The organism is Rhodovulum sulfidophilum DSM 1374, assembly GCF_001633165.1.
Taxonomy (GTDB): domain Bacteria; phylum Pseudomonadota; class Alphaproteobacteria; order Rhodobacterales; family Rhodobacteraceae; genus Rhodovulum; species Rhodovulum sulfidophilum.
Genome location: NZ_CP015418.1, coordinates 3,578,291 through 3,689,736, shown reverse-complemented (window position 1 = coordinate 3,689,736; position 111,446 = coordinate 3,578,291). Strand labels below are relative to the sequence as shown.

At 67.8% G+C, this 111,446-nt stretch carries 106 protein-coding genes, 1 tRNA gene and 1 riboswitch (2 of these 108 running past the window's edge); of the genes, 74 read left to right on the top strand and 33 right to left on the bottom strand.

Going from position 1 to position 111,446, the window contains the following annotated elements; genetic code table 11:
• The 12 genes from A6W98_RS17220 to A6W98_RS17165 form a co-directional block, all read left to right on the top strand.
• Positions 1-125: the 3' portion of a hypothetical protein gene (locus A6W98_RS17220; RefSeq protein WP_231098303.1), read on the top strand. 355 nt of this gene lie to the left of the window's left edge; the window shows 125 of its 480 coding nt (coding positions 356-480); its start codon lies beyond the left edge, outside the window; its stop codon occupies positions 123-125.
• A gap of 198 nt (positions 126-323) precedes the next feature.
• The gene (dnaG, locus tag A6W98_RS17215; RefSeq protein ID WP_042465337.1) at positions 324-2,279 is read left to right on the top strand and encodes a DNA primase; all 1,956 of its coding nucleotides are present in this window, start codon (positions 324-326) and stop codon (positions 2,277-2,279) included.
• A 130-nt stretch (positions 2,280-2,409) separates the two neighbouring features.
• Entirely contained in the window at positions 2,410-4,404 is a 1,995-nt protein-coding gene (gene rpoD, locus A6W98_RS17210; RefSeq protein WP_042463668.1) for an RNA polymerase sigma factor RpoD, read from the top strand.
• Between the two features lie 25 nt (positions 4,405-4,429).
• Positions 4,430-4,930: a mismatch-specific DNA-glycosylase gene (locus A6W98_RS17205; RefSeq protein ID WP_042463665.1), complete on the top strand. Its 501-nt coding sequence runs from the start codon at positions 4,430-4,432 to the stop codon at positions 4,928-4,930.
• 155 nt (positions 4,931-5,085) lie between these two features.
• Positions 5,086-5,526 carry a hypothetical protein gene (locus A6W98_RS17200; RefSeq protein ID WP_052678103.1) on the top strand — a complete coding sequence of 147 codons (441 nt, stop codon included), beginning with the start codon at positions 5,086-5,088 and terminating at the stop codon, positions 5,524-5,526.
• A 165-nt stretch (positions 5,527-5,691) separates the two neighbouring features.
• On the top strand, positions 5,692-6,231 hold the full coding sequence (ubiT, locus tag A6W98_RS17195; RefSeq protein ID WP_231098302.1) for a ubiquinone anaerobic biosynthesis accessory factor UbiT: 540 nt from the start codon (positions 5,692-5,694) through the stop codon (positions 6,229-6,231).
• Positions 6,228-7,226, top strand: a complete 999-nt coding sequence (ubiU, locus tag A6W98_RS17190; protein ID WP_042463662.1) for a ubiquinone anaerobic biosynthesis protein UbiU — start codon at positions 6,228-6,230, stop codon at positions 7,224-7,226. The genes ubiT and ubiU overlap by 4 nt, the downstream gene beginning before the upstream one ends.
• Before the next feature lie 5 nt (positions 7,227-7,231).
• Entirely contained in the window at positions 7,232-8,155 is a 924-nt protein-coding gene (ubiV, locus tag A6W98_RS17185; RefSeq protein ID WP_231098301.1) for a ubiquinone anaerobic biosynthesis protein UbiV, read from the top strand.
• Positions 8,156-8,522: 367 nt separating this feature from the next.
• Positions 8,523-9,860: an alanine/glycine:cation symporter family protein gene (locus tag A6W98_RS17180; RefSeq protein WP_042463655.1), complete on the top strand. Its 1,338-nt coding sequence runs from the start codon at positions 8,523-8,525 to the stop codon at positions 9,858-9,860.
• Positions 9,861-9,961: 101 nt separating this feature from the next.
• Positions 9,962-12,136 carry a peptidase domain-containing ABC transporter gene (locus A6W98_RS17175; protein ID WP_052678102.1) on the top strand — a complete coding sequence of 725 codons (2,175 nt, stop codon included), beginning with the start codon at positions 9,962-9,964 and terminating at the stop codon, positions 12,134-12,136.
• Positions 12,137-12,146: 10 nt separating this feature from the next.
• Positions 12,147-13,445 carry an HlyD family type I secretion periplasmic adaptor subunit gene (locus A6W98_RS17170; protein WP_042463652.1) on the top strand — a complete coding sequence of 433 codons (1,299 nt, stop codon included), beginning with the start codon at positions 12,147-12,149 and terminating at the stop codon, positions 13,443-13,445.
• A 15-nt stretch (positions 13,446-13,460) separates the two neighbouring features.
• Positions 13,461-14,054, top strand: coding sequence for a class I SAM-dependent methyltransferase (locus A6W98_RS17165; RefSeq protein ID WP_042463649.1), 594 nt, complete (start codon positions 13,461-13,463; stop codon positions 14,052-14,054).
• A 144-nt stretch (positions 14,055-14,198) separates the two neighbouring features.
• On the opposite strand, the gene A6W98_RS17160 is transcribed toward A6W98_RS17165, so the two are convergent.
• Positions 14,199-16,055, bottom strand: coding sequence for an O-linked N-acetylglucosamine transferase, SPINDLY family protein (locus A6W98_RS17160; RefSeq protein ID WP_231098300.1), 1,857 nt, complete (start codon positions 16,053-16,055; stop codon positions 14,199-14,201).
• A gap of 239 nt (positions 16,056-16,294) precedes the next feature.
• On the opposite strand from A6W98_RS17160, the gene A6W98_RS17155 reads away from it, so the two are divergent.
• From A6W98_RS17155 to mvaD, 8 genes are all read left to right on the top strand, one after another.
• Positions 16,295-19,876, top strand: coding sequence for a beta strand repeat-containing protein (locus A6W98_RS17155; RefSeq protein ID WP_045291901.1), 3,582 nt, complete (start codon positions 16,295-16,297; stop codon positions 19,874-19,876).
• Positions 19,877-20,560: 684 nt separating this feature from the next.
• On the top strand, positions 20,561-21,865 hold the full coding sequence (locus tag A6W98_RS17150) for a hydroxymethylglutaryl-CoA reductase, degradative (RefSeq protein ID WP_042463647.1): 1,305 nt from the start codon (positions 20,561-20,563) through the stop codon (positions 21,863-21,865).
• A 25-nt stretch (positions 21,866-21,890) separates the two neighbouring features.
• A complete protein-coding gene (dctP, locus tag A6W98_RS17145; RefSeq protein ID WP_042463644.1) occupies positions 21,891-22,925 on the top strand; it encodes a TRAP transporter substrate-binding protein DctP in 1,035 nt (344 codons plus the stop codon).
• Positions 22,926-22,979: 54 nt separating this feature from the next.
• Positions 22,980-23,471 carry a TRAP transporter small permease subunit gene (locus tag A6W98_RS17140; protein WP_042463641.1) on the top strand — a complete coding sequence of 164 codons (492 nt, stop codon included), beginning with the start codon at positions 22,980-22,982 and terminating at the stop codon, positions 23,469-23,471.
• A complete protein-coding gene (locus A6W98_RS17135) occupies positions 23,468-24,793 on the top strand; it encodes a TRAP transporter large permease (RefSeq protein ID WP_231098299.1) in 1,326 nt (441 codons plus the stop codon). Before A6W98_RS17140 ends, A6W98_RS17135 begins: the two co-directional genes overlap by 4 nt.
• Before the next feature lie 232 nt (positions 24,794-25,025).
• The gene (locus tag A6W98_RS17130) at positions 25,026-26,132 is read left to right on the top strand and encodes a mevalonate kinase family protein (protein WP_042463638.1); all 1,107 of its coding nucleotides are present in this window, start codon (positions 25,026-25,028) and stop codon (positions 26,130-26,132) included.
• Positions 26,129-27,061 carry a mevalonate kinase family protein gene (locus A6W98_RS17125; RefSeq protein ID WP_063490952.1) on the top strand — a complete coding sequence of 311 codons (933 nt, stop codon included), beginning with the start codon at positions 26,129-26,131 and terminating at the stop codon, positions 27,059-27,061. Before A6W98_RS17130 ends, A6W98_RS17125 begins: the two co-directional genes overlap by 4 nt.
• A complete protein-coding gene (mvaD, locus tag A6W98_RS17120; protein ID WP_042463634.1) occupies positions 27,054-28,064 on the top strand; it encodes a diphosphomevalonate decarboxylase in 1,011 nt (336 codons plus the stop codon). Before A6W98_RS17125 ends, mvaD begins: the two co-directional genes overlap by 8 nt.
• A gap of 75 nt (positions 28,065-28,139) precedes the next feature.
• On the opposite strand, the gene A6W98_RS17115 is transcribed toward mvaD, so the two are convergent.
• Entirely contained in the window at positions 28,140-29,822 is a 1,683-nt protein-coding gene (locus A6W98_RS17115; RefSeq protein WP_042463632.1) for an acyl-CoA dehydrogenase family protein, read from the bottom strand.
• Positions 29,823-29,983: 161 nt separating this feature from the next.
• On the opposite strand from A6W98_RS17115, the gene A6W98_RS17110 reads away from it, so the two are divergent.
• Positions 29,984-30,745, top strand: a complete 762-nt coding sequence (locus A6W98_RS17110; RefSeq protein ID WP_042463629.1) for a sulfite exporter TauE/SafE family protein — start codon at positions 29,984-29,986, stop codon at positions 30,743-30,745.
• A gap of 16 nt (positions 30,746-30,761) precedes the next feature.
• On the opposite strand, the gene A6W98_RS17105 is transcribed toward A6W98_RS17110, so the two are convergent.
• From A6W98_RS17105 to ubiA, 3 genes are read right to left on the bottom strand one after another with little or no spacing between them, the layout of a single operon-like run.
• Positions 30,762-31,088: a hypothetical protein gene (locus tag A6W98_RS17105; protein ID WP_042463625.1), complete on the bottom strand. Its 327-nt coding sequence runs from the start codon at positions 31,086-31,088 to the stop codon at positions 30,762-30,764.
• Entirely contained in the window at positions 31,075-33,105 is a 2,031-nt protein-coding gene (locus tag A6W98_RS17100) for an OmpA family protein (RefSeq protein WP_063490951.1), read from the bottom strand. The genes A6W98_RS17105 and A6W98_RS17100 overlap by 14 nt, the downstream gene beginning before the upstream one ends.
• A gap of 58 nt (positions 33,106-33,163) precedes the next feature.
• A complete protein-coding gene (gene ubiA / locus A6W98_RS17095) occupies positions 33,164-34,141 on the bottom strand; it encodes a 4-hydroxybenzoate octaprenyltransferase (RefSeq protein ID WP_042463621.1) in 978 nt (325 codons plus the stop codon).
• A gap of 13 nt (positions 34,142-34,154) precedes the next feature.
• Here ubiA and A6W98_RS17090 point away from each other — a divergent pair, with 13 nt between their 5' ends.
• From A6W98_RS17090 to A6W98_RS17065, 6 genes are all read left to right on the top strand, one after another.
• Positions 34,155-34,889 (top strand): 16S rRNA (uracil(1498)-N(3))-methyltransferase, encoded by a 735-nt coding sequence (locus tag A6W98_RS17090; RefSeq protein ID WP_042463618.1) that lies wholly within the window; start codon positions 34,155-34,157, stop codon positions 34,887-34,889.
• On the top strand, positions 34,886-35,407 hold the full coding sequence (locus A6W98_RS17085; protein ID WP_042463615.1) for a hypothetical protein: 522 nt from the start codon (positions 34,886-34,888) through the stop codon (positions 35,405-35,407). The genes A6W98_RS17090 and A6W98_RS17085 overlap by 4 nt, the downstream gene beginning before the upstream one ends.
• Before the next feature lie 60 nt (positions 35,408-35,467).
• A complete protein-coding gene (locus A6W98_RS17080; protein WP_042463612.1) occupies positions 35,468-36,838 on the top strand; it encodes a glutamate--cysteine ligase in 1,371 nt (456 codons plus the stop codon).
• 181 nt (positions 36,839-37,019) lie between these two features.
• Complete coding sequence (locus A6W98_RS17075) at positions 37,020-37,991, top strand: siderophore-interacting protein (RefSeq protein WP_042463609.1); 972 nt, start codon at positions 37,020-37,022, stop codon at positions 37,989-37,991.
• Positions 37,992-38,115: 124 nt separating this feature from the next.
• The gene (locus tag A6W98_RS17070) at positions 38,116-38,829 is read left to right on the top strand and encodes a tellurite resistance TerB family protein (protein ID WP_042463606.1); all 714 of its coding nucleotides are present in this window, start codon (positions 38,116-38,118) and stop codon (positions 38,827-38,829) included.
• A 106-nt stretch (positions 38,830-38,935) separates the two neighbouring features.
• The gene (locus tag A6W98_RS17065) at positions 38,936-40,243 is read left to right on the top strand and encodes a short-chain fatty acid transporter (RefSeq protein WP_042463603.1); all 1,308 of its coding nucleotides are present in this window, start codon (positions 38,936-38,938) and stop codon (positions 40,241-40,243) included.
• Here A6W98_RS17065 and A6W98_RS17060 read toward each other — a convergent pair.
• On the bottom strand, positions 40,215-41,609 hold the full coding sequence (locus A6W98_RS17060; protein ID WP_042463600.1) for a HAMP domain-containing sensor histidine kinase: 1,395 nt from the start codon (positions 41,607-41,609) through the stop codon (positions 40,215-40,217). The two genes, A6W98_RS17065 and A6W98_RS17060, sit on opposite strands and share 29 nt — an antisense overlap.
• Position 41,610: 1 nt before the next feature.
• Positions 41,611-42,282 carry a winged helix-turn-helix domain-containing protein gene (locus A6W98_RS17055; protein WP_042463597.1) on the bottom strand — a complete coding sequence of 224 codons (672 nt, stop codon included), beginning with the start codon at positions 42,280-42,282 and terminating at the stop codon, positions 41,611-41,613.
• A 230-nt stretch (positions 42,283-42,512) separates the two neighbouring features.
• On the opposite strand from A6W98_RS17055, the gene A6W98_RS17050 reads away from it, so the two are divergent.
• Positions 42,513-43,655 carry a Do family serine endopeptidase gene (locus A6W98_RS17050; protein WP_042463594.1) on the top strand — a complete coding sequence of 381 codons (1,143 nt, stop codon included), beginning with the start codon at positions 42,513-42,515 and terminating at the stop codon, positions 43,653-43,655.
• A 301-nt stretch (positions 43,656-43,956) separates the two neighbouring features.
• Here A6W98_RS17050 and scpC read toward each other — a convergent pair whose 3' ends face one another.
• From scpC to A6W98_RS16990, 11 genes are all read right to left on the bottom strand, one after another.
• A complete protein-coding gene (scpC, locus tag A6W98_RS17045) occupies positions 43,957-45,489 on the bottom strand; it encodes a succinyl-CoA:acetate CoA-transferase ScpC (protein ID WP_042463591.1) in 1,533 nt (510 codons plus the stop codon).
• A 518-nt stretch (positions 45,490-46,007) separates the two neighbouring features.
• Positions 46,008-49,067: an efflux RND transporter permease subunit gene (locus tag A6W98_RS17040; RefSeq protein ID WP_042463588.1), complete on the bottom strand. Its 3,060-nt coding sequence runs from the start codon at positions 49,065-49,067 to the stop codon at positions 46,008-46,010.
• A complete protein-coding gene (locus tag A6W98_RS17035; protein ID WP_052678101.1) occupies positions 49,064-50,134 on the bottom strand; it encodes an efflux RND transporter periplasmic adaptor subunit in 1,071 nt (356 codons plus the stop codon). Before A6W98_RS17035 ends, A6W98_RS17040 begins: the two co-directional genes overlap by 4 nt.
• Positions 50,131-51,201 (bottom strand): efflux RND transporter periplasmic adaptor subunit, encoded by a 1,071-nt coding sequence (locus A6W98_RS17030; protein WP_042463585.1) that lies wholly within the window; start codon positions 51,199-51,201, stop codon positions 50,131-50,133. The genes A6W98_RS17035 and A6W98_RS17030 overlap by 4 nt, the downstream gene beginning before the upstream one ends.
• 109 nt (positions 51,202-51,310) lie before the next feature.
• Positions 51,311-52,552 carry a TCR/Tet family MFS transporter gene (locus A6W98_RS17025; protein WP_042463582.1) on the bottom strand — a complete coding sequence of 414 codons (1,242 nt, stop codon included), beginning with the start codon at positions 52,550-52,552 and terminating at the stop codon, positions 51,311-51,313.
• Entirely contained in the window at positions 52,507-53,364 is an 858-nt protein-coding gene (locus A6W98_RS17020) for a beta-keto acid cleavage family enzyme (RefSeq protein ID WP_231098298.1), read from the bottom strand. The genes A6W98_RS17025 and A6W98_RS17020 overlap by 46 nt, the downstream gene beginning before the upstream one ends.
• A 65-nt stretch (positions 53,365-53,429) precedes the next feature.
• A complete protein-coding gene (locus A6W98_RS17010; protein WP_042463579.1) occupies positions 53,430-54,143 on the bottom strand; it encodes an alpha/beta fold hydrolase in 714 nt (237 codons plus the stop codon).
• Positions 54,144-54,248: 105 nt separating this feature from the next.
• Complete coding sequence (gene pcaD, locus A6W98_RS17005; RefSeq protein ID WP_042463576.1) at positions 54,249-55,061, bottom strand: 3-oxoadipate enol-lactonase; 813 nt, start codon at positions 55,059-55,061, stop codon at positions 54,249-54,251.
• A gap of 327 nt (positions 55,062-55,388) precedes the next feature.
• On the bottom strand, positions 55,389-56,369 hold the full coding sequence (locus A6W98_RS17000) for a threonine ammonia-lyase (protein ID WP_042463573.1): 981 nt from the start codon (positions 56,367-56,369) through the stop codon (positions 55,389-55,391).
• Positions 56,366-57,199 (bottom strand): alpha/beta fold hydrolase, encoded by an 834-nt coding sequence (locus A6W98_RS16995; protein WP_042463570.1) that lies wholly within the window; start codon positions 57,197-57,199, stop codon positions 56,366-56,368. Before A6W98_RS16995 ends, A6W98_RS17000 begins: the two co-directional genes overlap by 4 nt.
• Complete coding sequence (locus A6W98_RS16990; RefSeq protein ID WP_042463567.1) at positions 57,196-57,888, bottom strand: haloacid dehalogenase type II; 693 nt, start codon at positions 57,886-57,888, stop codon at positions 57,196-57,198. Before A6W98_RS16990 ends, A6W98_RS16995 begins: the two co-directional genes overlap by 4 nt.
• A gap of 107 nt (positions 57,889-57,995) precedes the next feature.
• Between A6W98_RS16990 and A6W98_RS16985 the strand changes: the two genes are divergently transcribed.
• Positions 57,996-58,376 (top strand): VOC family protein, encoded by a 381-nt coding sequence (locus A6W98_RS16985; protein WP_042463564.1) that lies wholly within the window; start codon positions 57,996-57,998, stop codon positions 58,374-58,376.
• Between the two features lie 178 nt (positions 58,377-58,554).
• Positions 58,555-58,983, top strand: coding sequence for an FKBP-type peptidyl-prolyl cis-trans isomerase (locus A6W98_RS16980; protein WP_042463562.1), 429 nt, complete (start codon positions 58,555-58,557; stop codon positions 58,981-58,983).
• Between the two features lie 103 nt (positions 58,984-59,086).
• On the opposite strand, the gene A6W98_RS16975 is transcribed toward A6W98_RS16980, so the two are convergent.
• Genes A6W98_RS16975 through fabA form a run of 3 tightly spaced genes read right to left on the bottom strand, consistent with a single transcriptional unit; the run spans position 59,087 to position 61,645 of the window.
• The gene (locus A6W98_RS16975) at positions 59,087-59,875 is read right to left on the bottom strand and encodes an enoyl-ACP reductase FabI (protein ID WP_042463559.1); all 789 of its coding nucleotides are present in this window, start codon (positions 59,873-59,875) and stop codon (positions 59,087-59,089) included.
• 6 nt (positions 59,876-59,881) lie between these two features.
• Positions 59,882-61,111, bottom strand: a complete 1,230-nt coding sequence (gene fabB / locus A6W98_RS16970) for a beta-ketoacyl-ACP synthase I (protein WP_042463555.1) — start codon at positions 61,109-61,111, stop codon at positions 59,882-59,884.
• 24 nt (positions 61,112-61,135) lie between these two features.
• Positions 61,136-61,645, bottom strand: coding sequence for a bifunctional 3-hydroxydecanoyl-ACP dehydratase/trans-2-decenoyl-ACP isomerase (gene fabA, locus A6W98_RS16965; RefSeq protein ID WP_042463552.1), 510 nt, complete (start codon positions 61,643-61,645; stop codon positions 61,136-61,138).
• Positions 61,646-61,801: 156 nt separating this feature from the next.
• Here fabA and irr point away from each other — a divergent pair, with 156 nt between their 5' ends.
• Positions 61,802-62,242, top strand: coding sequence for a Fur family transcriptional regulator Irr (gene irr, locus A6W98_RS16960; protein ID WP_042463549.1), 441 nt, complete (start codon positions 61,802-61,804; stop codon positions 62,240-62,242).
• A gap of 187 nt (positions 62,243-62,429) precedes the next feature.
• On the opposite strand, the gene A6W98_RS16955 is transcribed toward irr, so the two are convergent.
• A complete protein-coding gene (locus tag A6W98_RS16955; protein ID WP_042463546.1) occupies positions 62,430-63,302 on the bottom strand; it encodes a hypothetical protein in 873 nt (290 codons plus the stop codon).
• A gap of 175 nt (positions 63,303-63,477) precedes the next feature.
• On the opposite strand from A6W98_RS16955, the gene miaB reads away from it, so the two are divergent.
• Positions 63,478-64,815 (top strand): tRNA (N6-isopentenyl adenosine(37)-C2)-methylthiotransferase MiaB, encoded by a 1,338-nt coding sequence (miaB, locus tag A6W98_RS16950; protein ID WP_042463543.1) that lies wholly within the window; start codon positions 63,478-63,480, stop codon positions 64,813-64,815.
• A gap of 73 nt (positions 64,816-64,888) precedes the next feature.
• On the opposite strand, the gene A6W98_RS16945 is transcribed toward miaB, so the two are convergent.
• Positions 64,889-65,254, bottom strand: a complete 366-nt coding sequence (locus A6W98_RS16945) for a DUF4870 family protein (RefSeq protein ID WP_042463541.1) — start codon at positions 65,252-65,254, stop codon at positions 64,889-64,891.
• A 424-nt stretch (positions 65,255-65,678) separates the two neighbouring features.
• Between A6W98_RS16945 and A6W98_RS16940 the strand changes: the two genes are divergently transcribed.
• From A6W98_RS16940 to trpB, 17 genes are all read left to right on the top strand, one after another.
• A complete protein-coding gene (locus tag A6W98_RS16940) occupies positions 65,679-66,692 on the top strand; it encodes a PhoH family protein (protein WP_042463538.1) in 1,014 nt (337 codons plus the stop codon).
• Positions 66,693-66,758: 66 nt separating this feature from the next.
• On the top strand, positions 66,759-67,259 hold the full coding sequence (ybeY, locus tag A6W98_RS16935) for an rRNA maturation RNase YbeY (RefSeq protein WP_042465319.1): 501 nt from the start codon (positions 66,759-66,761) through the stop codon (positions 67,257-67,259).
• A gap of 37 nt (positions 67,260-67,296) precedes the next feature.
• Positions 67,297-68,202, top strand: a complete 906-nt coding sequence (locus A6W98_RS16930) for a hemolysin family protein (RefSeq protein WP_042463535.1) — start codon at positions 67,297-67,299, stop codon at positions 68,200-68,202.
• 5 nt (positions 68,203-68,207) lie between these two features.
• Entirely contained in the window at positions 68,208-69,725 is a 1,518-nt protein-coding gene (gene lnt, locus A6W98_RS16925; RefSeq protein ID WP_042463532.1) for an apolipoprotein N-acyltransferase, read from the top strand.
• Positions 69,726-69,766: 41 nt separating this feature from the next.
• Positions 69,767-69,815: riboswitch (SAM-SAH riboswitch) on the top strand.
• A 7-nt stretch (positions 69,816-69,822) separates the two neighbouring features.
• Complete coding sequence (gene metK / locus A6W98_RS16920; RefSeq protein ID WP_042463529.1) at positions 69,823-70,989, top strand: methionine adenosyltransferase; 1,167 nt, start codon at positions 69,823-69,825, stop codon at positions 70,987-70,989.
• A 140-nt stretch (positions 70,990-71,129) separates the two neighbouring features.
• The gene (trmB, locus tag A6W98_RS16915; RefSeq protein ID WP_042465318.1) at positions 71,130-71,879 is read left to right on the top strand and encodes a tRNA (guanine(46)-N(7))-methyltransferase TrmB; all 750 of its coding nucleotides are present in this window, start codon (positions 71,130-71,132) and stop codon (positions 71,877-71,879) included.
• Between the two features lie 144 nt (positions 71,880-72,023).
• Positions 72,024-73,082: an amidohydrolase family protein gene (locus A6W98_RS16910; RefSeq protein ID WP_042463527.1), complete on the top strand. Its 1,059-nt coding sequence runs from the start codon at positions 72,024-72,026 to the stop codon at positions 73,080-73,082.
• Between the two features lie 73 nt (positions 73,083-73,155).
• A complete protein-coding gene (gene aroA / locus A6W98_RS16905; protein WP_042463524.1) occupies positions 73,156-74,508 on the top strand; it encodes a 3-phosphoshikimate 1-carboxyvinyltransferase in 1,353 nt (450 codons plus the stop codon).
• The gene (locus A6W98_RS16900; RefSeq protein ID WP_042463521.1) at positions 74,505-74,897 is read left to right on the top strand and encodes a GFA family protein; all 393 of its coding nucleotides are present in this window, start codon (positions 74,505-74,507) and stop codon (positions 74,895-74,897) included. The genes aroA and A6W98_RS16900 overlap by 4 nt, the downstream gene beginning before the upstream one ends.
• Complete coding sequence (gene cmk, locus A6W98_RS16895) at positions 74,894-75,505, top strand: (d)CMP kinase (RefSeq protein WP_042463519.1); 612 nt, start codon at positions 74,894-74,896, stop codon at positions 75,503-75,505. The genes A6W98_RS16900 and cmk overlap by 4 nt, the downstream gene beginning before the upstream one ends.
• A 402-nt stretch (positions 75,506-75,907) precedes the next feature.
• Complete coding sequence (locus A6W98_RS16890; protein WP_042463516.1) at positions 75,908-76,129, top strand: hypothetical protein; 222 nt, start codon at positions 75,908-75,910, stop codon at positions 76,127-76,129.
• Positions 76,130-76,401: 272 nt separating this feature from the next.
• On the top strand, positions 76,402-78,084 hold the full coding sequence (gene rpsA, locus A6W98_RS16885) for a 30S ribosomal protein S1 (RefSeq protein WP_042463513.1): 1,683 nt from the start codon (positions 76,402-76,404) through the stop codon (positions 78,082-78,084).
• 284 nt (positions 78,085-78,368) lie between these two features.
• Positions 78,369-78,650 carry an integration host factor subunit beta gene (gene ihfB / locus A6W98_RS16880; RefSeq protein WP_042463510.1) on the top strand — a complete coding sequence of 94 codons (282 nt, stop codon included), beginning with the start codon at positions 78,369-78,371 and terminating at the stop codon, positions 78,648-78,650.
• Positions 78,651-78,665: 15 nt separating this feature from the next.
• The gene (locus A6W98_RS16875; RefSeq protein ID WP_042463509.1) at positions 78,666-79,031 is read left to right on the top strand and encodes a lipopolysaccharide assembly protein LapA domain-containing protein; all 366 of its coding nucleotides are present in this window, start codon (positions 78,666-78,668) and stop codon (positions 79,029-79,031) included.
• A gap of 10 nt (positions 79,032-79,041) precedes the next feature.
• Positions 79,042-79,698, top strand: coding sequence for a phosphoribosylanthranilate isomerase (locus A6W98_RS16870; protein ID WP_042463506.1), 657 nt, complete (start codon positions 79,042-79,044; stop codon positions 79,696-79,698).
• Complete coding sequence (locus A6W98_RS16865; RefSeq protein ID WP_042463501.1) at positions 79,695-80,045, top strand: hypothetical protein; 351 nt, start codon at positions 79,695-79,697, stop codon at positions 80,043-80,045. The genes A6W98_RS16870 and A6W98_RS16865 overlap by 4 nt, the downstream gene beginning before the upstream one ends.
• Positions 80,046-80,107: 62 nt before the next feature.
• Positions 80,108-81,337 (top strand): tryptophan synthase subunit beta, encoded by a 1,230-nt coding sequence (gene trpB, locus A6W98_RS16860; RefSeq protein ID WP_042463499.1) that lies wholly within the window; start codon positions 80,108-80,110, stop codon positions 81,335-81,337.
• Between the two features lie 3 nt (positions 81,338-81,340).
• Here the strand turns inward: trpB and A6W98_RS16855 are convergent, their stop codons facing one another.
• Together A6W98_RS16855 and pth are read right to left on the bottom strand one after the other, a co-directional pair.
• The gene (locus A6W98_RS16855) at positions 81,341-81,721 is read right to left on the bottom strand and encodes a DUF2237 family protein (protein ID WP_042463496.1); all 381 of its coding nucleotides are present in this window, start codon (positions 81,719-81,721) and stop codon (positions 81,341-81,343) included.
• 28 nt (positions 81,722-81,749) lie between these two features.
• Positions 81,750-82,457, bottom strand: coding sequence for an aminoacyl-tRNA hydrolase (gene pth, locus A6W98_RS16850; RefSeq protein WP_042463493.1), 708 nt, complete (start codon positions 82,455-82,457; stop codon positions 81,750-81,752).
• Positions 82,458-82,549: 92 nt separating this feature from the next.
• On the opposite strand from pth, the gene hmuQ reads away from it, so the two are divergent.
• Both hmuQ and A6W98_RS16840 read left to right on the top strand, forming a co-directional pair.
• Positions 82,550-82,861 (top strand): heme-degrading protein HmuQ, encoded by a 312-nt coding sequence (hmuQ, locus tag A6W98_RS16845; protein WP_042463490.1) that lies wholly within the window; start codon positions 82,550-82,552, stop codon positions 82,859-82,861.
• A gap of 223 nt (positions 82,862-83,084) precedes the next feature.
• A complete protein-coding gene (locus tag A6W98_RS16840; protein WP_042463487.1) occupies positions 83,085-83,627 on the top strand; it encodes a hypothetical protein in 543 nt (180 codons plus the stop codon).
• A 58-nt stretch (positions 83,628-83,685) separates the two neighbouring features.
• On the opposite strand, the gene A6W98_RS16835 is transcribed toward A6W98_RS16840, so the two are convergent.
• The 4 genes from A6W98_RS16835 to A6W98_RS16820 all read right to left on the bottom strand — a co-directional run bounded on the left by A6W98_RS16835 (position 83,686) and on the right by A6W98_RS16820 (position 86,954).
• Positions 83,686-84,306, bottom strand: coding sequence for a 50S ribosomal protein L25/general stress protein Ctc (locus A6W98_RS16835; RefSeq protein ID WP_042463484.1), 621 nt, complete (start codon positions 84,304-84,306; stop codon positions 83,686-83,688).
• A gap of 104 nt (positions 84,307-84,410) precedes the next feature.
• The gene (locus A6W98_RS16830; protein ID WP_042463481.1) at positions 84,411-85,574 is read right to left on the bottom strand and encodes an alpha-hydroxy acid oxidase; all 1,164 of its coding nucleotides are present in this window, start codon (positions 85,572-85,574) and stop codon (positions 84,411-84,413) included.
• A gap of 100 nt (positions 85,575-85,674) precedes the next feature.
• Entirely contained in the window at positions 85,675-86,376 is a 702-nt protein-coding gene (locus A6W98_RS16825) for an EI24 domain-containing protein (protein ID WP_370501761.1), read from the bottom strand.
• Positions 86,376-86,954, bottom strand: coding sequence for a nitroreductase family protein (locus A6W98_RS16820; RefSeq protein ID WP_042463476.1), 579 nt, complete (start codon positions 86,952-86,954; stop codon positions 86,376-86,378). The genes A6W98_RS16825 and A6W98_RS16820 overlap by 1 nt, the downstream gene beginning before the upstream one ends.
• A 96-nt stretch (positions 86,955-87,050) precedes the next feature.
• On the opposite strand from A6W98_RS16820, the gene A6W98_RS16815 reads away from it, so the two are divergent.
• The 3 genes from A6W98_RS16815 to ribD all read left to right on the top strand — a co-directional run bounded on the left by A6W98_RS16815 (position 87,051) and on the right by ribD (position 88,985).
• Positions 87,051-87,299 (top strand): DUF167 domain-containing protein, encoded by a 249-nt coding sequence (locus A6W98_RS16815; protein ID WP_042463473.1) that lies wholly within the window; start codon positions 87,051-87,053, stop codon positions 87,297-87,299.
• A gap of 121 nt (positions 87,300-87,420) precedes the next feature.
• Positions 87,421-87,888, top strand: coding sequence for a transcriptional regulator NrdR (gene nrdR, locus A6W98_RS16810; protein WP_042463470.1), 468 nt, complete (start codon positions 87,421-87,423; stop codon positions 87,886-87,888).
• A complete protein-coding gene (gene ribD, locus A6W98_RS16805) occupies positions 87,885-88,985 on the top strand; it encodes a bifunctional diaminohydroxyphosphoribosylaminopyrimidine deaminase/5-amino-6-(5-phosphoribosylamino)uracil reductase RibD (RefSeq protein ID WP_264580077.1) in 1,101 nt (366 codons plus the stop codon). Before nrdR ends, ribD begins: the two co-directional genes overlap by 4 nt.
• Positions 88,986-89,045: 60 nt before the next feature.
• Here the strand turns inward: ribD and A6W98_RS16800 are convergent, their stop codons facing one another.
• Complete coding sequence (locus tag A6W98_RS16800; protein ID WP_411911817.1) at positions 89,046-90,179, bottom strand: polysaccharide biosynthesis/export family protein; 1,134 nt, start codon at positions 90,177-90,179, stop codon at positions 89,046-89,048.
• Positions 90,180-90,628: 449 nt separating this feature from the next.
• Here A6W98_RS16800 and A6W98_RS16795 point away from each other — a divergent pair, with 449 nt between their 5' ends.
• From A6W98_RS16795 to A6W98_RS16770, 6 genes are all read left to right on the top strand, one after another.
• Positions 90,629-91,234: a riboflavin synthase gene (locus A6W98_RS16795; protein ID WP_042463465.1), complete on the top strand. Its 606-nt coding sequence runs from the start codon at positions 90,629-90,631 to the stop codon at positions 91,232-91,234.
• Positions 91,235-91,413: 179 nt separating this feature from the next.
• Positions 91,414-92,523, top strand: a complete 1,110-nt coding sequence (gene ribB, locus A6W98_RS16790; RefSeq protein ID WP_042463461.1) for a 3,4-dihydroxy-2-butanone-4-phosphate synthase — start codon at positions 91,414-91,416, stop codon at positions 92,521-92,523.
• Between the two features lie 3 nt (positions 92,524-92,526).
• Positions 92,527-93,066 (top strand): 6,7-dimethyl-8-ribityllumazine synthase, encoded by a 540-nt coding sequence (locus A6W98_RS16785; protein ID WP_042463459.1) that lies wholly within the window; start codon positions 92,527-92,529, stop codon positions 93,064-93,066.
• Entirely contained in the window at positions 93,063-93,536 is a 474-nt protein-coding gene (nusB, locus tag A6W98_RS16780) for a transcription antitermination factor NusB (protein WP_042463457.1), read from the top strand. The genes A6W98_RS16785 and nusB overlap by 4 nt, the downstream gene beginning before the upstream one ends.
• 265 nt (positions 93,537-93,801) lie before the next feature.
• Positions 93,802-94,131, top strand: a complete 330-nt coding sequence (locus A6W98_RS16775; protein WP_042463454.1) for a hypothetical protein — start codon at positions 93,802-93,804, stop codon at positions 94,129-94,131.
• A 356-nt stretch (positions 94,132-94,487) separates the two neighbouring features.
• Positions 94,488-94,964, top strand: a complete 477-nt coding sequence (locus tag A6W98_RS16770; RefSeq protein WP_042463451.1) for an MmcB family DNA repair protein — start codon at positions 94,488-94,490, stop codon at positions 94,962-94,964.
• Here the strand turns inward: A6W98_RS16770 and A6W98_RS16765 are convergent.
• Positions 94,939-95,160, bottom strand: a complete 222-nt coding sequence (locus tag A6W98_RS16765; RefSeq protein WP_042463449.1) for a DUF6324 family protein — start codon at positions 95,158-95,160, stop codon at positions 94,939-94,941. The two genes, A6W98_RS16770 and A6W98_RS16765, sit on opposite strands and share 26 nt — an antisense overlap.
• A gap of 180 nt (positions 95,161-95,340) precedes the next feature.
• On the opposite strand from A6W98_RS16765, the gene A6W98_RS16760 reads away from it, so the two are divergent.
• From A6W98_RS16760 to A6W98_RS16715, 10 genes are all read left to right on the top strand, one after another.
• Positions 95,341-95,417 (top strand) — tRNA-His (locus tag A6W98_RS16760).
• 608 nt (positions 95,418-96,025) lie between these two features.
• Positions 96,026-96,781, top strand: a complete 756-nt coding sequence (locus A6W98_RS16755) for an IclR family transcriptional regulator (RefSeq protein WP_042463448.1) — start codon at positions 96,026-96,028, stop codon at positions 96,779-96,781.
• On the top strand, positions 96,778-97,287 hold the full coding sequence (locus A6W98_RS16750) for a TRAP transporter small permease (protein WP_042463445.1): 510 nt from the start codon (positions 96,778-96,780) through the stop codon (positions 97,285-97,287). The genes A6W98_RS16755 and A6W98_RS16750 overlap by 4 nt, the downstream gene beginning before the upstream one ends.
• Positions 97,284-98,570 (top strand): TRAP transporter large permease, encoded by a 1,287-nt coding sequence (locus A6W98_RS16745; protein ID WP_042463443.1) that lies wholly within the window; start codon positions 97,284-97,286, stop codon positions 98,568-98,570. The genes A6W98_RS16750 and A6W98_RS16745 overlap by 4 nt, the downstream gene beginning before the upstream one ends.
• A 31-nt stretch (positions 98,571-98,601) precedes the next feature.
• Positions 98,602-98,997: a cupin domain-containing protein gene (locus A6W98_RS16740; protein ID WP_081251982.1), complete on the top strand. Its 396-nt coding sequence runs from the start codon at positions 98,602-98,604 to the stop codon at positions 98,995-98,997.
• 46 nt (positions 98,998-99,043) lie between these two features.
• Entirely contained in the window at positions 99,044-100,081 is a 1,038-nt protein-coding gene (locus tag A6W98_RS16735) for a TRAP transporter substrate-binding protein (protein ID WP_042463441.1), read from the top strand.
• A gap of 55 nt (positions 100,082-100,136) precedes the next feature.
• Entirely contained in the window at positions 100,137-101,348 is a 1,212-nt protein-coding gene (locus A6W98_RS16730; protein WP_042463438.1) for a CaiB/BaiF CoA transferase family protein, read from the top strand.
• 1 nt (position 101,349) lies between these two features.
• Complete coding sequence (locus A6W98_RS16725) at positions 101,350-101,814, top strand: MaoC family dehydratase (protein ID WP_042463436.1); 465 nt, start codon at positions 101,350-101,352, stop codon at positions 101,812-101,814.
• A complete protein-coding gene (locus A6W98_RS16720; RefSeq protein ID WP_042463434.1) occupies positions 101,814-102,662 on the top strand; it encodes an HpcH/HpaI aldolase/citrate lyase family protein in 849 nt (282 codons plus the stop codon). The genes A6W98_RS16725 and A6W98_RS16720 overlap by 1 nt, the downstream gene beginning before the upstream one ends.
• Complete coding sequence (locus A6W98_RS16715; protein ID WP_042463431.1) at positions 102,659-103,123, top strand: MaoC family dehydratase; 465 nt, start codon at positions 102,659-102,661, stop codon at positions 103,121-103,123. Before A6W98_RS16720 ends, A6W98_RS16715 begins: the two co-directional genes overlap by 4 nt.
• A 243-nt stretch (positions 103,124-103,366) precedes the next feature.
• On the opposite strand, the gene A6W98_RS16710 is transcribed toward A6W98_RS16715, so the two are convergent.
• The gene (locus tag A6W98_RS16710; protein ID WP_063490948.1) at positions 103,367-104,341 is read right to left on the bottom strand and encodes a LysR family transcriptional regulator; all 975 of its coding nucleotides are present in this window, start codon (positions 104,339-104,341) and stop codon (positions 103,367-103,369) included.
• 220 nt (positions 104,342-104,561) lie between these two features.
• On the opposite strand from A6W98_RS16710, the gene A6W98_RS16705 reads away from it, so the two are divergent.
• The 4 genes from A6W98_RS16705 to A6W98_RS16690 all read left to right on the top strand — a co-directional run bounded on the left by A6W98_RS16705 (position 104,562) and on the right by A6W98_RS16690 (position 109,167).
• The gene (locus tag A6W98_RS16705; protein WP_196760202.1) at positions 104,562-106,070 is read left to right on the top strand and encodes an SLC13 family permease; all 1,509 of its coding nucleotides are present in this window, start codon (positions 104,562-104,564) and stop codon (positions 106,068-106,070) included.
• 43 nt (positions 106,071-106,113) lie between these two features.
• The gene (locus tag A6W98_RS16700) at positions 106,114-106,722 is read left to right on the top strand and encodes a histidine phosphatase family protein (RefSeq protein ID WP_042465307.1); all 609 of its coding nucleotides are present in this window, start codon (positions 106,114-106,116) and stop codon (positions 106,720-106,722) included.
• Between the two features lie 434 nt (positions 106,723-107,156).
• Positions 107,157-107,825, top strand: a complete 669-nt coding sequence (locus A6W98_RS16695; protein ID WP_319801163.1) for a potassium channel family protein — start codon at positions 107,157-107,159, stop codon at positions 107,823-107,825.
• A 4-nt stretch (positions 107,826-107,829) separates the two neighbouring features.
• The gene (locus A6W98_RS16690) at positions 107,830-109,167 is read left to right on the top strand and encodes a TrkH family potassium uptake protein (protein WP_042463425.1); all 1,338 of its coding nucleotides are present in this window, start codon (positions 107,830-107,832) and stop codon (positions 109,165-109,167) included.
• A gap of 969 nt (positions 109,168-110,136) precedes the next feature.
• Here the strand turns inward: A6W98_RS16690 and A6W98_RS16685 are convergent.
• On the bottom strand, positions 110,137-111,446 hold the 3' portion of the coding sequence (locus tag A6W98_RS16685) for a methyl-accepting chemotaxis protein (RefSeq protein ID WP_042463424.1). It continues 907 nt past the right edge of the window; the window shows 1,310 of its 2,217 coding nt (coding positions 908-2,217); the start codon falls outside the window, past its right edge; it ends in the stop codon at positions 110,137-110,139.

The window sequence follows — 111,446 nt, the reverse complement described above, 5'->3', positions numbered from 1 at the left end:
CGCCCGGCGTCTGGTGGCGGCTCGGGCGCCGGGTCGGCGTCGGCGGCGTGACCTCGGCGGGCGAGGCCAAGGCGATGGCCGAAATCCTGACCGCGCTGCTGCAGACCCGTGGCGAGCGGTCCTGAGCCGGCCATGAGGGAGAACGGGCACGGGATCGGGCGCCGCCTGCCGTTGCGGCACTGCAGGCTGACGGCGGCGCGCAGGCGGAACGCCGCCAGCGCGCGGTCGCGTTCGGGGCTGCGGGGCGGGGCAGGGGGGCAGGGCCGAAAGATGCCGGACCGGACGATATGGACAGCCGCCCCGCGCGACCGATATTGTTCGGCATGAGCTTGCCTCCCGGTTTCCTCGACGAGTTGCGGACACGGACCTCCATCGCCCAGGTGGTGGGGCGCAAGGTCATGTGGGATCCGCGCAAGTCGAATCAGGGCAAGGGCGATCTCTGGGCGCCCTGTCCGTTTCACCAGGAAAAGACCGCCAGCTTCCATGTCGACGACCGGCAGGGCTTTTACTACTGCTTCGGCTGCCACGCGAAGGGCGATGCCATCAAGTTCGTGCAGGACACCGAGAATGTCGGCTTCATGGAGGCGGTGGAGATCCTGGCCCGCGAGGCCGGGATGCCGATGCCGGTGCGCGATCCCGCCGACAAGGTTCGGGTCGATCGCCAGACCCGTCTGCTCGAGGTCATGGAGGTGGCGCAGCGCCATTACCGGATGCAGCTGCAGACCGGCGCGGCGGCCGAGGCGCGGGCCTATCTGGCGCGGCGCGGGCTGTCGCCCGAGGCTCAGGCGCGCTGGGACATCGGCTTTGCGCCGCCCGGCTGGCAGGGGCTCTGGGATCATCTGACCGGATGCGGGCTCGATCCCGACCTGATTCTGGCGGCGGGGCTGGCGCGCGCTTCCGACAAGGGGCGCAAGCCCTATGACGTCTTCCGCAACCGGATCCTGTTCCCGATCCGCGACGGGCGCGGCCGGGTCATCGCCTTCGGCGGCCGGGCGATGGACCCGAACGACAATGCGAAATACCTGAACTCGCCCCAGACCGAGATTTTCGACAAGGGGCACACGCTGTTCAATCTGGCCCGGGCGCGCGAGACGGCGGGCAAGGGCCAGCCGCTGATCGTGGCCGAGGGCTACATGGACGTGATCGCGCTGTCCGAGGCAGGATTCGGCGCGGCGGTGGCGCCCCTGGGGACTGCCGTCACCGAGCATCAGCTGCGGCTGTTGTGGCGGATCCATCCCGAGCCGGTGATCGCGCTGGATGGCGACCGGGCCGGGATCGGCGCGGCGCGGCGGGTGATGGATCTGGCGCTGCCGCTGCTCGAGGCCGGGCAGGCGCTGCGTTTCGCGATCATGCCACCCGGTCAGGACCCCGACGAGGTGATCCGCGCGGGCGGCGCGGGCGCGATGCGCAAGATCCTCGACGAGGCCCGGCCGATGGTCGCGATCCTGTGGGAGCGCGCGATCGAGGACCGGGTCTTCGACAGTCCCGAACGCCGCGCCGCGCTGGAGCGCGATCTGGCCGCCGCGGTCGAGAAGATCCGCGACCCGACATTGCGGCATCACTATGACGAAGACCTCAAGCGCCTGCGCTGGGAGTTGTTCCGTCCGGCCCGCGGCGGCGGTGGCGGGTCCGGCCGGAAGGGCGGCTGGACGCGCGAGCCGCGGCGACGTCCGGTCTCCAGCACGAAAAGCTCGGAACTGGTGCAGGCGATGCCGCGTTTCGAGGAAGAGCTGCGCGAGGCGGTCATCCTGGCCACGCTCATCGTCCATCCGGCGCTGATCGCGCGGTTCGCGGGCGAGCTTGAGGCGCTGGTCTGCGCCACGCCCGACCATGCCGCGTTGCAGCAGGCGCTGCTCGTGCTGCCGCCGCCCGAGGAGGGAACGTCCTTTCGGGACGCGCTTGAGGACCGTGTCGGTCCCGCGCCCCTTGAAAAGCTGTTCTCGCTCAGCCATGTGCGCATAGCGCCGCCGGTTCATGATCCGGCGGATCACGAAAAGGCCGCCCTGTGCATCGCGCATGAAGTCGACCGCCTGATGCGCCTGCGCGGCGCGGAACGCGATATCGAGGAAGGCATGCGCGATCTCGAGGGGCTTGCCGACGAGGGGGTGACCTGGCGCCTGAGCCAGGCCGCAAGGGCGCGATATGGCGCCGGCCCGTCCCAGGAAGAGGACGGTGCCGATTTCGAACTTGCCCCGAACGGGGCGCATGTGGACCGGGACGAACGCGATGCCTTTGCCGACCTCTTGGGCCGAATCAATTATGGCAAGGGCAGAACGTAACGCCGCAATGCGCCAGAAAGTTGAGATTTGATCAACGAATCAGGGGTACATAGGTGTTCTTTCCGCTGATTCGAGCTATTGAGTCGGTTTGACCCGGTGGACGAATCAGCCATCCTGCAAGGAGACCTTCATGGCCGCCAAGGACACGGACGACAGCAAGACTGACGAGCAGGACGCGGACCTCGCGCTCGATATGAGCCAGGCAGCGGTCAAGAAGATGATCGCCGAGGCCAAGGAGCGCGGCTACATCACCTATGACCAGCTCAATCAGGTGCTGCCGCCCGAGCAGGTGTCCTCCGAACAGATCGAGGACGTGATGTCGATGCTCTCCGAGATGGGCATCAACATCATCGAGGCCGAGGAGAGCGCCGAGGAAGGCGAAGAGAAATCGACCGAGGTGGTCACCACGACCTCGACATCGCGCGAGGTGGCGGTTTCCAGCACCACGTCCGAGACGCTCGACCGGACCGACGACCCGGTGCGGATGTATCTGCGCGAGATGGGCTCGGTCGAGCTTTTGTCGCGCGAGGGCGAGATCGCCATCGCCAAGCGGATCGAGGCCGGGCGCAACACGATGATCGCCGGGCTCTGCGAAAGCCCGCTGACCTTCCAGGCGATCACCATCTGGCGCGACGAGCTTCTGAACGAAGACATCCTGTTGCGCGACGTGATCGACCTCGATGCCACCTTCGGGCGCGCGCTCGAGGAGGATGAGGGCGACGAGCCGGTCGTCGACGGGATCGAGGTCGAGACCTCGAACACCACCGCCCGCAAGGAGGATGACAGCCCCGAACTCGACGCCGACGGCAATCCGATCCGCCGCGACGACGAGGATGACGAGGAAGAACAGGCCAATATGAGCCTCGCCGCCATGGAGGCGGCGCTGAAACCGCGCGTGCTGGAAACCCTCGACCAGATCGCCGGGGACTATTCCAAGCTGTCCGAGATCCAGGACAAGCGGATTCAGGCCACGCTGAGCAAGACCAGCCGCTTTTCCGACCGCGACGAGGCCGAATACCAGAAGCTGCGGACCGAGATCGTGCTGCTGGTCAACGAGCTGCATCTGCACAACAACCGGATCGAGGCGCTGATCGACCAGCTTTACGGGATCAACCGCAAGATCATGTCGATCGACAGTGCCCTGGTGAAGCTGGCCGACCAGGCCCGCATCAACCGGCGCGAGTTCATCGAGGAATATCGCGGCCACGAACTCGACCCGAACTGGATGGAGCAGATGGCCCGCAAGGGCGGGCGCGGCTGGTCGGCCTTCACCGAGCGCTCGGGCGCCAAGGTGGCCGAGCTGCGTGCGGACATGGCCCAGGTCGGTCAGTATGTCGGCGTCGACATCCAGGAATTCCGCCGCATCGTGAACCAGGTGCAGAAGGGCGAGAAGGAAGCCCGCCAGGCCAAGAAGGAAATGGTCGAGGCCAACCTGCGTCTGGTGATCTCGATCGCCAAGAAATACACCAACCGCGGGCTGCAGTTCCTCGACCTGATCCAGGAAGGCAATATCGGCCTGATGAAGGCGGTCGACAAGTTCGAGTACCGCCGCGGCTACAAGTTCTCGACCTATGCCACCTGGTGGATCCGGCAGGCGATCACCCGCTCGATCGCGGACCAGGCCCGGACCATCCGCATTCCGGTCCACATGATCGAGACGATCAACAAGCTGGTCCGGACCGGGCGCCAGATGCTGCACGAGATCGGCCGCGAGCCGACGCCGGAAGAGCTGGCCGAGAAGCTGCAGATGCCGCTGGAAAAGGTCCGCAAGGTGATGAAGATCGCCAAGGAGCCGATCTCTCTCGAGACGCCCATCGGCGACGAGGAAGACAGCCAGCTTGGCGATTTCATCGAGGACAAGAACGCGGTCCTGCCGCTCGATTCGGCGATCCAGGAGAACCTGAAGGAGACCACGACCCGGGTGCTGGCCTCGCTGACCCCGCGCGAGGAGCGGGTTCTCAGGATGCGCTTCGGCATCGGCATGAATACCGACCACACGCTGGAAGAGGTCGGCCAGCAGTTCAGCGTGACCCGCGAACGGATCCGCCAGATCGAGGCCAAGGCCCTGAGAAAGCTCAAGCATCCCAGCCGCTCGCGCAAATTGCGCAGCTTCCTCGACCAGTAACGAAAGCCCCCGGGCGGGCGCGGCTATGGGATCGGAAGACATCCTTCCCGACTATGTCGCGCCCGATCTGCGCAGCGTCTTTTGCGGCATGGCCGCAGGGCCCCGCTCGGCCGAGCTGGGCCTTTACTATGCCGGGCATGGCAACCGGTTCTGGCCGGTCCTCCACCGGGCCGGGCTGGTGCCGGAACCGCTGGCCGTCGGCGACGAGGCACGGCTGCTGGCGCAGGGGATCGGCCTGACCGATCTGGCCAAGGGCGCCTGGGGCGTGGATGCGGCGGTTCCGGCTGCGGCGCATGACCCCGACCGGCTGGCCCGCTTCGTCGAGACCTGGCGGCCGCGCAGCCTTGCCTTCAACGGCAAGCGCGCGGCGCAGATATTCCTGGGGCGCAAGCGGGTCGACTATGGCGCGCAGGCGTTCCGGGGGCTGCCGGTCTGGGTGTTGCCGTCGACCTCGGGGGCTGCGGCGCGCTATTGGGACGAAACCGTCTGGCGGGCCTTCGGGGCGGCGCTGCGCCGGGGCGGCTGAGCGCCCGCCCGCTTGCCTCCCGCCTGCCGTCCGGCAGTGCGGCGCCGACAGGCGCGCCGTGTCCGTCAGGGCCCTTGCCGCGCGGTGGACGGCGTTCTATCCAGAGCGGAACCGGGCGCCTTCCTGTCCCGCGGCCCGGACGGAGACCGAGACCCATGCGCCTTTCGATTTGCCTTGCCGCCCTTGCTGCAACCGCCGCCCTCGCTGCCTGCGTTCCGGTCGATACCAGGCCGCATCCGATCCTGACCGACCGCGGCAACCGGGTCCAGCCGACCGGCAATCCGGGCGAATTCGAGGTGCTGACGCGGCCGGGCGATGCCGGTGCGCAACTGTGGTGCGCGGCGGGCGAATATGCCGAAAGCCAGACCGATGCCCGCCCGTCCGACCGGATCTACCTGGTGCATCCGCGCGGCCCCAGCGCCAGCCATCCCGGCCGCAAGAGCGCGATCTTCACGGTCCGGCCCGATGCCGAGCTGCTGGCCCAGGCCCGCGCTCTGCCCGACCAGATCGTGCTTGGCGTCAGCAAGGTCGGCTCGAACTGGGCGCGGATCCACGCCCAGCAGGTATGCCGCCCGCTTTTCAACCTGCCCGACTGACCCTTTTCACGGCCTTGTGAAGTCGGGCCGTTTCCACCGGCCGATGGGGATTTTCCGTTGTTCCCGCCGCTCCTGATGACCGCTGTGACAATTCGTGCCCCGGACAGTGCGACAGGTTTGACCTAAGTCAATCCGGATTGTCCCACATCCGGGTATCGACCAGCCATGACAACCGCACCCCAAACTCCACGCCTGCCCGGCGGCTCCGGAGGGTTTCCCTTCCTGCCGCCGCTGCCGCTGTTCCTTCTGCAGCCGGTCCTCAAGCGCATCGTCACCAAGATCGCTGCCGACAATCCCGACATGTTCGACCGGCTGGGCCATCACCGGCACGCCTATTTCCTGGTCGACCCGGTCGACATGCCGTTCATGCTGTATCTGCGGCCCGATCCCGAGGCGCTCGATTTCAAGGCGCTCAACCGGCGCCGGGCCCTGCCGCCCCATTGCGCGCGGATCTCGGGCAAGTTCCTCGATCTGCTGACGCTGATGGATACCGAACAGGATGGCGACGCGCTGTTCTTCTCGCGCGATCTGATCGTGACCGGCGATACCGAGGCGGTGGTCTGCCTCAGGAACGCGCTCGATGACGTGGAAGAGCCGATTGCCGAAAGCGTGGCCGACATGTTCGGCGCGCCGGGCCGCGGGGCGCTGAACATGCTGCGCCGGGCGGCAGAGAACGCCCAGAAACGGAAAGGGTCGCACTCATGATCAAACCCGAACTGATCTGCCCGGCGGGTACCCCCGCCGCCTTGCGCTCGGCTGTCGATGCCGGGGCCGATGCGGTCTATTGCGGCTATCAGAACGCCACCAATGCGCGGAACTTCGTGGGGCTGAACTTCACCCCCGAAGAGATGGAGAAATCCATCAAATACGCCCATGACGGCGGCACCAAGGTGCTGATCACGCTGAACACCTTCCCGCCCGCGGGCAATGTGCAGCTGTGGAAGGACGCGGCCGACCTGTCGGCCAAGCTGGGGGCGGATGCCTGCATCGTCGCCGATATCGCGGTCGCGGCCTATATCCAGAAGACCCATCCGCAGATGCGCATCCACCTGTCGGTGCAGGCCGCGGCCTCGTCCCCCGAGGCGATCCGGTATTATGTGCAGGAATTCGGGGTGAAGCGGATCGTGCTGCCCAGGATCATGACCGTGTCCGAGATCAAGGGCCTGGTCCAAGAGATCCCCTGCGAGGTCGAGACCTTCATCTTCGGCAACCACGGTCTGATGGTCGAGGGCCGCTGCTCGCTGACCAATTACGTCACCGGCCAGTCGACCAACATGGACGGGGCCTGCTCGCCCGCCTCCTGCGTGAAATACGAACGCGCCGAGGATGGCAGCATGTCGACGATCCTCGGCGATTACATGATCGACCGGTTCAAGCCGGACGAGACCGCGGGCTATCCGACGATCTGCAAGGGCCGCTACAAATGCGACGCCCGCGATGACGGCTATTATGCCTTCGAGGAGCCGGTCAGCCTGAACGCCTCGACCATGCTGCCCGATCTGATCAATGCCGGCGTGCATGCCTTCAAGATCGAGGGCCGTCAGCGGTCCCGTGCCTATGTCAAGAAAGTGGTCGCCGCCTTCCGCGAGGCCGTCGACTCGATCATGGCGGGGCAGGAACCCAAGCTGGCCGACCTGGTGGCGCTGACCGAGGGTCAGAAACACACCGAGGGTGCGCTCAAGACCAAGAAATGGAGGTAAGCCCGATGGCTGCCGAACTGACGCTGGGTCCGAACCTGTTCCACTGGCCCGCCGAGATGAAACTCGATTTCTACAACCGGATCGCCGATGAAAGCCCGGTCTCGACCGTCTATCTGGGCGAGGTGATCTGTTCCAAGCGGACGCCCTTCTTCGACGACCACCACATGGACAAGGTCGCCGAGCGGCTGGAACGCGCGGGCAAGAAGGTGGTGTTCTCCTCCTTCTCGGAAGTGGTCATCAAGCGCGAACGCAACCTGCTGCGGCAATGGGCCGAGCAGGAGGGCCGCGATCTCGAGGTCAACAACACCGCGGCGCTGCTTTACCTCAAGAACAAGCCGCACCGGATCGGCGCGCTGCTGAACGTCTATAACGAAGACACGATGGCCTATCTGCACGAGCAGGGCGCCAACCATTTCGCGCTTCTGCCCGAGCTGCCGCGCAAGGCGGTTGCCGAGCTGGGCAAGAAGGCGGGCGAACTGGGCGTCGGGGTCGAGGTGCAGGTTTTCGGCCGCGCGTCGCTGGCGCTGTCGGCGCGCTGCTACCATGCCCGCGCGCATGCCCGGACCAAGGACAACTGCCAGTTCGTCTGCGGCGAGGATTGCGACGGCATGATCCTGAACACCATGGACGAGAAGCCGTTCCTGGTGGTCAACGGGATCCAGACGCTGAGCTACGGCTATCTCGATCTCCTGCCCGATATCGCCGACATGAAGGCGCTGGGCGTGACCCATTTCCGGGTGATGCCGCATTCCTGCGACATGATCGCGGTCACGCGGCTGTTCGACGACGTTCTGGCCGAGCGGATCGGGGTCGAGGAAGGCGAGGCGAAGCTGCGCGAACTCGGCATCGAGGCGCCCTTCGTCAACGGCTTCTACCACGGCAAGGCCGGGCACGACTGGACGGCCCGCGCCGCGGCCGAGCTGGCCTGAGCCGATGCTCCGGGGGCAGGGCGCCGACCGCGCGCCCCACCCCCCTCGGTTTCCGCGCCCCGGTCCGGGGCGCGGTCGCGGTCATTCCCCTCCTTCAGATCTGCAATGCCCGGGCGCGACCGGTTCCGTCGGCCGCCTGCCGGGCCGTGCCCGTACGCGCGCCCGCCTGCGCGCGCGTCCTGCCGCGAACTGTCTGCCGGGGCTCGGAGGCGGTCCCCGCGATGCGGGCAGCGGCGGGGCTTGCGAGGCGTCTGACGCTGCGTCAGACGCTGCGTTCGGGATCCGGTTGTGCGACCGATGGCCTCATACACCTTGCCTGCCGAAGCGGGCAGGCCGGCAATCGAAAAACTAACAGGGAAAGAAGCATATGACAGATTTTCTCAACGCGGTAAGTTCGTTCGTCTGGGGGGCACCGGTTCTGGTGCTGCTTCTGGGCACCGGGCTTTACCTCTGCATCGGGTTGCGTTTCCTGCCGCAGCGCAAGCTGGGCTACGGCATCCGGATGATGCTGGAGGGCCGCAAGAAGGGCGAGGGCCATGAGGGCGAGATCACGCCGTTCCAGGCGCTGACCACGGCGCTGTCGGCGACCATCGGCACCGGCAACATCGCGGGCGTCGCCACGGCGATCTTCCTTGGCGGTCCCGGCGCGGTGTTCTGGATGTGGCTGACCGCCCTGGTCGGCATGGCCACCAAATATGCCGAGGCCGTGCTGGCGGTGCATTACCGCGAGGTCGACGCCAAGGGCCGTTATGTCGGCGGGCCGATGTATTACATCAAGAACGGGCTCGGCCCGCGCTTTGCCTGGCTGGCCTGGATGTTCGCCTTCTTCGCCACCATCGCCGCCTTCGGGATCGGCAACACGGTGCAGGCCAACTCGGTGGCCGATGCGGTCGAGACCACCTTCGGGGTGCCCCATCTGTGGACCGGGATCGCGCTGGCCGCGCTGACCTTTGTCGTGATCGTGGGCGGGGTCAAGCGGATCGGCGCCGTTGCCGAATGGCTGGTCCCGCTGATGGCGGTGCTTTACATCATCGGTGCGCTGACGATCCTTGCGCTCAACTTCCAGCAGGTCCCCGGCGCCATCGCGCTGATCTTCGACAGCGCCTTCAACGGGGCTGCGGCGACCGGCGGTTTCGCGGGCGCGGCGGTGATGGCGGCGATCCGCTTCGGTGTGGCGCGCGGCATCTTCTCGAACGAGGCCGGTCTGGGCTCGGCGCCGATCGCGCATGCCGCGGCGCTGACCGACGATCCGGTGCGCCAGGGCAACGTGGCGATGCTGGGCACCTTCATCGACACCATCCTGGTCTGCTCGATGACCGCGCTGGTGATCATCACCACCGGGGTCTGGAGCAGTGGCGAAACCGGGGCCGCGCTTTCGGCGCTGGCCTTCAATACCGGCCTGCCGGGTGGCGATCTGATCGTCAGCTTCGGGCTGATCGTCTTCGCCTTCACCACGATTCTGGGCTGGAGCTATTACGGTGAACGCGCGGCCGAATACCTGTTCGGGCCCAAGGTGATCCTGCCGTTCCGGCTGCTTTGGGTGGCGGGCATCCTCATCGGGGCCGTTGCCAATCTGGGCGTGATCTGGATCGTGGCCGACATCATGAACGCGCTGATGGCGATCCCCAACCTGATCGCGCTGATCGCGCTCAGCGGTACCGTCTTCGCGGTGTCCCGTGCCTATTGGCGCAAACAGGCCGAGTGATCCTCGGCCTCTCGTGGCAGGGCGCGCTCCTGCCACGAGACCCTGTCGGCGCCGCAGCGTCGACAACCGCGCGTTAAGGTGCCCTCACGTAAACAGGGCCCATGTCGGCCCAGGATTCCCAGCTTTCCGAAACGCTCGCGCTCGATACGCCGCAGCTGTCGACCCTGCGCGGCGCCTTCCTGATCGCCGCACATAACGGCATCGTCCTCAGCCCCGACGAACTGCCCGATCTCGGGGGCGGCGATCTCGCTCCCGGGCTGATGGATCTGTTCGCGGCCAAGGGGCTGCGCTGCCGGCTGATCGAGCGGGCCGGATGGCGGCTGGCCTCGCGGCTGGGGCAGGGGCTGCCGGTGCTGGCCGAGGTCGAACAGGGCCGCTGGATCGTGCTGGTCCATGCCGGGCTGGTCGAAAAGCTTCGCAACGCCGCGATCCTCGACCCGCGACACGAGGCCGAGGGCGTGCGGAACATGCCCTGGGAGGAATTCGCCCGGCGCTGGACCGGACGGCTGATCCTGATCGGGCGCCCCGATGCCGCCGCCGCCGAGAGCCGGGCCTTCGGGCTGCGCTGGTTCCTGCCCGCGCTCCGGCGCGAACGCGGACTTTTCGCGGGGGTCGCGGTGGCGGTCGTCACCGGCAACCTGATCGCCTTCTCGCTGCCATTGCTGCTGCAGGTGATGATCGACCGGGTGATCGCGCATCAGGCCTGGTACACGCTGATGTCGGTGACCGCGGTCTATGTCGTCCTGGTGCTGTTCGATGCGGGGTTCGGCTATATCCGCCAGCGCCTCAGCCAGATCGCGGGCGGCCGGATCGATGCCGATATCGGGTCGCAAAGCGTGGCCCATCTGCTGCGCCTGCCGATGACCGTGTTCGAGACCACGCCCGCGGGCGTTCTGACCCGCAACATCCAGCAGACCGACAAGATCCGCCACTTCCTGACCGGGCGGCTTTTGCAGACCCTGCTCGACGCCGCGCTTTTGCCGCTTCTGTTGACCACGCTGGCGCTTCTGTCTGGCACGCTGACGCTGATCATCACGCTTTACGCCGTCGTCATCGCGGGCTGCATCGGGCTGATGCTGCCGATCCTCCAGTCGCGGCTGAACGCGCTTTACGGGGTCGAGGCCGAGCGTCAGGCGCTTCTGGTCGAGACGCTGCACAACATGCGCGCGGTCAAGTCGCTTGCGGTCGAACCCGCACGCCAGCGGCTCTGGGAGGACAGCCTGGCCCAGTCGGTGCTCAGGCAATGGGATCTGGGCCGGGTCTCGGCGCTGACCGGCACGCTGACCGGGCTTCTCGAACGGATGATGCAGGTCACCGTGGTCGCGGTCGGGGTCGGGCTTGCGCTTCAGGGCGCGCTCACGGTCGGGACGCTGGTTGCGATCCTGCTGCTGTCGGGCCGGGTCTCGGGGCCGCTGGTGCAGATCGTGGGGCTGATCAACGAATGGCAGGAGGCCGCCTTGTCGATCAGGATGCTGCGCAAGATCATGGATCATCCGCCCGAGCGGCAGGATGACGACAAGCTGGCCCAGCCGATGCTGTCGGGCACGCTCGAATTGCGCGAGGTCGGCTTCGCCTATCCCGGCGCAGCGACCCCGGCGCTCGACCGGGTCAGCTTCGCGGTCGCTCCGGGGCAGGTGGTGGGCATCGTCGGGCGCTCGGGCTCGGGCAAGACCACGCTGACCCGGCTGATCCAGGGGATCGAGACGCCCCAGCAGGGCCTGATCCTGTTCGACGGCATCGATATCCGCAACATCGCGCTGGCCGCACTGCGCCGTCAGGTCGGCATCGTGCTTCAGGACAACCTGCTGTTCCGGGGGACTGTCCGCGACAATATCGCGGTCGCGGTGCCCGGCGCCCCGCTCGAGGCGGTGCTGCGGGCGGCGACGATGGCGGGCGCCGACGAGTTCATCCGCCGCCTGCCCAAGGGCTTCGACACCATGGTCGAGGAAGGCGGCGCCAACCTCTCGGGCGGCCAGCGCCAGCGCATTGCCATTGCCCGTGCCCTGCTGGCCGATCCGCGCATCCTGATCCTCGACGAGGCGACCTCGGCGCTCGACCCCGAATCCGAGGCGCTGGTCAACCGCAACCTCACCGCCATCGCCCATGGGCGCACCATGATCGTCGTCTCGCACCGGCTGTCCTCGCTGGTCCGGGCCGACCAGATCATGGTGCTCGACCAGGGCCGGCTGCTTGACATGGCCCCGCATGAGACGCTGCTGGCGCGCTGCGAGACCTATGCGGCGCTCTGGCGCCAGCAGACCGAGCATATCGCATGAGGGCCCGCCGATGAGCCCCGTCGCGCGGGACGCGCTGCCGTTCCAGCCGCCGCTGGTACAGGTCCGGGACGCGCCATTGCCCTGGCTTCTGCGGCTCTGGCCGTTCGGCTCTGCCGCTCTTCTGGTTGCGCTGGTGACGCTCGCGGCCTTCGTGCCGATCGATGTCGTGGTTACCGCCGAGGGCCGGATCGTGACCGACGACCCGCCGGTGGTGCTGAAGCCCCTTGGCTCGGCGGTGCTCGACCGGCTGCTGGTCCATCCGGGCGATGCGGTCGAACCGGGCCAGCTCCTGGCCAGGTTGGACGCGCGCGATCCCGCGACCGATGTCGCCGTGCTGGCCGCCGAACGCGCGGCGCTCGAGGCCGAAATCGCCCGGATCGAAGCCGAACTCGGCGACCGTCCGCTGACGGGCGAGGGCGAGGAATTCGCCCTTCAGGCCCGGATCCAGCGCGAACGCGCCGCCGCCGAGGCCGCCCAGCGCGATCAGCTGGTCTCGGCGCTTGCCCAGATCGACAGCGGGATCGAGGCCGCGCTGGAAGGCGTGCCCGCGCTGGCCGAAGCGGTCGCGACCGCGCGCGAGATCGAAACTATGCACGAGACCCTTCTGGCCCGGCAAAGCGGCACCCGGCTGGCGGTCAATCAGGCGCGGCTTCTTCGGCTCGATGCCGAGACCGACAGCCGCGAGAACATGGCCCGGCTGCTGTCGCTGCGTCAGGAACGCGAGACCGCCGCCGCCCGGCTGGCCGCCTTCGAAAGCGACCTGCGGCAGAGCCGTCTCGAGGACCTGGCCGGGTTGCGCCCGCGACTTGCGGTGATCGAGCGGCAGCTGTCGCAGGCGACCGACCGTGCCCGGCTATACGATCTGCGGGCGCCGCAGGCCGGGGTGGTGCTGTCGGTGGCCGAGGGCGGGCCGGGCTCGCTGATGACCATGGCCGATCCGGTGGTGGTGATCGCGCCCACCGGCGGCGCGATGCATGCCGAGATCGGGCTCCTGTCGCGCGATGTGGGGCTGGTGCATCCCGGCGATCCGGCGCGGATCAAGGTCGATGCCTTTCCCTGGCGCCGCCATGGCCTGATCGCGGGCCGGCTGAGCGATGTGGCGCCGAGTTCCAGCCTGCCGAGTGGCGGCGGCCCGGCACGTCATGCCGCGCGTGTGGCCTTCGATGTCGATGCGGCGCTGCCCGAGGGGCTGATGCCGGGCATGACACTGACCACCGACATCGCCACCGGTCACCGCACCCTTCTGACCTATTTCCTCGATCCGGTTCTCAACGGGTTGAGCGAAAGCCTGCGTGAACCCCGATCCTGATCCCGGAGCCTTCTCATGGACAGCCTGACCCTCGCCACGGATGACGCAACATCCTCTCTCAAGACCGTTCTGCATGTGGGCTGCGGCATGGCCGATCCCGCCAAGCTGCCGACCGATGCCTTTCCGGCCGAGAGCTGGCGCGAGCTGCGGCTAGACATCGATGCCTCGGTGATGCCCGACATCGTGGCCAGCATCACCGACATGCAGGCGCTCTCGGAAGGTGCGGTCGATGCCGTCTGGTCGTCGCATAATCTCGAGCATCTCAGGGCCCATGAAGTGCCGCTGGCGCTGTCAGAGTTCTTCCGGGTGCTGCGCCCCGGCGGGTTCGCTCTGATGACAATGCCCGATCTGCAGCGGGTCGCGGCGCTGGTGGCGCAGGGGCTTCTGGAAGAGCCGGCCTATATTTCGTCTGCCGGTCCGATCGCGCCGATCGACATCCTTTACGGCTACCGCCCCTCGATCGAGGGTGGCAACGATTTCATGGCGCATCGGACCGGTTTTACCGTCGGCTCTCTCAGCGCCCATCTGATCCGGACCGGTTTCGTCGATGTGCAGGTCGAATCGGATGGCCGTTTCGCGCTCTGGGCCCGGGGCGTCCGCCCGGCCTGAGCCCGGCTGTCTTCGACGCGGCCGGTCCGGCAAGGTTCCGGGCGGTCCGCCGTGTCGGGGATGGCGTGCCGAGGTGTTTCGTGCCGGAGTGTTTCGCGCGGGCCTCAGCCTGGGCGAAACACTCCGGCGGACGGCGGGGGCGGATCAGGGCCGTTTCAGGACCGAAATGAGAGCGGCCTCGAAACGGCGGGCGAAAGCGGAGCCGTCGCCGAGCGTCGCGCGCCAGCGCGCCGCAAGGGCCGGGCCCCGCAGGCCGGGGCGATGTGAGGGATCGGTGGCCATCGCCACGGCGCGGCGCATGTAGTCCTCGGGATCGGTGGCGATGCACTCGGTCAAGCCGACCGCCGTGAGGAGGCTTGCCCCCATCCGCGCCGAAAAGCTGCGTCCGGCCAGGGTCAGCACGGGCAGCCCCATCCGCAGCGCGTCCGAGGCTATGGTGCCTGCATTATAGGGCGTGGTGTCGAGGAAGAGATCGCCGAGTGCCAGCCGCGCCCGGTAGCGTGCGGGGTCGACCCGGGGCGCGAAAATCAGCCGGTCGGGGGCGAGGCCCGCCGCCTGCCAGCGCTCTGATAACGCGGCGACGCTTTCGTGGGTGTCCTCGATCAGCCAGAACAGCGCCTCGGGCGCGGCAGCCGCGATCCGGCACCAGGCGGCGAAGACCGGCGCGGTGATCTTGTAGTGATGCGAGACGCAGACGAAGACGAATCGGTCTTCGGGCAGGCCCTCGCTGGCGCGACTGACCTCGGGCAGCTCTGGCGCGCGGCCGTCATTGGCCTGATAGCAGCCTTCGATCCGCAGCGGCGCGGGCGCGTAGTTCTCGGTCTCGGCCTCGGGCACGGTGATCGCGTCGCAAAGCAGCCAGTCGAGCTCGGGCAGGGGCACCGAGCCGATATAGCCCAGATAGGTCGCCTGCACCGGTGCCGGCTTCCAGCGCAGGATACCGGGGCGACCGCCGCTGGTCAGCCCGTTGAGGTCGATCAGGATGTCGATCTCGTCGGCGCGGATGCGTCGCGCGGCCTCTTCGTCGCCGAGCGCTCCGATCGGAACATGGCGGTCCAGCGCGGCGAGGATGCGGGCCCGGATGTCGCTGCCGTCTTCGGGCGAGTCGCAATAGCCGGTGATCTCGAACCGGTCGCGGTCATGGCGTTCCAGCAGTTCGGCGATCAGGTAGCTCATGGCATGGCGGCAGAAATCGGAGGAGAGATAGCCAACCCGCACCCGGTCGTGGCGATAGCCGGCAGCAGGCGCGAGGCGCTGCCCCGGATCGGGAACGTTCCGCGCGATCCAGTCGGCGGCGACACGGCGCTGCATCGCGGGGTCGTCATGGAGTGCGAGCGTGGCCAGTGGGCCGCACCACAGCTCGGCCTCGGTGGCGGTGAGCCCGGGCACCCGAAGCTCGGTCACCGGCCAGGCGGCCATTTTCTGTCGCGTATGCACCAGATGCTGGATCACGTCGGGCTGGTGCGGGTCGATCAGCAACGAGGCGCGCAGCTCCTCTGCCGAGGCGTCGAGCCGCTTGTCGAGTTCCAGCATCCGCCCGAGTTGCTTGTGCAGCGCCACCCGGCCCTCGGCGGGCGGCAGGGCCTGGCGCAGGAAGGCGATGGCGGCGGCGCGGTCGCCGAGCGCTTCGGCAGCCTGGCCCGCGGCCAGAGCGGCCTGCCAGAGGTCGGGCTTGATCCGGTGGGCCTGCGCGGCCGCCTCATAGGCTCCGGCGAGATCGCCTGCGGCGTTGAGCAGGACCGAGAGGTTGAACCAGGCGGCCCAGGCGTCCGGGCGGGCGCCGTTGAGTTCGAGCCAGATCCGGTAGAGCCTGGCCGCCGCCTCGGGTGTCCGGGCAGCAAGCTCGACGACGGCCGCGGCATCGCCGCAGGCCGCGGCCTGGCGGGTCAGGGCGTCGAGATCCGGCGGCAGGTCTTTCGCGCCTCCGTTGCCGGACAGGAACCCGGCGGGCGGGGTCGGGCCGCCGCTGGGCGGGAAGGCGGTCTGGGGCATGTCGGTCATCGGGAGTCTCCTCGGTTTGAGGAAAACTCGCGCTTCACGGTTAAGACGGGATTGCCGGGCGCGTGCAAAAAACGCCGCGATGTTTAGGAAGAGTTCTACGGTCCTCGGGCGTCGTTTAGGCGCTTGTTTACATATCCGGGCGCAGGCTGGCGCAAATGCGAAGTCAGCACGACTTCGACTGACTGGCGGATGCGCGCGAGAAAGCGCGGCGTCCTCCCCCGAATCGGACCCGGAGCCAAATGTCGACCCTCAGCAACCTGTCCACCGCGCAGATCGCGGCGTTGACCACTGCCACCATTGCGTCCCTGACCAGCAGCGATATCGCCAGTATCAGTTCGGCACAGATGGGGGCGATGAGTACGGCGCAGATCGGCGCGCTGACCCCGTCGGCGATCCGCGGCATCGGCTCGGTGCAGGCGTCGGGTCTGAGCACGGCGCAAATGGCCAACTTCTCGACAGACCAGATCAGGCAGCTCTCGTCACGGGCGATCAATGGGCTCACGACCGACAGCATCGTCGCGCTGACCACCGCCCAAGCGGCCGAGCTGTCGTCGCGGCAGATCTCGGCGCTGAGCTCGACCCAGGTCGCGGCGATGCAGACGGCCGATCTGGTGACGCTCTCGACGGTGGCGATGCGCGGGTTGGGCAGCTCCCAGGTGGCGGGCCTGTCGACCGCGCAGGTGGCGGCGCTGACCACGGCGCAGGCAGGGGTGATGAGCAGCGTGACGCTGTCGGGCCTGTCCTCGACCCAGATGGCGGCCCTGACCACGGCGCAGGTCGGCGCGCTGAGCTCGCTGGCGATCAGGGGGCTGACCTCGACCCAGACCGAGGGGCTGACCACGGCGCAGCTTGCCAGGCTTTCGACCGGCCAGATCCGGGCGCTGGGCAGTTCGGCGATGGCGGGTCTCGGGACCGCGAATATCGTGGCGCTCTCGACCGCGCAGGCCGCCGAGATTTCCTCGACGCAGGTTGCGGCGCTGAGCTCGACCCAGATCGCGGCGATGCAGACGGCCGATCTGGTTGCCCTCTCGACGATGGCGATGCGCGGGCTCGGCAGCACCCAGGTGGCGGGCCTGTCGACCGCGCAGGTGGCGGCGCTGACCACGGCGCAGGCCGCGGTGATGAGCAGCCGGACGCTGTCGGGCCTGTCCTCGACCCAGATGGCGGCCCTGACCACGGCGCAGGTCGACGCGCTCGGCTCGCTGGCGATCAGGGGGCTGACCTCGACCCAGACTGCGGGGCTGACCACGGCGCAGCTTGCCCGGCTCTCGACCGATCAGATCCGGGCGCTGGGCAGTTCGGCGATGGCGGGTCTCGGGACCGCGAATATCGTGGCGCTTTCGACCGCACAGACGGCCGAGCTGTCCTCGACCCAGATCGCGGCGCTGAGCTCGACCCAGGTCGCGGCGATGCAGACGGCCGATCTGGTCACGGTCTCGACCGCCAGCATGCGCGGCTTCGGCGGCGACCAGATCGAGGGGCTGTCGACCGCGCAGGTTGCGGCCTTCACCACCGCACAGGCCGCGGTGATGAGCAGTACGCTTCTGGGCGGACTATCCTCGATACAGCTCGGGGCGCTGACCACGGCGCAGGTCGACGCGCTCGGTTCGATCGCGATCAGGGGGCTGACCTCGACCCAGACCGCGGGGCTGACCACGGCACAGCTTGCCCGGCTCTCGACCGACCAGATCCGGGCGCTGGGCAGTTCGGCGATGGCGGGTCTCGGGACCGCGAATATCGTGGCGCTCTCGACCGCGCAGGCGGCCGAGCTGTCCTCGACCCAGATCGCCGCGCTGAGTTCGACCCAGGTCGCGGCGATGGAGACCGGAGATCTGGTCCGGCTCTCGACGCTTGCGGTCAAGGGGTTGGGCTCGGAACAGGTCGGGGGGCTGACCACGGCCCAGGTGGCCGCGCTGACCACCGCGCAGGCCGCGGTGCTGAGCGACACGGCGCTGGGCGGTCTGTCCTCGACCCAGATGGCGGCGATGACCACGGCGCAGATCGGCGCGCTGAGCTCGCGCGCGATCAGGGGGCTCGGCGCGACCCAGACCGCGGGGCTGACTACGGCACAGCTTGCCGGGCTCTCGACCGACCAGATCAAGGGGCTGGGCGTCTCGGCCATCGAGGGCCTCGGGACCGCGAATATCGTCGCGATTTCGACGGCGCAGGCGGCCGAGCTTTCGTCGCTGCAGATCCGGGCGCTGAGCTCGACCCAGATGGCGGCGATGGAAACCGCCGATCTGGTCCGGCTGTCCACGGCCGCGATCCGGGGCTTCAGCGGTGATCAGATCGACGGGCTGACGACCGCCCAGGTGGCGGCGATCACCACGGCCCAGACCGCGGTTCTGAGCCGCGCGATGCTGGGCGAGCTGTCCTCGACCCAGATGGCGGCGCTGACCACGGCGCAGATCGACGCGCTGAGCACATTGGCGATGAAGGGCCTGGGCGCGACCCAGACCGAGGGCCTGACCACGGCGCAGCTTGTCCGGCTCTCGACCGACCAGATCCGGGTGCTGGGCAGCTCTGCGATCTCGGGTCTCGGGACGACGAATATCGTCGCGATTTCGACGGCGCAGGCGGCCGAGCTGTCCTCGACCCAGGTCGGCGCGCTGAGTTCGACCCAGGTGGCAGCGATGGAGACTGCCGATCTGGTCCGGCTCGGCACCTCGGCGATGCGCGGTCTCGGGGTCGATCAGGTGGCCGGGCTCACGACCGCGCAGGTCGCGGCCCTGACCACGACGCAGGCCGCAGTCATGTCCAACATCACCCTGTCCGGCTTTTCTTCGGCCCAGATGGCGGCGATGACCACGGCGCAGGTCGGTTCGCTGAGCACGCGGTCGCTGCGCGGGCTGAGCTCGACCCAGACCGAGGGCCTGACCACGGCGCAGATGGCCGCGCTCTCGACCGACCAGATCAGGTCGCTGGGCGGTTCGGCCATGTCCGGGCTGGGGACCGCCAGCATCGTCGCGCTCAGTACGGCGCAGGCGGGCGAACTGTCCTCGATCCAGATTGCCGGGCTGGGCTCGACCCAGATCGCGGCGATGGAGACCGCCGATCTTGTCCGGCTCGACACGTCGGCGATCCGGGGCTTCGGGGCCGATCAGGTGGCCGGGCTGACGACCGCGCAGATGGCGGCGATCACGACGGCGCAGAGCGCGGGGCTCAGCAGCGCGGTACTTGGCAACCTCTCCTCGACGCAGCTGGCCGCGATGACCACCGCCCAGATCGGCGCCCTGAGCACGCGGGCGATCAACGGGCTCGGCGCGACCCAGACCGCGGGGCTGACCACGGCGCAGATGGCCGCGCTCTCGACCGATCAGATCAGGAGGCTCGGCGTCTCGGCCATCGAGGGGCTCGGGACCGCCAGTATCGTGGCCTTGTCGACAGCGCAGGCGGCCGAGCTTTCTTCGGTGCAGATCCGGGGGATAAGTTCGGTCCAGATGGCGGCGATGGAGACGGCCGATCTGGTCCGGCTCGATACCTCGGCGATCCGCGGGCTGACCTCGGAAGGCATTTCGGGCCTCACCTCGGCGCAGGCGGCGGCACTGACCACCGCGCAGGTCACCGCGCTCAGCACGCTGCAGATCGGCAATATCTCGACCTCCAGCATCGGCGGGTTCGGTACCGCCTCGATCCAGGCCTTCACGACCAGGCAGATGGGCGGGTTCAACTCGCAACAGATCGCGGCGCTGTCAACCACCCAGGTCGCGGCCTTGCAGACCGACGATATCGCCGCGCTGTCGGATACACAGACCGAGGCCTTCACCTCGACCCAGCTCGCGGCGATGTCGACGGCGCAGCTGAACGCGCTGTTCCTCTAATCCGGCGCGCCGGGAGCTGCGCGAAGACCGGGTCTGCTCCGCGCGGTTCCGACCGATGCCCCTTCGGGGGCATCGGCTGTTGAGGCTAGCCCGTTCGATACTGTTTCCTCGAAACGGTTCCCCTGATACTGTTTGCCTGATTACTGGACCTCTGACATTGGCCGCCGGGCTGGGCCGGTCCTGGGCGCCATGGTCGGCCGGCCCTTTTCCCTTTGCTCTAGCCTCTAGCAGGCCGCTGAAAAACGTCTTGCGGCGACCATTGTCGTCAAATTCATCGGCGCCCAGCACGATGAGCCCCATGCAACGCAACGAGAGAAGCCGTGAATGGGGTATTCTCACACCAACGCCTTCGTCTCATGACTTTTTCAGCAGCCTGCTAGGGCTCGCGCCGCGCGAACACCTGGACCGGCCAGTGGGCCTGCCGCCCGAGCAAGGCGGTTTCTCCGAGAGCCTTTCTCGACGGCCGCGCCGGTGCGGCAAGATGCGGACCTGTCTTCCGGCGACAAGGCGCCTATCGGAGATGCGCGGCCGAGCGCCGAGGCCCCGTGACGGCCGTCATTCCCAAAGGCTCCGGGGCGCATGTCCGCAACATAATGGGTGCAGTCCGGTGGAAATTGCCCAAATCTCAGGATAATCCCGACTCGGGGCGGTGGCATGCCGCACGAGGATCGGGAGGAGACACAGATGACGGACAGCGCATCTGAACCGGAAGCGAGCGTCCTGTCGCGGATCGAGGGGCTGCGCGACAAATCCCCTGCAGAGCGGCACGCGGCGGTCGCCGCGGCGGCCGGGCTTGCGCCGGACGCACTCGAGGCGCTGTCGGATCGCCCCGCGCTTTCGGTGTCGCGCGCCGACGGCATGATCGAGAATGCCATCGGCACCTTCGAGCTGCCGCTCGGGGTTGCCACGAATTTCACCGTCAACGGGCGCGACTATCTGGTGCCGATGGCGGTCGAGGAGCCCTCGGTCGTGGCCGCGGCCTCCTACATGGCCAAGCTCGCCCGCGCGGGCGGCGGTTTCACCGCCAGTTCGACCGCGCCGATCATGCGCGCCCAGATCCAGATCCTGGGTCTCGGTGATCCGTTCGGAGCGCGTGCCCTGCTGCTGGCGCATCGCGACGAGCTGATCGCGCTTGCCAACAGCCGCGACAGCATGCTGGTCGAGCTGGGTGGCGGCTGCAAGGATATCGAGATCGAGGTGTTCGCGACCTCGCCGATCGGACCGATGACTGTGATGCATCTGCTGGTGGATGTGCGCGACTCGATGGGGGCGAACGCGGTCAATTCGATGGCCGAGCGGCTGGCGCCCCGGGTCGAGGAGATCTCGGGCGGGCAGGTGCGGCTGCGCATCCTGTCGAACCTCGCCGACCGGCGGGTGGTCACGGCCAGCGTCCGGGTGCCGGCCGAGGCGCTGAGCACGAAGGCCCATGACGGGGCGGATGTCGCGCGGCGGATCGTCGAGGCCTGCGCGCTGGCGCTGATCGACCCCTACCGCGCCGCGACCCATAACAAGGGCATCATGAACGGCATCGATCCGGTCGTGCTGGCGACCGGCAATGACTGGCGCGCGATCGAGGCGGGGGCACATGCCTATGCCGCGCGGTCGGGACGCTATACCTCGCTGAGTACCTGGGAAATCGGCGCCGGCGGCGCGCTGGTCGGCACGCTGGAGCTGCCGATGGCGCTGGGCATCGTGGGCGGGGCGACGCGCACCCATCCGGCGGCGCAGGCGGCGCTGAAACTGATGGGGATCGGCTCGGCGCAGGAACTGGCCGAGGTCACGGCCGCGGTCGGGCTGGCGCAGAACATGGCGGCGCTTAGGGCGCTTGCAACCGAGGGCATCCAGCGCGGTCACATGGCGCTTCATGCCCGCAATATCGCGATCACCGCCGGGGCGACGGGCGGCGAGGTCGACCGGGTGGCGAAAGCCATGGTCGCGGCGGGCGATGTCAGTGTCGCCCATGCCAGACTGGTTCTTAAAGGTGCCTGAAGTGTTGAAAATCGGAGACAGATCCATGACGAACACGACCCGACGCAGGATGGTGCAGCTCGGGGCCGCGGCCCTGGCCGTACCCGCTTTCCTCCGGACCGGCGCGGCCCGGGCCGATGGCGTCACCAGGTGGCGGATGCAGGCGCTCTGGGGCGGCGGCACCACGCCGATGCGCTATGAGGAGAAATTCTGTGCCCGGGTCGCCGAACTGACCGGCGGCGCCTTCGAGATCACCCCCTTCTCGGGCGGGCAGATCGTGCCCTCGGCCCAGGCCTTCGACGCCGTCAGGGGCGGGGCCTTCGAGATGATGAAGACCTTCGACGGCTATACCGCGGGCAAGATCCCGGCGCATGGCTTCTCGTCGACGGTGCCCTTCGGCTTTCCCGAGGCCGACCAGTACGAGGCCTGGTTCTATGAACGCGACGGGCTGGAGCTGGCGCGCGAAAGCTACGCCCCCGCGGGCCTGACCTATATCGCGCCGACCGTCTATGGCGAGGAGCCGATCCATTCGCGGGTCGAGATCCGCAGGATCGCCGACATGAACGGGCTCAAGGGCCGCTTCGTCGGGCTGGCGTCGGCGGTGATGGCGCGGTTCGGCGTCTCGGTCTCGCCGCTGCCGACCTCCGAGGTCTATTCGGCGCTCGACAAGGGGCTGATCGACATCGCCGATCGCGGCGACATCAAGGCCAATTACGAAGAGGGCCTGCACGAGGTCGCGCCCTTCCTGATCCTGCCCGGGGTGCATCAGCCGACCACCGCCACCTCCTATGTCGCCAATACCCGGGCCTATGAGGCGCTCGACGACCAGAAGAAGGCGGCGCTGGCCGTGGCCGCGCGCGAGATCTCGGGGACGCTGCGCCAGAACATCATCGTCTCGAACGGCGAATACCTCGCCAAGTTCGAGGAGGCCGGCGTCGAGATCCTGACGCTCGACCCAGAGGATGTCGTCGAGGCGCGCGGCCGCGCGATCGAGTACTGGTCCGAGGCCGCGACCGACGATCTGTCGCGGCGGATGATGGAGTCGCAGATCGCGCTTATGAAAGAGCTGCGCCTGCTCTAGACCCGACCCGGCGCCGGCCCCCTGCGGGTCGGCGCCGCCCTTGCGGAGCCCCCGATGACGACACTGGCCCGGTACATCACCGCCCTCAACCGGGGCCTTTTCGGCCTTGCGAAATGGCTGGTCTACGCCATCGTGGCGCTGATGCTGTGGGAGGTGGTGCAGCGCTACTTCCTTTCGCATCCGACCTCCTGGGCGCCCGAGCTCGCGACGCTGGTCTTCGGGCCGTTCTTCCTGCTGGGCGGGCCCTACATGCTGCATACCGGCGGCCATGTCGCGGTCGACATCCTGTCGTCGCGGGCAAGCGGAGGCATGGCGCGGGCGCTGCATCTGGCGGGGCTGGCGCTGGCGGCGGCCTTCGGGCTGATCCTCCTGTGGTTCAGCCTGCCGCTGGTGCTGCAATCCATAAGCTATGGCGAGACCAGCTATTCGGCCTGGAACCCGGTGGTCTGGCCCGCCAAGGCCTTCCTGCCGCTCGCTGCGGGACTGCTGGTTCTGCAGGCGCTGGCCGATGCCATCCTGGCCTTCGGGGCGGAGGATGCCGCGTGATCGAAAGCTCGCTTGTCCTCGTCTTCATGTTCACCGCGCTCGTGGCCTTCATGCTCAGCGGCGCGGGGCTTGCCTTCGTCCTCGGTGCCATCGCCTTCATCTCGACCATCCTTCTATGGGGGCCTTCGGCGCTGATCGTCGCGGTGCTGAACACCTTCGAGACGATGACCTCCGAGGCGCTGATGGCGATCCCGCTTTACGTGCTGATGGCCTCGATCCTGGAAAAATCGGGCATCATCGAGGCGCTCTACGAGGCGATGGAAATCTGGTTCTCGCGGCTCAATGGCGGGCTTGCGGTCGGCACCATCGCGATCTGCACCATCCTGGCCGCGATGACCGGCGTCGTCGGCGCGGCGGTGGCGGCGATGGGGATCCTGGCGCTGCCCTCGATGCTGGCGCGGGGCTATCACCCGCCGCTGGCGCTGGGTGCGATCTGCGCGGGTGGCACGCTGGGCATCCTGATCCCGCCCTCGGTGGTGACGATCGTCTATGCCATCACCGCCCAGATGTCGATCGGCCAGATGTTCGCCGCGGGCATCGTGCCGGGGCTGATCCTCGCGGGCAGCTATTCGGCCTATGTGCTGATCCGGACCTGGCTCAATCCCGCGCTGGCGCCGAAGCCCGCCGACGCGCCGCAATTGCCGCTGGGCGAAAAGCTGGCCCGGCTGAAAAGCCTCGTGCTGCCCGGTATCGTGGTGCTGGGCGTTCTGGGCTCGATCTATGCCGGGCTTGCGACGCCCACCGAGGCCGCGGCGGTCGGGGTGCTCGGCGCTGCCCTATCGGCGCTGGTCACGCGCAAGCTGAGCCTGCCGATGCTGTCCGAGGCGGCCGGAGACACGCTTCGGGTGACGGCGATGATCCTCTGGATCACCATCGGCGCGCGGGCCTTCGTGTCGGTCTTTGCCGCGACCGGCGGGGCGGATTCGCTGCTGGGCTTCGTCGAGGGGCTCGAGACCTCGCGCTGGGTGGTGCTGGGCACGATGGTGCTGGTCCTGATCTTCCTCGGGCTCTTTCTCGACGAGATCGGCACCATCCTTCTGTGCGTTCCGGTCTTCCTGCCCATCGTCAAGGCGCTGGGCTTCGATCCGCTCTGGTTCGGGGTTCTGTTCATGATCACCGCGCAGATGGCCTATATCACGCCGCCCTTCGGCTATACGCTGTTCTACCTCAAGGGGGTGCTGCCGCCGGGGCTCGGCATCGGTCAGGTCTATCGCGGCATCGTTCCCTTCTTCCTGATCCAGCTTGGCGTGCTTGTCCTGTTCGCCCTGTTCCCCGAGCTTGTGACCTGGCTGCCCGAAACCCTGCTGCCGAGCCTGAAATGATCCTGCCTGCGCCCGATCATGCCGCCCCGGAGGCAGGTGCGACCCGACGTCCCCGGGAGGCGGTTTTCGCTTGGCTCGGGGCGGCCTGCGGCGTTAAAGGGCGGCGACGCCGCAACCGCCGTTCCGGACCGGGCGGGATCTGTGCCGGTGTCGCGGAGTTTCGCTTGGCACACGGATATCCAGTGCATCATGGTCGGGGCAGGGCACCCCTGACCGGCAAGGACGCGGAGCGATGAGCGCCGAGCCCGTCCCCGCGACCCTGCCCGAGGATGCCTCGCGCGCCCATGCGCCGGGCAAGATCATCCTTTCGGGCGAACATGCCGTCGTCTATGGCGCGCCCGCGCTGGCGGTGGCGGTGGCGATCTATACCGAGGTCTGGTTCCGCCCGATCCATCCCAGCGACGGGCTGAAGACGGTGTTCGAGCAGGTCTCGCAGGGTGCGTTCTATCCGCTGTCGCGGCTGGGGCATTTCAAGCAGTCGCTCGACCGCCGCTTCGATTCCTTCCTGCGCGGCGAGCTGAAGGTGCAGCAGATCCTGCAACGCCCCGACGATCTGATCGTCTATACGCTGATGTCGCTGGCGCAGCGGCTGCCGATGCCGGGCAAGAGCCCGGGCCATTGCCTGCCGGTACCGGGCCAGCTTGGCGGCACCAGCGCGCTGCCGCTGGGCGCGGGCATGGGCTCGTCGGCCTCGATCATCGCGGCGACGATGGTGCTTTATGAAACCCTGCTCGACCGGCTGCACAGCACCGAGGAGCGCTTCGAATGGGTGCGCTTCTGCGAGCGGCTCCAGCATGGCAAGGGCGGGGCCATCGACGCGGCCGCCGTCACCCATGGCGGCGCGGTCCGGGTCCAGGGCGACAGCCGTCATGCGCCCGCCATCGCGCCCGGCCACGGGATCTGGCGCGGCGATGGCTGGTACTGGGTGCTGCATGGCAAGCCCGACAGCTCGACCGGCGAATGCGTGGCGGCCGTGCGCGAGGCCCATGGCGACGATCAGGCACTGTGGCAGGGCTTCGAGGCCTGCACCGACGCCTTCCAGGCCGCGCTCGAGACCGACAGTTCGCCGCTGGAAAGCCTGCGCGAGAACCACCGCCTGCTGCGCCGGATCGGCGTCGTGCCCGAGGCTGCGGCGCGGTTCGTCGAGGAGGTCGAGCTTGCGGGCGGCGCGGCCAAGATCTGCGGCGCGGGCTCGATCCGGGGCGATCATGGCGGGGTGATCCTCGTCCATCAGCCCGACGCCCCGGCGATGGCCCGGCTGATGGAGGGCCATCCCGACCTGCGCTGGGCGCCGCTTCATGTCGCGCCCGCGGGGGCCGCCTTCGGAGCGCCGCAATGAGGGTTTCTGCCCCCGGCTCGATCATGATCACCGGCGAACATGCGGTGGTCTATGGCCATCCCGCCATCGTCGCGGCCATCGAGCAGCGCATCGCCATCGAGGTCAGCCCGCTGCCGGAACGCCGGCTCGAGATCGTCTCGGAAATCGCCGAACCGGCCTCGGTGGAGCTCGACCGGATGGAGGTCGGGGGGCCCTATCGCTTCGTGCTGGCCGCGGCCGCGCGCTTTGCCGGGCGTCTGCCCTGCGGGGCGCGGCTGGAGATCCGTTCCGAGATCGACCCGACGCTGGGGCTCGGGTCCTCGGCCGCAGTGACGGTGGCCGCCCTCGGGGCCTTCGCCCGGCTTAGCGGCGCGCCGACCGGGGATCTGCATGCCGACGCACTGGCGGTCGTGCGGCGGATCCAGGGCCGGGGCAGCGGCGCGGATCTGGCCGCAAGCCTCATGGGCGGCATGACCGCCTATTGCCTTGGCCCCGGGATGCTGAGCGGGACGCCGCCCGGCGACGCCCGCGCCCGGATCGAGCCGCTGCCGATGCCGCCCGCGCTTGCCCTGCGCTATGCGGGCTACAAGACGCCCACGGCCGAGGTGCTGGCCCGGATCGCCCGGGCGATGGAGGGCCGCGAGGCCGAATTCGCCGCGCTTTACGACCGGATGGGGGAATGCGCGTCGGCCGCGATTGCGGCGGCCCGGGCGCAGGACTGGACCGGCTTCGGTGCCGCGCTGGCCCGCTATCAGGGCCAGATGGCCGAGCTTGGGGTCTCTGACGAGACGCTGGACCGGATCATCGCCGATGCCCGCGCCATGCCGGGCCTGCTGGCGGCCAAGATTTCGGGCTCGGGGCTGGGCGATTGCGTGCTGGCGCTGGGGGCGCGGCCCGAGGGCTTCACGCCGGTCGTCGTGGCAGAAGAGGGACTTGTGATAGATGACTGACCGCGCCCGCGCGATATTCGACGCCGTTCTTCCGGCGCGGCTGCCCGAGCCCGTGCCGTTCTCGGCCGACGCCCCCAGCAATATCGCGCTGTCGAAATACTGGGGCAAGCGCGATGCCGGGCTGAACCTGCCGCTGAACAGCTCGCTTTCGATCTCGCTGGGCGAATGGGGCACCACGACCCGGGTCGGCCCGGCCGAAGACGGTACCGACGCGGTCTGGCTGAACGGCGAGAGGCTGGCCCCCGAGACCGGCTTTGCCCGCAAGGTCGTGGCCTTTGCCGACCGGTTCCGGCGCGGCCAGGCCCTGCCGCTGCATGTCAGGACCGAAAACACCATCCCGACCGCGGCGGGGCTGGCCTCGTCGGCCTCGGGCTTTGCCGCGCTGACCCGGGCGCTTGCGGGCAGCTTCGGGCTGGATCTGGCCGAGGACCGGCTCAGCATGCTGGCGCGCTTCGGCTCGGGCTCGGCCACGCGCTCGCTCTGGCACGGCTTCGTCCGCTGGGACCGTGGTGCGCGCGAGGACGGGACCGACAGCTTCGCCCGGCCGCTGCCCGAGATCTGGCCCGACTTCCGCATCGCCATCATCCGCGTCGATACCGGCCCCAAAAGCCAGTCCTCGCGCGACGGCATGGGCCATACGGTCGCGACGAGCCCGCTTTTCGGGCAATGGCCCGCACAGGCCGAGGCCGATTGCGCCGCCAACGAGGCCGCGATAGAGGCGCGCGATTTCCTGCGGCTGGGCGCGTTGACCGAGGCCAATGCGCTGGCGATGCATGCGACCATGATCGCGGCACGCCCGGCGCTGTGCTATCTCAAACCGGAAAGCTGGCAGGTGCTGGACCGGCTTTGGGCCGCCCGCCGCGACGGGCTCGAGGCCTATGCCACGATGGATGCAGGCGCGAATGTCAAGCTGATCTTCCTTGAGAACAGCACCCCCGCGATCGCGGAGCTTTTCCCCGACGCTGCCATTGTCGAGCCCTTCGGCCCGGCCGCACAGCGCTGACTGCATCCTCGGATGCGGCATTCGGGTCTGCCCCGGCCCTGAGGCCGGAGCACCCGGAGAGACGACTGTTGGCGCTCAGCCCAGCACCCGGCGCGCGATGACCTGCGCCTGGATCTCGGCGGCACCCTCGAAGATGTTCAGGATGCGCGCGTCGCAGAGGATGCGGCTGATCGTGTATTCCAGCGCGAAGCCGTTGCCGCCATGGATCTGCAACCCGTTATCGGCGGCGGCCCAGGCGACGCGGGCGCCCAGAAGCTTGGCCATGCCGGCCTCGAGATCGCAGCGCCGGTCATGGTCCTTTTCCCAGGCCGCAAAATAGGTCAGCTGGCGCGCCACCATGATCTCGACCGCCATCATCGCAAGCTTGTCGGCGACGCGGGGGAAGGCGATCAGCGGCTTGCCGAACTGCTTGCGGTCCTCGGCATAGCGCATCGAGACATCGAGCGCGGATTGCGCCACGCCGATGGCGCGCGCCGCGGTCTGGATCCGGGCCGATTCGAAGGTCTGCATCAGCTGCTTGAAGCCCTGGCCCTCGACCCCGCCCAGAAGGTTCCCGGCCGGCACCTCGAAGCGGTCGAAGCCCAGCTCGTATTCCTTCATGCCGCGATAGCCCAGCACCTCGATCTCGCCGCCGGTCATGCCGGGGCTCGGGAAGGGCGCGTCCTCGGTGCCGGGCGTCTTCTCGGCCAGGAACATCGAGAGGCCCTTGTAATCGGTCGTCTCGGGATCGGTCCGCGCCAGCAGCGTCATCACATGGGCGCGCGCGGCATGGGTGATCCAGGTCTTGTTGCCGGTCACCTCGTAGGTCTCGCCCGCCTTGACCGCCCGGGTCCGGAGCGCGCCGAGATCCGAGCCGGTATTGGGTTCGGTGAAGACTGCCGTGGGCAGGATCTCGCCCGAGGCGATCTTCGGCAGCCAGTGGGCCTTCTGTTCGTCGGTGCCGCCGCAGAGGATCAGCTCGGCCGCGATTTCCGACCGGGTGCCAAGGGACCCCACGCCGATATAGCCGCGCGAGAGTTCCTCGGAGACGACGCACATCGAGGCCTTGGACAGCCCGAAGCCGCCGAATTCCTCGGGGATGGTCAGCCCGAACACGCCCAGCTCGGCCATCTCCTCGATGATCTCCATCGGGATCAGCGTGTCATTCAGGTGCCAGTCATGGGCATTGGGCTCGACCCGGTCGAGGGCAAAGCGGCGGAACTGCTCGCGGATCATCTCGAGCTCGTCATCGAGCCCTGTCGCGCCCAGCGTGACATTGGCGACCTGCTCGCGCATCAGCGCCACCAGGCGCGCACGGGCGGCGGGCGTGTTGCCGCCCCGGATCAGCGCGCTCACCGCGTCGGAATGGAAGGCGTGATGGGCCTCGGACGAGACGCCGAGCTCGGGCAGGCGGACGATCTCGCCCTGGCTCATCGGGATGCCGCCCGCGATCTGGGCCAGGTATTCGCCGAAGGCGATCTGCAGGATCAGCTGCTCGATCTCGCCGAATTTGCCCTGTTCGGTCAGCCGGTCGGCCCAGCCTCGCATCTGGCGCAGCGCCCGGGCATAGGTGGCAAGCCAGGCCAGCCCGTGGGCGGCATGCTGTTCGGCCTCGACAAGGCGGCCCGAGACGCGGCCCTCCTCGGTGACGCGGGCGGCGAGGGCGGTGCGCGCGGCCTCTGTCACCGCCTCGACCGGGCCGAGCGCGGCCTCGGTCAGCGTCAGAAGATCGGCGAGCAGCGCCGTTTCGGCGGGCCTGTCCTGACCGTCATGGGGCATGAATCGTCTCCTTCATTCGGGCTTGCCGTGACATAGGGTCTTCGCAGCTGCAGCGCAATAAAAATTCAATTGATCTGTTGTTTTTGAAGGATAGTGACCGCCATATTTTTGCGGCTGCAGCGAGAGCCGGTCCGGTATATAGCCGGAGCGGGGAGGCGGACATGATATTTGGTATAGATATATATCTGTTTCTGGCAGCCGTCGGGGTCGCGCTTGTCGCGGGGGTCGTCAAGGGCGCTGTCGGCTTCGCCCTGCCGATGATCCTGATTTCGGGCCTGTCGAGCTTTCTGCCGGCCGAGCTGGCGCTGGCCGGGCTGGTTCTGGCGACGCTGCTGACCAATCTCGCCCAGGCGCTCCGGCAGGGAGGGGCGGCGGCCTGGGCATCGGTGATGCGCTACCGGTTGCTGATCGGCTGCGTCGTGCTGGCGATCTGCGTCAGCGCCCCGCTGGTTCCGGTCCTGTCCGACCGGGTGCTGTATTTGCTGATCGGGGTTCCGATCACGATCTTCACGGTCTCGCAGCTGGCCGGGCGGCATCTGATCCTGCCTGCCCGCCACCGGGGCAGGGCCGAGATCGCGATGGGGCTGACCGGCGGGTTCTTCGGCGGCATCTCGGGGGTCTGGGGGCCGCCGGTGATCGCCTATCTGTTGTCCTTCAACACCGAAAAGACGGAGATGATCCGCGTGCAGGGGGTGGTGTTCCTGATCGGGTCCGTGATGTTGCTGTTTGCGCATCTGGGCTCGGGCGTCCTGAATGCGCAAAGCCTGCCCTTCTCGGCGGCGCTGGTTCTGCCTGCCGCCATTGGCATGTGGGCCGGGCTGCGCCTGCAGGACCGGCTCGACCCGGTCCGGTTCCGCCGCGCCACGCTGGTGGTGCTGGCGGTGGCGGGGCTGAACCTGATCCGGAAGGGGCTGATGGGCTGAGGCCGCCGCTTCGGCGTCAGCGCGCGTTGATCCGCTCGATATAGGCGCGCAGCTCTTCGGCCTCCTGACGGGAATGCTGCAACCCGTCCATCGCCGCGTTCAGCTCGGCCTCGGTCTGGTTCAGCTGGTTGGTCAGCTCGGCCTCGCGCTGTTCGAGATAGCCCATCGCCTGATCTCGCGCCTCCTCGGCCTCGTGCAGGGCATGGGCCATGCGGTCGAGCTCGCCCATGTCGGCGGTGGTGGTGCGGCCGAGCCGCCGCACCAGCCAGCAGGCGACCCAGCCCAGGGCGAAGGCCACGAACAGCATGACGCTGGTGACCAGAATGAATTCAGTCCTGTCCATCGGTCTGGTCCTCTGCTCCGGCCTCGGCCGGTGTCTCGTCTTCGGCGGCGGCCGGGGCGGCCTCCCCGCTCTCGTCATCTTCGGTCGCGGCTTCCTCGGTCGCGTCCGCATCGGGGGGCGCCTGTTCCGTGGCGTCGTCGGCTTCGGCTTCGGGCGCCTTAGTGCCCTCCGCATCCTCGGCGGCGGCCTCGTCCGGGGCGCTGTCGTCGATCAGGTGGAACTCGATCCGGCGGTTGGCCTCGCGCCCCTCCTCGGTATCGTTCGTGGCGACAGGGTCTTCCTCGCCATAGCCCTTGGCGGTGAGGTTGCCGACCAGCACGCGACGGGCCATCAGCGCATCGACCACGGCATCGGCGCGGGCCTGGCTGAGCCGCAGGTTCATCTCGTCGCGGCCCTGGCTGTCGGTATAGCCCGCGATCTCCATCTTCGCGCGCGGACAGCCGCGCAGGATGTCGGCGATCTCGTCGACCACCCGCAGCGAGGCGCCGTCGATGGTGGCCGAGCCGGGGTCGAAGGTGATCTTGCGTTCGTCGAGCGCCGCGTCGATCTGGGCCACGCAGGCGGCCGGGTCGGGATGGACGGAGCCGGGCGGGGCGACCGGGGCGCGATAGGTGATGTCGATGTCGAAATTCTGCGCGTTGCCCAGACGGTCGGAGAGGATCTGCGCGACCCGCGCCCGGGCGGTCTCGTCCTCGGTCAGCCCGCTGATCTGCACGAAATCGGGCTGCACGATGGCAGAGCCGTTGCGCAGTTGCGCCAGCGCCTCGAGCCCGGCCAGCATCCTGACCGGCCAGCCCTCGGGCAGGGCAGGGTCGAGCCGCAGCGCGGAATGCACCCGGGCGCTGCCGAAGCGTGACCGCGCATAGCTTTCGGTCGCATCGCGCACCATCTCATCGGTGGCGCGGCCGCGAAGCTGCACCAGCCCCTCGGGGCTCAGCGTGGCGATGAATTCGGCGGGCCCGGCGGTGGCGTCGGTATCGACCGGTGCCGGCAGGACCGCATGCAGCTTGAAGGCTTCGGGCAGGTCGGCCTTCAGCGCGGCGATGACCTTGTCGAACAGCGCGGGCTCGGTGCCGGCGGCGGCGACCAGGGTCACGTCGGCATCCGAGAAGGTGAGGCTGCCTGCGCCCAGCTGGGCCAGCGCTTCGATGCCGCTTGCGGCGGCCGGGCCCCACTCGGCCGAGGGGGCGCCGAGCCCGAGGGTGCAGGTCGTGTCTTCGGGCGCGCCGGCCTCGCGCGCGGCGGCCACGATCAGCGCCGCGGCGCCTTCGGTATCGGCGGCGCAGGCATCGAAGCGGGCGCCCGCCTCGGTCATCAGGAAACGCAGGGTGAAGGGGGCGATGATCGGGCGCGGTGCCGAGATTTCCAGCACGAGGTCGAGCCCTTTCGGCGCGGCGGCGCGCAGCTCGCCTTCGAGCCGGGCCTTGTCCTCGGTGCTGTTCGAGATCGCGGTGACGGCCACGCGCTCGGCGGTGATCGAGACCTTCGAGCGTTTCAGCCGCTCGAGCGCGGTCAGCCCGAAGCCGAGCGCGCCATCCCAGCCCTCCGGCGCCGGGTTATCGGCGACATCCATCATGTCGGTCACCGGCAGCCGCCCGGCGATCCGCGACAGCTCGTCCGCCAGCGCCTCGGTGCGCGAGCTTTGCGGGATCAGCCCGATCACCGAGATGCCGGTATCGTTGCGCAGCAGTTCGACCGAGAAGCGCGGCCCGTCCACCGGGTTCGGGGCGGCGATCTCGATCTCGTCGATCAGATGGGTGCTGTCGACCACGCTGCCGGCGGCCGCGAGCGCGTGGAACCGCGCGGCCTCGTCGGGGGCGGTACCCGAGAGATGCATCAGCATGCCGTCGGTGCGGGGGCTGGCCCAGTCGATCCCGCGCGCAAGCAGGGCCTCCCGGGTCGCCTCCGTGGCCTGGCTTTCGATCCGCTCCACCGCAAGCAGCGCGGCGCCGATGCAGACGAGCGCCGCGAGCGCGAAGACGCCGGGAACGATCAGCTTGTGAAGAAGGCGCCGCATCGGCCGGTCCTGGCTTGGTGTGTCATCGGGGCCCTTTCATTATCTTCGCGGGAGGGGCTCAGGCCAGGATCGCAAGGCCGAAGCAAAGCACCGGGATCAGCCCGGCATCGCGGTTGCTGCGGAACAGCGACAGGCAGCGGTCATTGTCGCCGGTATCGAGTTGCGAAAGCTGCCAGGCCATGTGCAGCGCAAAGCCCAGCGCGCCGGCAAGCCCCATGAAGGCGGCCGCGCCGCCGACCGGGCGCAGCAGCGCCAGGAGCGCGGCCAGCACCATCAGCGCCGCCGATCCCAGCAGGAACTGCCGCAGCCGAAGCGGCGTGTCCTCGGCAAAGAGACGCGCGGTCGATTTTACCCCGATCAGCGCGTCGTCCTCCTTGTCCTGATGGGCATAGATGGTGTCGTAGAACACGGTCCAGGCGATGCCCGCGAGATACAGCAACACCGGCGCGAGGGTCAGGCTGCCGGTATGGGCGACCCAGGCCAGCATCGCGCCCCAGTTGAAGGCCAGCCCCAGGAAGATCTGCGGCCACCAGGTAAAGCGCTTGGCGAAGGGATAGATCGCGACCAAGGCCAGCGAGCCCACGCCCATCAGGATCGCGTTCATGTTGAAGGTGATCAGGATCAGGAAGGCGGCCAGTGCCTGCACCACCATCCAGAACACCGCCTGCGCCAGCGTGACCTGCCCCGAGGGGATCGGCCGCGAGCGGGTGCGCGCCACCTCGCCGTCGATATTGCGGTCGCTGATGTCGTTCCAGGTGCAGCCCGCGCCGCGCATCAGGAAGGCGCCGATGCCGCAGCCCAGGACGATCCAGAGATCGAACCAGCGGAACCCGGTCGAGGCCGCGGCCAGGGTCACGCCCCAGAGACAGGGCAGGTACAGAAGCCAGGTGCCGACCGGACGGTCGGCGCGCGACAGTCTCAGATAGGGACGGGTCCAGGCGGGGGCGAGGCGGTCGACCCAGTTGCCCGTGACGGCATCGGCGACCTGGCCGTCGGTCTGGCGGCGGGCCTCTGGCGTTTCGGTGGTGTCGGACATAACAATGACCCCCATGAGCGATGTTCGGTCTGCAAGAATCCGGCTCTATGTAGAGCAGCCCTTGGGGGAAGGGCAAACCGTTCCTCTGACCGGCGACCAGGCGCATTACCTGTTCGCCGTGATGCGACTGGTTCCGGGCGATCCGGTGCTGGTTTTCGACGGCAAGTCAGGGGAATGGCTGGCCGAGGTGGTCGAGGCGAAGAAACGCGCAGGCGTGCTGATCTGCCGCGAGACCACTCGTCCGCTGCAGCTTCCGCCCGATTTGTGGCTGTGCTTCGCGCCGATCAAGAAAACGCGAACGGATTTCATCGTCGAGAAGGCGGCCGAGCTGGGCGCGGCCCGGATCTGCCCGGTGCAGACCGATTTCACCAATTCCGAGCGCATTCGCCGCGACCGGCTGCAGGCCCATGCGGTCGAGGCGGCCGAGCAATGCGGTGGCACTTTCGTGCCCGAGGTCACCGAGCTGCAGAAGCTCTCGGCGCTGCTCGATGCCTGGCCCGAGGGCCGCAGGCTGATGTTCTGCGACGAGGCGCTGGTCGGCGCGGGGCAGGTGCTGGGCGCGGCGCCGAAAGGCCCCTGGGCGATCCTGATCGGGCCCGAGGGCGGGTTTTCCGAGACCGAACGCGCCCGGCTTCGGGCGCTGCCCTTCGCCCATCCGGTCAGTCTGGGGCCGCGGGTGCTGCGCGCCGATACCGCGGCAGTGGCCGCGCTGACGGTCTGGCAGCAGGCGCTGGGGGACTGGGGGTGAGCTTCCTGCGGCCCGAGGCGGTCGCGGCGCTGTCGCGCTGGCGCGAGCTGATCGCCTCGGGCGCGGTGGCGTTGGGCGGGCTCTGGCTCTTCGGGCTGGGCGGGTATTTCTTCCAGGCGCTGGGCCTGCTGGCGCTGGGGCTTGGTCTTGCGCTCGGCTTCGTGGCGATCCGCCGTGCCCGGTTCCGCATCGCGGGCGACGGCCCCGGCCTCGTGCGGGTCGACGAGGGCCAGATCACCTATCTGGCGCCCCAGGGCGGCGGCTTTGTCGCGCTGAGCGAGATCCGCGCCATCGAGATGGTCTTCGACGAGACCGGCGCGCGGGGCTGGCGGCTGACCCAGACCCGCTTTCCGGCGGTCACGATCCCGGCATCGGCCCGGGGCGCCGAGGCGCTGTTCGATGTGTTCATGGCGCTGCCCTGCGCCAATCCGCGCACCATCCTTTCGGCGCTCGACCGCTCTCCCGAAGACGGGCCGGTGACGGTCTGGTCGAGGATCGTTCGCCCGGCCTTGACTTGAGCCCGCCCGCATCGCAGGTCTTGGCCGGAAAACGAGCGAACAAATGGAGGCCGCTGGCCCATGTCCATTCCCCAGTCCGGCGGCGGCCCGATCGAATCCCATGAGCAACTGGTCGAATACCTGGCCTCGGGCTGCAAGCCCAAGCCCGACTGGCGGATCGGCACCGAGCACGAGAAATTCGGCTATTGCAGGGACGCGCTGAAGCCCATTCCCTATGACGGCCCGCGCTCGGTCAAGGCGGTGCTGGAAGGGCTGCGCGACCGCCATGGCTGGGCGCCGGTGATGGAGGGCGAGAACCTCATCGGGCTGCAGAAGGACGGGGCCAATGTCAGCCTCGAACCGGGCGGCCAGCTGGAACTGTCGGGCGCGCCGCTCGAGACCATCCACCAGACCTGCGACGAGGTCACCGAGCATCTGCGCGAGGTGAAGGGCGTCGCCGACGAGATCGGCGTCGGGTTCATCGGGCTCGGCGCCGCCCCGATCTGGAGCCATGAGGACATGCCGATGATGCCCAAGGGGCGTTACCGGCTGATGACCGATTACATGGACCGGGTCGGGACCATGGGCAAGACGATGATGTACCGGACCTGCACGGTCCAGGTGAATCTCGATTTCGGCTCCGAGGCGGACATGGTGCAGAAGCTGCGGGTGGCGCTGGCGCTGCAGCCTGTCGCGACCGCGCTGTTCGCCAATTCGCCCTTCCTCGACGGCAAGCCCAACGGCATGAAATCCTGGCGCAGCCGGGTCTGGCGCGATCTCGATGCCGCGCGCACCGGCATGCTGCCCTTCGTCTTCGAGGACGGGTTCGGCTTCGAGCGCTATGTCGATTACGCGCTCGATGTGCCGATGTATTTCGTCTATCGCGACGGCCGCTATATCGACGCGCTGGGCCAGTCCTTCCGCGATTTCATGGCCGGCCGTCTGCCCGCGCTGCCGGGCGAGGTGCCGACGCTGTCGGACTGGGCCGATCACCTGACCACGATCTTCCCCGAGGCGCGGATGAAGAAATTCATCGAGATGCGCGGCGCCGATGGCGGGCCCTGGCGCAGGCTTTGCGCGCTGCCCGCGCTCTGGGTCGGGCTGACCTACGATCAGGGCGCGCTCGATGCCGCCTGGGATCTGGTCAAGGACTGGGATGCCGAGACCCGCGACGCCTGGCGGGTTGCCGCTGCGACCGACGGGCTCGACGCCGAGGTGAACGGCGTCAAGATGCTGGGCCTTGCCCGGCAGGTGGTCGATATCGCCCGCGGCGGGCTCAAGGCCCGCGCCCGGCCCGGGCTGGGCGGCATGGTGCAGGACGAGCGCCATTTCCTGCATGCGCTGGAGGACAGCATCGAAACCGGCAAGACCCCGGCCGACGAGCTGCTCGAGCATTACCATGGCGACTGGAACGGCGATCTGAGCCGGATCTACGCGGATTTCAGCTACTGACAGCGCGTCGGGTCGCGGCCGCTGTCAGACCGGCCGGTCCGCGTCCCGATCTGTCCTGTCCCGCTCCCCGGGGGCAAAGGCTCTGTGCCAGCCCCCCGGCCGGGCGCAAGAAGGCTTTGCATTTCGATTTCGAGTAGTTGATAAAAACACTCGGAAAAGGGATGCGAGTAAAGGGGCAGTCATGGGGATCGAAGAGATGCACCGCACGCGCGGGCGTGTGGTCGAACGTGCCGGAGACGCCATGGCGGCGCTTCGTGCCTGCGCTTCGGAATGGGACTTGGCGGTCTCCGAAACCGCAGAGGGCGTGATCATGGATCTTCCGGGCGCTCGGCTCGTCCTGCAGCCGACCGGGACCGGCCTTGGCATCGAGATCGCCGCCCCCGACGATGTCCATCTGCGCTCGGCGCAGGACAACTTGACCGAAGTGCTGGCCGGAGGTGGTATCGAGATCGGCTGGGACGATGTGGCGGCGGGCGCCCTGGCCCCGGGCCTGTCCATCGGCGAGGTGATTTCCTGCGGGCAGAGCGCGCCGGGCTTTCTGAGGTTGCGGGTCGGGCTGGCCGATGCGGGCCGCTTCGCCTCGGCGGGTCTGCATTTCCGGTTGCTGCTTCCACCGCTGGACCGGGATCCGATCTGGCCGCAGATCGGCAAGACGGCGCGGGTCGACTGGCCCGACGGGGCCGATGCGCTGCACCGGGCGGTCTATACCGTTGCCGATCTGGGGGCGGACTGGATCGACATGGACATCTTCGACCATCCGGACAGTCCGACCTGCACCTGGGTGCGCGACGCCGCTCCGGGCGCGCCGGTCGGGATCATGGGGCCGGGCGGCGGCTGGGTGCCCGAGGGCGATCCGGTCTTGCTGTTCGGCGACGAGACCGCGCTGCCCGCGATTCTGCGGATCCTGCGGCTGTCCGAGAATGAGGTGCGGGCCTGGGTCACGGCAAGCCCCGAGGATCTGAGCGCGCTGAACGCCGACCCGAGGGTGGAGCGGGTCGACGACCTTCTGGCCGCGCTGGCCGGGACCGATCCGGGAGAGGCCGGTTTCGTCTGGGTCGCGGCCGGGGAACGGATCGCGCGCGAGGCCCGCCGTCATCTGACGGAACGCGGCCTGCCGCGCGACCGGTTCTCTGCCGTGGCCTATTGGCGCTGAGGCCGGGGCGGTGCCCGGCTGACGGAGTGCTCGCGGGAAGTTCAGAGCGCGTGGGGCCCGTTGCCTTGAAGGGCGGCGGGCCGGTTCATAGCTCTGCTCCGATCACGCGACGGGGAGAGGCGCAATGAACATCGAACGGCTGTTGCAAGAGGCGCTGGGCTCTGGCCAGGCCCGAGGTCAAGAACCGGGGCAGACCCAGGGGCAGGGCGGTTCGGCGCTGCCGGGCGGTCTTGCGGGCGGCGCCGCGGCAGGCGGGCTGGTCGCGCTGCTGCTGGGCAGCAAGAAGGCCCGCAAGCTGGGCGGCAAGGCGCTGAGCTATGGCGGCATGGCCGCGGTCGGCGGGCTGGCCTACAAGGCCTGGCGCGACTGGCAGCAGAACCGCCCCTCGGGCACCGAGGCCGAGCCGCTGCATCTGCCGCCACCGCCCGCCGATAGCGGCTTCGACATGGCAGAGGAGCGCGACAGCACCGGGCAGGATTTCCGGCTGGCGGTGCTGCGCGCGATGATCCTGGCGGCAAATTCCGACGGCCATATCGATGGTGAGGAACATCGCCGCATCCGCGACCGGATCGAGGCGCTGGGCCTCGGGGCCGAGGAGAAGGCCGCGCTTTTCGACAGTTTCGCCGCGCCCGCCGATCCGGCCGAAGCGGCCCGCCCGGCGCGGACCGATGCCCAGCGGGCCGAGCTTTACCTGGCCTCGGTTCTGGCGGTCGATCCCGACACGCCCGACGAGCGGCGCTATCTCGACGATCTGGCGCGCCATCTGGCCTTGCCCGAGGGCCTGCGCGGACATCTCGACCTCGAGGCCGAGGCGGCGCGCCGTCAGGTCGGGGCCTGACCGTCGGTCCGGGCGTCTTCGTGACGTCGGGTCGGGACAAAACACCGCAGGTTTAACTTTTCTTCCCGTAGGCTAGGTCTGGCCGAAACCTTGAGGGAGGAATGATATGCTTTCGGTTTTGGCAAGGCCGCTGGTGCGCGTGTTCGAGCGCTACCTGCCGGACCCCTATGTTTTCGTGATCATTCTGACCATCGTCGTGATGGCGGCGGCGGTGCTGTTCGAGGGCCGCTCGCCGGTCGCGGTGATCGAGATGTGGGGCGACGGCTTCTGGACGCTGCTGTCCTTCTCGATGCAGATGCTGCTGGTGCTGGTGACGGGCTACATGATGGCCTCGACGCCTGCGGTAAGGGGCATTCTGAACCGGATCGCGGATACCGCCCGCGCACCGGCCCGCGCGATCCTGCTGGTGACGCTGGTCTCGCTGCTGGCCAGCTGGATCAACTGGGGCTTCGGTCTGGTGGTGGGCGCGCTGCTGGCCAAGGCCGTCGCCCGCCGGGTCGCGGTCGATTACCGGCTGCTGGTCGCCTCGGCCTATTCGGGCTTTCTGGTCTGGCATGGCGGGCTTGCGGGCTCGATCCCGCTGGCGATCGCGACGCCCGGCCATACCTTCGAGGACCAGATCGGGCTTATCGGCACTTCCGAGACCATCTTCGCGGGCTTCAACCTGATCATCGTCGCGGCGCTGTTCATTGCCGTTCCGCTGGTCAACTGGCTGATGCTGCCGAAAGCCGGACATGAGATGATCGTCGATCCGGCCAAGCTCGAAGAGCCCGAATTCGGCGGCGGACCGACCCACCGGCCCTCGGACCGGATCGAGAATTCGCCGATCCTGTCCTGGATCATCGGCGGCGCGGGGCTGGCCTGGCTGGTGATCGACCTGCTGGATGGCGGCGGGCTGACGCTGAACTATATCAACTTCCTGTTCCTCTTCGTCGCGATCATCCTGCATGGCACGCCCCGCCGGCTGCTGGATGCGCTGGCCGAAGGGGTCAAGAGCGGCGCGGGCATCGTCATCCAGTTCCCGTTCTATTCCGGCATCATGGCGATCATGGCCGGGTCGGGGCTGGCGGTCTCTATCTCGGACGGGCTGACCTCGTTTGCCAGCGCCGAGAGCCTGCCCTTCTGGAGCTTCATCAGCGCGGGCGTCGTCAACTTCTTCGTGCCCTCGGGCGGCGGACAATGGGTGGTGCAGGCGCCGGTGATGCTGCCCGCGGCCGAGGCGCTGGGCGTCGATCAGGCGCGGGTCGCGATGGCGGTGGCTTGGGGCGATGCCTGGACCAACATGGTGCAGCCTTTCTGGGCGCTGCCGATCCTGGCCATCGCCGGGCTGAACGCCAAGGACATCATGGGATTCTGCGTCGTTCAGCTGGTCGTGAGCGGGGTCATCATCGCGTTGGGGCTGAGCTTCCTGTAGCGGCAAGCCCGCCGGGCTCGGGCGGGAAGACAAGGCGCACCCGCAGGCCCGGCGCGTTGTCCTCGAGCGTCAGGCTGGCGTCATGCAGCCCGGCAATGGCCGCGACCAGCGACAGGCCCAGCCCGTGGCCCGGCGTGGTCCGGCTGCGCTCCAGCCGGTAGAGGCGGCGCAGTACCTTGCCGCGCTCGTCCTCGGGCACGCCGGGGCCGTCATCGGCGACGCTCAGCCCGGGCGGATCGGCGCTGACGGCAATGTCGATCCGGCTGCCTTCGGGGGTGTGGCGAAGCGCGTTCTCGATCAGATTGGCCAGTGCCTGGGCGATGAGGCTGGGCTCGCCCCGGACCGTCGGGCCGGTACCGGGGCAGTCGAGGGTCAGGCAATGGCCCGCATCCTCGACCGAGGGCTGGTACAGCTCGACCACCTGCCGCACGGTCAGCCCGAGATCGAAGGGCTGGACCCGCGCCGAGGCCTGGCCGCCCTCGATCTGGGCGATCTCCAGCATCGCCCGGAACACCGACACCGCGCGGTCGACCTCGGCGCTGGCGCGGTCGGCCAGTTCGGCGGGCTCGCTTTCATCGGGCAGCCGCGCGCGCAGGTCCTGGATCAGCACCGAAATCCGCTGCAGCGGCGTGCGCAGGTCATGGGCGATGTCGGCGGTGACCTGGCGCAGCGCCTCGGTCGCGGCCTCCTGGCGCGCGGCCAGCCGGTTCACCCCGGCGCCGATCCGCGACAGGTCATCGGCCGGGGCCGGGTCGGGCGGCAGCCGGGCGCTGAGATCGCCGACCGAAAGCCGGTCGAGCGTGTCCTCGATGCCATCCACCCGGCGCGCGCTGCGCCGGGCGAGCAGCACGCCCACCCCCAGCGAGATCAGGACGGTGGGGCCGAGGCTGAAAGCCAGCAGTGACAGGAAGGTGCGGCGCAGCTCGGCGATCGGGCCGAGGCTTTCGGCCACGATCAGAAGTCCCCCCGCCAGCCGCCTTGTCTCGTGCAGATAGCCCGCAGCGCCCAGCGGCTGGGTGCCTGGCACAAGCCGGATATCACCGCCCTCGCGCAGGATGGCCCGCGCATTGCCGACCTGCCGCCCGCCGGGGGGCAGAAACACCGTGACCTTCTTGGCCGGATCGGTCGCCCGCGCCCGCGCCTGCACGATGGCCGACAGCGCGGCCGGGGTGGCGCTGATCTCGAAGCTGGCCAGGTCCCCGGCCAGATCGGCCCGGATCGCGCGCACCAGATCGGCGCGCAGCGTCAGATAGGCGCCGCCCAGCGACATGAGGTTCGCCAGCGCCACCACCGCCACCAGCACCAGCGCCTGCCGGACCGGGGTCGAGCGTATCAGATGCCTAAGCGAGACCGCGCGGGTGGCCATCTCAGTCGCCGATCCGGTAGCCCGCGCCGCGCACGGTCGCGATCAGTTCCCTGTCGAAGGGCTTGTCGACCTTGGCCCGGAGCCGGCTGATATGGGTCTCGACCACATTGGTCTGCGGGTCGAAATTGATGTCCCAGACCGATTCCAGCAGCATGGTGCGGGTCTGGATCCGGCCCTTGTGGCGCAGAAGATGTTCCAGCAGCGCGAATTCGCGCGGCAGCAGCTCGATCCTCTGGCCCGCGCGGGTCACGCTGCGGCGCACCAGGTCCATCTCCAGATCGGCCGCCTTCAGCACGGTCTCGGTCTCCTGCATCGGCGGGCGGCGGCCCAGCGCCTCGATCCGGGCCGACAGCTCGCCGAAGGCGAAGGGCTTGACCAGATAGTCGTCGCCGCCCGCCCTGAGCCCGTCGATACGGTCGTCGACCCCGCTCATCGAGGTCAGGAAGATCGCGGGCGTGGTGACATGGGCGGCACGCAGCGCGCGCACCAGCGACAGCCCGTCGAGCTCGGGCAGCATCCGGTCGACCACCATCACGTCATAGGCGGTGGCCAGCGCCCGGGTCAGCGCGTCGCGGCCATTGTCGAGACAATCGACCGAATGGCCCTCCTCGCCCAGCCCGCGGGCGATGAACTGGGCGGTGGTGGGATCGTCCTCGACGACGAGCAGTTTCATGGCGAACGGCCTCCGGACCCCGATCCTTGACGCGACTGTGCTTCACTATGGCGCCGCGCGGGGGGCGTTCAACCGTCCCGGTGCCCGGGTTTCGGCTCTGTCACCGGCACGTGAGAGCGATTGCAGGAATGTAATCGGCACGCGGATGCGACCGCAATCCGGGGCCGCCATCTTGGTCTGGCAACCGGCGCCAGGCCGGAAAGATGCCCCCAGTTCAGGAGATCAGGGATATGTCGAACAAAGCCAAGCGCAATGCCGTCTCGGCCGTGGCGCTCGCCGCGCTCCTCGGGGCGACGGCGGGGATCGGCCTCGATCATGCGGTGCCGGCGGCCAATGCCGCCACGGCCCCCGCAGGCGGATATGTCGATCTGGTGTCGCGGGTCGCGCCTGCCGTCGTGACGATCGAGGTCGAGAAGGCCGCGCCGCAGGCGCAGATGCAGAACTTCCAGTTCCCCGACGACTTCCCCTTCGAGGAATTCGCCCGTCGCTTCGGCATGCCGATGCCGGGCTATCCGCAGGGGCCGCATGGCCAGGCGCCGCGGCTGAAAGGCGTGGGCACCGGCTTCATCATCTCGCAGGACGGCAAGATTGTGACCAATGCCCATGTGGTCGACGGCGCCGACAGCGTGACCGTGACGCTGGCCGATGGCCGCAGCTTCGGCGGCAAGGTGCTGGGCGCCGACAAGGCCACAGATATCGCGCTGATCGAGATCGACGGCCAGAACCTGCCCCATGTCGATTTCGGGTCGTCCGACGCGCTGCAGGTCGGCCAGTCGGTGGTGGCGATGGGCAACCCGTTCGGGCTGGGCCAGACCGTCACCAGCGGCATCGTCTCGGCCCTTGGCCGCGACATCAATTCCGGGCCCTTCGACAATTTCATCCAGACCGATGCCGCCATCAACAAGGGCAATTCGGGCGGGCCACTCTTCAATGAGGAGGGCGATGTCGTCGGCATCAATACCGCGATCCTGTCGCCCACCGGCGGCTCGGTCGGGATCGGCTTCGCCGTGCCCTCGGACATGGCCAAATCGGTCGTGGCCGATCTCGAGAAGGGCGGTCAGGTCGATCGCGGCTTCCTCGGGGTGCAGATCGGCGGGGTCAGCGAGGAAGTGGCCGCGGCGCTGGGCTTCGACAGCCCGCGCGGCACCATGATCGTCGATGTGACCGCCGACAGCCCGGCCGCCAAGGCGGGGCTGAAGAAAGGCGATATCGTGCTGGCGGTGGATGGCCAGGAGGTGAGCGGGCCGCGCGATCTGACCCGTTTCATCGCCACCGACGCGCCCGGCACCAAGGTGTCGCTGAACCTGTTGCGCGCGGGCAAGTCGATGGATGTCTCCGTCACCCTCGGCAACCGCGCGGATCGGCCGGCCTGAGGGCCGGTCGTGACAAGCGGCCGGGCGCCACACCCTCCGGTGCCCGGCCGCAGCCCGAAGCCCTCCCCCGTCCGGGCAAGTCCCGCGCCCGGGCCGGGGAGGGCCGAAGGCCCTGACGGCTGACGTTCCGGCCCTCCGGCCGGTGCGGCAGGGTCGGACCCGGTTCTTGCCCCCGGGTCCGGCCGGATACTCCCGAGCCCCGGCCGGACACCGGGGCACACCTTGCCCCGCCCTCAACCCCCCAAGGGCGGGGCCTTTTCATGTCCGGTTTCTGCCCGGTTGCTGCTGGCCCGCGCGCGGATCAGTCTTCCTGCATCGAGCCGGTCCTGACGAAGCGCGCATGCCAGGACAGCGCCTCGTCCATGAGATGCGGCGCATGCTTGCCGAAGGAGCTCTCCATCGCGCGTTTGTAATAGTCGCGCAGCGCGGGGCGGTAGTCGGGATGGGCGCAGTTCTCGATGATCTGGGCGGCGCGCTGTTTTGGCGACAGGCCGCGCAGGTCGGCCAGGCCCTGTTCGGTGACGAGGATCTGCACGTCCTGGGCGATGTGATCGACATGGGCGGCCTTGGGCACGATGGCCGAGATCTTGCCGTTCTTCGCGGTCGACGGGGTCATGAAGATCGAGACATAGCCGTTGCGGGCGAAATCGCCCGACCCGCCGATCCCGTTCTGGATCCGCGAGCCCATGATATGGGTCGAGTTCACCGCGCCGTAGATATCGGCCTCGATCAGCCCGTTCATCGCGATGCAGCCCAGCCTGCGCACCAGCTCGGGATGGTTCGAGATTTCCTGCGGGCGCAGGATCAGCTTGTCGCGGAAGCGGTAGGCGCGGTCGTTGAACCATTCGGCGGCACTCGGGCTCAGCGACAGCGCGGTGGCCGAGGCGCAGCGCAGCTTGCCCGCGTCCAGAAGCTCGAGCATGCCGTCCTGGATCACCTCGGTATAGGCGGTCATCTGCTCGAAGGGCGAGTTCATCAGCCCGGTCAGCACCGCGTTGGCAACATTGCCGACCCCCGATTGCAGCGGCAGCAGGTTTTGCGGCAGCCGACCCTTGGCGACCTCGTGCAGGAAGAAGTCCAGCAGATGCCCGGCAATGGCCTGGGCGACCGCGTCGGGGGCCTTGAACGGCGCGTTGCGGTCCGGCGCGTCGGTCTCGACGATGGCCGCGATCTTCTTCGGATCGCAGCGGAAATAGGGCTGGCCGATGCGGTCATTCGTGCTGGCGAGCGGGATCGGGCGGCGATGGGGCGGCAGCGCGGTGCCGTAATAGACGTCATGCATGCCCCGCAGCGCCTCGCTTTGCCAGCGATTGACCTCGAGGATCACCTGATCGGCCTGGTCGAGCCAGGTCTTGTTGTTGCCGATCGAGGAGGAGGGGATCAGCTGACCGTCCGAGGTGATGCCCGAGATCTCGACGATGGCGGTGTCGAGCTTGCCCAGGAAACCCTGCCAGGCCATCGGCGCGACCTGGCTCAGATGCATGTCGAAATAGTTCATTTCGCCCGCATTGATCTTCTCGCGGGCGATCGGATCCGAGTTGTAGGGCAGGCGGAACTCGATGCCGCCGGCCTTGGCCAGCGCGCCGTCAAGCTCGGGTCCGGTCGAGGCGCCGGTCCAGACCTTGACCTGGAACGGATTGCCCGCGGCATGTTCGGCCTCGATCCGGTTGGCCAGCGCCAGCGGAACCGACTTGGGATAGCCCGACCCGGTGAAGCCGCTCATCCCGATGGTCGAGCCCGGCGCGATCAGGGCCGCGGCGTCTTCCGCGCTCATCACGCGGCCGCGCAGCGTCGGATCGGCTATTCGGGACGCAATGGGTTGGGCGACGGTCATGGGGTCCTCCTCCTCGTGCTTCCCGGTCCGGCCATCCGGTCCGGAGCGGGGCAGTGCCGGTGTCTGGGTGGGTATTCCGGCCCTGGGCGGTCGGGAAGATCCCACGGTTCCGATCTTCTTGGACAGACTGCCGCGCCGGACGGCAAGGGGCAACGGCAGCATGGCCGCCATGCGCTCAGTGCAAATCAACCATTTCAGATATGTGATTTGCGGTATTTGCCCCCTTGCCATATCCGGATACCGCTGGGTGCGATTGTTAGCTTTGCATGCGGATACGCTTTTCAGAGATTCCGCCAGGCCGGGGAAGATCGGCGTTTTCATGCGCTCTGGTTTGCGCGTTTTGCCGCAGGCCTGTCGCCCGGCTCGGCCCGCCGCTTTCGCCAGAGCGCGCCCGGGGACGCTGGCGCCTGCGGGGACGAGGCGACCTTCGGCGCGTCATATGCCGGTTCCGGAGGGGTGATTCGGAGCGTTTCCGGAGGAGGATGAGGGGGCCAAAGCACCGTCTCGGGCGCGGGGCGTCAGGGTTCGGGCCGGGCCTCAGGCGCAGGCGGGCGGATGCGGAACACGACGCAATAAAGCGCGGGGGCGAAAAGCAGCGTGATGCCGGTTCCGGCGATGATGCCGCCCATCATCGCGAAGGCCATCGGGCCCCAGAACACCTCGCGCGCGATCGGGATCAGCGCGAGGCTCGCCGCGGCCGCGGTCAGCAGGATCGGCCGGGCCCTGCTGTCGGAGGCCTCGTAGACCGCCTCCCAGGGGCTGCGCCCGGCGCGGCTCAGGACGCTGACCTCGTGGATCAGGATCACCGAGTTCCGGATCAGGATGCCGACCAGCGCCAGCACCCCCAGCAAGGCGACGAAGCCTAGCGGCGCGCCCGAGGGCAGCAGGGCGGCGACCACGCCGATCAGCCCCAGCGGTGCCACCGCCAGAACGATGAACAGCAGCCGGAAGCTCTGCATCTGGACCATCACCAGCGTCAGGATGCAAAGCACCATCACCGGCACGACCTTCAGGATCGGTGCCTGGCTCTCGGCGCTCGATTCCGCCGATCCGCCAAGCGCGATCCGGTAATCTGCGGGCAGCCCGGCGGCGAAATCGGCGATCGCGGGGGCAAGATCGGCCGCGACGGTGGCGGGTTGCACGCTGCCCCGGATCGCGGCGCCCACGGTGAGGGTCGGTACCCGGTCGCGTTGGTGGATCTCGGGCTGTTCGGTGGTCCATTCGAGCCGCGCGATGGACAGAAGCGGGATCGGATTGCCGGCGGCATTGCCGAATTGCAGCGTTTCCAGCGCGGCGACGGTCGAGCGGTCGGCGGCCACCCCCCGCGCCAGCACATCGACCAGCTTGCGGCCGTCGCGGAACTCGGTCACGCCGGAGCCGTCGAACAGCCCGTAAAGCGTGCGCGCCACGTCGGACTGGGTCAGGCCAAGCTGGCGCAGCCGCGCCTGGTCGAGCACGACGCGGACCACGCGGGCGGGCTCGGACCAGTCGAGGCTGATCGAGGTCAGGCGCGGGTCGCGGTCCAGCAGCGCCGCAAGATCGCGGGCGCGGTCGCGCAGCGGCGCGATATCGGGGCCCGACAGCCGGTATTGCACGGGCTTGCCGACCGGCGGGCCCAGCTCGATCAGCCGGGTGTAGAAATCGGCCTCGGGATGGGCGCGGTCATAGGCGGCGATCTTCTCGCGCAGCCGGTCGCGGGCGGCGAGATCGGGGGTCATGATCGCGAGCTGGCCGATATTCTCGCTGGGCGTGGGCTGGTCGAGCGTCAGCACGAAGCGCGGCACCCCGCGGCCGACATAGGCGGTGGTGTAGCTGGCCTCGGGCTGCTGGCCGAGCCAGGCCTCGAAGGCGGCGATCGCGGCATCGGTGGCGGCGAAGGCGCCGTTCTGGCGCAAGGTCACCTCGACCACGATCTCGGGCCGCTCGGAGGTGGGGAAGAACTGCCGCTCGACATGGCGGAGCCCGAAGACGGAGCCTGCGAACAGCAGTGCCGTGAGCCCGATGGTGAGCCAGCGGAACCGCATCGCCTGAAGCAGCACCCGGCGGAAGCCGCGCCGGAGCGGTCCAGGCCCCTTATGGGCGTGGCGCAGTTTCTTCGGCAGGAAGGTGGTGCCGAGGATCGGGGCGAACAGCACGGCCACGATCCAGCTGAGAAGCAGCGAGATCGCGATCACATAGAACAGCGAGCGGGTATATTCGCCGGCCTGGCTGGAATTGAAGGCGATCGGGATGAAGCCCGCGGCGGTGACGAGCGTGCCGGTCAGCATCGGAAAGGCGATCGAGGTCCAGGCATAGGAGGCCGCCTTGTGCAGGCTTTCGCCGATCTCGAGCCGCGAGATCATGGTCTCGATGGCGATCATCGCGTCGTCGACCAGAAGTCCCAGCGCGATGATCAGCGCGCCGAGCGACACCCTTTGCAGCGTGATCCCCATCACGTCGAGCAGCACGAAGGTCATGGCCAGAACCAGCGGGATCGACAGCGTCACCACCATTCCCGCCCTGAGCCCGAGCGAGATGAAGCTGACCGCCAGCACGATCAGCACGGCCTCGATCAGCGCGCGCGTGAAATGGCCGACCGACTCCTCGACCACCTTCGGCTGATCGGCGACCCTGTGCAGCTCGATGCCGACGGGCAGGCGCTCTGCCACCCGGTCCATCAGCGCCTCGAGCTCGGCGCCGAATTGCAGGATGTTGCCGCCCTTGCGCATGCCGACCAGAAGCGCGATGCCTTCATGCCCGTTATAGCGGAAAAGCTCGGCCGGAGGGTCCTCGTAGCCCGGGGTCACATCGGCGACATCGGAAAGCGAATAGAAGACGTCGCCGGTTCGCAGCGGGGTCGTGGCCAGATCTTCGGCCGAGGCATATTGCCCCGTCACCCGGATCAGGATGCGCTCGCCCGCGGTGCGGATCGTGCCCGAGGGGACGATGGCGTTTTCCTGGGCCAGCGTTTGCAGCACCGCCTCGCGGTCGAGCCCCAGCGCGGCGAGCCGTCGGTTGGAGAATTCGATATGGATCTCGGGGGCGCGGACGCCCACCAGCTCGACCTTCCCGGCCTGGTCGAGCCGCAGGATCTCTGCCTTGACGTCCTCGACCCGGTCCTCGATCTCGCGCGGCGTGAAACCGTCGCCGACGAAGGCATAGATGCTGCCGAACACGTCGCCGAAATCGTCGTCGAAGGAGAAGCCCGCGAATTCCGAGGGAAACTCGCCCCGGATGTCCGACATCATGTTGCGGACCCGAAGCCAGGTGGCGTCGACCGCCTCGGCGCGGGTATCGTCGCGCAGCTCGACATAGACGACCGAACGGCCCGGATAGGTGACCGAGCGGGTGAACTTGAGCTGGTCGATCTCCTGCAGCTTCTTCTCGATGCGGTCGGTGACCTGGGTGACGGTCTCCTCGGCGGTGGCGCCGGGCAGGGCGGCCGAGACCACCATCACCTTGATCGCGAAGGAGGGATCCTCCTCGCGGCCCATCGACAGATAGGCGAGCAGGCCCGCGACGAGCGAGACGATCATCAGGAACCAGACCAGCGAGCGATGCCCGAGCGCCCAGTCCGAGAGGTTGAAGCGCCGGGTCATGGTGCCACCATCGGGCCGACGGTCTGCCCCTCACCGAGGCAGGCCGTGCCCTTGACCACGATCTCGTCCCCGACCGCGAGCCCGCGGGTGATCTCGATCCGGTCGGCCAGCCGCCGCCCGGTCTCGACCGGGACCCGCGCGAGTCGGCGATCCTCTGGTGCGACGCGCCAGACGGAGGGCGCCCCGGCGGGTCCCGACAGCGCGGTCAGCGGCAGCGTCATCACCGGCAGATCGAGCCGGGCCAGCGTCGCCGAGACGAGGCTGCCGATACGGAAATCCTCGGCGCCTTCGGTGATGGTGAGGCGCAGGCGGCGGGTGCGGATATTATCGCCGAGCATCGGCTCGACCAGTCGCAGTCGGGCGGGGTGCGAGGTGGCGTCCTCGGCATGGATGACGACATCGAACCGCGCGTCGGGCGGCAGCACCTGCAGGAATTCGCCCGGCACGTCGATCACCGCCTCGCGACCCCTGAGATCGGCCAGTGTCAGGATCGGGGTCCCGGCGGCGACCACCGTGCCCGCCTCGATGGCGGTCGACAGGACGATGCCGTCATTCGGGGCGCGCAGCGTGCCATGGCCCAGCGCTTCGCGGGCGCGGGCCAGATCGGCGCTGGCGGCCTCGGCCCGGGCCTCGGCGGTGTCGCGGGCGGCCTGTGCCTTCTCAAGCTGGGCGATCGGCGCGATGCCGCGTTCGGCGAGGATGCGCACGCGTTCGTGGCTTTGCCTGGCATAGGCGGCCTCGGCCTTGGCAGAGCCCAGCGCTGCGCGGGCGGAGGCCAGGTCTTCCTGCAGGTCGACCCGGTCGAGGCTGGCCAGAACGTCGCCTTCGGAGACGCGGTCGCCGGGATCGACCGCAACCCGCGCGACCCGGCCAATGGTCTGGAAGGCCAGATCGGCGCTGTGGGCCGCTGCCACCACGCCGGCAAAGGCGCGCTGGCGGGTCGGATCGGCGCTGACCTTTTCCGAGACGACGGGGCGGATCTCGGCGGATCCCTCGTTGCAGGCGTGGCTGTCGGCCGATGCGGTCATCGGCAGGAGGGCGAGCGCAAGCGCCAGAAGGCGGCTCATTTCGCGGTCTCCAGAGGCCGGACCTCACGCCCGGGAAACAGATATTGCGAGCCCGCGCCCACCACCGCCTGGCCCTCGGACAGGCCTTCGGCGATGCGGATGCCGCTGTCGGAATAGCCGTCGATCGTGACCGGCGTCAGCCGGACCCGGTTGTCCTCTGCTCCGACCGTCCAGACGGCGGGGCCGTCCGCGGTGGCGGTCAGGGCGGTCCAGGGCACCACCAGGGCGGTCGGGCGGCCGAGTGTCACGATGCCCACGACCGGCTGGCCGATCGAAAAGCGTCCGGCCGCCTCGCCCTCGATCCGGACCTTGGCCTGGACGGTGCCGTTGCCGCTGACCACCGGGGCCAGCTCGGTCACGGCGGCATCGCAGCCCCGGCCGCCGCCCAGCGGAGAAAGCCGCACATCGCTGCCGAGAAAGGCGTCGAGTTCGGGAATGTCGGGAACCTGGAAGACCGCGTCGCGCGGGCCGCGATTGGCCAGCGTCACCACCGCCTGGCCCGCGGGCAAGACCTGGCCCGGCTCGGCCGAGCGGCGGATGACGATAGAGGGCTCGATCGCCCGCAGCACGGTATCCTCGGCCGCGCGCCGGGCGACCGCGCGCCGGGCCGCCGCCTGGTCGCGGTCGGAACGCGCGGACAGGAAGGCCTGCACCGCGGCATCGAGATCGGATTGCGTGCCGTTGCCCTCGTCAAGCAGGTTCGCGGCGCGGTCGCGGGCCTGGCGCGCCTGGACAAGGGCGGCCTCGGCTGCCTGCAGAGCGGCCTCGGCCGAGCGCAGCCGGGCCTCGGCCTCGGTGGCGTCGACCCGCGCGATCACGTCGTCGCGTTCCAGCGCATCGCCGGTCTCGACCGCGACCTCGATGATGCGACCGCCATCGCGGAACGAGGCCGGGTAGTCGTCGACCGCCTGGACGGTCCCGGTCAGGGTATAGGTGATCTCGTAGGGCCGGGCCTCGATCCGAAGGATCTCGACAGAAAGCGGCTGGTCTGCCCCGGCCGGGGCCGAGGCAAACAGCAGGGGCAGGGCGCCCAGGATGCGGATCCCTCGCAGGCTGGTGATCAACATGCACTCCGATGGTCAGGGGGCGGATCTCGCCTCCCGATCAGGGGCATACCTTTCCCATGGTTGCAATTGTGTCAATATGCGCCGTCCCGGGCCGCCCCGACCTGTCGGATCAGGCCCGCCTCCGGATGCCGGTATCGGCAGTCGCGGCGCGCCTGAGCGCGAAGACCAGGGCGCAGACCACCATCACCCCCGAGGCCAGCAGGAAGGGCGCGCCGGGCAGGTGCAGCGGCGCGTCGGGGCGGCTGAACAAAAAGAAGGTCTGGGTCATCACCAGGGGCGAGGCGATCATCGCGACCGAGCGCAGCGAACTGACCATGCCCTGCAGCTCGCCCTGCTGGTTGTCGTCGGCCGCCTTCGACATCATCCCCAGCAGCGCGGGCGTCACCACCGCGCCAAGCGCGATCATCGGCGTCAGCACCAGGACGACGCTGCCGTTGCCGATCAGGCCGATGGCGAGGAAGGCCATGAAATTGTAGCCAAGCCCGTACCAGACCGCGATCCGCTCGCCCATCACCCGCAGCACGACGCGGATCAGCCCGCCCTGCACGATGGCGACCCCGATCCCGAACATGGCAAGCGAGATGCCGACGGTGCCCGTGCTCCAGCCAAAGCGGTACTGGGTGAAATAGGCCCAGATCGCCGGATAGATGAACATCGCGAATTCATAGAGGAAGAACAGCAGCAGAAGCGGCCGGATGCCGGGCAGGCGGCCGATGGCGCGGAACGCGCCCAAGGGGTTCGCGCGGCGCCACTCGAACGGGCGGCGGATGCGGTCGGTGACGGTCTCGGGCAGCACCATCGCGCCGAAGATCAGGTTCAGCGTGGCAAGGCCGGCGGCGGCCCAGAACGGCGCGCGCGGGCCCAGCTCGCCCAGGAAGCCGCCGATCAGCGGCCCGATCACGAAGCCGATCCCGAAGGAGGCGCCGACCATGCCGAAGCGGGCGGCCTTTTCCTCGGGTTTCGAGATGTCGGCCAGAAAGGCGCTGGCGGTGGCCTGGGTCGAGGCGGTGACGCCGCCGACGACGCGCGCGGCCAGCAACAGCCAGATCGAGCCCGCCAGCGCCATCACCACATAGTCGAGCGCCATCGTCGCCAGCGAGATCAGCAACACCGGGCGGCGGCCGAACCGGTCCGAGAGGCTGCCGACGGTCGGGCCGCAGAGAAACTGCATGACCGCGAAGACGGTGGACAGGATCCCGCCCCAGACCGCCGCCTGGCCGAGGCCCGTGCCGCCGTCGATGTCGCGGATCAGATCCGGCATCACCGGCAGGATCAGCCCGATCCCGATGGCGTCGAGCACCAGCGTCACCAGGATGAAGACGATCGGAAGACGGGGCGAGGGCTGGGGCATGGCGGGCTTCCGCAGGAAAGAACGTCCTCCGCATAGCCCGCCCGCGGCGCCGGTTCAAACCCCCTTCGCGGGGCAAGAGGCCGACCAAGGGTCGCGCGGGCCTCGACGGGGCAGGCCACCGGGCATCCGTGGCCTGCGCAGAGCCGGGCCGCGCGCCGCGCCAGCGCCGCGTTCGAGGGCGCGACTCTGTCGCGGTCGGGCCCGACATTGTCCTTGCGCCCGGTGCGGGTATGGCCGCCCAGCGGGATCGGCCATTCATTGACCTCGATCAGGTGCCGCCCGATCCCCGCGCCGAACCGTTCGGCATCGGGGGCGATCCGCCTCAGCGTCTCGACATGGAATTCGAAGCTCGGGCGGTCGGCCGGCATCGCATGCCTGAACCCTATAGCGAACCGCACGTAAAGCGGCGCCTTCAGGCGGCCGTTCCGGTTCATCTTCATCGCCTGGAAGATATGGTCGAGATCGAAGGCCTCGATTTCGGGCTTCACATCGTATTTCTGCATTTCCGAGGCTGGCCAATCGACCAGATCGAGCGAATGCTCGTCGACCCGTGTCGGAAAACTGTTCGATCCGACCGCAAGTGAGGCCATCTGCTGACCGCTGCGGCAGCATGCCTCCCGGGCCGCGTGCCCGCCCGAACGTCCGCCGGTCGAGACCTGCAGGATCACTCCGGGGCAATGCTTGCGGATCACCTTCATCCGGCGGGCGAATTTCGTGGGGGCCGAGCTTGGGCTCCGGCACGTCAGTGCGGAGATGGTAATGGGCGGTGCGGGCTTCGAAGCAGTGCTGCAGGCTGTCGATCTGCTCGGCACCGCCGGATTGTCTTCCTTGTGGGCGACGGAGCCGGTGATGGCGGCGCAGATGATGCAGGGCCTGGTCAGGGCATCGCGGCGGCCTTGAGCAGAAGCGCGGCCAGCGCCTCGGGCTGGGCAAGAAACGGGGAATGCGAACAGTCGAGCGTGTCGACACGCTCGGCGGGCCAGTCCGCGGTCATCGTGGCCTGGTATTCGGGCGGAATGGCGTGGTCCTGCAGGCAGCGGATATAGTGTTTGGGAACAGAGGCATAACGCTCGCTCAGGGCAATGGGTGTGGCCTGGGGCAGGATCGGCTGCGGGTCGAGCCGGGCCTTGGCATAGGCCACGGCCGCGTCGCTGCAATCATGGAAAAGCTTCTCGCGCACCAGATCGGGGTCGAAGGTGAAGGACAGCCCATCCGCGGATTTGACGATGGCCTCGAGCAGCGGCTGACGCGGCGCGGCGCGGCGCATGTCGACGAGCGACCGGCCCGCAACCGGGGCATAGGCGCAGACATAGACCAGCGCGCGGATCTTCCCGGGCGCCTTCTCGGCGGCGGCCGAGATCGGGAAACCCGCCATTGAATGGCCGACAAGGACGACCGGTTCGTCGATCGCGTCCAGGATCGCGTCGGCATAGAGATCGAGCGTGACATCGGCAATCGGTGTCGGATCGGCCCCATGCGAGGGCAGGTCGATGGCCCGGGCCTCGGCCCCGGAACGGTTCAGCGCCGTCAGAACGTCGCGCCAGCACCAGGCGCCATGGCAGGATCCGTGGATCAGGAGAAAGCGGGACATGCGCGGTCCTCGGATATCGGGAGGGTTCGAATCTGAAAATTCATCTTTCTCTCAGCCGAGAATAATAGCTGATTTGCGGCGCAGGGTGGTTCGAAAAGGTAAAGCCTAGCCTGCACTTTCGGGGCAGCTTTCGACATGGCCGATCTCGCGCAGGAAGGTGGTCAGCACCGCGGCATAGTCCTCGGGCCTGTCGATGCAGGGCAGATGGCCCGCGCCGCGGATCAGATGGAACCGCGCGCCCTTGATCAGGCCGGCAGTCTCGCGCACCAGATCGGGCGGGGTCGAGCCGTCCTCGCTGCCCGCAATAACAAGGGTCGGCAGGGTGAGGCTGGCGGTGGGCGTGTAGAAATCGGTGCCCGAGATCGCGGCGCAGCAGCCCAGATAGCCCTCTACCGGCTGTCGGTTCAGCATGTTCTGCCAGAGCGTGCAGTCCGGGCTTTGGCGATAGCGGCGTGAGAACCAGCGTGTCAGCGTGGCCTCGGACAGGGCCGCGATGCCGCCCTTGCGGACTGCTTCTATGCGGTCCTGCCAGATCTCCGGGGTGCCGATCTTGGCGGCGGTGTTCGACAGCACCATGGCCCGGACCAGATCGAGGCGCTTGACCGCCAGCCCCTGCGCGACCATCCCGCCGATGGAAAGGCCGACGAAGACGCAATCGCGCACGGCGAGAGCCTCGAGCAGCCGTTCTGCATCGCGGATCAGCGCGCCCATGGAATAGGGGCCGGGCGGGCAGGATGACAGGCCATGGCCGCGCATGTCGTAGCGAATGGCGCGCAGACCCGCGGGCAGGCGCTCGATCACGTCATCCCAGATCCGCAGGTCGCAGCCGAGCGCATTGGCGAAGACGACCGGCGCGCCGTCCGGCGGGCCGTCCTCGCGATAATGCAGGGCCACGTCGCCCAGATCGGCGATCTTCATGCGCTGTCTCCTCATAGGGGCCGGGGCGCAGGATGGCCGAGCGGGCCCGGGGCGTCAATCGGTGCGACGCGGGATCGGGCCATCACCGGGACATGGTCCGAAACGATCCCAGCGGCAGGTGCAGCGGCCGCGGGATCACCTGTTGCAGCGGCGCGGGGGCACAGATCTGCTGAAAGGCCGAAATGTCGGGTTTCATGCGGATCAGTTGTTCCCGCCGCGAAGTCCCGCCTCAGGGTATTTCCGGCGGAACTGTATTTCGTAAAAGCATAATATCCCCGATCCGGCCGATCAGGGGCGGGGCCTGAAATGTTGCAATGGTGAAAGGCGTCAGGCTGCGTCCCCATGGCGGTCAAGGGCCATGCGGAAGGTCTCGGTCGAGACATTGCCGCCGGTGCCGATGGCGATGACGGCCTCGCCCGCGACCGCCTCGGGATGATACAGCGCGGCCGCCAGCGCCACCGCGCCGCCCGGTTCGAGGACGATCTTCAGCCGCTCGAAAGCGGCCGCCATCGCACGCAGCGCCTCGTCTTCGGTGACCGCGATCCCGGGGCCGCAGAGCCGGGCCATGACCGGGAAGGTCAGCGCACCGGGCGCGGGCGTCTGGATCGCGTCGCAAAGCGAGCCCGCGCGGCGCGTGTTGGCCTCGATCCGGCCCGAGGCCAGCGAGCGGGCGACATCGTCGAAGCCCTCGGGCTCGACCGGGCGCACCCGGAAAGCGGGTGCCCGCGCCTCGAGCGCCAGCGCCACGCCCGAGGTCAGCCCGCCGCCGCCGCAGGGCACCAGCACCTCGGCCGCCGCGATCCCCTCATCGGCGGCCTGCGCCGCGATCTCGAGCCCGCAGCTGCCCTGGCCCGCGATCACCTGCGGGTCGTCGAAGGGGCGCACCAGGGTCAGACCGCGGGCTTCGGCCAGCTCGGCGCCGATGGCGTCGCGGTCGCCGGTGGCGCGGTCATAGGTGACGACCTCGGCGCCGAGCGCGCGGGTATTGGCGATCTTGGGGGCGGGGGCGTCCGAGGGCATGAGGATGACCGCGGGTGCGTCCAGCATCCGCGCGGCCAGCGCCACGCCCTGGGCATGGTTGCCCGAGGAATAGGCGATCACGCCGCGGGCGCGGGCCTCGGGCGCCAGCGCCGACAGCGCCGACCAGCCGCCGCGGAACTTGAAGCTGCCCGTATGCTGCAGGCATTCGGCCTTCACCAGAACGCGCCGACCGGCGATTTCGTCGAGAAAGGGCGAGGACAGAAGCGGCGTCCGCCGCGCCTTTCCGGAGAGCCGCGCGGCGGCGGCCTCGATCTGGTCAATGGTCATGCAATGCGCTCCAGCAGCGTCGCGATGGCAGTCACCGCGGCAGGTTCGTCGAGAAAGGGGGTATGCCCGCGATCGGGTATCTCGGCAAAGATCATGTCGGGGCGTCGGCGCTGCATCTCGCTGGCGGTTTCGGGCGAGAGAATGTCGGAATGCGCACCGCGGATCAGCGCCAGCGGCAGCCCGTCCAGCGCATCGAAAAGCGGCCAGAGATCGGGCAGGGCATCGGTGGCCGACTGTTCCATCACCGCATGGCGGAGCGCCGGGTCATATCGCAGCGCCAGCCCGTCGGGGGTGGCGTCCCAGAGCCTGCGCGCATAGGCCCGCCACTGGTCGCGGCCGACGCCGGGGAAGCGGTCGCGCATCTTCAGGGCCAGTTGCGCGGCGGCGTCGTCATAATCGGCATAGCCGGGCGGAAGGCCCAGATAGGACATGATATGGGCCATGCCGCGGGGCTCGACCAGCGGGCCGATATCGTTGAGGCAGACCCCGGACAGCCGGTCCTTGTGGCTGGCCGCCAGCATCATCGCGATCAGCCCGCCGCGCGAGGTGCCGAGGATCGCCACGCGGTCCAGCCCGAGATGGTCCATCAGGTTCAGCGCGTCGCGGCTTTCGCGGATCAGGTTGTAATTCATGAAATCCGGGTCGCGGTCCGAGCCGCCGCGACCGCGGGTGTCGAGCCGGATCACCCGGGCACGGCCGGCGAAGGCGTCGAGCACCGGTTCGAAATCGTCCATGTTGCGGGTGAGCCCGGCCAGGCACAGAAGCGGCGTGCCGCGGCCCCGGTCGTCATAGGCAAGCATCCGTCCGTCATCGGCGGCAAAGCGGGTCATGACAGCGCCTCCACCAGCGACGGGATCTCGGCGAGGTCGTGCAGTACATGAGCCGGGCGCCAGGGCAGGCGCTCGACCGGGGCGCGGTTGCGGTCGACCCAGGCGGTCACGAAGCCGTAGCCCGCCGCCGCGGCGGCATCCCAGCCATTCGACGAGACGAACAGAACCTCGGAGCGGTCGCAGCCGAAGCGCTGGCCGACAAGGTCATAGACCGAGGGGTGGGGCTTGTAGATGCCGACGGTCTCGACCGACAGCAGATCGTCGAACAGCCCGTCCATGCCGGCCGCGGCGACCGCATCTTCCAGCATCCCGGGACTGCCATTCGACAGGATCGCGGTGGCCTTGCCCGCGCGTCTGAGCGCCCCAAGCATGGCGGGGGCCTCTGGATAGGCGTCGAGGTCGCGGTAAAGCGCCATCAGCCGGGCGCGCAACCCGGCCTCGCCACCCAGGCCATGGGCTTCGAGCGCCCAGTCGAGCGCCTCGCCGGTCACCTGCCGGAAATCGGCATGCGCCCCGGTGATCGCCCGGAGCCAGGTATAGTCAAGCTGCTTCTCGCGCCAGGTGACGGCGAACTCGGCCCAGAGCCCGGCCAGACAGGCATGATCGGGCTCGGCGGCGGCCCGGCGCGCGGCGGCCGAGACGTCGAAAAGCGTTCCATAGGCATCGAAGATACAGGCGGTTATCGGCATCGCATCCTCCCTCGCAGGGCGAGATTGGCACAAGGGCGGGAAGGTGGGAAGGTTACGCCATGCCGCGATTGCACGAATCCGGGTGCGGCGCATCGAGGGAGGGAGAGATGTCGCAGAACCATGGCCAGGTCTGGTGGACCGAACTGATGACCCGGGACGTGCCCGGGGCGCTGAAATATTACAAGGCGGTGTGCGGCTGGCATTTTCAGCCGGTCCCGATGGGGGCCGGGGTCTATCAGGTCGGCCATCGCGGCGCCCGGCCGGTGGTGGGGGTGATGGATCTGGCCGGGCTGCCGGACATGGACCAGGTGCCGCCGCACTGGTTCAGCTATTTCGCGGTCGATGATCTGAAAAAGGCGCTGAACGAGACCGAACGGGGCGGTGGCGTCGTGATCCGGCAGCCGTTCGAGGTGCCGGATATCGGGCGGATCGCCATCGTCTCGGACCCGACCGGGGCGGCGCTGGGGCTGATAACGCCCGCGCGCTGAGCCCCGATGGGCGGAAACGGGGCGAAAGCGGCAGAAAAAAAGGGAAACGGGCGCGAAACCCGGCCCGGCTCAGGGTTTACATCGCTGACCGGTCAATTACCCTTGTCGCACGTCCGGAGTACCCGCGCGCGGCGCGCGGCCTCCGCAAACTCACCCGCCTCACCGAAAGGAACCGCGCATGACCCAGGTTAAACCGGGCGACAAGGTTCGTATCCATTACACCGGCACATTGGCCGACGGCTCGACCTTCGACAGCTCGCAAGGTCGCGATCCGCTTGAATTCACCGTGGGGGCTGGTCAGATCATTCCCGGGCTCGACGCCGCTCTGCCGGGCATGTCCGAAGGCGACACGAAGACCGTGGATGTCCCCTGCGCCGAGGCCTATGGCGCGCATAATCCCGACGCGACCCAGGCGATCCCGCGCGAACAGGTGCCCGACACGGTTCCGCTGGAAGTGGGCACGCGTCTCAACGTGCAGACCGCCGAGGGCGAGGTGCTGCCGGTCACGGTGGCCGATGTCACCGAAGAGGTCGTGCTGCTTGACGGCAACCACCCGCTGGCGGGCAAGGACCTGACCTTCGAGATCGAGCTGGTCTCGATCGCCTGACCGGCGCAGCCGGGCCCTCGGGCCCTGAAAACGCATCGACCCGGGCCGGGGCCCGGGTCGATGAAGGACGGCCCGCATGGCGGGGTGGGATGTCGGGGCGGGCTCAGATGTTCTCGAAGCGGGGCATGCCGAGGACGTGATAGCCGCCATCAACGGTGATGATCTCGCCGGTGGTGCAGGCCCCCATATCCGAGGCCAGATAGACCGCGGTGCCCCCGATCGCCTCGAGCGTGGCATTATGGCCCAGCGGCGCATTCATCTCGGTATGGCGGAAGGTCTTGCGCCCGCCCGCGATGGCCGCCCCTGCGAGCGTCTTCATCGGCCCGGGCGAAATCGCGTTGACCCGGATGCCCTCGGGGCCGAGATCGGAGGCGAGATAGCGCATGGTCGATTCCAGCGCCGCCTTGGCCACGCCCATCACGTTGTAGAACGGCGTGACCCGGTTCGAGCCCTGATAGGTCAGCGTCAGGATGGTGCCGCCATCGGGCATCAGGGGCTGCGCCCGGCGCGCCACCTCGATCAGCGAATAGCAGGAGATCGTCAGCGAATTGCGGAAATTCTCGCGCGAGGTGTTGATGAACCGCCCGGTCAGCTCGGTCTTGTCGGAATAGGCGATGGCATGGACCAGGAAGTCGAGCCTGCCCCATTCCTTCTCGATCCGGCTGAAGGCGGCATCGAGCGAGGCGTCGTCGGTCACATCGACATCGACGAGAAGGCTCGATCCCACGCTTTCGGCCAGCGGCTGGACGCGCCGGCCGAAATTCTCGCCCTGATACGAGAACGCAAGCTCTGCGCCCTCGGCGGCCATCGCCCTTGCGATGCCCCAGGCAATCGACCGGTCATTGGCGACGCCCATGACGAGGCCGCGCTTTCCTTTCATCAACTCAGGCATCGCTGGTCATCCGTGATATTTGCTCATCAGCAGGGTGGCGTTGGTTCCGCCGAACCCGAAACTGTTCGACAGCACGCTGTCGATCTCGACGCCCTCGCGCAGCTCGGTCGCGATCTCGCCCGGCCGGATCTCGGGGTCGAGCTCGGTCACGTTGGCAGAGGCGGCGATGAAACCTTTCCGCATCATGATCAGCGAATAGATCGCCTCATGCACACCGGTCGCGCCGAGGCTGTGGCCGGTCAGCGACTTGGTCGAGGCGATCGGCGGCATGGCGTCCTCGCCGAAGACGTTGCGCACGCCCTTCACCTCGGTCACGTCGCCCGCCACCGTCGATGTGCCATGGGCGTTGATGTAATCGACCCGGCGGCCCTCGGGCAGGGTCGCGAGCGCGAGTTCCATCGAGCGTTCGCCGCCCTCGCCCGACGGGGCGACCATGTCATAGCCGTCGGATGTGGCGCCATAGCCGGTCACTTCGGCATAGATCGTGGCGCCGCGGGCCTTGGCATGTTCCAGCTCTTCGAGCACCACGACACCGCCGCCGCCGGCGATCACGAAGCCGTCGCGGGTCGCGTCGAACGGGCGCGAGGCGGTTTCGGGGGTGTCGTTGTATTTCGACGACATCGCGTTCATCGCGTCGAACAGGCAGGACAGCGTCCAGTCGACCTCCTCGCCGCCGCCGGCGAAGATCACGTCCTGCTTGCCCATCTGGATCAGTTCGGCGGCGTTGCCGATGCAATGCGCCGAGGTCGAGCAGGCCGAGGTGATCGAGTAGTTCACGCCCTTGATCCTGAACGGCGTCGCCAGGCAGGCCGAGTTGGTCGAGGACATGCAGCGCGTGACCATGAACGGGCCCATCCGCTTGGGGCTGCCCTTTTCCTTCACGGTCGAGTGGGCGACGAAGAAATTCGCGGTCGACGGCCCGCCAGAGCCCACGATCAGCCCGGTGCGCGGGTTCGACACCTCGTCGGCCTCGAGCCCGGCATCGGCGATGGCCTGTTCCATGGCGAGGTAGTTATAGGCCGCACCCGCGCCCATGAAGCGCAGCTGGCGCTTGTCGATCGACCCCTCGAGGTCGATCTGGGGAATGCCCGCAACCTGGCTGCGGAAGCCGTTTTCGGCATAGACGGGTTCGAACCGGATGCCGGAGCGGCCGGCGCGCAGGGACGCCTCGACCTCGGCCGTGGAATTGCCGATGGGCGAGATGATGCCCATGCCCGTGATGACGACGCGGCGCATGGCGGTCTCCTTTCCTGGGATGGATCAGCTTTCAGACAGAGCGACCTTCATGTCTTTCACATGATAGATCGTTTCGCCATCGGCCTCGACCCGGCCATCGGCCACACCCATCGTCAGACGGCGGGTCTGCACGGCCTTGGTGAAATCAACGAAGTAGCGGATCATCTTGCGATCGGGGCGGACCATGCCGGTCAGCTTGACCTCGCCCACGCCCAGCGCATAGCCGCGGCCCTTCCAGCCGCGCCAGCCGAGGTTGAAGCCGGTCAGCTGCCACAGCCCGTCGAGGCCGAGACAGCCGGGCATGATCGGATTGCCGGGAAAATGGCAGGCGAAGAACCATTGATCCGGGTGGATGTCGAACTCGGCCACGACATGCCCCTTGCCGTTGGGGCCGCCATCGGCGCTGATCTCGGTGATGCGATCCATCATCAGCATCGGCGGTTCCGGCAGCTGCGCATTGCCGGGGCCGAACAGTTCGCCCCGCGCGCATTTCAGGAGCTCGTCCTTGCCGAAGCTCGTCGGAAAATCGGTCATACGGGACCCGTCCCCCCTTGGGTTGTCCTGTTTCGCGTTGCGCCCCCTCTAGCACCGCGCCTCGCAAAGTGGCAATAGCGCCCCGATGCCGCGCCAAAGCGTCGCTGCAGATCAGAATCATTTGAATTACAGGCTCTGGATTACCATATATCGCCCATGGCACAGTTGAACGAGAACCCAAACCATCCCGACGCCATCGAGCGGAGCGGCCGCTGGCTTTCCAAGGCCGGTCTGCGTCCCACGCGTCAACGGGTGAGCCTTGCCGCCCTGTTGATCGGCGATGGCAACAACCGCCATGTGACAGCGGAAACGCTTTATGCCGCGTCCTGCGCGACGGGCGAGAAAGTGTCGCTGGCGACGGTCTATAACACGCTTCGGGCCTTCTGCGATGCAGGCCTGATGCAGGAAGTCATGGTCGACGGGACGAAAAGCTATTTCGACACCCGGGTCGACGACCACCCGCACTTCTTCTGGGAAGACGATCACCGGCTGAGCGATGCGCCTGCGGGCTCGCTCGAGATCGCCCGGCTTCCCGAGGCGCCCGAGGGGGCCGAGATATCGAAGATCGACGTCGTGATCCGGTTGCGCCGGGTCTGAGCCGCCGCGCGCTGTGCATGATTTGCGCAGGGCCGGGGGATGACGGCTGAAGCAGCATAAATGACACCGGGCCCGGGGAAGCATCCTTCCCCGGGCCCCGTGTTCTTCTGCCGGTGTTCTTCTGGCTGCATCCCGGGTCTTGTGCCTGCCGACCCGAAGCGGCCCATCCGGGGAGCCTCTGGCCGCGCTAGAACCAGGTCCCGGGTTCCATCAGCCCCAGATCCATCAGTTGCTGCGACTCCCAGCGGAACTCTTCGGACATCGGCCAGCGGAAATCCGCGATCTCCAGACGTGAGGCGGGGTTGGTGCGCAGCGCCTTCGCCGCGCGGAACGAACAGATTGCGGCGGTGAGGGTGTTGCCTCGGTCGCCGGCACAGGTGTTCATCTCGGGATCGGACATGAGATACCCGTCGAGCAGCCGCAGCCCCCGCCGCGCCCGGAACAGCCCGATCCGGTCGATTCGCCGCCGATGCGCGGGGACATGTTCCTCGAAACGCCAGCGCAGCCCGCCGAAAATGTCGCTTTGCCGCTCCAGCGGCTGTCCGGTCGCGGGGTCGGTGCGGGGCCGGGCGAAATAACCGGCGCGGTCGAGCAGCGCGCTGTCGCGCGAGACGCCGCCGGGATGGCGGTCGAGATCGGCGGCGTAGAGATCGACCACATGGGTCGGCATCGCTTCGCGCCCGTCCTCGCCGTGGAAGTCCAGCATCTCGCCGATGCTGCGGCTCTCGCAGAACGGAAAGAACAGGTATTCGGCATTATAGCAGTAATGCAGCCAGATCCCGGGGGCCGCGGCGATCACCGCGCTGACCGCGCGGGGCAGGGCGCCCTCGGCCCGGGTGTCGTAGGCGACGCGGTGTATCCGTTCCTCCGAGGCGGGCGAGAGCTTCAGCCGCGGAGGCGTGAACAGGACGAGCGCGCCGAAGCCCAGCGCGTCGAGATGGTCGATCGTGCTTTCGACCTCGACCTCGTCCTCGACGAAGATCAGCCCGACCGGCCGCGGGCCGAGCGCCTTGCCCGCGCGCGCCAGAAAATCGGCCAGCCCCTTGTACCGCCCCGCCATGCCGGACCTCCTGTCCTCCTTGTGGCAGGGTCGGGCAGGGCGCGCTCATATGCAAGCGGGATGCAGGCGTTGCGGCCCGGGACCGGTTTCGTGTAGGACAGCGCGCAACCGACCTCGCCGGCCGATCCCACAGACTGACCCCGCTGACCGGCCCGTTGACCGGAAGGACGCGCGCATGACCTCCTCCACTTCCCCGACCCGCAAGCTTTTCATCAAGACCTATGGCTGTCAGATGAACGTCTATGACAGCGAGAGGATGGCCGAGGCGCTGGCGCCGTCGGGCTACGAGATCGCGGACAGCGCCGAGGGCGCCGACCTGATCCTGCTGAATACCTGCCATATCCGCGAGAAGGCGGCCGAGAAGGTCTATTCCGAGCTGGGTCGTCTGAAGGCGCTGAAGGCCGAAAATCCCGATCTGAAGATCGGGGTCGCGGGCTGCGTTGCCCAGGCCGAGGGCGACGAGATCCTGCGCCGCCAGCCGCTGGTCGATCTGGTGGTGGGGCCGCAGAGCTATCACCGCCTGCCCGAGCTCGAGGCGCGGGCGCGGCAGGGGGCGAAGGCGCTCGACACCGATTTCCCCGAAGAGGACAAGTTCGACCGGCTGGGCGGGCGCGCCCGGGCCCGGCGCGGCCCGACCGCCTTCCTGACCGTGCAGGAGGGCTGCGACAAGTTCTGTGCCTTCTGCGTCGTGCCCTATACCCGCGGCGCCGAGGTTTCGCGCCCGGCCGAAAAGGTGCTGGCCGAGGCGCGCGATCTGGTCGAACGCGGGGTGCGCGAGATCACGCTTCTGGGCCAGAACGTCAACGCCTATCACGGCGCCGGGACCGACGGCGACTGGGGGCTGGCGCGGCTGATCCGCGAGCTGGCCGCGATCGACGGGCTCCACCGGCTTCGCTACACCACCTCGCATCCGAATGACATGGAGGATGACCTGATCGCCGCCCATGGCGAGGTGACCGAACTGATGCCCTATCTGCATCTGCCGGTGCAGTCGGGCTCGGACCGGGTGCTGAAGGCGATGAACCGCAAGCATACCGCCGAGGGCTATCTGCGCCTGATCGACCGCATCCGCGCCGCCAGGCCCGATATCCTGATGTCGGGCGATTTCATCGTCGGCTTCCCGGGCGAGACCGAGGCCGATTTCGAGGACACGCTGGCGCTGGTCCGCGAGGTCGGCTACGGCCAGTGCTATTCCTTCAAGTATTCGCCCCGTCCCGGCACGCCGGCGGCCGAGCGCGCCCATGTCGCCGAAGAGGTCAAGGCCGAGCGTCTGGCGCGGTTGCAGGCGCTTCTGGCCGAGCAGCAGGAGGCCGCGCAGCAGGCCATGGTCGGCAAGAGCGTCGGTGTGCTGTTCGAGAAGGCGGGACGGATGCCGGGTCAGCTGGTCGGTAAGTCCGACCATCTACAGGCGGTCCATGTCGAGGCGCCGGAAACGCTTCTGGGCCGCATCGCCCGGGTCGACATCACCGCTGCGGCGCCGAATTCGCTGGCCGGACGCCTGTCGGCCGAGTGAGCCCGGGGCCGGGCGGGACACCGGCCGCAACGGGCCGGTGTCGCTGTGTTCGAGGCTGTCTTCCGGGGCGGGCTCAGATCAGCCAGGTGGTCGGATTGTCGATCGGGCGGCGGCTGTTGAACCGCAGCAGGCCCTTGATCGTGCGCACCAGATACCAGACCCCGCAGGCGATCAGCACGAGGACACCGATGCCGACGAAGGTCAGGATGAGGCCGACAAACGAGATCAGCAGGCCGATCCAGAAGGTGCGGATCAGATAGGTGTAGTGGCCCTTGTGCCAGTCCGGAGCCTCGCCGCGCTTGAGGTAGGCAAGGATCAGCCCGGCCAGGGTCAAGAGCGGGAAGATCACGCCGATGATGTAAAGCGCATAGGCGATCAGCGGCATCTTTTCTTCGGACAGGAGTTCGGCGGAGTTTTGGGGTTCGGGATCGGTAGACATGCGGATCGGGTCCTTTGCGGGCTCGAGACGAAAGATGTGCGGCGCCGGGGGCCGGGGGCTGCCTCCGCGTCCCGCGGGGTGCGGGAAGGCGGCGGCCGTCCGGGCCGGAGCCGCACGGGTATCGGGTGGGGCGGCGGTCTGCCGCACCTGCCCTCCTCCTAGCAGTCCGTTCCAGTGGCCGAAACGCGATGCGGGCCGCGACGGCGGATGCCCGCCGAAAGCCTGCGCCGACGAACCGGGGCCCGGTCCGGCCGCCCGGTTCGCGGAATGCCTGCTGGCTGGGCGGAGGGGCGGCGGGACTGCCCGCTGCGATCACGATCTTTGGGATTCATGTATCAACTGGGTGAAACATGGCAGCTATGGCTTGCGCCGCCCCCGGGGCGTTGGCACCATATCTGCGCAACCTAGACCGACGGAGTCTTTATTGGGCATCAGCGCTCTGACCCCCCCGCCGCAGACCGAGGACGTCCACGAGATGTTGCTCGAGTTTCCGGACAACCGCCTTCTGATCGACCTTTGCGGCGAATTCGACCGCAATCTGGCGCAGATCGAACACAAGCTTGGCGTGCATATCCCGCGGCGCGGCAATCGTCTTGCGATTGTCGGCGACCCCGAGGCGCGCGGGCAGGCGGCGATGGTCCTGCAACAGCTTTACGCCCGGCTCGAGACCGGCCAGCCGGTCGAGGCGGGCGATATCGACGGCGCGCTCCGGCTTGGCGAGGCCGCCGGCCCCGAGGCGGGGGCGGGCGATCAGCTCGAGATGTTCCAGGGCGGGCGCATCGAGATCCATACCCGCAAGAAGGTGGTCGAGCCGCGCACCGAGGCCCAGAAGGCCTATGTCCGGGCGCTGCAGGAGAACGAGCTTTGCTTCGGGATCGGTCCGGCCGGGACCGGCAAGACCTATATCGCGGTGGCGGTGGCGGTGAACATGTTCATCGGCGGCCATGTCGACCGCATCATCCTCAGCCGTCCCGCCGTCGAGGCGGGCGAGCGGCTGGGCTTTCTCCCCGGCGACATGAAGGAGAAGGTCGATCCCTACATGCAGCCGCTTTACGACGCGCTGCACGATTTCCTGCCGGGGCGCCAGCTGGCCAAGCTGATCGAGGAGAAGCGGATCGAGATCGCGCCCCTGGCCTTCATGCGCGGCCGGACGCTGGCCAATGCCTTCGTGGTGCTCGACGAGGCGCAGAACGCCACCACCATGCAGATGAAGATGTTCCTGACCCGTCTGGGCGAGGGCAGCCGCATGGTGATCACCGGCGACCGGTCCCAGGTTGATCTGCCGCGCGGGGTCTCGAGCGGGCTGGCCGATGCCGAACGGTTGCTGAAGCCGATCGACAACATCTCGTTCAGCTATTTCACGGCCAGGGACGTGGTGCGCCATCCGCTGGTGGCCCGGATCATCGAGGCCTATGACGCCGATGACGCGAAGACCTGAGCCGCGCGGTCGGGGCGCTTGGAAGGCCCTGTTGCGCGGCGCGGTTTCGCGGTAGATCCCGCGGCCATGACTATCGAGATTCTGTTCGAGGATGCGCGCTGGGCCGAGGCCGGGCTGGACCGGCTGGCCGAAACCGCCTGCCGCGAGACGCTGGCGCATCTGGGGTTCGATCCCGACGCGCATGAGATCAGCCTGCTGGCCTGCGACGATATGCGCATCGCCGGGCTCAATGCCAGCTTTCGCGGCAAATCCGCGCCGACCAATGTGCTGTCCTGGCCGACCGAGGATCTGGCCGCCGAGGCGGATGGCGATGCGCCGCTGCCGCCTGAGCCCGAAATCGAGGGCGCGCCTGTGGAACTGGGCGATATCGCCATCGCCTGGGAAACCTGCCTCCGCGAGGCGCGCGAGCAGGGCAAGCCGTTTAACGATCACGTAACCCATCTGATGGTACATGGCTGCCTGCATCTGTTGGGATATGACCATGTCCGGTCGCGGGACGCCGCCCTTATGGAAGGGATCGAGGTGGAAATACTTGCCAAGCTAGGTCTCACTGACCCATATGATTGAGACGGGTCAAAGTGCCCGGGAATTTCGGTAAGGATTGATGGGCGACGAGACGGACGGGTCGTCTAGGGCCGCGCAGGGCGCGCTAGACACCGACAATCTGGACAGCCGGGGCCTTCTGGGCCGGCTGGTAGCGGCGATCCTGCCTGCAGGCGCCGAGCATTCCGAAGAGGGCGGAGACCACGCTTTGGGCAACGGGATCGCGCGACCGGCGCTTACCCATGGCATTGGCAATCTCGCGAAGATGCGGGTCGAGGATGTTGCGGTTCCGAAGGCCGAGATCGACGCGGTGCCGCTCGATGTCTCGATGGAGGATCTGGTGCAGGTCTTCCGCGAGTCGGGGCTGACCCGGCTGCCGGTCTATGACGGCACGCTGGATTCGCCCGTGGGCATGGTGCATCTCAAGGATTTCGCGCTGCGCCACGGCTTCAACGGCAAGGACACGCCCTTCGTGCTGAAGGACATGATCCGCCCGCTGCTTTACGCGCCGCCCTCGATGCCGATCGGGGTGCTGTTGCAGAAGATGCAGAGCCAGCGGATGCACATGGCGCTGGTGATCGACGAATATGGCGGGGTCGACGGTCTGGTGACCATCGAGGACCTGATCGAGCAGGTCGTCGGCGAGATCGAGGACGAGCATGACATCGACGAGGGCTCGCTCTGGATCGTCGAGAAGCCCGGGGTCTACCTGGTGCAGGCCCGCGCGCCGCTCGACGCCTTCGAGGACGAGATCGGCATGCGGCTGCTCGATGCCGAGGAAGAGGAAGAGGTCGATTCGCTCGGCGGGCTGATCTTCATGATGATCGGCCGGGTGCCCGCGCGCGGCGAGGTGATCCGCCATGCCTCGGGCGCCGAGTTCGAGGTGGTCGATGCCGATCCGCGCCGGATCAAGCGGCTGCGGGTGCGTCTGCCCGAGGCGACCGCCGCCGCTGCGGCCACAGCCTGACCCGAATGCGGCCCGCTCGGTTCCGCCGGGTTTTCGCCCGGCCCGCCTGGCCCACCTGGGCGGCCTTCGGGCTGGGGCTGGGGCTTGCACTGGGCCAGGCCCCTTGGTCGCTCTGGCCGCTGGCGCTTTGCGCGCTGGCCGGCCTGATCTGGCTGGTCGCTCGGGGGGGCACGCCCGGCCGCTCGGCGCGGATCGCCTGGGCGGGTGGTGCGGGCCATTTCGCGCTGGCGTTGTCCTGGATTGTCGAGCCCTTTCTTGTCGATATCCGCCATGACGGCTGGATGGCACCCTTTGCGCTGATCCTGATGGCGGCCGGACTGGCGCTGTTCTGGGGCGCGGCCGGGGCCTTTGCCGGATGGGCGGGGCGGGGGCCGCGCGGCCGGGCGCTGGCCTTCGTTCTGGCGCTGTCTGCGGCGGAACTGGCGCGCGGCTATGTGCTGACCGGCTTTCCCTGGGCATTGCCGGGCCATGTCTGGATCGGGGCGCCGCAGATGCAGCTGGCGGCGCTGACCGGGCAATACGGACTGACCCTCGTCACGCTTCTGGTCGCGGCCCTGCCGGTCCTGCTGCCGGTCGGACCCGGCCGGAGCCTCGGCGCGGGGCTCGCGGTGGCGGCGGTGGCGGGGCTCGGGCTCTGGGGCTGGGCGCGCGAGGCGGCTCGGGTGCCGGCAGAGCCCGATCCGCCGCAGGTGCGTCTGATCCAGCCCAATGCGGCGCAACATCTGAAATGGCGGCGCGACATGATCCCGGTCTTCTGGGAGCGTCAGCTTGCCTATACCGCCGAGCCGGGCGACCCGCCGCCCGACCTGATCGTCTGGCCCGAAACCGCCGTGCCGTTCTGGCTCGAAAACGCCGGGGACGGGCTCGGGCAGATTGCCCGGGCGGCGGGCGGCGTGCCGGTCGCGGCGGGGATCCAGCGTTCAGACGGGCCCTTGGCCTATAACAGCCTCGCGGTGATCGGTGCGGGCGGGCGGCTTCTGGGGCTTTACGACAAGCATCACCTGGTGCCTTTCGGCGAGTATATTCCGGGGGCTTCACTGCTCGGGCGGTTCGGCATCCGGGGGCTCGCGGCGAATGACGTCTACGGCTATGCGCCGGGGCCGGGGCCGCGGCTGCTCGATCTCGGGGCGCGTCTCGGGCAGGCGCTGCCGCTGATCTGCTACGAGGCGGTGTTTCCGCAGGATCTGCGTGGAACCGCGCGGCCGCGCTGGATCCTGCAGGTGACCAATGACGCCTGGTTCGGGACCCGGACCGGCCCCTATCAGCATCTGGCGCTGGCCCGGCTGAGGGCGGTCGAGACCGGTCTGCCCTTCCTGCGCGCGGCCAATACCGGGGTCTCGGCGGTGATCGACGCTCGCGGCCGGGTGCTTGCCAGCCTGCCGCTGGGGCGCGCCGGTCAGATCACCGCGCCGTTGCCCCCGGCGCTGGATGAAACGCCCTATGCCCGGACCGGTGACGCGCCGGTCCTGATTCTGCTTTGTCTGGGATTGGCCTTTTTCGTCGCAACCCGCGCCATGAAATAGACATTGCGTCCTGAGATACCGGGGCGTAGACCCAAACGGTCGAACCGTCACAACGGCTTCCTGGCGTGGCGGGGATAGCATAACGGAGCGCCTTTCCATGACACGTCAAAACTATGTCTTCACCTCTGAATCCGTTTCGGAGGGTCATCCCGACAAGGTCTGCGACCGCATTTCCGACGCGGTTCTGGATGCCTTCCTCGCCGAGGAACCCAATGCCCGCGTCGCCTGCGAAACCTTCGCGACCTCGTCGCTGGTGGTGATCGGCGGTGAGGTCGGTCTTACGGACAAGGTCCGCCTGAAACAGCTTATGGGCTCGATCGGCGAGATCGCCCGCGAGTGCATCCGGGATATCGGCTACGAGCAGGACAAGTTCCACTGGAACACCTGCCATGTGCTGAACTTCCTGCATGAGCAATCCGCCCATATCGCGCAAGGCGTGGACAAGGACGGCGCTGGCGACCAGGGGATCATGTTCGGCTACGCCACCGACGAGACGCCCGAGCTGATGCCCGCGCCGATCCAGTACGCCCATGCGATCCTGCGCCGTCTGACCGAGGCGCGGAAATCCGGTGCCGAGCCCACGCTGAGGCCCGATGCCAAGTCGCAGCTGACCGTGCGCTACGAGCATGGCCGCCCGGTCGCGGTGGACTCGATCGTACTCTCGACCCAGCATGCGCGCGAGGACCAGAACTCGGACGACATCCGCGCCATCGTCGAGCCCTATATCCGCGAGGTCCTGCCCGAGGGCTGGCTGCATGAGGGGACCGAATGGTGGGTCAACCCCACCGGCACCTTCGTGATCGGCGGACCCGACGGCGATGCCGGGCTGACCGGCCGCAAGATCATCGTCGATACCTATGGCGGCGCGGCGCCCCATGGCGGCGGAGCCTTCTCGGGCAAGGACCCGACCAAGGTCGACCGCTCGGCCGCCTATGCGGCGCGCTACCTGGCCAAGAACGTGGTGGCGGCGGGGCTGGCCTCGAAATGCACGCTGCAGCTGTCCTATGCCATCGGCGTCGCCAAGCCGCTGTCGATCTATGTCGATGCCCATGGCACCGGCAAGGTGCCGGAGACCGAGATCGAGAAGGCCGTGGAGCAGGCGATGGATCTTACCCCGCGCGGCATCCGCGAGCATCTGGGGCTGAACCGTCCGATCTACGCGCGGACCGCGGCCTATGGCCATTTCGGCCGGGCACCCGAGGAGGATGGCGGTTTCTCCTGGGAACGCACCGATCTGGCCGAGGCGCTGAAGAAGCCGTTCTGAGACGGCGCCGGTGCCGGGCCTGTCCCGGCGCATCGGTCCGAGTTTCACGGGGGGCGCGCGCCGCAAGGTGCGCGCCCTTGCCGTGCCGCGGATGCGCTCGGCGCTTGACCGCGGGCCGGGCGCGGCCTATGGCGCGGCCGATGAGCGACGAGACCCGCAAGAGCCCCGACCATACCCCCGACACCGAAGGCGGAGCGCCCGCGCGCGCCTGGCGGAATTTCTATGGCCGGCGCCATGGCAAGACGCTCCGGCCGAGCCAGAAGGACTATCTCGACAGCGATCTGGCGGCGCTGGCGCCGGGGGCGGTGGACTGGGACGAGAATCCGGACCGTGTGCCGATCGATCTCGAGGCGCGCTTCGGCGGGCGCGAGGTCTGGCTGGAGGTGGGGTTTGGCGGCGGCGAGCATATGGTGCATCAGGCCGCGACCCATCGTGACGCCGCGATCATCGGCTGCGAGCCCTTCATCAACGGCGTCGCCATGCTGCTGGGCAAGATCCGCGCGGCCGGGGTCGACAATCTGGCGGTGCATCCGGGCGATGTGCGCGATCTCTTCGACGTGCTGCCCGAGGCCAGCATCTCGCGCGCCTTCCTCCTGTATCCCGATCCCTGGCCGAAGACGCGCCATCACCGGCGGCGCTTTGTCACGCCGGAATTCCTTGAGCCGCTGGCGCGGGTGCTGAAGCCGGGCAGCCAGTTCCGGGTTGCGACGGATATTCCCGATTATGTGCGCCAGACCCTGGTCGAGGTGCCGAAGGCCGGTTTCGACTGGCTGGCCGAGGGGGCCGAGGACTGGCGGCGGCCCTGGGGTGACTGGATCTCGACCCGATACGAGCAGAAGGCGCTGCGCGAGGGGCGGGTGCCGCATTATCTGACCTTCCGCCGGCGCTGAGCCGTTGCGCGCCCACGGCCCCGGGCAGCGCGCGCGGGGGCAAGGTCGCGTCAGGGTATTTGGACCAAGAAGAAGCCCGTAAGCGATCCGCGCGGGCGCTGGCAGGGGCCGGCGCCTTTTCCGGCGGACGCGGAAGGGGGCGTCATGTCCGATATCCGGATCACCAACTGCCACATCCATACCTTCACCGCCGCCCATGCGCCGCTTTGCTATCCGGCGCCGCCGGTGGCCGCGCTCCGGGCCTGGCCGGGGCTCTTGCGCGGCTTGCGCGGGGCGGCGCGGCTGCTGCCCTGGGAAGGGGCCCATGAGGCGCTGCTGCGGCTCGAGCATTTCTGCGACATCGGCTGCCGCGACAGCCAGCGCGCGGTGTTCCTGGAGGTGCTGCGGCACTATCCCGACAGCGCGCGTTTCGTGGTCTTGCCGATGGATCTGGCCTTTTGCGGCTACGGGCCGGTGGCGGTCGGGCTCGAGGCGCAGCAACGCGAGCTTTACGAGCTGAGCCGGGATCCGCAGGTCGGACATCGCGTCATCCCCTTCGCCACCATCCATCCCGACCGGCCGGGCGCGGTGGCCGAGCTTCGGCGCTGTCTCGACGAATACGGCTTTCGCGGCGTCAAGATCTACCCCCGGCTCGGCTATGCACCGAGCCACGAGATCCTGATGCGCGAGGTCTATCCGCTTTGTGTCGAACGTGGGCTTCCGGTCGTCTCGCATTGCTCGCGCGGCGGGGTCAGGAACCGGCGCTGGAGCCGGGCGCGGGCCGATGCGGTGACCGATCCCGTGGCGCATGTGCCGGTCCTGCGGGCCTTTCCCGACCTCAGGCTGTGTCTTGCGCATTTCGGTGGCGACCGCGACTGGCTGTCCTATCTGGGCGAGGGGCTCGACCCGCTCGATCCCGAGGCGCGGCGGCGGAACTGGGCGATCTCGATTGCCGACATGATCGAGAGCGGCGCCTATCCCAATCTTTTCACCGATATTTCCTACACGCTTTTCAGGTTTGCCGCCTGCATGCCGCTTTTGAAGCTGTTCCTCGAGCGCGAGCGGCTGGCCTCGCGCATCCTGTTCGGGTCGGATTTCTACATGACCCGGCAGCAGGACCTGTCGGAGAAGGCGGTCGCGATCCGGCTGCGGGCGGCCCTGGGCGAGGCGTCGTTCCGCCGGATCGCCGAGACCAACCCCGCGATCTGGCTGGGCGAGGCGTAAGGCAGGAGCCGAGGCTGGACGGCTCCTTCGCCATTGGGTAAGCCCCGGGGGACCAGTCCGAGGAGCTCCCCGCATGTCCGCCCATGGCGATCCGATCCCGATGACCGCCTGCCGTTCCGGCCCGCTGAAGGGCGAGGCCGTGGTGCCCGGCGACAAGTCGATCAGCCATCGCGCGCTGATCCTCGGCGCGCTTGCGGTCGGCGAGACCCGGATCTCGGGGCTGCTCGAGGGCCAGGACGTGCTCGATACCGCAAGGGCGATGCGGGCTTTCGGGGCCGAGGTGACCCATGAAGGGCCCGGGGCATGGACCGTTCAGGGCGTGGGCGTTGGCGGCTTCGCCGAGCCCCCGGATGTGATCGATTGCGGCAATTCCGGCACCGGGGTGCGGCTGATCATGGGGGCGATGGCGACCTCGCCCGTGACCGCGACCTTCACCGGCGATGCCTCGCTTCGGAAGCGGCCGATGGGGCGGGTGACCGAGCCGCTGGCGCTTTTCGGCACCCGCGCCTTCGGGCGGCAGGGCGGACGGCTGCCGATGACGCTGATCGGCGCGGCCGAGCCGGTGCCGGTGCGCTACGCCGTGCCGGTGCCCTCGGCGCAGGTCAAGTCGGCGGTGCTGCTGGCCGGGCTGAACGCCCCCGGCGAGACCGTGGTGATCGAGCGCGAGGCGACGCGCGACCATACCGAGCGGATGCTGGCGGGCTTCGGCGCGACGCTCAGGGTCGAGGACGGGGCCGAGGGCCGGGCCATCGTGCTGACCGGCCATCCCGAGCTTCGTCCTCAGACCATCGCGGTGCCGCGAGATCCCAGTTCGGCCGCCTTCCCGGTGGCGGCGGGGCTCATCGTCGAGGGCTCGGACGTGCTGGTGCCGGGGATCGGGCTGAACCCGACTAGGGCGGGGCTTTTCACCACCCTGCGCGAGATGGGCGCCGATTTGAGCTACGAGAACGCGCGCGAGGAGGGCGGCGAGCCGGTGGCCGATCTGCGCGCCCGGTTCTCGCCCGACATGACGGGGATCGAGGTGCCGCCCGAACGCGCGCCCTCGATGATCGACGAATACCCGATCCTTGCCGTGGTCGCGGCCTTTGCCGACGGCGCGACGGTGATGCGCGGCATCGGCGAGCTGCGGGTCAAGGAATGCGACCGGATCGCGGCGATGGTGACGGGGCTCCGGGCCTGCGGCGCCGAGGTCGAGGAGGGCGAGGACTGGATGATCGTCCATGGCCACGGCCCGGGCAGCCTGCCGGGGGATGCGACCTGCGCCACCCATCTGGATCACCGGATCGCGATGTCCTTCCTCTGCGCGGGGCTGGCGTCGCAACGGCCGGTCTCGATCGACGATGGCGGGCCGATCGCGACCTCCTTTCCGATCTTCGAGGGGCTCATGGCGGCTCTTGGTGCCGCGTTCGCGCGGGGGGCTGAATGACCGTGACGGGAAGCTGCCTTTGCGGCAGGGTCCGCTACCGGATCGACGGGCCGCTCAGCCCGGTTGTCGCCTGCCATTGCAGTCAGTGCCGCAAGGCCAGCGGCCATCATGTCGCCGCCACCACGGTTCTGCGCGACGATCTCGTCATCGAGGGCGAGGTGCTGTGGTATGCCTCTTCGGCCGGGGCGCAGCGCGGGTTCTGTCCGGTCTGCGGGTCGAATCTGTTCTGGGACGGCGGGCAAGACTATCTGGCGGTGTTCGCGGGCACGCTTGACGGCGATCCGGGGATCCGGATGGCGGCGCATATCTTCTGTGCCGACAAGGGCGCCTATTACGAGATCACGGACGGGCTGCCGCAGGCGCCGGGGCTGCCGGAGGATATTGCATGAGTTTCACGGTCGCCATTGACGGCCCTGCGGCGGCGGGCAAGGGCACGATCAGCCGTGCGGTCGCGGCGCATTTCGGCTTTGCCCATCTGGATACCGGGCTTCTGTACCGGGCGGTGGGGGCGCGGATGCTGGACGGGCTCGACCCGGTCGAGGCGGCGCGGACGCTCGAGCCATCGGTGCTCGGGCGCGGCGATCTGCGCGCGCCCGAGGTGGCCCAGGCCGCCAGCAAGGTCGCGGCGATCCCCGAGGTGCGCGCGGCGCTGGTCGATTTCCAGCGCGCCTTCGCGGCGCGGGCGGGCGGCGCGGTTCTGGACGGGCGCGACATCGGCACGGTGATCTGTCCCGAAGCGCCCGCGAAGCTTTTCGTCACCGCCTCGGACGAGGTGCGGGCCGAGCGGCGGTTTCTCGAGCTTCGCCAGAAGGGCGTCGAGACCAGCTTTGAGGAGGTGCTGGCCGAGATGCGCGAACGCGATGCCCGCGACAGCGCCCGCGCCACGGCACCGCTGCGCCCGGCCGAGGATGCCGTCATTCTCGACACCTCGCGGCTGAGCATCGAGGCGGCGGTCGGGGCCGCCATCGAGACGATCCGGACCCGCCACCCGGCCTGAGCGGTGCCGGGCCGCTGTGGCCCGAAGGCCGCAGTTCCGCCGATGGCGCCCTCCGGGGCTTGTCGATTCGGAATGCCGCTGCCATGGTTGCCGGGTCCGAAACACGCAAGCTCAGGGAGGCGTGACATGATCATCACCTATCGCGCATTCCGTTGGCGTTTCGGCAGCTATCTGGCTGGCTTGCGTGATATCGGCGCCGGCGCATCGAAGCGAGACCCCTCGCAGCGATGACCCGGCAGGCCTGATCCCTCAGGCCGCGGCCAGCGTCTTTCCAGACCAGCCCTTTCCGAACCAGCCACCGTCCTGACCCCGGCCGCGCTCCGTCGCGGTCACCGAGATCTTTCTTACCTCAGCATCAGGGCATGGACGCTCCCGCGCGGCGGGCGCGCCATGAAGCAAAGCATGAGCACCCTTCTTGACCGGCGGGCGGGCCGGATCGAGCCGCCAATCCCCGTCGCGGTCGTCATCGAACAGCATGGCGCCTGGCGCGTGCTGTTCGCGGCCATCGCCGCCTTGTTCGACGCGCGCGGACGGTCGGGCGAGCTCTGGCCGGGCGATCTCGACAACCATCTCAGGCGCGATATCGGCCTGCCGCCGCTGCCCGAGCCGCCACGCTGGAGGTAGGCGCCGGACGCGGTCGCCGTCCGGATTGCCCTCGCAGGATTGCCCTGTCCGGAATGCCCGGGCAGGGTCTGCCCCCCTTGCGGGGCGGGCCAAAACACTATAATTAGCGCGGGTCGAAAAGGCGAAAATGCCGGTGACGAAGGCGAGCAGGGGTCGGATATGTTCTCCGGCCCTCTTTGTTATACCGAACGACGCCCGCACTGACCAATCCAAGACCGGCGGAGACAACCGCCCGGCCAGAAAACAGATCGTAAAAGGAAACCTGAGACCACATGGCTCAAAGCGCATCCATGGAGGACTTCGAAGCCCTCCTCAACGAAAGCTTCGAAATCGACACGCCGTCCGAAGGCAGCGTTGTCCGCGGCAAGATCATCGCCATCGAGGCGGGTCAGGCCATCATCGACGTCGGCTACAAGATGGAAGGCCGCGTCGATCTGAAGGAATTCTCCAATCCGGGCGAATCCCCCGAAGTCACCGTCGGCGACGAGGTCGAGGTTTACCTGGATCGTGTCGAAAACGCCCGGGGCGAAGCCGTCATCAGCCGTGACAAGGCCCGCCGCGAAGAAGCCTGGGACCGTCTGGAAAAAGCCTATGCCGACGACCAGCGCGTCGAAGGCGCCATCTTCGGTCGCGTCAAGGGCGGCTTCACCGTCGATCTGGGCGGTGCCGTCGCGTTCCTGCCCGGCAGCCAGGTCGATGTGCGCCCGGTGCGCGATGCCGGCCCGCTGATGGGTCTGAAACAGCCCTTCCAGATCCTCAAGATGGATCGCCGCCGCGGCAATATCGTGGTGTCGCGCCGTGCCATCCTCGAAGAGTCCCGCGCCGAACAGCGCGCCGAGATCATCTCGAAACTCAACGAGGGCGATGCGGTCGACGGTGTGGTCAAGAACATCACCGAATACGGCGCCTTCGTGGATCTGGGCGGTGTCGACGGCCTGCTGCACGTCACCGACATGGCCTGGCGCCGCGTCAACCATCCATCGGAAATCCTGTCGATCGGCGAGACCGTCAAGGTTCAGGTCATCAAGATCAACAAGGAAACCCACCGTATCAGCCTCGGCATGAAACAGCTGCAGGCCGACCCGTGGGATACCGTGGAAGCCAAGTTCCCGCTGGGCACCGTCCACAAGGGCCGCGTGACCAACATCACCGATTACGGCGCCTTCGTCGAGCTGGAGCCGGGTGTCGAGGGGTTGGTTCACGTCTCGGAAATGTCCTGGACCAAGAAGAACGTGCATCCCGGCAAGATCGTCTCGACCAGCCAGGAAGTCGACGTCATGGTGCTGGAGATCGACACCGCCAAGCGCCGCGTGTCGCTGGGCCTGAAACAGACCATGCGCAACCCCTGGGAAGTCTTCTCGGAAACCCATCCGGTGGGGACCGAGGTCGAGGGCGAGGTCAAGAACATCACCGAATTCGGTCTGTTCATCGGTCTCGACAACGACATCGACGGCATGGTGCACCTCTCGGATCTCAGCTGGGATCAGCGTGGCGAAGAGGCGATCCAGCAATACCGCAAGGGCGACGTGGTCCGTGCCGTGGTCACCGAAGTGGACACCGACAAGGAGCGCATCTCGCTTTCGGTCAAGTCGCTCGACGGCGACCCCTTTGCCGAAGCCGTGGGCGGCGTGAAACGCGGCTCGATCATCACCGTCGCGGTGACCGCGATCGAGGATGGCGGCATCGAGGTGGAATACGAAGGCATGAAATCCTTCATCCGCCGCTCGGATCTGTCGCGTGAACGCTCCGAACAGCGCCCCGAGCGCTTCCAGGTCGGCGATCATATCGACGTGCGCGTGACCAATATCGACACCAAGACCCGTCGTCTGGGCCTGTCGATCAAGGCGCGCGAGATCGCCGAGGAGAAGGAAGCCGTGGAACAGTATGGCAGCTCGGATTCGGGCGCCTCGCTGGGCGACATCCTGGGCGCCGCGCTGAAAGGCGAAGACCGCTAAGACGGTCGCCCCAACCGATATGGAACGGCCCCGCAGGCTCTGCGGGGCCGTTCCTTTTTTGCGAATCGAAGCCGCTGAGTCGCGCATCCGCCCCGCGGCCCAACCCCTTTCCCCAAAGTCAATTCAGGATTGCTCGTCCCCAAGTTGCGGCTGCAGCTTGATTCAGGCGCTTTCACGCGTCTTTTCAATGGGTTTCTGTTTCGCAGCCACCGGTTTCGAGGCTATAGTCCGCAAGCCTCAGCTGCGCATAATCGGCGACGGCCTAGAACAGGGACAGATATCAGATGATCCGTTCGGAATTGATCCAGAAAATTGCAGAAGAGAACCCGCATCTTTATCAGCGGGACGTCGAGCGAATTGTGAATACCATCTTTGAAGAAGTCATCTCGGCAATGGCGCGGGGGGACCGGGTGGAACTTCGCGGTTTCGGGGCGTTCTCGGTCAAGAAACGCGACTCGCGGGTCGGGCGAAATCCGCGCACCGGCGAGTCTGTCGAGGTTGACGAGAAATGCGTGCCTTTCTTCAAGACCGGCAAGCTGCTACGTGATCGGCTTAACGGCAAATAACAATCGAGTCTCGCGATGCGCCTGATCCGCTACCTGTTTCTCGTTCTGCTCGCCATCTGCCTCGTGGTCGTGGCGACCGCCAATCTCGGCCCGGTCTCGGTGACGCTCTTGCCGAACGACCTGGCGACCTATTCCGGTTTCCAGGTCACGGCCGAGGTTCCGCTTTACGTCGTCGGCTTCGGCGGCATGCTGTTGGGCCTGCTGGTCGGGTTCTTCTGGGAATGGCTGCGCGAAAGCAAGCATCGCAGCGTGGCGTCGCGCCAGCGGCGCGAGGCTGCGCGGATGCAGCGCGAGCTTGACCGCCTGAAGGCCGACAAGCGCCGCAATGACGGCCATGACGAGGTGCTGGCCCTGATCGAGCAGAACGGAAGCACCCGGTAGGGGGCGGCCGATGTCGGACGCGATCCGGGTCAAGATCTGCGGGCTCACCTCGCCCGCCGCGGTCGATGCCGCGGCGCGGCTCGGTGCGTCCTATCTGGGGTTCGTCTTCTTCCCCGGATCGCCCCGCCACATCGATCCCGAGACGGCGCGCGGGCTTGCCTTCGCCGCGCCGCCCGGTCTTGCCAAGGTGGCGCTGACGGTCGATGCCGACGATGCCGCGCTGGATGCGCTGCTCGATCTCGTGCCGATCGACATGTTGCAGCTGCACGGGCGGGAAAGCCCCGAACGCGTGGCCGGGATCCGCGCCCGGTTCGGGCTGCCGGTGATGAAGGCGGTGGGCGTCGCGACCGAGGCCGATCTGCCCGCCCTGATCGATTATGCCCGGGTGGCCGACCAGATCCTCGTCGATGCCAAGCCGCCCGCGGAGGCCGCACTGCCGGGCGGCAACGGGCTGGCCTTCGACTGGCGGCTGATCGCCGGGCGGCGCTGGCCGGTTCCGTGGATGCTGGCGGGCGGTCTGACGCCTGCCAATGTGGCCGAGGCCATCGCGCTGACCGGCGCGCGCCAGGTCGATGTGTCCTCGGGCGTCGAGCGCGCGCCCGGGGTCAAGGACGAGGCCCTGATGGGGCGGTTCATCGCCGCTGCGGGCGGCAGGGAGAGACCATGAGAGGACTTCTGGGACTGATCGCGCTTCTGGCCGTTGCCGGGCTGGCGCTGGCCTTCACCAAGCCGACCGAGGCGGCTTTCGAGGCCGCGCTCGAGGCGCGTCTGCTCGACCGGATCGACCGCGCCGATCCCGAGGCCGAGGACAACCCGGCCAGCGCCGTGCTGCTGGCGACCTGCAAGCTCGGCCGCGCCCAATGCGCCGAGCTGATCGGCTCGATGATCTCGCTCGACTATGCCGACAAGGTGCTTTTCTCGCAGGCCGACGTGTCGCTGGGCGGGCGCAGCTACGGGGTCTGTTACGGGGCCGCGACACAGATCTTCTGCCGGGAAACCGCAAACCCGCGCTGACCCCTTGCCGCGGGCCTTCCGCGCCAGTAGGCAAGGGCGACTGACCCGCGCGGGAGGCTCTCATGCCCGATGATATCCTGAATTCCTTCAAGACCGGCCCCGACGAGAACGGCCGGTTCGGCATCTTTGGCGGCCGTTTCGTCTCGGAGACGCTGATGCCGCTGATCCTGGAGCTCGAGGCGCAATACGAACACGCCAAGACCGATGACAGCTTCTGGGCCGAGATGGACTTCCTGTGGAAGCATTATGTCGGCCGTCCCTCGCCCTTGTATTTCGCCGAGCGGCTGACCGAGCGGCTGGGCGGGGCCAAGGTCTATTTCAAGCGCGACGAACTGAACCATACCGGCGCCCACAAGATCAACAACGTGCTGGGCCAGATCATTCTGGCACGCCGCATGGGCAAGACCCGGATCATCGCCGAGACCGGCGCCGGTCAGCATGGCGTCGCGACCGCGACGGTCTGCGCCAAGTTCGGCCTGAAATGCGTGGTCTACATGGGGGCGACGGATGTCGAGCGGCAAAAGCCCAACGTTTTCCGCATGCGCCTCTTGGGCGCCGAGGTGGTGCCCGTCACCTCGGGCCGCGGCACGCTGAAGGATGCGATGAACGACGCGCTGCGCGATTGGGTGACCAATGTCCGCGACACCTTCTACTGCATCGGCACCGTGGCCGGGCCGCATCCCTATCCGGCCATGGTGCGCGACTTCCAGTCGATCATCGGCACCGAGGCCAAGGCCCAGATGCTCGAGGCCGAGGGCCGTCTGCCCGACACCCTCATCGCGGCCATCGGCGGCGGCTCGAACGCGATGGGGCTGTTCTACCCGTTCCTCGACGACAAGGAGGTGCGGATCATCGGCGTCGAGGCCGGCGGTCATGGGGTCGATCAGAAGATGGAGCATTGCGCCTCGCTGACCGGCGGACGTCCGGGTGTGCTGCATGGCAACCGCACCTATCTTCTGCAGGACGAGGACGGGCAGATCCTCGAGGGTCATTCGATCTCGGCCGGGCTCGATTATCCGGGCATCGGGCCGGAACATGCCTGGCTGCATGACACGGGGCGGGCCGAATATGTCTCGATCACCGATCGCGAGGCGCTGGCCGCGTTCCAGCTGTCCTGCGAGACCGAGGGCATCATCCCCGCGCTGGAACCCAGCCATGCGCTGGCCCATGTGATGAAGATCGCCCCCGAGCTGCCGGCCGATCATCTGATCTGCATGAACATGTGCGGCCGGGGCGACAAGGATATCTTTGCCGTGGCCCGGCATCTCGGCTTCGACATGGGCGAGGCCTGAGCCTCAGGCCTCATCGGCATGGTGCCGCAGCACGTCCAGGGGCACCACCTCCAGCGCGTCGCGATGGGTGGCGGCAAGCCGGACCTTGGGCGCGCAGCCCTCGTCATGGGCCTGCAGGAACCGCGCGGCACACAGGCACCAGTGGTCGCCCGGTTTCAGCCCGACAAAGCCGAATTCGGGGCGCGGGGTCGTCAGGTCGTTGCCGACATATTTGGAATAGGCCAGGAATTCGGCCGTCATCACCGCGCAGACGGTATGGCTTCCGCTGTCTTCACGACAGGTGTCGCACCGGCCATTGCGGAAAAACCCGGTCAGCGGTGTGGTCGAGCAAGGCGCGAGCGGCCCGCCGAGCACGTTCACCGAAGGCGCCTTCGTATCGGTCATGGTGGTCCCTCTTTTCTGCCGGCCCGTCCTAGCGAAACCGGTCGGCGAGTTTTTGCAGCGGCGTGCGGCTGTCCTCTGTGGCCGCCTCGGCCTGGCTTGGGCGCGGCACAGTAGAGCCTACCGGGGCTTTCGGGGACGCGGGGCCGGTTGCCGTCGCGCCGTTCCGGGGCGGGGCCACCCGAAGCGCCACCGCGTTCAGGAACCGCGCACCGTCGCCCCGCGCCAGATCGGCGGCGCCATCCGAGATGCCGCGCAGCAGATCGTCCAGCCAGTCGCGGTCGGCCTTGGCGAAATCCGACAGCACGTAACCCGAAACCCGATCCTTGTGGCCCGGATGGCCGATGCCCAGCCGCACCCTCTCGTAATCCGGTCCCAGATGCTGGTGGATCGAGCGCAGCCCGTTATGGCCCGCATGGCCTCCGCCCGACTTGAGCCGGCATTTGCCCGGGGCGAGGTCCAGCTCGTCATGGAAGACGGTCACATCGCCGGGGGTGAGCTTGTAGAACTGCACCGCCGCCTGCACCGCGTCGCCCGACAGGTTCATGTAGGTCTCGGGCTTCAGCAGGATCACCTTTTCGGAGCCCAGACGGCCCTCGGCGGTCTGGCCCTTGAACTTGGCCCGCCAGGGCGGGAAATGATGGTCGCAGGCAATCCGCTCGACCGCCATGAAGCCGATATTGTGCCGGTTCCCCGCATATTGCGCGCCCGGGTTCCCGAGGCCCACGAAGAGACGCATTCGTGATCTCCTGCCGCTTGCTCTTTCTCCCTTGATGCCCTGAACTGCGGCAAAAGGCCAGAACCGGCCTGATCAGGAACGAGGAGGCGACCATGTATCTGACGATGAACCGTTTCAAGGTGAAGCCGGGCTCGGAGGAGGCGTTCGAGGCGGTCTGGAAGAACCGCGACAGCCATCTGAAGACGGTGCCGGGCTTTGTCGGCTTTCATCTGCTGAAGGGGCCCGCAGGCGAGACCTACCGGCTTTACGCTTCGCATACCTTCTGGGAGAGCGAGGCGGCTTTCACCGCCTGGACCCGTTCCGAGGCATTCCGTGCCGCGCATAAGGGGGCGAAAGGCCCGTCCGACATGTATCTGGAACCGCCGGAGCTGGAGGTTTTCGAATCGGTGCAGTCGCTGGCCTGAGCCGCTGCCGAGACCCGGAACGATACCGGAACATAATCTTCCGTCGCGGCGCTGTTCCGTAAAATAACTTATATTCTCAATGGCGTGCCCCGGCGTTGCCGCGGGCCTGCCAGGACCGTGCGTTGCGGTGGCGAGCGGCTGGAAACCCTTTGGCAAGGCCCGGCTGCCACCCTCTTTGGCATGTCCCCCAGGCGGGACAGATCCAAACGGCGAGGCACGCCCCATGCGCTATCCGGTCCTGTCTTCGTTTCCGACGCCGCTCGGGCTGGCGGTATTGCTGATCGTGGTTCTCGGTCTTTCGAATGGTCCGGCCCGGGGCGGCTCGGCGGCCCCGCCGGTCGATCCGGGGCTGGCGGCGGCGGTGGCGGGCGACTGGGAGGCAGAGCCCGGCGATCTGTCCGACGAGGTGGCGACGGCGCGGCTGCGGGCGGGCATTCTCTGCACCTCCTGGGCGCGCGATCTGATCTCTCAGCATTGGCGCAGGCTCGACCGGCTGGTGGGGCCGGGCACCTGGTCCTCCGACCGCCAGACGCTCTGGCTGCAACTGGGCTGGGTCGACGCGTTCGAACGGCGCTATCTGCGCCCGCGGATCGATGCCGACAGCCAGGAAGCCCTGGCGGCGGCCTGGTGGCCCGACGGTGTCTCGACCCCTGCGGGCAGTGCCGGGGCGACCGAGATGCATCGCTTCTGCATGCGGCTGCCGGGGGTCTTCGGGTCGATCGATCCGGATATTCTGTGGCGTGAAGTGGAGGCGATGCTGCGCTGAGCACACATGAAAACGGGGCCCGCCGGGCCCCGTTCGGATCTGTCGAAGGGCCGGGCGATTATTCTTCGCCTGCTTCCTCTTCTTCTTCGTTATCCGCCGAACGCAGGCCCGAGGGCGCCGAGATGTTGGCGATCACGAAGTCGCGGCCGGTGATGGTCGGCGTCGTGCCCTGAGGCAGCGTGATGTCCGAGATGTGGACGATGTCGCCGACATTCAGCGCCGAGACGTCGACCGTCAGTTTTTCCGGGATGTCGCCGGCGGTGACCACCAGTTCGACCTCGGGGCGGACAACGGTCAGAACGCCGCCGCGCTTGAGGCCCGGGGACGTCTCTTCGCCCACGAACTCGACCGGGATGAAGAGGTTGATCCGCGAGGTGCGGCGCAGCCGCATCAGGTCGACATGGGTCGGAAGGTCTTTCACCACGTCGCGCTGCACGCCGCGGCAGATCACCCGCACGTCTTCCTGGCCGTCAACCTTCAGGTTGAACAGCGTCGAGAGGAAGCGGCCCGCCTTCAGGCGCTTCAGCAGCTCGTTATACTTGATGTTGATCGGAAGCGGTTCGGCGCCGCCGCCATAGACGATACCGGGGACGAGGTGATCACGGCGTGCTTGACGAGCGGCCCCCTTGCCTGTCCCCGTCCGTACCGTGGCGTTAAGATCAGGGATCTCACCAGCCATTGGTCAATTCTCCTAAGGTTATGGGCATCCTCCAAGGGTGTATGCCCGATGAAGCCGTGCCCATAGCCGAGCGGCGGCCTGTTGGGAAGGGAAAAATGGGCCGTTCAGGCCCAGTCGCCCTCGAAATCCTTCGGCACCAGCAGGATGTCGCGGTCGAGCCCGTCGATGCTCTTGCGCCCGCACAGCGCCATGGTGGTGTCGAGTTCCTTGTGGATCACCTCGAGCGCACGGGTCACCCCCGCCTCGCCCATCGCCCCCAGACCGTAGACGAAGGCGCGGCCGATATAGGTGCCGGTCGCTCCCAGCGCGACGGCCTTCAACACGTCCTGCCCCGAACGGATGCCGCCATCGACATGGACCTCGATCTGGTCGCCGACCGCGCGCAGGATCGAGGGCAGGGCTCGGATCGAGCTGAGCGCGCCGTCAAGCTGCCGCCCGCCATGGTTCGACACGATGATCGCATCGGCCCCGACATCGAGCGCGCGGCGCGCGTCCTCGGCGTCGAGAATGCCCTTGAGGATCAGCTTGCCGCCCCAGTCCTCCTTCAGCTTCTTCACCTGCGACCAGTCGAGCCGGGGGTCGAAATTGCTGGCGGTCCAGTCGACCAGCGACGAGGCATCGGTGACGCCCTTGGCATGGCCGATGATGTTGCCGAAGAAGCGGCGTTTCGTCTGCAGCATCTCGAGCCCCCAGCCCCATTTGGTGGCGAGGTTGGCCATGGTCGGGATGGTCATCTTGGGCGGGGCGGACAGGCCGTTCTTGATGTCCTTGTGGCGCTGGCCGAGGATCTGCAGATCGAGCGTCAGCACCAGCGCCGAGCAATTCGCTGCCTTGGCGCGCTGGATCAGGTTGGTGAGGTAGTCCTGGTCGCGCATCACGTAAAGCTGGAACCAGAACGGCTTTTCGGTATGGGCCGCGACATCCTCGATGGAACAGATCGACATGGTCGACAGGGTGAAGGGCACGCCGAATTTCTCGGCGGCGCGGGCGGCCTTGATCTCGCCATCGGCGGCCTGCATCCCGGTCATGCCGACCGGCGCCAGCGCCACCGGCATCGCCACATCCTGCCCGATCATCCGCGTCGCGGTCGAGCGGCCCTCCATGTCGACCGCCACCCGCTGCCGCAGCCGGATCTTCGCGAAATCCGAGCAATTGTCGCGGAAGGTCTGTTCGGTCCAGCTGCCCGTCTCGCAGTAGTCGTAGAACATCTTGGGCACGCGGCGCCGGTAGATCCGGTGCAGGTCTTCGATCGTGGTGATGACGGGCATGGCGTTCTCTCGCTTTGGTAAGACGGCATTACCAATCACCGGGGCGCGTCGCAACGGCCATTGCCGGGACCGGGGCGGGGCCGGCCCCGTCTGCCGCCGGTCAGGCCGGGGCGCGGCGGGCTTCGATCAGCCGGTTCACCAGATGGGTGAAGACCGCCGCGCCGAGGATCGGGATCACCAGGTTGACCAGCGGCAAGCTCAGCGGCACCGCCATCAGCAGGCCGGCGAGAAAGATCGTCGCACCATGCCGGCGACGCAGATCGCGCGCGCCCTGGCGCCCGAGCCGTCGCATCGCCGCCATCTGGAAATATTCGCGCCCGAGCAGGAAGCCGTTCACCGCCCAGAACAGGAAGGGCGCGACCGGTCCGACGAAGAAGTAAAGCACCAGCGCCACCAGGTTGACCCCCAGCACGACGCCGAGAAAACCGATGCTGTCGCGGATCTGGTCGAGGAGCGGGATCGGCGTTGCGGGCGGCAGGTCGGGATAGTGGCGCGCCTCGACCGCCTCGGCGACGTCGTCGAGAAAGATGCCGGTAAAGGCCGAGGCCACCGGCACCATCAGAAAGACCGACATCACGATCATCAGCAGGAAGGAGGCGCCGGACAGGATATTGTCGACCCAATGGATCTCGCCGATCCAGGGCAGGGTCAAGGTGTCGGGCACGAGCCAGCCGATCAGGAAGAAGATCACCGCATAGATCGCGGCCAGCAGCAGGACGGACAGCCCGATGCCAAGCAGCAGCACCCGGCGGAAGGCCCGGTCGCCGATCTGGCCGAGCGTCTTGAGAAAGGCGGTGAGGATCATTCGGCCACCCATTCCGTGATCGCGGCGATGTCGGGGCGCGGCCGCTCCGGCGGTGCCACGGTCTCGGTGCCGATATGGATGATGGCCGCGATGGTCTCGGCCTCTCTTAGCCCCAGCGCCTCGGGCAGCACGGCGCGCTCATGCGCGGGCCAGCCGGTCAGCCAGTTGGCGCCCCAGCCCGCGGCCGAGGCCGCGTTCAGAAGCCCGAGGCAGACCGCGCCCGCCGACAGCAGCTGTTCGATTTCGGGCACCTTGGGCGAGGCTTTCGGCGAGGCCACCACCACCACGGCGAGCGGGCTGTTCGCATAGGCCGAGGCCGCCTTCTCGACCGCTTCGGGCGGCTGGCCCAGCGCCGGGCCCTGCGCGCGGACCAGCTCTGCAAGCCGCGTCAGCGCGGGCTTTTCCAGCACGATGAAGCGCCAGGGTTCCAGCTTGCCGTGATCGGGGCTGCGCGCCGCGGCGGTCAGGATCCGGGTCAGCATCTCGCGGTCCGGCGCCGGGGCGGCCAGCGTCTTGGCCGGGCGCGAGCGGCGGGTCAGCAGGAAATCGAGAACCTCGGGGCGGGGGTCGGGCATGGGCCAGCTCCTTCTTTGCGCTCTTTATGTCGGCGGTGCGGGCAGGGGGGTCAAGTCCGGCTTGACGGCCGCGGGCGGTCGCGGCAGCAAGGCGGCATGACCGATCTGACCCATCTGGCGGTGCCCGGCACCGAAATCGCGGTACGGGTGACACCGAAGGCCTCGCGCGCCCGGATCGTTGCCGAAGGGGGCCAGATCCGGGTCTATGTCACCGTGGTGCCCGAGGACGGCAAGGCCAATGCGGCGGTGACGAAACTCTTGTCGAAGGCGGTGGGCGTTCCGAAGTCGCGGCTGGAACTGGTGCGCGGGCAGACGGCGCGCGACAAGCTGTTTCGCGTTCTCTAGCCTGCCCCGGGCCGCGACCGGTGCTCTCAAGATATAGGGCGTGAATTGGCCTCTACCCAAACTCTAGCGGCTCCCCTATAGTGCCTGTGGATAAGTTTACGTCGTGCCCGAGAGAGAGCTCATGCGCTGCCCGTTCTGCGGAAATATCGACACTCAGGTGAAGGATTCCCGGCCCGCCGAGGATCATGTCGCGATCCGGCGCCGCCGTTTCTGCCCGGCTTGCGGCGGGCGCTTCACCACCTATGAACGCGTGCAGCTGCGCGATCTCGTGGTCATCAAGTCCAGCGGTCGCCGCGAGGATTTCGACCGCGACAAGCTGGAACGCTCGATCCGCATCGCGCTTCAGAAACGCCCGGTCGACCCGGATCGCGTCGACCAGATGGTGTCGGGCATCGTGCGCCGGCTTGAAAGCATGGGCGAGACCGACATCGTCTCGAAGGTGATCGGCGAGATCGTGATGGAGGCGCTGGCCCGGATCGACACCGTGGCCTATGTGCGCTTCGCCAGCGTCTACAAGAACTTCCAGGAAGCCGGCGATTTCGACAAGTTCGTGAGCGAACTGAGGCCATCCGCCGCACCGGACGAGTGAGCGCCGAGGCCGATGCCCGGTTCATGGCGCTGGCGCTCGCGCTTGGCGCGCGCGGCAAGGGGCGGACATGGCCAAACCCCGCGGTCGGTTGCGTGCTGGTGCGCGAGGGCCGGATCGTCGGGCGGGGCTGGACCGCGCCGGGCGGACGGCCCCATGCCGAGCCGCAGGCGCTGGCCCAGGCAGGCGGGCAGGCCCGGGATGCCACCGCCTATGTGACGCTCGAACCCTGCTCTCATCACGGCAAGACGCCACCCTGCGCCGAGGCGCTGATCGCGGCGGGCGTCGCGCGGGTCGTGACCGCGCTCGAAGATCCCGATCCGCGGGTCGCGGGCCGTGGCCATGCCTTGCTGCGCGGGGCCGGGATCGCGGTCGAGACCGGGGTTCTGGCCGGGGCCGCGACGCGCGATCATCGCGGCTTCCTGCTCAACCGCTGCACCGGGCGACCGATGGTCACGCTCAAGCTTGCAACTTCCTTCGACGGCCGGATCGCCACCGCCTCGGGCGAAAGCCGCTGGATCACCGGGCCCGCAGCGCGGCGCCATGTCCATGCGCTGCGCGCCGCCCATGACGCGGTGATGGTGGGCGGCGGCACGGCGCGTGCCGACGACCCGGTGCTGACCGTGCGCGGGCTCGGTATCGCGCATCAACCGGTCCGGGTGATTTGCGCGTCCGGGCTCGATCTGCCCGAAACCGGCGCGCTGGCGGCCAGCGTCGGGGACGCCCCGCTCTGGCTTTGTCACGGGGCCGGTGCCGATCCGGCGCGCCGGTCTGCCTGGCAGGCACGCGGCGCCCGCCTGATCGAGGTCGCGACCGGTGCCGGAGGGGGGCTCGATCCGGCGGCGCTGCTGTCGGCGCTCGGTGCGGCGGGGCTGACCCGGGTGTTCTGCGAGGGCGGCGGCAGTCTTGCCGCGGCGCTGCTCGGGGCCGGGTTTGTCGACGAGCTGATCGGGTTTACCGCCGGGCTTGCGCTGGGCGCGGAAGGGCGGCCGTCGATCGGGCCGCTGGAGCTTGCGCATCTGGCCGAGGCGCCGCGCTTTGCGCTGACCGAGACCCGCCCGCTCGGCCCCGATCTGCTCCATGTCTGGAGCCGGGGCTGAGCGAATCTTCTTTCCGACGGAAATGTCCGCTTGGCGAACGCGCGGCCGATGGCCGCGACCTCAGTTGTCGACCGAGGCCGAGACGTTGCGGGCGGCGCCTGCGGTGCCGGTGATCACGCTCAGCAGCTTGACCCAGCGGACATAGGGCGCCTCGGTGACATAGACGGTGTCGCCGTCGCGGATCGCGAAGTCGCGGGCAAGGAACAGCCCCGCGGGTTCGGTCAGGTTCAGCACATAGGCGACGCGCTGTTCGCCGGTCAGATCGTCGCGGCCCAGCACCTGGCGGGCGATCTCCTCGGGTTCGTTGCGCAGCACGAAGATACCGGTCGGGTCGGCCAGGGCCGAGTTGAGGCCGCCGACCTGGGCCAGTGCCTCGACCGCCGACATGCTCTGGGTGATGAAACGCACGTTGCGCTGCCTGCCGGTCGCGCCGAGCGCGGTAAAGTCGCGGGTATCCTCCTCGATGAGGATGCGGTCGCCATTGCGCAGTGCGATGTCGAGCGTCGGGTCGTCATAGAGATCCTCGAACCATATCTGGCCGCGGGTCTTGCCCCGGATCACGGTGATCCGGGCGATCTCGGGCGGGATCACGATGCCGCCGGCGGTGGCCAGCATGCCCGAGAGCGTCCGGTTCGGCCGTTCGATCGGGAACACGCCCTGCTTGCCGACGCCGCCCGAGACCGCGACCGTGGCGCCGTCGCCGGCCAGCCGCGTCACCATCACCTGCGGGTCGGGGGTCTGGACGTCGAGCTTTTCGGTGATCTTCTTGCGCAAGCCCTCGGGCGTGCTGCCCGCGGCCCGGATGCGCCCGGCATAGGGGATGAAGATGAAGCCCGTGCTGTCGACCTGCAGCTGGGTCAGCGTCGCGGCATTGCTTTCACTTGGCGCGAGCAGCCCGTCATCGACATTCTCGAACACGGTCAGGCCCAGCGTGTCGCCCGCGCGGATCGTGTCCGAGCCGATCGGGGCGGCATTGAGGAAGGCGGGGGGAAAGCCGCTCTCTGGCACCACGGCGGTTGTCCGGTTCACCCGGTCATTCACCTCGACGATGAAGGCGTCGCCGTCGCGCAGGCTCGATCCGTCGAAGATTTCGGGCTTGCTCGGCCCTGGGCGCGGCAGGCCGCAGGCGGCCGTTGCGGCGAGCATTCCGAAAAGAACGAGGGCGCGTGCCCCGCGGGCTAGTAGCGTCTTCACGTAGCTGTCCCTTGTTCTTGCCTCTGGCGATTGACATGCGCACTTCCAGCGGAGGCTAGACAAAGCCGGTGCGAAAAACCACTCGGGCGAGTGTCATGCGCGACTGATCGCCCGGAGGTGTTGCCGTGGCGCCTACGCCGGATCTTCGGTTTTGGCGCGGCCTTGTGGGACAGAAGACCGTTGGCAGGCTGCAACAATCTGGCGCACGGGGCTGGGCCGAAGGCAGGGGACGTTCCGCGAAATCCGGCAGGGCAGGGTCGTATGCTGCCCGGACGGGGCGGGCCGCCGCCGCCGTGGAAACCGCATCGCAAACCGGCGCGGTCGCGGCATGGGGCGGTTGCGGCGGCATCGTCAAGGCGCGGGGTGTTGCCTGTTTGACGTGTGCCGCTTGCTCCGCGCGGCTGCAGGCGGTAGGTCGGATCCGAACCCGTGCCGCAAGGAGCCCGACCATGTTCACCGGCATCATCACCGATATCGGAACCGTTCGCGCGCTGACGATGAAGGGCGATCTGACCGCCCGGATCGGCTGCGCCTATGCCGCCGAAAGCATCGATATCGGCGCCTCGATCGCCTGCAATGGCGTCTGCCTGACCGTGACCGACCGCGGCACGTCCGGGGATGGCGCCTGGTTCGACGTCTCGATCTCGGCCGAGACCGTCTCGAAGACCAATATCGCGGGCTGGGCCGAGTGGGGGCGGATCAATCTAGAACGCGCGCTCAAGGTGGGCGACGAGCTTGGCGGTCATATCGTCTCGGGCCATGTCGACGGGGTGGCCGAGATCGTGGCCATGGCCGAGGAGGGCGACAGCACCCGGATGACCTTCGAGGCGCCCGAGGCGCTGGCGCGTTTCATCGCGCCCAAGGGCTCGGTCGCGCTGAACGGCACCTCGTTGACCGTGAACGAGGTCGATGGTCCGCGCTTCGGGATAAACTTCATCCCGCATACCAAGGAGGCCACCACCTGGGGGCTGGTGCGGGTCGGCGACCGGATCAACCTCGAGATCGATACGATGGCACGCTATGTCGCGCGGCTCAGGGAGTATGACGCGGCCTGAGCCCGGTGTGGCTCCCGGCCGACGGACATGACCCGGGGCCGGTGAACGGGCCGGGATGATCGGGCCGGGCGGGGCTTCCTGGCGGGGGCGGTCCGCGATTTCGGACGAACCGGCACTGCGGGTTCTTTCCAATCTTTCCCGAGCGCGCTAATAGGCGGGCCTCGGAACAGGTGGACGACATGCACGATATCGGCGAGCCAAATTATCAGGACGCGATTTCCCCGATCGAGGAAATCATCGAGGATGCGCGCAACGGGCGCATGTTCATCCTGGTCGATCACGAGGATCGCGAGAACGAGGGCGATCTGGTGATACCGGCCCAGATGGCCACGCCCGAGGCGATCAATTTCATGGCGACCCATGGACGGGGCCTGATCTGCCTGACGCTGACCGGCGAGCGGATCGATGCGCTGGGCCTGCCGCTGATGGCCTCGCAGAATTCCTCGCGGCACGAGACCGCCTTCACCACCTCGATCGAGGCGCGCGAGGGCGTGACCACCGGCATTTCCGCCCATGACCGGGCCCGCACCGTGGCCGTCGCCATCGACGCGGGCAAGGGCGCGGCCGATATCGCGACGCCGGGCCATATCTTCCCGCTGCGCGCCCGCGACGGGGGCGTCCTGGTCCGCGCGGGCCATACCGAGGCCGCCGTCGATGTGTCGCGGCTGGCCGGGCTCAACCCCGCGGGCGTGATCTGCGAGATCATGAACGAGGATGGCACCATGGCGCGGCTGCCCGATCTGGTGGCCTTCGCCCAGCGTCACAATCTCCGGATCGGCACCATCTCGGATCTGATCGCCTATCGCCGCCGTCACGACAATCTGGTGAACGAGCGCGACGTGCGCCATGTCACCTCGGCCCATGGCGGCGACTGGGTGATGCGGATCTTCACCGACGAGACCCAGGGCGCCGAACATGTGGTGCTGACCAAGGGCGACATCTCGACCGAGGCGCCGGTGCTGGTGCGCATGCATGCGCTCGACCCGCTGCAGGACGTGCTGGGCCTCGGTCCGCATCCGGCGGGCGAGCTTGCCACCGCGATGGAGATGATCGCGGCCGAGGGCCGGGGCGTCGTCGTGCTGCTGCGCGACACCACGATGAAGCTTGTCCTCGACGGTGCGGCCTCGCCGCAGACCCTGCGCCAATACGGGCTGGGTGCCCAGATCCTGGCCGCGCTCGGCCTGCACCGGCTGGTGCTTCTGACCAATTCGCCGCTGCCCCGCGTGGTGGGGCTCGACGCGTACGGGCTCTCGATCGAGGGCACCCGCAGCATCGCAATGGAGGGCTGAGCCATGGCCGAACAGGATCCGCATCACGCGCTGGAGCTGCCCGCCTTCGACCGGCCTGCGAAGCTGCTGGTCGTCGTCGCGCCCTTCTACCGCGACATTGCCGACATGCTGATCGCCGGGGCGGTCGCGACGCTCGATGCCGCCGGTGTCGCGCATGAGCTGGTCGAGATGCCCGGCGCGCTCGAGATCCCCAGCGCCATCGCGCTGGCGCACCGGCTGTCGAACTATGACGGCTATGTCGCGCTGGGCTGCGTGATCCGGGGCGAGACCACCCATTACGAGACCGTCTGCAATGACAGCTCGCGCGGGCTGACGCTCTTGGGGCTGCAGGGCGCGCTGATCGGCAATGGCATCCTGACGGTCGAGGACCGCGACCAGGCGCTGCGCCGGGCCGATCCGGCCGACATGGACAAGGGCGGCGGTGCGGCCGCTGCGGCGCTGCATCTGATCGCGCTGGCCCGGCGCTGGAGCGGCGAGACCAAGGGCGTCGGCTTCCGGCCTTCGGGCGGGATCCAGATCGCCGAGGGGAGCGACCGCGCATGACCGGGGCCCACAAATCCAACCGCAACCAGATGCGGTCCGCCGCCCGGCTTTACGCGGTGCAGGCGCTGTTCCAGATGGAGCAGTCGGGCCAGAACGTCGATACCGTGCGGCGCGAATTCGAGACCTGGCGCTTCGGGGTCGGCTACGAGGATGGCGAAGAACTGGCCGAGGGCGATGTCGAGCTGTTTCGCGCGACGCTGGAAGGCGCGGTCAGTTGGCAGGCGAAAATCGACCAGATGACTGACCGTGCGCTGGTGGCGAAATGGCCGATCGCCCGGATCGACCCGACGTTGAGGGCGCTGTTCCGCGCCGCCGGGGCCGAGATGGTCGCGGCGAAGGCGCCGCCGAAGGTGGTGATCACCGAATATGTCGATGTCGCCAAGGCATTCTTTCCCGAGGGGCGCGAGCCCAAATTCGTGAATGCCGTGCTCGATCACATGGCCCGCGAGGCGCGGCCCGAGGCGTTCTGAGCGCCTCGGGGTCGGCTTCTTGGCGTCGTTTCCGGTTTCGGCGGTAATCCCCTGTCCGTCTTTTTATTTTTCCGGCGCCTGGGGCCGATTCGGCCGAGACGCTGTTTCGGTAACCCTCTCTTAACCTCTCTGGTCCCATGATGACGTTACGGAAGCCAGTGGCTGGACGCTGCGCCGGGGCGTGATGATCGACGAACGCTTCAAGTTTCCTCTTGGAATCTTTCCGGGAATGGCTACCTAATTGGAGCAAGGAACGGAGACAGCGATGCCAAAGCTCGTGACCCTTTACATCCGCCAGGCCACCATGGGGTTCGCCTTGTCGGGGGTGTTCGTCGGCCTTCTCATGTATTTCGACGTCGCCAATCTGTGGCACCTCGTGACCAATGTGTCGGGGGGCTGGCTCGCGGCCGTGCTGCTTTTCCTGTTCAACGGCATCGTCTTCGGCGGGGTGCAGTTCGGCATCGCGGTGATGGCGATGGCCCGGGACGATGATCCCGACAGCGGCCGCCGTCGCCCCGAGCCGGTGCGCGGTCTGGCCGATGTTCTGGTGCCGATCCCGGTGCCGGTGAAGGATGAGCGCCGGATGCGGCGCTGACCTCGCGTTTCCCTCGTTTTCGGATGCATTCTCTCGGCGGCCCTTCGGCCGCCGTTTTTTATGCCGCGCCGCCGCCCGGTCCTGCCAGAGGCGGGCCGTGACTGGACGGGCGGAAGGGAAACGGGCGGGACCACCGCAAACGTGGAGGCATCTCATTCCCGAGGACCTGTTACTACAGGTGGGCGCCAGGTAACCGGACCAGGATCCGGACAGAGCCAGCTCCCTCGGATTTGCTTAAGGCCACCGGAATTCGGCCACTGCACGGGAAGGGCAGACCCCGCCTCGGGCAGAGATAGGATGTCGGGACGCCGACGACAAGTCTTGTCGAGAGCGGGCCGCTCGATCATTGTCCGCCCATGCCCGATCCGGTTTCCCAGCCGCTTTCCCCATCGCTTGCGCCCGGTCAGCTTCTGGCCCGCGGCGTCTGCCGACATCTGCGCGATCTGGGCTTTGCCTCTGTCGAGGAATTCGTGCCCGCGCCGGGGCTTAGGGTCGATGTGATGGCGCTGGGGGCGGCGGGCGAGATCTGGGTGGTCGAGTGCAAGTCGAGCCGGGCGGATTTCACCTCGGACCACAAATGGAGCGGGTATCTCGACTGGTGCGACCGCTTCTTCTGGGCGGTCGGGCCGGATTTTCCGTCCGACCTGCTGCCGCCCGAGACCGGGCTGATCCTCGCGGATGGCTATGGTGCGGAAATCCTGCGCGAGCCGACCGAGCGGCGTCTGGCGCCAGCGCGGCGGAAGGTTCTGACGCGCAGCTTTGCCCGTCATGCCGCCTTGCGGCTGCAGGCGCTGCGCAATCCGGGACTCAGCCCTTCGGTTTGGTGCCCTTGACCTTCTTCTTCTCGGCGAGTGTCCGGGCCTGGGCCGCGGCGGCGCGCAGTTCCTCGGCGATGTCCTCGGCCTCTTCGGGGTCGAAATCCATCGGGATCTCGAGCCCGTCGCCCTCGATATAGATCCGCACCATGCCGAGGCTGGTCGGCCCGATCTGCAGATTGGCGGCGAAGTCGCTTTGCTTGTCGATGCCCATGGTGGTTTTCCCTCGGGATGCTGAGGGGGCCGGGGTAGCGCGTTGCCCGGGCTCTGGCAAGAGCGGTGCGGGCCGATGGCCGTTGGAGGCAGCCGCGACGCCATGGCCGCAAAGCTGTCGGTTTCGGTCGAGAACGGGTCTTGCAATCGCGGCGAGGGGGCGCTAAATCGCGCACACAGTGCCGCCTTAGCTCAGTAGGTTAGAGCACCAGATTGTGGATCTGGGGGTCCCCCGTTCGAGCCGGGGAGGCGGTACCACTTACCTGAAATCGTTGCCTCACATGATGTTGCCGCCCGGTTGCGGCGAAACGCATTCGCAGCGGTATCGGGATGAGACAGGCCATCCGTCCCCCGGATCTGCTGGACATGCTGGGCGATCATAGACGCAGAGGCTGCATGTCCCGGACCGTTCATGATGGCGGCTCCGGATGGAAGCACCTCTGCCAGGCCGCGGCCCTTTCGCGATGATCCTTCCCGAATCGGCCGATCGCGCGCCATGGCGGAGTTGCCCCGAAAGGCCGCAAAGGCGCCTCCCGGGGACAAGGTCGGGGTGTTTGCTGTCATGGAAAGGCCGGTCGGAGTGAACCGGCCGTCGCAGCCGCAGGCTGCTTTCGACATCTATCCCGATACTGCAGGTTGCGATGCCCTTTCAGCGGGTATCCGACCGTAAGTTTTTGATTTTAAATGTCTGATCCCCCCTGGCGACGGCCGGGAGGGGGTATGCTGCAGGGCGGCGGAGTTTTTTCTTGACCGGAAAAATTCGGCCGACATACTTCACATATAAGAATAAAACTTCCTGCACAGGAAGTTTTGGCGCGGATTTGGGAGGCTTGTCTGCGCGCCGGGGAGGATCTGGGAGGAGATGCATGGCCGTACGCCAGGCTGACAACGTTCTGCGTTTTTTCGAATATTTCGCGGCCTCGCAGAGGCCGACCACACTGACCGAACTGTCCGAGGCGCTGAAACTGCCGCTGTCGAGCACGAGCAATCTCGTCTCGACCCTGCGGGAGCGCGGGTTTCTGTTCGAGGTCCGCAAACGCGGCGGTTTCTACCCGACCCGCCGCATGTACGATCTGACCCTGTCGATCCTCGATGGCGACCCGGTGCTCGGCCTCGTGCGCGAGCACATGGAAGCGCTGCGCGAGGAGACCGGCGAGACGATTCTTCTGGCCGCCCGCGAGGACGACCGCGTGATCTATCTCGAGGCGCTCGAATCCCGCAAAGGCGTCCGCTACTCGGCGCGGGCCGGGGAAACCCGGCCGATCTACGCAATATCCTCGGGCAAGGCGATTCTCGCCGCGCTCGATGATGCGGCGCTGCGCCGCGAGATCGACCGCCTCGACTATTCCGAGGCGGCCGAGGCCTCGATCACCGATCAGGCCGCGCTGTTCGACGATATCGTCTCGGGACGCGCGCGCGGATGGTTCCTGAACGCAAGCGAGTACACCCCCGAGGTTTCGGCCGTGGGCATGCTGCTCGATATCGCCGAGCAGAAATACGGGCTGTCGGTCGCGGGGCCGAACTACCGGATGCAGGGCCGCTATGAGGAGATCGCGGCGGCGCTCGGGCGCGTCGTTGCGGCCATCAAGAGCCAGATCCACGAGACCGGAGCCGGCCGATGATCCGCAAGGCCATGTCCTTCGTCGACCATGCCTTCACCGCGGTGGCGGTCCTTGCGCTGGCGGTCATGACGCTTCTGATCGTCGCCGATGTCGCGCTGCGCTACGGCGCCGGGACGCCGATCTTCTTCGCGCATGATCTGGTCGTGCTCTACCTGACGCCCGCGGTGTTCTTCTTCGGATTCGGCCCGACCTACTGGCGCTCCGAACATCTGTCGGTCGATCTGCTGACGCTCAACCTGCCGCGCCGGCTCAGGGAGCTGACCGATGTCCTGTCCAGCGCGATCGGGCTCTGGATCTTCGGCCTGCTGACCTGGGTCGCCTGGGAGCGCGCCGCCGGAAGCTTCGCGAATGACGAGGTCATCGCCAGCATCGTGCCCTGGCCGGCCTGGGCAAGCTATGCCCTGGTGCCGCTGGGCTCGGCCGCGATGGTTCTGGTCTGCGCGGCCCGCATCCTGATCTCGCTTGGCAATGCCTTCGGCCGCGTCAGCGGGGAGGCGGCGCAATGACCTCGCTTCTTGTCGTCATCGGACTTCTCGGCCTGCTGCTGCTGGGGGTCCCGGTTGGCTTTGCGCTGGCCTTCACCGGCCTCGTGGGGCTGATGACCATCGTCGGTTTCGACAGTGCGCTGTCGGTGCTTTCGACAACGCCGCTTTCGACCACGAACGGTTTCGAGCTGATCGCGGTCCCGCTTTTCATCCTGATGGCCGAATTCGTGATCGTCAGCGGCATCGCCGACCGGATGTTCAAGGCGATCACCATCTGGGTCGGCCGCCTGCCGGGCGGGCTGGCCGTGGCCACGGCCCTTGCCGGGGCCGGGTTCGGGGCGATTTCGGGCTCGTCGACCGCGGCGGCCGCGGCGCTGTCCTCGACCTCGATCCCGGCGATGCGCCGGGCCGGATATGACGTGAAATTCGCCTCTGGCGTGGTCGCGGTCTCGGGCACGCTGGCCATGCTGATCCCGCCATCGATCGCGCTGGTTCTCTACGGCATCATCGTCGAGGTGAATATCGCGTCGCTGCTGATCGGGGGCGTGATCCCGGGGATCATCGTGACACTGGCGATCATCGCGACGATCTATGTGCTGATGGCGCGCGATCCCTCGATCGCCCCGGCCGCGCGTTCCTGGCCGATGCGCGACAAGCTCCGGGCGCTGCGCGCCATCGGGCCGATGCTGCTGCTTCTGCTCTGCGTGACGGGCTCGATCTATCTCGGCATCGCGACGCCGACCGAGGCCGCCGGGCTCGGGGCCTTCGGCGCCTTCCTGATCGCCGCGGCCTTCCGCACCCTCACCCTGAAGACGACCTGGGGCGCCCTGGCCCGGGCCGTCCGCGCGACCTGCATGATCTTCATGATCATCATCGGGGCGCATATCTTCGGCTATGTCCTCACGCTGGGGCAGATCACGCCCGACTTCGTGAACTGGATCACCGGTCTCGAGGTCTCGCCCTATCTGGTGATGGCCGGGATCATCGCCTTCTACCTGGTCATGGGCTGCTTCATGGATCAGATGGCGATCCTGATCCTGACCGTGCCGGTGATGGTCCCCGCGATCACCAGCCTCGGCTTCGATCCGGTCTGGTTCGGCGTGCTGGTCGTGGTCGCGGCCGAGGTCGGCATGATCACCCCGCCTCTGGGCATGAACATCTTCGTGGTGTCCCGCTATGCCGAGCGGCCGCTCTCCGAGATCTTTCGCGGCGTCGCGCCGCATGTGGTCTCGCATATCATCGTTCTGGCGTTGCTTGTCGCGTTCCCGCAGCTGGTGCTGTGGCTGCCCGGCACGACGCAATAATCCAGACGCAATAATCCAAGGGAGGAGCCAAATGTCGACCGCGAAGGACGCCATCGACCCCAACATGTATTTCATGACCGAGGCCAAGGCCGCGCCCTACGCGCCGCGCGGCCATAGCGGGACGGTGAACCGGCGCCTCGTCTCGCCCGAAACCGGCGCCACGCAGATCGAGGTCCTGATCGGCCGGATCGAGCCGGGCGAGGGCGCCAGCCCGCATTTCCACCCCGGCATCGACCAGTTCTGCTGGATGCTGGAGGGCCGCGCCCGGGTCGAGATCGGAGGCCTCACCCGCGAGATCGGCCCGGAGGAAAGCTGCTTCTTCCCCGCCGACATGCCGCACACCTTCACCGCGATCGGAGAGACGCCGGTCAAGGTCCTGATCTGCTACGGCCCGCCTTACGGAGAAGGCGCCCGCGTCGAGTGCTGAGCGCCCGACGCCCAGGAAACCATTGGTCCATCGGAGGAGAACGACCATGAAATCCACCATCAGCATCCTGTCGATATGCGCCGCGCTGGCATCCGCCTCGACGGTCGCGGCGCAGGAGGTCACGCTCAAGATCGCCGACAGCCTGCCTGCCGATCACATCATCACCAGGAACACCACCGACGTGTTCACGGCGCGGCTCAAGGAAGAGTTCGGCGACCGGATCGAGATCGAGCATTACCCCGCGCAGCAGCTGGCCAAGGCCAAGGACATCCTGTCGATCACCCAGGCCGGGATCGCCGATATCGGCTATATCGTGCCCTCCTACGTGTCCGAGAAGATGCCGCTTGGCGGGGTGGTGGAACTGCCCGGCGAGATTGCCTCCTCCTGCGAGGGGACGCTGGCCTTCGCCGACCTGATCCAGCCCGGCGGCACGCTCGACAGGCTCGAGTTTCAGCCCAACGGGGTGCGCGTGCTTTATAACGTGGCGCTGTCGCCCTATCAGGCGGTCTTCTCGAAACGGGCGGATGTGACCTCGCTTGACGGGTTCCAGGGCATGAAGATGCGCTCGAACCCCGGTGCGATGGAGCTGTCGCTGCAATCCGCGGGGGCGACGGCGGTGCGCATGACCCCGCCCGAGATCTTCGACGCGATGACCAAGGGCACGGTGGACGGGGCGTTGCTGCCCTTCACCTCGACCTATTCCTACGGGCTCGACCAGATCGTCGGCTCGGCGACCCGGAACGCGAATTTCGGATCGGTCGGCATCACCTACGCGATCTCGCAGCGCAAGTGGGACAGCCTGCCCGCCGACATCCAGGAGGCCATGACCCGGATCGGCCGGGAGGTGACCGAAAGCGCCTGCAAGGCCTTCGACACCGCCGAGGCGGAGCTCAAGGACAAGCTGTCCGGGGCGGGCGCGACGGTCTTCGCGCTCGACGAGGAAGAGGCGGCCAGGCTGAACGCCGATTTCGCCAGCGTCGCCGATGACTGGGCCGCGGCCCTCGACAAGCGCGGCAAGGATGGCAGCGAGATCCTCGCCGAGTTCCGGGCCGAGGTCGCAGCCCTCCGCGAGAACGGCAACTGAAGCCAGAACCGGGGCGGCCGCCGCGAAGGCCGCCCCGCAACGAAAGGAGAGGCGCGTGCTTGATCTGTTGAAGGATGTACGGGTCGTCGAGCTGACGACGATCGTGCTCGGGCCGATGGCGGGCCAGATGCTGGGCGATTTCGGAGCGGATGTCGTCAAGGTCGAGGCGCCGAACGGCGATCTGGCGCGCTATGTCGATCCGCGTTCGCAGGCCGGCGTCAGCTCGATGTTCGCCAACAACAACCGCAATAAGAAGAGCATCGCCCTGGATCTGAAGACCGCCGAAGGCCGCGAGATCCTGCTGAAGCTGATCGACGGGGCGGATGTCTTCCTGCACAACATGCGCCTACAGGCGGTCGAGCGTCTGGGGCTGGGGCCGGCAGAGCTGATGGCGCGCAATCCGCGGCTGATCTACTGCTCGGCCATCGGCTTCGGCAGCGATGGCCCCTATGCCGCCCGGCCCGCCTATGACGACGTGATCCAGGCGGCCTCGGGCATCGCCAGCCTGCCGACCTATACCGGCAACGACCCGTCCTACGTGCCGGGCGTGATCGCCGACAAGATCGCGGCGCTCTACGCGGCCAGCGCGATTTCGGCCGCGCTGGTCGGGCGCGGCCGGTCGGGCAGGGGCTGCGAGATCGAGGTGCCGATGTTCGAGGTCATGACCTCCTTCGTGATGGCCGAGCACATGGCCGCCGCCAGTTTCGACAAGGCCGCGCCCGCCGGGTATCAGCGGCTTCTGAACCGCCATCGTCGTCCCTTTCCCACCAGCGACGGCTGGATCGCGGTGCTGCCCTATACCGAACGGCATTGGCGCCGGACCTTCGAGGAACTCGGCCGCGGCGATGTCCTGGCCCAGCCCTGGTTCGCGGATGCGACCGAGCGCTCGCAGCATGTCGGCGAGATGTACGAGATCCTGGGCCAGGAGATGCCGAAGCGCGCGACCGAGGCCTGGATCGCGACCTTCGAGCGTCTCGATGTGCCGCATTCGCGCGTCAGCGGGCTCGACGATCTGCTGGGCGATCCGCATTTGCAGGCGGTCGGTTTCTTCGCGCCGACCGACGATCTGGAAAACCGGGTGCGCTCGGTCCCGCAACCGGTGCGCTTTCGCGCGCAGCCCTCGGTGCCGGACCGCCGCGCCCCCGAGCTTGGCGAGGACGGGCCGGCGCTGTTGGCCGAGCTGGGCTTCGGTCCCGAGGCCATCCGGGGGCTCGAAGCGCGCGGCGTGCTTGGACGAATGGCAGGATCAGACAAGGAGGAGGCGTGACATGGCCGGACGCTGGCTGGAAGAGTTTCGGGCGGGAGAGGTCATTCACCATGCCATCACCCGCACGGTGACCGAGGCCGACAATATGGGCTTCTCGGTCCAGACCATGAACCCGCAGCCCTTGCATATCGACCGTCACTTCGCCGAGGCGACGGAATGGGGGCAGCCGCTGGTGAATTCGCTTCTGACGCTTGGCATCATGATCGGGATCTCCGTTCACGAGACCACGCTCGGGACGACGCTGGGCAATCTCGGGATGACCGATGTCAGCTTCCCGGCGCCGGTCTTTCATGGCGACACGCTGCGGGTCGAGACCGAGGTGATCTCGGCGCGCCCGTCGCGGTCGCGGCCCGGGCAGGGGGTGGTGGTCTTCGAGCACCGCGCCCGCAAACAGGACGGAACACTGGTCGCGCAATGCCGCCGCTCGGCGCTGATGATGTCCAGTCTCGACAAGGAAGCGGTGTGATGAGGTCCTGGCTTTTCGTTCCCGGCAACCGGCCCGACAGGATCGCCAAGGCGCGCGGCCTGTCGGCGGATGTGCTGATCCTCGATCTGGAAGATTCGGTGGCGATCTCCGAAAAGGCCGCCGCGCGAACCTGCGTGCTCGAGGCGCTCCGCGAACCGCGCGGGGCGAGCCGGCTCTGGGTCCGGGTGAACCCGCTGCAGACGTCGGATTTCGAGGCGGATCTCGATACCGCGCTTGCGGGCGGCGCGGACGGGATCGTACTGCCGAAGGCCGAAAGCGGCGCCTGTATCCGGGCGCTGGGCGCGGCCTGCGCGGCGCGGGGGCAGGCCTGCCCGCCGGTGCTTGCCATCGCGACCGAGACGGCAGGGGCGATCTTCGGGCTCGGCAGCTATGCCGGTCTCTCCTCCAACCTCGCCGGGCTGACCTGGGGCGCCGAGGATCTGTCGGCGGCGCTGGGCAGCGCCAGATCGCGCGGGGAGGACGGGGCGCTGACCGGCCCCTATGCCCTGGCCCGGAACCTGACGCTTTTCGGTGCGGTGGCCGCAGAGGTGCAGCCCGTCGACACGGTCTGGACCGACATTCGCGATCTGGCGGGGCTCGAGGCAGAGTGCCTGGCGGCGGTCCGTGACGGCTTTACCGGGAAGATGGCGATCCATCCGGCGCAGGTCCCCATCATCAATCGCTGCTTCCGGCCCTCCGAGCAAGAGATCGAGGCGGCGCGCCGGATCGTTGAGGCCTTCGAGGCCGATCCCACGGCCGGTGTGGTGGCCATTGACGGCGAGATGATCGACATGCCGCATCTCAAGCGCTCGCGGCTGATCCTGCAGCGGGCAGGAGAGGCGACATGAGCGGGCAGGCTGTGCTTCTGGGCCGGGGGTTCTACTGGCAGGACATGACGGTCGGGGACCGGTATCGGACCTATGGCAGGACGGTGACGCCTTCCGACATCTCGGCCTTCGTCAATCTGGCCGGGATGATCGAGGTACTCTTCACCAATGCCGAATATCGCCGCAGCGAGGCAGCGATCAAGGGCAATCCCTCCCCCGGCGCCCTGGTCTTCGCCCTGGCCGAAGGTCTGGCGCTGAATGCGACGGCACAGGAAACCGGGCTTGCCTTTCTCGGCACGACCATGACCATCAAGGGCCCCGTTCTCGAAGGCGATACGATCGATGTCGAGATCGAAGTTCTCGAGGTCCGTCAGGAAAGCAAGGGCACCCGCGGCCTGGTGAAGACGAGGAACACGGTTCGGAACCAGCGGGGAGAGACCGTCATGGTCTACGAGCCTCTGCGGCTGATGCAGGGACGGTAAGCGCCTCCGTTTCCGGTGCTGTGTGGCTCGGGCCGCCAAGGCGATGCCCCCATCGGGGCAGCATGGGTCTTGTCCGTCCCGATCTCCGATGCCCGCCAGGCGATCCTGCCGGTTGTCGGGGGCCCGTTCCGCGTGACGCGCCCCCGCCGCTTTTGTCTTTCTCTGCGGCAAGGCTGCGTTTCATGGCGGCAGAGCGCTCACAACCGGAAGACCGGCCGGGTCAGCCCTTGCACCGTCGCCACTTCATGCCTGGCGGTGCGCTCTGCCTGAGCGCGGATGCGACGTGTGACCTGACGCGCCCCCGGCGGTCCAGGCCAAGGCCTCCGCCCGGCCACCGCTCTCGACCAGCCGTTTGAGGAATTCACTGGCCGCGGGGGTCAGCAGCTTGTCGCGCAGGTTGATCGCCCGGATCCCGCGCCGGAACGGGCGAAGCGCCATCGGAACCTCTTTCAGGCGGCCATCGGCCAGCTCCTGCGCCACCACGAAGCGCGACAGGACCGATATCCCGAGCCCGTGCAGCACGCCCTGCTTGATCGCCTCGGTCGAGGAAATATGCATCACCCGCCCCAGGCTGCTTTCGTCGCCCTGGATCCGGTCCAAAAGGAAGCTGCGCGAGGCGGAGGGGGGCGGTTTCATCAGGAACACATCCTGCGACAGGTCGGCCAGCGTTGCGGTCCTGAGCTTGGCGAGAGGATGCGCGGGGGGGACGACCAGCACCATCTCGTCATTGCAGATGTGGCGACACTGATAGCGGCGTTCATCCACCGCGATATGGTCCGAGAGGATCAGGAATTCGAGCTTGGCCGTGTCGAGCTCGGCAAGCAGCTGTGCCGAACTGGCGATTTCAAGCTCGAATTCCAGATCTGGCGCGGCCTGACGATAGCGCCCGAGAAAGGCCGGCATCAGGTAGATCCCGGTGAAATTCGACGCCCCGAAGCGGATCGTGCCGGCCAGCGGATCGTCCATCTGGCGCAGATGTTCGCTGGCTTCCTGAAGCGCGCCCACGGCCTTGCGCGCATAGTCGAGAAACAGAATGCCGTTCGCGGTCAGATGCATGCGCTTGCCGATCCGGTCGAACAGGGGCGCGTCGAGGCTTTGCTCGAGCCCGCGGATGCGGGCGCTGACGGCGGGCTGGGTGCAGTTCATCCGCGCCGCCGTTTCGGTCACATTCAGGCAGTCCGAAAGCTCCAGGAAGGTCTCGAGCTGGGCGATGTTCATCGCGATCCTCCCGCGTAAAATATAAAGATTTTCTATAAATAACGAAAAAACTATAAATTAGACAGATCCATCATTCACGAAGAAACTGCACGGACCGCTTCCGGCCCCGATTTGTCTCTCCGGTATTCACCCGGGAAGCGCGGGGGCGGAAAGACCCGGACGAGTGGGCGGCGCGCAGTTGTTTCCCGACCGCGCCCGCCCGGCAAATGAGGAGCCCCCCGTGCCCGTGCCTGTGCCCGAGACCCGAACCGAAACCGCCGCCGGTCCGTCCCCGAAAGGGCCGGGGCCGGACAAGGACAGGAAGGACACGCTGCTGCGCCGATACGGCATCTTTCTGGCCGCGGCCGTCTTTCTGGCGCTGTATCTGATGCCGAACCCGGCGGGGCTGGAACCCGAGGGGCAGAAGGCGCTTGCGGTCTTCTGCGGGGCGCTGACGCTTTGGGTCGCGGGCACGATCCCGATCTACCTGACCTCGATGATCGCCATCATCGCCCTCGCGCTGACCGGCACCGTCGGTGAAAAGACCGCTTTCGGAACGCTCGGTTTCAACGTGATCTGGCTGATGGTCGCGGCCTTCGTCCTGACCTCGGCCATGGTCAAGTCGGACCTCGCGCGCCGTTTCGCGCTCTGGATGGTCACCAGGTTCGGCGGCACGCCGACGCGGACGCTGGCGATCCTGGTGCTGATCAACTTCGTGATCGTCTTCTTCATCCCCTCGACGACCGCGCGTGCCAGCCTGATGGTGCCGATCTGCATCATCCTGCTCGAGATCTACCGGGCGGTCCCCGGCAAGAGCAATTTCGGCAAGCTTATGATGCTGCTGGGCGTGCAGGCCGATGCGCTTGCCACCTCGGGCGTGATGACCGGCACCGCCGCCAACATGATCGCCGTGCAGTTCATCTACGATCAGGCCGGTGGCGAGATCGGCTACATGGACTGGCTGCTGGCCGGCATGCCGATGGCGATGATGTCGATGTGTCTCACCTTCCTCGTCGGGCTGCGCCTGTTCCGTTTCAGCGACGAGATCGATTTCAGCCACGGCATGTCGAAGCTCGAGGAACAGCATCGCAGCCTCGGTCCGATCTCGCTGGCCGAGAAGAAGGCCATGGCGATCTTCGCGCTCACGGTGACGCTTTGGGCGACGGCGGATTACCAGGAGATCTGGTTCGACGGCTTTTCCATCTCGATCTACGTGACCGCGGTGATCGCCGCCGTGCTGTGCCTGATGCCGCGGGTCGGCCTTTTGGAATGGAAGGAGGCCAATATCAAATGGGACCTGATGATCTTCGCCGCCGGCGCCTATGCGGCGGGAAACGCGCTGGAATCGACCGGCGGGGCGGAATGGATGATCGGCGGTCTCGTGCGCGGGCTCGGGATCGAGGCCATGAGCACGGCAGCGGTCTATGTCGTCGTGATCTTCCTCAGCATGTTCAGCCACATGGTCTTCACCTCGAAGACGGTGCGCACGACCATCCTGATCCCCTCGATCATCGCGCTGGCCCAGACCTTGGGGCTCAACCCGGTGACGCTTGCGCTGGCGGCCTCCTTCACCCTGACCTACACGATCACCCTGCCGCCGCATTCCAAGGTCAACACGCTCTATTTCGCGACCGGCTATTTCAGCGTTCTCGAGCAGCTGAAATACGGGATCGTCACCTGCCTGATCGGCGGCACGGTGATCTCTGTCTCGGTGTTCACCTGGTTCAAGCTGCTGGGCTACGGCCTGTGAAGGCCTGCCGATGCGCGATCCGACCTTCAGGAAAGATGCAATCATGAGACTGATCCTTCTGCGCCATGGGGAAACCCTCTGGAACGCCGAGAAGCGCCTGCAGGGGCATGACAATTCGCCTCTGTCGCCGCGCGGCATCGAACAGGCCCGCGCCATCGTCCCGCGGCTTGGCGCGCTGAGCCCGGCGCGGGTCGTGACCTCGGATCTCGGGCGGGTGCGGCAGACGGCGGAAATCGTCGGCCATGCCGAGGCCCCCTCCGACGACCGGCTGCGCGAACTCGACATGGGTGAATGGACGGGGCTGCGCAAGGACGCGCTGATCGCCGAGCAGGCCGAGCTTTACAACGCCTGGCGCGCGGGCCGCTACACCCCCGCCGGTGGCGAGACCTGGGATGGGTTCGTCCGCCGGATCACCTCGGCCCTGAGCGACTGGCTCTATGCCGGTCAGGGCGATCTGCTGGCGATCGTCCATAGCGGTGTCGTGCGGGCCGCCTGTTTCGGGTTTCTGGGGCTGAAGCCCGCGCATCTTCTGCCGGTGGCGCCCGGCCATCTGACGATCCTCGATTTCGAGGATGTCCGGGATACGGCGCCGCCGCGTCTCGAGGCCTATAATCTTGGCGAATTCGCTCCCGACAAGAATGTCGCCGACTAGGTTCGGGGCCCGGTCGCGCCTTCGCCGATGAGGGGACGACATGTCCGGCGAGCCGGGCAGATCGGGTAGCGTCCTCCCCCGATCTGGCCGCGTCGGCAAGGACGGCCGGGGCGCTGCGTTGGCATCGCCCGGGGCGTGGATCTTGCGTCTCGGGACCGGCCGCCCGGGCTTCTGCCGATCACGATGAAAACCGATCCTCTGACCGGGCCTGGCGCGGGCATTCGCTGGCGAGGACCTGTCAGCCGCTTTCCTGTGCGAAGACCGGGTCGAGCAGGCGGCGGGCGCGGAACCTGCCCGCGCCGCCGACGGCATGCCCATCCGGTCGTCGCGATGGATTGTGCGCCGGTGGGAGGGGCGTGCTGGGGGGCTTGCCATCCGGGGGGCCGACCATGCTAGGCTCTGCCCCGGATCTCCGAGCGAAAGAAGGCCGGCCCGTGAAAAGACGTACCTTTGCCGTGATCGGTCTTGGCACTTTCGGCAGTACCGTGGCGACCGAGCTTGCGCGTTTCGGCAACCCTGTGATGGGCATCGATATCGACGAGAAGATCGTCGGCCGCTATGCCGACGTGTTGTCCGAAGCGGTGATTGCCGACGGACGCGACGAACTGGCCCTGCGCGAGGCCGGGGTCGGCAATTACGATGTCGCGCTGGTGGCCATCGGCGAGGATCTCGAGGCCAATATCCTCTGCTCGATGAGCGTCAAGATGCTGGGGGTGAAGACGATCTGGGTGAAGGCATTGTCCAAGACCCATCACCGGATCCTGTCGAAGATCGGCGCCGACCGGATCGTACTTCCGGAACAGGAGGTCGGCCAGCATATCGCGCAGATGCTGCACAACCCGCTGGTGCGCGATTATGTGAGCCTCGGCAACGGTTTCCACGTGGTCGACTTGACCGTGCCGGAACCGCTGGAGGGGCGGGCGGTCGGCGAGGTCAAGCTGCTCTCGGGCTATGATCTGCGGGCGCTGGGCGCGATGCGCGAGGGCGAGTTCCTGTCCTGCGAAAGCGGCGAGCTGGAACTGAAGACCGGCGACAAGCTTCTGGTGCTGGGCCGCCGCGCCGATTTGCGCCGCTTCGGCGACGACCTGCTGGACGAGGCCTGAGCCTATGGCGCCTTTCGCCGCGCTGCGCAGCGGCCGTTTCCTGCCGCCGCCGCTGGCCCTGATGCTGATCTATGCCGCGCTGATCGCGGCGGGCACCTTGCTGCTGAAACTGCCGGTGGCCCGGACCGTGGCGATGAGCTGGTCGGACCTGGCCTTCACCGCGACTTCGGCCGTGACCGTGACCGGGCTCGCGGTCCGCGATACCGGATCGGAATTCACGCTGTTCGGTCAGGCCGTGATCCTGGTTCTGATCCAGCTGGGCGGGCTCGGGCTCATGACCTTCGCGGTGCTGATCCTGACCATGCTGGGCCTGCCGGTCGGCATCACCCATCGACAATATCTTCGCGAGGACCTGAACCAGACCTCGATGAGCGGGCTGATCCGGCTGACCCGCACCATCCTGCGTTTCGTTCTGGTCTGCGAGGCGGCGGGCGCGGCTTTGCTGGCCGTGGTCTTCGTGCCCGAATTCGGCTGGGGGGACGGGCTTTGGGCCAGTCTCTTCCACGCTGTCTCGGCCTTCAACAATGCGGGCTTCGCGCTTTACCCCGACAGCCTGTCGGCCTGGGTCGGGCATCCGGTGGTCAACCTGACAGTGCCCGCGCTGCTGATCCTCGGCGGGCTCGGCTTTACCGTGATCGCCGACATGCAGCGCCGGACCGGCTGGCGCGGCTATACCGTCCATACCAAGCTGATGCTGGTCGGCACGCTCGCGCTTCTGGTCTGGTCGACCGCAAGCTTCGCCGCGCTCGAATGGCACAATCCGGCGACGCTGGGGCAGTTCGACCGGCTCTCGACCCGGCTCTGGGCCAGCTGGTTCCAGGCCGCGACCACCCGTACTGCCGGCTTCAACACTGTCGATATCGGCGGTCTGACCCAGGCCACGACACTGATCTTCATGACGCTGATGGTGGTCGGAGCGGGGTCGACCTCGACCGGCGGCGGCATCAAGGTCACGACCTTCATCATGCTCCTGCTGGCCACCTACAGCTTCTTCCGCCGCCATACCGCGATCGACGTCTTCGGGCGGCGTCTCGGGGCGGAACAGATCATGAAGGTGCTGGCCTTGTCGATGGTCAGCATGCTGACCGTTCTGGTCGCGCTGTTCGTGCTGATGCTGTTTCACGAGGGCGATTTTCTCGACATCGCCTTCGAGACGGTTTCGGCGTTCGGGACGGTGGGGCTGAGCCGCGGCATCACCGGCGATCTCGACACCGGCGGCCGCGCGGTGCTGATGCTGGTGATGTTTCTTGGCCGGGTCGGTCCGCTGACGCTGGGGTTCCTGCTGGCGGTCCGCCATCCGCGCCGCGTCTCCTATCCGGCCGGAACGGTCTATCTGGGCTAGCAGGCGGCCGATACCGACCGATGGAGACCATGCTGTCGGCCACCGCCATGCGTTTTGTGCTCTGTCATCGGTTGGGGGCTCGTCCGGGATACCGGTCGCGCAATGCCGGGCAAACAGCGATGCCAGTTTCCTTTCTGCGCCCAGCCAGGTCATGTCGACAAATGGCGGGGCGTTGCCGCGCTGTCGTTGTGCAAGACCCGGCAGGCGGGGAGCGATGCTCTCGAAGCGGGTGCGGGGGGGCTACGTGCTTGTGCTTGGCGATTTCGTCCATCTCCTGCCGCGCCCGAGCGGTGGATCCCGGCCAGCCTGCTGCAGGTCCTGTTTTCGGTTTGGCCCGGGCGACACCGCGGGCCCAAGACCGGTGGCGGTCAGGCAGCCCCGCGACCGGCGGCTGCGCAAGCAGATGTCGGGCAATGTCATGGGCCGCTACTGGGGCCCAGGGAGAGGTCTTGCCATGGCTCGCGGATAGCCGCTGTGCGGTCTCGGGGGTAGGCCGATGAACGCCTGGGCCGCGCGCAAGGCGTCCGGCCGAAACAAGAGGCCTCGTCGTCTGAGAACCAAGATCAGGGCGATCCCGTGTCGCAGAGTGCCGCTCGGCAAGTCCGGTCCTGCGCCCAAGCCCGCCCGGTCCCGCGAGGGCGCAGCCGCAATGGCTCTTGATTCTACCTCCGGTGGCTGCGCTGCCCCCTTCGCGATGCGGCCCATTCGCGCCTTGCCGCGGACCCGAGGATCGCGGCGCGAGGCTAGGCCGAGAGGTCACGTGGTCTCAGGTCCGAGCACATCCGCAAGGGGCCCCATGAGCCCTCGATATGGCAGATTACGATGCCGGAAGCCCCCATCAACCGGCGCAGAATGGTCGCCAGCAATTCGCGTCGGCCGCAGGTGGCATCACTGGATCAGCACGATCCGGGACGCCGGCACGGAGCGGTTCATCACCGCTCTGCGCGACCGTTTGCCGGGACCGGAGGCCTAGAAATCCTGCCATCCAGCGTCGTTGACGGCGCGTTTCGGCGGCTCGAACTCGGCGGCGGGGGTCGGCGCTGCCGCCGGGATGGCGGTCTCCGTGCGGGGGCGGACGGAAACGGTGGCGGCGGGTCCCTTCAGGCGGAACCGGGCGACGAGGGTCTGCAGATTGCCCGCCTCCTGCTTCATGGTCACCGCGGCGGCATTCGCCTCTTCGACCATGGCCGCATTCTGCTGGGTCACCTTGTCGAGCTCGTTCACCCCCACATTGATCTCGCCGAGGCCGACCGATTGCTCCTGCGCGCCGGTTGCGATATCGGCGATCAGCGCCGCGATGTTGCCCACCCGTTCGACGATGTCGGTCAGCGCCGCCCCCCCGCGGTTGACCAGGGAGACGCCGGTCTCGACCTGATCGGAACTGGCCGAGATCAGGGTCTTGATCTCCTTGGCGGCTTCGGAGGAGCGCTGGGCCAGCGCCCGCACCTCGGAGGCCACGACCGCAAAGCCGCGTCCGGCCTCGCCGGCCCGCGCCGCCTCGACGCCCGCATTCAGCGCCAGCAGGTTGGTCTGGAAGGCGATGTCGTCGATCACGCCGATGATCTGGTTGATCCCGTCCGAGGATTTCTTGATCTCCGACATCGCTCCGATGGCCTCCTTGACCACCAGGCCGGACTGTTCGGCATTACCGCGCGCCTCCCGCACGACATCCTCCACCTTGGCTGCACCCTCGGCGGCCGCGCGGACGCTGGCCGTCATCTCGTCCATCGCGGCCGCGGTCTGTTCCAGCGTCGCGGCCTGGTTCTCGGTGCGGCGCGAGAGATCGTCCGAGGCGCCGGAGATTTCCTCGGCGCGGGTGGTGATCTCGGTCGCGTTCTCGACGATTTCGCCCATCAGCGCGTTCAGCGTCTCGACCGTCGCGTTGAAATCCTGGCGGAGCTGTTCGTAGTCGTCGGCGAATTTCGTGTCGATGGTGCTGGTCAGGTCGCCCTCGGACAAGGACCGCAGCCCCGAGGCCAGATCGGCGACCACCCGCTCCTGTTCGCCGCGAAGCTGCTCCTGTTCCTTCTCCAGCTCGTTCTTCTCGAGCAGTCCCTCGCGCAGGGCCTCGACCGAGCCCGCCATGGCGCCGATCTCGTCGCGGCGCTCGCGACCGGGCACGGGTCTGGCGTAATCGCCCGCGGCCAGTTCATCGACCGCGACCAGCATCCGGGCAAGCGGGCGCCGGACCATCGCCATCGAGGCGAGGTAGAGGGTACCGAGCGCCATCGCCAGGATCAGGGCGCCGCCGGTCATGGTCCGGACGAATTCCGCCCGGA

What these genes read in the sequence shown, in the direction of transcription:
- dnaG (WP_042465337.1), top strand. Translation starts at nt 324, where the DNA reads ATGAGCTTGCCTCCCGGTTTCCTCGACGAGTTGCGGACACGGACCTCC.
- rpoD (WP_042463668.1), top strand. Translation starts at nt 2,410, where the DNA reads ATGGCCGCCAAGGACACGGACGACAGCAAGACTGACGAGCAGGACGCG.
- A6W98_RS17205 (WP_042463665.1), top strand. Translation starts at nt 4,430, where the DNA reads ATGGGATCGGAAGACATCCTTCCCGACTATGTCGCGCCCGATCTGCGC.
- A6W98_RS17200 (WP_052678103.1), top strand. Translation starts at nt 5,086, where the DNA reads ATGCGCCTTTCGATTTGCCTTGCCGCCCTTGCTGCAACCGCCGCCCTC.
- ubiT (WP_231098302.1), top strand. Translation starts at nt 5,692, where the DNA reads ATGACAACCGCACCCCAAACTCCACGCCTGCCCGGCGGCTCCGGAGGG.
- ubiU (WP_042463662.1), top strand. Translation starts at nt 6,228, where the DNA reads ATGATCAAACCCGAACTGATCTGCCCGGCGGGTACCCCCGCCGCCTTG.
- ubiV (WP_231098301.1), top strand. Translation starts at nt 7,232, where the DNA reads ATGGCTGCCGAACTGACGCTGGGTCCGAACCTGTTCCACTGGCCCGCC.
- A6W98_RS17180 (WP_042463655.1), top strand. Translation starts at nt 8,523, where the DNA reads ATGACAGATTTTCTCAACGCGGTAAGTTCGTTCGTCTGGGGGGCACCG.
- A6W98_RS17175 (WP_052678102.1), top strand. Translation starts at nt 9,962, where the DNA reads ATGTCGGCCCAGGATTCCCAGCTTTCCGAAACGCTCGCGCTCGATACG.
- A6W98_RS17170 (WP_042463652.1), top strand. Translation starts at nt 12,147, where the DNA reads ATGAGCCCCGTCGCGCGGGACGCGCTGCCGTTCCAGCCGCCGCTGGTA.
- A6W98_RS17165 (WP_042463649.1), top strand. Translation starts at nt 13,461, where the DNA reads ATGGACAGCCTGACCCTCGCCACGGATGACGCAACATCCTCTCTCAAG.
- A6W98_RS17160 (WP_231098300.1), bottom strand. Translation starts at nt 16,055, where the DNA reads ATGACCGACATGCCCCAGACCGCCTTCCCGCCCAGCGGCGGCCCGACC.
- A6W98_RS17155 (WP_045291901.1), top strand. Translation starts at nt 16,295, where the DNA reads ATGTCGACCCTCAGCAACCTGTCCACCGCGCAGATCGCGGCGTTGACC.
- A6W98_RS17150 (WP_042463647.1), top strand. Translation starts at nt 20,561, where the DNA reads ATGACGGACAGCGCATCTGAACCGGAAGCGAGCGTCCTGTCGCGGATC.
- dctP (WP_042463644.1), top strand. Translation starts at nt 21,891, where the DNA reads ATGACGAACACGACCCGACGCAGGATGGTGCAGCTCGGGGCCGCGGCC.
- A6W98_RS17140 (WP_042463641.1), top strand. Translation starts at nt 22,980, where the DNA reads ATGACGACACTGGCCCGGTACATCACCGCCCTCAACCGGGGCCTTTTC.
- A6W98_RS17130 (WP_042463638.1), top strand. Translation starts at nt 25,026, where the DNA reads ATGAGCGCCGAGCCCGTCCCCGCGACCCTGCCCGAGGATGCCTCGCGC.
- A6W98_RS17125 (WP_063490952.1), top strand. Translation starts at nt 26,129, where the DNA reads ATGAGGGTTTCTGCCCCCGGCTCGATCATGATCACCGGCGAACATGCG.
- mvaD (WP_042463634.1), top strand. Translation starts at nt 27,054, where the DNA reads ATGACTGACCGCGCCCGCGCGATATTCGACGCCGTTCTTCCGGCGCGG.
- A6W98_RS17115 (WP_042463632.1), bottom strand. Translation starts at nt 29,822, where the DNA reads ATGCCCCATGACGGTCAGGACAGGCCCGCCGAAACGGCGCTGCTCGCC.
- A6W98_RS17110 (WP_042463629.1), top strand. Translation starts at nt 29,984, where the DNA reads ATGATATTTGGTATAGATATATATCTGTTTCTGGCAGCCGTCGGGGTC.
- A6W98_RS17105 (WP_042463625.1), bottom strand. Translation starts at nt 31,088, where the DNA reads ATGGACAGGACTGAATTCATTCTGGTCACCAGCGTCATGCTGTTCGTG.
- A6W98_RS17100 (WP_063490951.1), bottom strand. Translation starts at nt 33,105, where the DNA reads ATGCGGCGCCTTCTTCACAAGCTGATCGTTCCCGGCGTCTTCGCGCTC.
- ubiA (WP_042463621.1), bottom strand. Translation starts at nt 34,141, where the DNA reads ATGTCCGACACCACCGAAACGCCAGAGGCCCGCCGCCAGACCGACGGC.
- A6W98_RS17090 (WP_042463618.1), top strand. Translation starts at nt 34,155, where the DNA reads ATGAGCGATGTTCGGTCTGCAAGAATCCGGCTCTATGTAGAGCAGCCC.
- A6W98_RS17080 (WP_042463612.1), top strand. Translation starts at nt 35,468, where the DNA reads ATGTCCATTCCCCAGTCCGGCGGCGGCCCGATCGAATCCCATGAGCAA.
- A6W98_RS17075 (WP_042463609.1), top strand. Translation starts at nt 37,020, where the DNA reads ATGGGGATCGAAGAGATGCACCGCACGCGCGGGCGTGTGGTCGAACGT.
- A6W98_RS17070 (WP_042463606.1), top strand. Translation starts at nt 38,116, where the DNA reads ATGAACATCGAACGGCTGTTGCAAGAGGCGCTGGGCTCTGGCCAGGCC.
- A6W98_RS17065 (WP_042463603.1), top strand. Translation starts at nt 38,936, where the DNA reads ATGCTTTCGGTTTTGGCAAGGCCGCTGGTGCGCGTGTTCGAGCGCTAC.
- A6W98_RS17060 (WP_042463600.1), bottom strand. Translation starts at nt 41,609, where the DNA reads ATGGCCACCCGCGCGGTCTCGCTTAGGCATCTGATACGCTCGACCCCG.
- A6W98_RS17055 (WP_042463597.1), bottom strand. Translation starts at nt 42,282, where the DNA reads ATGAAACTGCTCGTCGTCGAGGACGATCCCACCACCGCCCAGTTCATC.
- A6W98_RS17050 (WP_042463594.1), top strand. Translation starts at nt 42,513, where the DNA reads ATGTCGAACAAAGCCAAGCGCAATGCCGTCTCGGCCGTGGCGCTCGCC.
- scpC (WP_042463591.1), bottom strand. Translation starts at nt 45,489, where the DNA reads ATGACCGTCGCCCAACCCATTGCGTCCCGAATAGCCGATCCGACGCTG.
- A6W98_RS17040 (WP_042463588.1), bottom strand. Translation starts at nt 49,067, where the DNA reads ATGACCCGGCGCTTCAACCTCTCGGACTGGGCGCTCGGGCATCGCTCG.
- A6W98_RS17035 (WP_052678101.1), bottom strand. Translation starts at nt 50,134, where the DNA reads ATGAGCCGCCTTCTGGCGCTTGCGCTCGCCCTCCTGCCGATGACCGCA.
- A6W98_RS17030 (WP_042463585.1), bottom strand. Translation starts at nt 51,201, where the DNA reads ATGTTGATCACCAGCCTGCGAGGGATCCGCATCCTGGGCGCCCTGCCC.
- A6W98_RS17025 (WP_042463582.1), bottom strand. Translation starts at nt 52,552, where the DNA reads ATGCCCCAGCCCTCGCCCCGTCTTCCGATCGTCTTCATCCTGGTGACG.
- A6W98_RS17010 (WP_042463579.1), bottom strand. Translation starts at nt 54,143, where the DNA reads ATGTCCCGCTTTCTCCTGATCCACGGATCCTGCCATGGCGCCTGGTGC.
- pcaD (WP_042463576.1), bottom strand. Translation starts at nt 55,061, where the DNA reads ATGAAGATCGCCGATCTGGGCGACGTGGCCCTGCATTATCGCGAGGAC.
- A6W98_RS17000 (WP_042463573.1), bottom strand. Translation starts at nt 56,369, where the DNA reads ATGACCATTGACCAGATCGAGGCCGCCGCCGCGCGGCTCTCCGGAAAG.
- A6W98_RS16995 (WP_042463570.1), bottom strand. Translation starts at nt 57,199, where the DNA reads ATGACCCGCTTTGCCGCCGATGACGGACGGATGCTTGCCTATGACGAC.
- A6W98_RS16990 (WP_042463567.1), bottom strand. Translation starts at nt 57,888, where the DNA reads ATGCCGATAACCGCCTGTATCTTCGATGCCTATGGAACGCTTTTCGAC.
- A6W98_RS16985 (WP_042463564.1), top strand. Translation starts at nt 57,996, where the DNA reads ATGTCGCAGAACCATGGCCAGGTCTGGTGGACCGAACTGATGACCCGG.
- A6W98_RS16980 (WP_042463562.1), top strand. Translation starts at nt 58,555, where the DNA reads ATGACCCAGGTTAAACCGGGCGACAAGGTTCGTATCCATTACACCGGC.
- A6W98_RS16975 (WP_042463559.1), bottom strand. Translation starts at nt 59,875, where the DNA reads ATGCCTGAGTTGATGAAAGGAAAGCGCGGCCTCGTCATGGGCGTCGCC.
- fabB (WP_042463555.1), bottom strand. Translation starts at nt 61,111, where the DNA reads ATGCGCCGCGTCGTCATCACGGGCATGGGCATCATCTCGCCCATCGGC.
- fabA (WP_042463552.1), bottom strand. Translation starts at nt 61,645, where the DNA reads ATGACCGATTTTCCGACGAGCTTCGGCAAGGACGAGCTCCTGAAATGC.
- irr (WP_042463549.1), top strand. Translation starts at nt 61,802, where the DNA reads ATGGCACAGTTGAACGAGAACCCAAACCATCCCGACGCCATCGAGCGG.
- A6W98_RS16955 (WP_042463546.1), bottom strand. Translation starts at nt 63,302, where the DNA reads ATGGCGGGGCGGTACAAGGGGCTGGCCGATTTTCTGGCGCGCGCGGGC.
- miaB (WP_042463543.1), top strand. Translation starts at nt 63,478, where the DNA reads ATGACCTCCTCCACTTCCCCGACCCGCAAGCTTTTCATCAAGACCTAT.
- A6W98_RS16945 (WP_042463541.1), bottom strand. Translation starts at nt 65,254, where the DNA reads ATGTCTACCGATCCCGAACCCCAAAACTCCGCCGAACTCCTGTCCGAA.
- ybeY (WP_042465319.1), top strand. Translation starts at nt 66,759, where the DNA reads ATGACTATCGAGATTCTGTTCGAGGATGCGCGCTGGGCCGAGGCCGGG.
- A6W98_RS16930 (WP_042463535.1), top strand. Translation starts at nt 67,297, where the DNA reads ATGGGCGACGAGACGGACGGGTCGTCTAGGGCCGCGCAGGGCGCGCTA.
- lnt (WP_042463532.1), top strand. Translation starts at nt 68,208, where the DNA reads ATGCGGCCCGCTCGGTTCCGCCGGGTTTTCGCCCGGCCCGCCTGGCCC.
- metK (WP_042463529.1), top strand. Translation starts at nt 69,823, where the DNA reads ATGACACGTCAAAACTATGTCTTCACCTCTGAATCCGTTTCGGAGGGT.
- trmB (WP_042465318.1), top strand. Translation starts at nt 71,130, where the DNA reads ATGAGCGACGAGACCCGCAAGAGCCCCGACCATACCCCCGACACCGAA.
- A6W98_RS16910 (WP_042463527.1), top strand. Translation starts at nt 72,024, where the DNA reads ATGTCCGATATCCGGATCACCAACTGCCACATCCATACCTTCACCGCC.
- aroA (WP_042463524.1), top strand. Translation starts at nt 73,156, where the DNA reads ATGTCCGCCCATGGCGATCCGATCCCGATGACCGCCTGCCGTTCCGGC.
- A6W98_RS16900 (WP_042463521.1), top strand. Translation starts at nt 74,505, where the DNA reads ATGACCGTGACGGGAAGCTGCCTTTGCGGCAGGGTCCGCTACCGGATC.
- cmk (WP_042463519.1), top strand. Translation starts at nt 74,894, where the DNA reads ATGAGTTTCACGGTCGCCATTGACGGCCCTGCGGCGGCGGGCAAGGGC.
- A6W98_RS16890 (WP_042463516.1), top strand. Translation starts at nt 75,908, where the DNA reads ATGAGCACCCTTCTTGACCGGCGGGCGGGCCGGATCGAGCCGCCAATC.
- rpsA (WP_042463513.1), top strand. Translation starts at nt 76,402, where the DNA reads ATGGCTCAAAGCGCATCCATGGAGGACTTCGAAGCCCTCCTCAACGAA.
- ihfB (WP_042463510.1), top strand. Translation starts at nt 78,369, where the DNA reads ATGATCCGTTCGGAATTGATCCAGAAAATTGCAGAAGAGAACCCGCAT.
- A6W98_RS16875 (WP_042463509.1), top strand. Translation starts at nt 78,666, where the DNA reads ATGCGCCTGATCCGCTACCTGTTTCTCGTTCTGCTCGCCATCTGCCTC.
- A6W98_RS16870 (WP_042463506.1), top strand. Translation starts at nt 79,042, where the DNA reads ATGTCGGACGCGATCCGGGTCAAGATCTGCGGGCTCACCTCGCCCGCC.
- A6W98_RS16865 (WP_042463501.1), top strand. Translation starts at nt 79,695, where the DNA reads ATGAGAGGACTTCTGGGACTGATCGCGCTTCTGGCCGTTGCCGGGCTG.
- trpB (WP_042463499.1), top strand. Translation starts at nt 80,108, where the DNA reads ATGCCCGATGATATCCTGAATTCCTTCAAGACCGGCCCCGACGAGAAC.
- A6W98_RS16855 (WP_042463496.1), bottom strand. Translation starts at nt 81,721, where the DNA reads ATGACCGATACGAAGGCGCCTTCGGTGAACGTGCTCGGCGGGCCGCTC.
- pth (WP_042463493.1), bottom strand. Translation starts at nt 82,457, where the DNA reads ATGCGTCTCTTCGTGGGCCTCGGGAACCCGGGCGCGCAATATGCGGGG.
- hmuQ (WP_042463490.1), top strand. Translation starts at nt 82,550, where the DNA reads ATGTATCTGACGATGAACCGTTTCAAGGTGAAGCCGGGCTCGGAGGAG.
- A6W98_RS16840 (WP_042463487.1), top strand. Translation starts at nt 83,085, where the DNA reads ATGCGCTATCCGGTCCTGTCTTCGTTTCCGACGCCGCTCGGGCTGGCG.
- A6W98_RS16835 (WP_042463484.1), bottom strand. Translation starts at nt 84,306, where the DNA reads ATGGCTGGTGAGATCCCTGATCTTAACGCCACGGTACGGACGGGGACA.
- A6W98_RS16830 (WP_042463481.1), bottom strand. Translation starts at nt 85,574, where the DNA reads ATGCCCGTCATCACCACGATCGAAGACCTGCACCGGATCTACCGGCGC.
- A6W98_RS16820 (WP_042463476.1), bottom strand. Translation starts at nt 86,954, where the DNA reads ATGCCCGACCCCCGCCCCGAGGTTCTCGATTTCCTGCTGACCCGCCGC.
- A6W98_RS16815 (WP_042463473.1), top strand. Translation starts at nt 87,051, where the DNA reads ATGACCGATCTGACCCATCTGGCGGTGCCCGGCACCGAAATCGCGGTA.
- nrdR (WP_042463470.1), top strand. Translation starts at nt 87,421, where the DNA reads ATGCGCTGCCCGTTCTGCGGAAATATCGACACTCAGGTGAAGGATTCC.
- A6W98_RS16795 (WP_042463465.1), top strand. Translation starts at nt 90,629, where the DNA reads ATGTTCACCGGCATCATCACCGATATCGGAACCGTTCGCGCGCTGACG.
- ribB (WP_042463461.1), top strand. Translation starts at nt 91,414, where the DNA reads ATGCACGATATCGGCGAGCCAAATTATCAGGACGCGATTTCCCCGATC.
- A6W98_RS16785 (WP_042463459.1), top strand. Translation starts at nt 92,527, where the DNA reads ATGGCCGAACAGGATCCGCATCACGCGCTGGAGCTGCCCGCCTTCGAC.
- nusB (WP_042463457.1), top strand. Translation starts at nt 93,063, where the DNA reads ATGACCGGGGCCCACAAATCCAACCGCAACCAGATGCGGTCCGCCGCC.
- A6W98_RS16775 (WP_042463454.1), top strand. Translation starts at nt 93,802, where the DNA reads ATGCCAAAGCTCGTGACCCTTTACATCCGCCAGGCCACCATGGGGTTC.
- A6W98_RS16770 (WP_042463451.1), top strand. Translation starts at nt 94,488, where the DNA reads ATGCCCGATCCGGTTTCCCAGCCGCTTTCCCCATCGCTTGCGCCCGGT.
- A6W98_RS16765 (WP_042463449.1), bottom strand. Translation starts at nt 95,160, where the DNA reads ATGGGCATCGACAAGCAAAGCGACTTCGCCGCCAATCTGCAGATCGGG.
- A6W98_RS16755 (WP_042463448.1), top strand. Translation starts at nt 96,026, where the DNA reads ATGGCCGTACGCCAGGCTGACAACGTTCTGCGTTTTTTCGAATATTTC.
- A6W98_RS16750 (WP_042463445.1), top strand. Translation starts at nt 96,778, where the DNA reads ATGATCCGCAAGGCCATGTCCTTCGTCGACCATGCCTTCACCGCGGTG.
- A6W98_RS16745 (WP_042463443.1), top strand. Translation starts at nt 97,284, where the DNA reads ATGACCTCGCTTCTTGTCGTCATCGGACTTCTCGGCCTGCTGCTGCTG.
- A6W98_RS16740 (WP_081251982.1), top strand. Translation starts at nt 98,602, where the DNA reads ATGTCGACCGCGAAGGACGCCATCGACCCCAACATGTATTTCATGACC.
- A6W98_RS16735 (WP_042463441.1), top strand. Translation starts at nt 99,044, where the DNA reads ATGAAATCCACCATCAGCATCCTGTCGATATGCGCCGCGCTGGCATCC.
- A6W98_RS16725 (WP_042463436.1), top strand. Translation starts at nt 101,350, where the DNA reads ATGGCCGGACGCTGGCTGGAAGAGTTTCGGGCGGGAGAGGTCATTCAC.
- A6W98_RS16720 (WP_042463434.1), top strand. Translation starts at nt 101,814, where the DNA reads ATGAGGTCCTGGCTTTTCGTTCCCGGCAACCGGCCCGACAGGATCGCC.
- A6W98_RS16715 (WP_042463431.1), top strand. Translation starts at nt 102,659, where the DNA reads ATGAGCGGGCAGGCTGTGCTTCTGGGCCGGGGGTTCTACTGGCAGGAC.
- A6W98_RS16710 (WP_063490948.1), bottom strand. Translation starts at nt 104,341, where the DNA reads ATGAACATCGCCCAGCTCGAGACCTTCCTGGAGCTTTCGGACTGCCTG.
- A6W98_RS16700 (WP_042465307.1), top strand. Translation starts at nt 106,114, where the DNA reads ATGAGACTGATCCTTCTGCGCCATGGGGAAACCCTCTGGAACGCCGAG.
- A6W98_RS16690 (WP_042463425.1), top strand. Translation starts at nt 107,830, where the DNA reads ATGGCGCCTTTCGCCGCGCTGCGCAGCGGCCGTTTCCTGCCGCCGCCG.